Origin of the sequence: Streptomyces sp. AHA2, from assembly GCF_036857595.1 — a bacterium.
Lineage (GTDB): Bacteria > Actinomycetota > Actinomycetes > Streptomycetales > Streptomycetaceae > Streptomyces.
Genome location: NZ_JAUQWJ010000007.1, coordinates 1 through 115,343, shown reverse-complemented (window position 1 = coordinate 115,343; position 115,343 = coordinate 1). Strand labels below are relative to the sequence as shown.

96 protein-coding genes and 5 tRNA genes (1 of these 101 running past the window's edge) are annotated in these 115,343 nt (G+C 72.6%); 74 read left to right on the top strand and 27 right to left on the bottom strand.

Annotated features, from left to right (window positions below):
- From Q5694_RS16690 to gatB, 7 genes are all read left to right on the top strand, one after another.
- Positions 1-447, top strand: the 3' portion of a protein-coding gene (locus Q5694_RS16690) for a methionine synthase (RefSeq protein WP_333933831.1). The gene continues 561 nt to the left of window position 1, outside the view; 447 of the gene's 1,008 nt are visible here — the last part of the coding sequence; the start codon falls outside the window, past its left edge; its stop codon occupies positions 445-447.
- A 15-nt stretch (positions 448-462) separates the two neighbouring features.
- Positions 463-2,658, top strand: coding sequence for an NAD-dependent DNA ligase LigA (gene ligA, locus Q5694_RS16685; RefSeq protein ID WP_333933830.1), 2,196 nt, complete (start codon positions 463-465; stop codon positions 2,656-2,658).
- A 258-nt stretch (positions 2,659-2,916) separates the two neighbouring features.
- The gene (locus tag Q5694_RS16680; RefSeq protein WP_333933829.1) at positions 2,917-5,193 is read left to right on the top strand and encodes a putative bifunctional diguanylate cyclase/phosphodiesterase; all 2,277 of its coding nucleotides are present in this window, start codon (positions 2,917-2,919) and stop codon (positions 5,191-5,193) included.
- A gap of 254 nt (positions 5,194-5,447) precedes the next feature.
- Positions 5,448-5,744: an Asp-tRNA(Asn)/Glu-tRNA(Gln) amidotransferase subunit GatC gene (gene gatC / locus Q5694_RS16675; protein ID WP_018531282.1), complete on the top strand. Its 297-nt coding sequence runs from the start codon at positions 5,448-5,450 to the stop codon at positions 5,742-5,744.
- Between the two features lie 6 nt (positions 5,745-5,750).
- A complete protein-coding gene (gene gatA / locus Q5694_RS16670; RefSeq protein ID WP_333933826.1) occupies positions 5,751-7,244 on the top strand; it encodes an Asp-tRNA(Asn)/Glu-tRNA(Gln) amidotransferase subunit GatA in 1,494 nt (497 codons plus the stop codon).
- The gene (locus Q5694_RS16665; protein ID WP_086601598.1) at positions 7,241-7,480 is read left to right on the top strand and encodes a hypothetical protein; all 240 of its coding nucleotides are present in this window, start codon (positions 7,241-7,243) and stop codon (positions 7,478-7,480) included. Before gatA ends, Q5694_RS16665 begins: the two co-directional genes overlap by 4 nt.
- Before the next feature lie 15 nt (positions 7,481-7,495).
- Positions 7,496-9,010, top strand: a complete 1,515-nt coding sequence (gene gatB, locus Q5694_RS16660; protein ID WP_333933825.1) for an Asp-tRNA(Asn)/Glu-tRNA(Gln) amidotransferase subunit GatB — start codon at positions 7,496-7,498, stop codon at positions 9,008-9,010.
- 63 nt (positions 9,011-9,073) lie between these two features.
- On the opposite strand, the gene Q5694_RS16655 is transcribed toward gatB, so the two are convergent.
- Entirely contained in the window at positions 9,074-9,877 is an 804-nt protein-coding gene (locus Q5694_RS16655; RefSeq protein ID WP_333933824.1) for an SAM-dependent methyltransferase, read from the bottom strand.
- A gap of 197 nt (positions 9,878-10,074) precedes the next feature.
- Here Q5694_RS16655 and Q5694_RS16650 point away from each other — a divergent pair, with 197 nt between their 5' ends.
- From Q5694_RS16650 to Q5694_RS16620, 7 genes are all read left to right on the top strand, one after another.
- Positions 10,075-10,449: a hypothetical protein gene (locus Q5694_RS16650; RefSeq protein WP_333933822.1), complete on the top strand. Its 375-nt coding sequence runs from the start codon at positions 10,075-10,077 to the stop codon at positions 10,447-10,449.
- Positions 10,450-10,606: 157 nt separating this feature from the next.
- Entirely contained in the window at positions 10,607-12,850 is a 2,244-nt protein-coding gene (locus Q5694_RS16645; RefSeq protein WP_333933820.1) for an MMPL family transporter, read from the top strand.
- Positions 12,828-13,400 (top strand): GNAT family N-acetyltransferase, encoded by a 573-nt coding sequence (locus tag Q5694_RS16640; protein WP_333933819.1) that lies wholly within the window; start codon positions 12,828-12,830, stop codon positions 13,398-13,400. Before Q5694_RS16645 ends, Q5694_RS16640 begins: the two co-directional genes overlap by 23 nt.
- Before the next feature lie 35 nt (positions 13,401-13,435).
- A complete protein-coding gene (locus tag Q5694_RS16635) occupies positions 13,436-13,987 on the top strand; it encodes a hypothetical protein (RefSeq protein ID WP_333933818.1) in 552 nt (183 codons plus the stop codon).
- 171 nt (positions 13,988-14,158) lie between these two features.
- On the top strand, positions 14,159-14,371 hold the full coding sequence (locus Q5694_RS16630) for a hypothetical protein (protein ID WP_443040893.1): 213 nt from the start codon (positions 14,159-14,161) through the stop codon (positions 14,369-14,371).
- Between the two features lie 803 nt (positions 14,372-15,174).
- A complete protein-coding gene (locus tag Q5694_RS16625) occupies positions 15,175-18,252 on the top strand; it encodes a helix-turn-helix transcriptional regulator (protein WP_333934081.1) in 3,078 nt (1,025 codons plus the stop codon).
- 50 nt (positions 18,253-18,302) lie between these two features.
- Positions 18,303-18,476: a DUF6191 domain-containing protein gene (locus Q5694_RS16620; RefSeq protein ID WP_333933817.1), complete on the top strand. Its 174-nt coding sequence runs from the start codon at positions 18,303-18,305 to the stop codon at positions 18,474-18,476.
- A 608-nt stretch (positions 18,477-19,084) separates the two neighbouring features.
- On the opposite strand, the gene Q5694_RS16615 is transcribed toward Q5694_RS16620, so the two are convergent.
- Positions 19,085-20,248 carry a PQQ-dependent sugar dehydrogenase gene (locus tag Q5694_RS16615; protein WP_333933816.1) on the bottom strand — a complete coding sequence of 388 codons (1,164 nt, stop codon included), beginning with the start codon at positions 20,246-20,248 and terminating at the stop codon, positions 19,085-19,087.
- Positions 20,249-20,365: 117 nt separating this feature from the next.
- On the bottom strand, positions 20,366-21,364 hold the full coding sequence (locus Q5694_RS16610) for an aldo/keto reductase (protein ID WP_333933815.1): 999 nt from the start codon (positions 21,362-21,364) through the stop codon (positions 20,366-20,368).
- 77 nt (positions 21,365-21,441) lie between these two features.
- Here Q5694_RS16610 and Q5694_RS16605 point away from each other — a divergent pair, with 77 nt between their 5' ends.
- The 6 genes from Q5694_RS16605 to serA all read left to right on the top strand — a co-directional run bounded on the left by Q5694_RS16605 (position 21,442) and on the right by serA (position 31,398).
- Complete coding sequence (locus tag Q5694_RS16605; RefSeq protein WP_333933814.1) at positions 21,442-22,392, top strand: 2-hydroxyacid dehydrogenase; 951 nt, start codon at positions 21,442-21,444, stop codon at positions 22,390-22,392.
- 400 nt (positions 22,393-22,792) lie between these two features.
- A complete protein-coding gene (locus Q5694_RS16600) occupies positions 22,793-25,807 on the top strand; it encodes a putative bifunctional diguanylate cyclase/phosphodiesterase (protein ID WP_333933813.1) in 3,015 nt (1,004 codons plus the stop codon).
- Between the two features lie 230 nt (positions 25,808-26,037).
- A complete protein-coding gene (locus Q5694_RS16595; RefSeq protein WP_333933812.1) occupies positions 26,038-27,885 on the top strand; it encodes an acetolactate synthase large subunit in 1,848 nt (615 codons plus the stop codon).
- Between the two features lie 20 nt (positions 27,886-27,905).
- The gene (gene ilvN / locus Q5694_RS16590; protein WP_010048631.1) at positions 27,906-28,430 is read left to right on the top strand and encodes an acetolactate synthase small subunit; all 525 of its coding nucleotides are present in this window, start codon (positions 27,906-27,908) and stop codon (positions 28,428-28,430) included.
- A gap of 121 nt (positions 28,431-28,551) precedes the next feature.
- Positions 28,552-29,550, top strand: a complete 999-nt coding sequence (ilvC, locus tag Q5694_RS16585; protein WP_333933809.1) for a ketol-acid reductoisomerase — start codon at positions 28,552-28,554, stop codon at positions 29,548-29,550.
- Between the two features lie 258 nt (positions 29,551-29,808).
- Positions 29,809-31,398, top strand: a complete 1,590-nt coding sequence (serA, locus tag Q5694_RS16580) for a phosphoglycerate dehydrogenase (protein WP_333933807.1) — start codon at positions 29,809-29,811, stop codon at positions 31,396-31,398.
- Between the two features lie 42 nt (positions 31,399-31,440).
- Here the strand turns inward: serA and Q5694_RS34835 are convergent, their stop codons facing one another.
- Positions 31,441-31,632 (bottom strand): hypothetical protein, encoded by a 192-nt coding sequence (locus Q5694_RS34835; protein ID WP_443040892.1) that lies wholly within the window; start codon positions 31,630-31,632, stop codon positions 31,441-31,443.
- A gap of 62 nt (positions 31,633-31,694) precedes the next feature.
- Between Q5694_RS34835 and Q5694_RS34830 the strand changes: the two genes are divergently transcribed.
- Positions 31,695-31,850 (top strand): hypothetical protein, encoded by a 156-nt coding sequence (locus Q5694_RS34830; protein ID WP_443040891.1) that lies wholly within the window; start codon positions 31,695-31,697, stop codon positions 31,848-31,850.
- Positions 31,851-31,859: 9 nt separating this feature from the next.
- On the opposite strand, the gene Q5694_RS16570 is transcribed toward Q5694_RS34830, so the two are convergent.
- Positions 31,860-33,125: a PucR family transcriptional regulator gene (locus Q5694_RS16570; RefSeq protein WP_333933806.1), complete on the bottom strand. Its 1,266-nt coding sequence runs from the start codon at positions 33,123-33,125 to the stop codon at positions 31,860-31,862.
- Positions 33,126-33,317: 192 nt separating this feature from the next.
- Between Q5694_RS16570 and Q5694_RS16565 the strand changes: the two genes are divergently transcribed.
- From Q5694_RS16565 to Q5694_RS16550, 4 genes are all read left to right on the top strand, one after another.
- On the top strand, positions 33,318-34,244 hold the full coding sequence (locus Q5694_RS16565) for a proline dehydrogenase family protein (protein ID WP_333933805.1): 927 nt from the start codon (positions 33,318-33,320) through the stop codon (positions 34,242-34,244).
- Between the two features lie 54 nt (positions 34,245-34,298).
- On the top strand, positions 34,299-35,930 hold the full coding sequence (gene pruA / locus Q5694_RS16560) for an L-glutamate gamma-semialdehyde dehydrogenase (RefSeq protein ID WP_333933804.1): 1,632 nt from the start codon (positions 34,299-34,301) through the stop codon (positions 35,928-35,930).
- A 76-nt stretch (positions 35,931-36,006) separates the two neighbouring features.
- Positions 36,007-36,549, top strand: a complete 543-nt coding sequence (locus Q5694_RS16555) for a GNAT family N-acetyltransferase (protein ID WP_333933803.1) — start codon at positions 36,007-36,009, stop codon at positions 36,547-36,549.
- A gap of 254 nt (positions 36,550-36,803) precedes the next feature.
- Positions 36,804-36,935 carry a hypothetical protein gene (locus Q5694_RS16550; RefSeq protein ID WP_115905715.1) on the top strand — a complete coding sequence of 44 codons (132 nt, stop codon included), beginning with the start codon at positions 36,804-36,806 and terminating at the stop codon, positions 36,933-36,935.
- Positions 36,936-36,981: 46 nt separating this feature from the next.
- Here the strand turns inward: Q5694_RS16550 and Q5694_RS16545 are convergent, their stop codons facing one another.
- Positions 36,982-38,556: a purple acid phosphatase family protein gene (locus tag Q5694_RS16545; protein WP_333933802.1), complete on the bottom strand. Its 1,575-nt coding sequence runs from the start codon at positions 38,554-38,556 to the stop codon at positions 36,982-36,984.
- Between the two features lie 165 nt (positions 38,557-38,721).
- On the opposite strand from Q5694_RS16545, the gene Q5694_RS16540 reads away from it, so the two are divergent.
- Positions 38,722-39,765, top strand: a complete 1,044-nt coding sequence (locus Q5694_RS16540) for a 3-isopropylmalate dehydrogenase (RefSeq protein ID WP_333933801.1) — start codon at positions 38,722-38,724, stop codon at positions 39,763-39,765.
- 244 nt (positions 39,766-40,009) lie between these two features.
- Entirely contained in the window at positions 40,010-41,098 is a 1,089-nt protein-coding gene (locus Q5694_RS16535; RefSeq protein ID WP_333933800.1) for a branched-chain amino acid aminotransferase, read from the top strand.
- A gap of 376 nt (positions 41,099-41,474) precedes the next feature.
- Here Q5694_RS16535 and Q5694_RS16530 read toward each other — a convergent pair whose 3' ends face one another.
- Positions 41,475-42,929 carry a cytosine permease gene (locus Q5694_RS16530; RefSeq protein ID WP_333933799.1) on the bottom strand — a complete coding sequence of 485 codons (1,455 nt, stop codon included), beginning with the start codon at positions 42,927-42,929 and terminating at the stop codon, positions 41,475-41,477.
- 143 nt (positions 42,930-43,072) lie between these two features.
- On the opposite strand from Q5694_RS16530, the gene ureA reads away from it, so the two are divergent.
- From ureA to Q5694_RS16500, 6 genes are all read left to right on the top strand, one after another.
- A complete protein-coding gene (gene ureA, locus Q5694_RS16525; RefSeq protein ID WP_333933798.1) occupies positions 43,073-43,777 on the top strand; it encodes an urease subunit gamma in 705 nt (234 codons plus the stop codon).
- Positions 43,774-45,486, top strand: coding sequence for an urease subunit alpha (locus Q5694_RS16520; protein ID WP_333933797.1), 1,713 nt, complete (start codon positions 43,774-43,776; stop codon positions 45,484-45,486). The genes ureA and Q5694_RS16520 overlap by 4 nt, the downstream gene beginning before the upstream one ends.
- A 9-nt stretch (positions 45,487-45,495) precedes the next feature.
- Complete coding sequence (locus Q5694_RS16515) at positions 45,496-46,608, top strand: agmatine deiminase family protein (protein WP_333933796.1); 1,113 nt, start codon at positions 45,496-45,498, stop codon at positions 46,606-46,608.
- 55 nt (positions 46,609-46,663) lie between these two features.
- Positions 46,664-47,278, top strand: a complete 615-nt coding sequence (locus Q5694_RS16510) for a TetR/AcrR family transcriptional regulator (RefSeq protein ID WP_333933795.1) — start codon at positions 46,664-46,666, stop codon at positions 47,276-47,278.
- 371 nt (positions 47,279-47,649) lie between these two features.
- Positions 47,650-49,254: a citramalate synthase gene (gene cimA / locus Q5694_RS16505; RefSeq protein WP_333933794.1), complete on the top strand. Its 1,605-nt coding sequence runs from the start codon at positions 47,650-47,652 to the stop codon at positions 49,252-49,254.
- Between the two features lie 694 nt (positions 49,255-49,948).
- Entirely contained in the window at positions 49,949-51,307 is a 1,359-nt protein-coding gene (locus Q5694_RS16500) for a hypothetical protein (RefSeq protein WP_333933792.1), read from the top strand.
- A gap of 133 nt (positions 51,308-51,440) precedes the next feature.
- Here the strand turns inward: Q5694_RS16500 and Q5694_RS16495 are convergent, their stop codons facing one another.
- Positions 51,441-52,391, bottom strand: coding sequence for a DMT family transporter (locus Q5694_RS16495; RefSeq protein WP_333933791.1), 951 nt, complete (start codon positions 52,389-52,391; stop codon positions 51,441-51,443).
- Positions 52,392-52,465: 74 nt separating this feature from the next.
- Here Q5694_RS16495 and Q5694_RS16490 point away from each other — a divergent pair, with 74 nt between their 5' ends.
- Both Q5694_RS16490 and Q5694_RS16485 read left to right on the top strand, forming a co-directional pair.
- Positions 52,466-53,047: a TetR/AcrR family transcriptional regulator gene (locus tag Q5694_RS16490; RefSeq protein WP_333933790.1), complete on the top strand. Its 582-nt coding sequence runs from the start codon at positions 52,466-52,468 to the stop codon at positions 53,045-53,047.
- Between the two features lie 39 nt (positions 53,048-53,086).
- Positions 53,087-53,668: a YdeI/OmpD-associated family protein gene (locus Q5694_RS16485; RefSeq protein WP_333933789.1), complete on the top strand. Its 582-nt coding sequence runs from the start codon at positions 53,087-53,089 to the stop codon at positions 53,666-53,668.
- Between the two features lie 259 nt (positions 53,669-53,927).
- On the opposite strand, the gene Q5694_RS16480 is transcribed toward Q5694_RS16485, so the two are convergent.
- Positions 53,928-54,713 (bottom strand): S1 family peptidase, encoded by a 786-nt coding sequence (locus tag Q5694_RS16480; protein ID WP_333933788.1) that lies wholly within the window; start codon positions 54,711-54,713, stop codon positions 53,928-53,930.
- Between the two features lie 217 nt (positions 54,714-54,930).
- Positions 54,931-55,536 carry a YceI family protein gene (locus Q5694_RS16475; RefSeq protein WP_333933787.1) on the bottom strand — a complete coding sequence of 202 codons (606 nt, stop codon included), beginning with the start codon at positions 55,534-55,536 and terminating at the stop codon, positions 54,931-54,933.
- Positions 55,537-55,902: 366 nt separating this feature from the next.
- Here Q5694_RS16475 and Q5694_RS16470 point away from each other — a divergent pair, with 366 nt between their 5' ends.
- The 4 genes from Q5694_RS16470 to Q5694_RS16455 all read left to right on the top strand — a co-directional run bounded on the left by Q5694_RS16470 (position 55,903) and on the right by Q5694_RS16455 (position 61,486).
- Positions 55,903-56,742, top strand: coding sequence for an SDR family NAD(P)-dependent oxidoreductase (locus tag Q5694_RS16470; RefSeq protein ID WP_333933786.1), 840 nt, complete (start codon positions 55,903-55,905; stop codon positions 56,740-56,742).
- A 406-nt stretch (positions 56,743-57,148) separates the two neighbouring features.
- A complete protein-coding gene (locus tag Q5694_RS16465; protein ID WP_333933785.1) occupies positions 57,149-59,518 on the top strand; it encodes a polysaccharide lyase 8 family protein in 2,370 nt (789 codons plus the stop codon).
- Positions 59,519-59,672: 154 nt separating this feature from the next.
- Complete coding sequence (locus tag Q5694_RS16460; protein WP_333933784.1) at positions 59,673-61,256, top strand: acyl-CoA carboxylase subunit beta; 1,584 nt, start codon at positions 59,673-59,675, stop codon at positions 61,254-61,256.
- Positions 61,257-61,291: 35 nt separating this feature from the next.
- Entirely contained in the window at positions 61,292-61,486 is a 195-nt protein-coding gene (locus Q5694_RS16455; RefSeq protein WP_333933783.1) for an acyl-CoA carboxylase epsilon subunit, read from the top strand.
- A gap of 148 nt (positions 61,487-61,634) precedes the next feature.
- Here the strand turns inward: Q5694_RS16455 and Q5694_RS16450 are convergent, their stop codons facing one another.
- The 8 genes from Q5694_RS16450 to Q5694_RS16415 form a co-directional block, all read right to left on the bottom strand.
- A complete protein-coding gene (locus Q5694_RS16450) occupies positions 61,635-62,216 on the bottom strand; it encodes a GTP-binding protein (protein WP_014675207.1) in 582 nt (193 codons plus the stop codon).
- Positions 62,197-62,769 (bottom strand): DUF742 domain-containing protein, encoded by a 573-nt coding sequence (locus Q5694_RS16445; protein WP_333933780.1) that lies wholly within the window; start codon positions 62,767-62,769, stop codon positions 62,197-62,199. Before Q5694_RS16445 ends, Q5694_RS16450 begins: the two co-directional genes overlap by 20 nt.
- Before the next feature lie 94 nt (positions 62,770-62,863).
- On the bottom strand, positions 62,864-63,277 hold the full coding sequence (locus Q5694_RS16440) for a roadblock/LC7 domain-containing protein (RefSeq protein WP_004983065.1): 414 nt from the start codon (positions 63,275-63,277) through the stop codon (positions 62,864-62,866).
- A 10-nt stretch (positions 63,278-63,287) separates the two neighbouring features.
- Positions 63,288-66,614, bottom strand: a complete 3,327-nt coding sequence (locus tag Q5694_RS16435) for a sensor histidine kinase (protein WP_333933767.1) — start codon at positions 66,612-66,614, stop codon at positions 63,288-63,290.
- Between the two features lie 377 nt (positions 66,615-66,991).
- The gene (locus Q5694_RS16430; RefSeq protein ID WP_020271455.1) at positions 66,992-67,567 is read right to left on the bottom strand and encodes a GTP-binding protein; all 576 of its coding nucleotides are present in this window, start codon (positions 67,565-67,567) and stop codon (positions 66,992-66,994) included.
- Positions 67,548-67,943: a DUF742 domain-containing protein gene (locus Q5694_RS16425; protein ID WP_159535968.1), complete on the bottom strand. Its 396-nt coding sequence runs from the start codon at positions 67,941-67,943 to the stop codon at positions 67,548-67,550. Before Q5694_RS16425 ends, Q5694_RS16430 begins: the two co-directional genes overlap by 20 nt.
- A gap of 111 nt (positions 67,944-68,054) precedes the next feature.
- Positions 68,055-68,468: a roadblock/LC7 domain-containing protein gene (locus Q5694_RS16420; protein ID WP_030851929.1), complete on the bottom strand. Its 414-nt coding sequence runs from the start codon at positions 68,466-68,468 to the stop codon at positions 68,055-68,057.
- Between the two features lie 9 nt (positions 68,469-68,477).
- Positions 68,478-72,248 (bottom strand): sensor histidine kinase, encoded by a 3,771-nt coding sequence (locus tag Q5694_RS16415; RefSeq protein WP_333933765.1) that lies wholly within the window; start codon positions 72,246-72,248, stop codon positions 68,478-68,480.
- A gap of 604 nt (positions 72,249-72,852) precedes the next feature.
- Between Q5694_RS16415 and Q5694_RS16410 the strand changes: the two genes are divergently transcribed.
- The 10 genes from Q5694_RS16410 to Q5694_RS16365 all read left to right on the top strand — a co-directional run bounded on the left by Q5694_RS16410 (position 72,853) and on the right by Q5694_RS16365 (position 79,246).
- Positions 72,853-73,044, top strand: coding sequence for a hypothetical protein (locus Q5694_RS16410; protein ID WP_333934093.1), 192 nt, complete (start codon positions 72,853-72,855; stop codon positions 73,042-73,044).
- A 192-nt stretch (positions 73,045-73,236) separates the two neighbouring features.
- Positions 73,237-74,013, top strand: coding sequence for a fumarylacetoacetate hydrolase family protein (locus Q5694_RS16405; protein WP_311685458.1), 777 nt, complete (start codon positions 73,237-73,239; stop codon positions 74,011-74,013).
- A complete protein-coding gene (gene gltX / locus Q5694_RS16400) occupies positions 74,006-75,529 on the top strand; it encodes a glutamate--tRNA ligase (protein WP_333933764.1) in 1,524 nt (507 codons plus the stop codon). The genes Q5694_RS16405 and gltX overlap by 8 nt, the downstream gene beginning before the upstream one ends.
- 173 nt (positions 75,530-75,702) lie before the next feature.
- The gene (locus Q5694_RS16395) at positions 75,703-77,916 is read left to right on the top strand and encodes a FlgD immunoglobulin-like domain containing protein (protein WP_333933763.1); all 2,214 of its coding nucleotides are present in this window, start codon (positions 75,703-75,705) and stop codon (positions 77,914-77,916) included.
- A gap of 29 nt (positions 77,917-77,945) precedes the next feature.
- Positions 77,946-78,677, top strand: a complete 732-nt coding sequence (locus Q5694_RS16390; RefSeq protein WP_333933762.1) for an HAD family hydrolase — start codon at positions 77,946-77,948, stop codon at positions 78,675-78,677.
- A 90-nt stretch (positions 78,678-78,767) separates the two neighbouring features.
- A tRNA-Gln gene (locus Q5694_RS16385) sits at positions 78,768-78,839 on the top strand.
- A 21-nt stretch (positions 78,840-78,860) separates the two neighbouring features.
- Positions 78,861-78,933: transfer RNA gene (locus Q5694_RS16380), tRNA-Glu, on the top strand.
- A gap of 47 nt (positions 78,934-78,980) precedes the next feature.
- Positions 78,981-79,053 (top strand) — tRNA-Glu (locus Q5694_RS16375).
- Between the two features lie 20 nt (positions 79,054-79,073).
- A tRNA-Gln gene (locus Q5694_RS16370) sits at positions 79,074-79,145 on the top strand.
- Positions 79,146-79,173: 28 nt separating this feature from the next.
- A tRNA-Glu gene (locus tag Q5694_RS16365) sits at positions 79,174-79,246 on the top strand.
- 182 nt (positions 79,247-79,428) lie between these two features.
- Here the strand turns inward: Q5694_RS16365 and ndgR are convergent.
- A complete protein-coding gene (gene ndgR, locus Q5694_RS16360) occupies positions 79,429-80,145 on the bottom strand; it encodes an IclR family transcriptional regulator NdgR (RefSeq protein ID WP_010044585.1) in 717 nt (238 codons plus the stop codon).
- Positions 80,146-80,341: 196 nt separating this feature from the next.
- Between ndgR and leuC the strand changes: the two genes are divergently transcribed.
- The 4 genes from leuC (at position 80,342) to Q5694_RS16340 (ending at position 83,667) form a co-directional block, all read left to right on the top strand.
- Positions 80,342-81,772: a 3-isopropylmalate dehydratase large subunit gene (gene leuC / locus Q5694_RS16355; protein WP_333933761.1), complete on the top strand. Its 1,431-nt coding sequence runs from the start codon at positions 80,342-80,344 to the stop codon at positions 81,770-81,772.
- 6 nt (positions 81,773-81,778) lie between these two features.
- Positions 81,779-82,372 (top strand): 3-isopropylmalate dehydratase small subunit, encoded by a 594-nt coding sequence (gene leuD / locus Q5694_RS16350; RefSeq protein WP_333933760.1) that lies wholly within the window; start codon positions 81,779-81,781, stop codon positions 82,370-82,372.
- Positions 82,373-82,649: 277 nt separating this feature from the next.
- On the top strand, positions 82,650-82,880 hold the full coding sequence (locus Q5694_RS16345; protein WP_333933759.1) for a hypothetical protein: 231 nt from the start codon (positions 82,650-82,652) through the stop codon (positions 82,878-82,880).
- A gap of 136 nt (positions 82,881-83,016) precedes the next feature.
- Positions 83,017-83,667 carry an HU family DNA-binding protein gene (locus Q5694_RS16340; RefSeq protein WP_333933757.1) on the top strand — a complete coding sequence of 217 codons (651 nt, stop codon included), beginning with the start codon at positions 83,017-83,019 and terminating at the stop codon, positions 83,665-83,667.
- A gap of 71 nt (positions 83,668-83,738) precedes the next feature.
- Here Q5694_RS16340 and Q5694_RS16335 read toward each other — a convergent pair whose 3' ends face one another.
- Positions 83,739-83,942, bottom strand: coding sequence for a hypothetical protein (locus Q5694_RS16335; RefSeq protein WP_333933755.1), 204 nt, complete (start codon positions 83,940-83,942; stop codon positions 83,739-83,741).
- Positions 83,943-83,951: 9 nt separating this feature from the next.
- The gene (cofC, locus tag Q5694_RS16330; protein ID WP_333933754.1) at positions 83,952-84,590 is read right to left on the bottom strand and encodes a 2-phospho-L-lactate guanylyltransferase; all 639 of its coding nucleotides are present in this window, start codon (positions 84,588-84,590) and stop codon (positions 83,952-83,954) included.
- A gap of 157 nt (positions 84,591-84,747) precedes the next feature.
- Here cofC and Q5694_RS16325 point away from each other — a divergent pair, with 157 nt between their 5' ends.
- From Q5694_RS16325 to Q5694_RS16315, 3 genes are read left to right on the top strand one after another with little or no spacing between them, the layout of a single operon-like run.
- A complete protein-coding gene (locus Q5694_RS16325; protein WP_333933753.1) occupies positions 84,748-85,578 on the top strand; it encodes a lysophospholipid acyltransferase family protein in 831 nt (276 codons plus the stop codon).
- Positions 85,575-86,594, top strand: coding sequence for an NAD(P)H-dependent glycerol-3-phosphate dehydrogenase (locus Q5694_RS16320; protein ID WP_333933752.1), 1,020 nt, complete (start codon positions 85,575-85,577; stop codon positions 86,592-86,594). Before Q5694_RS16325 ends, Q5694_RS16320 begins: the two co-directional genes overlap by 4 nt.
- A gap of 58 nt (positions 86,595-86,652) precedes the next feature.
- A complete protein-coding gene (locus Q5694_RS16315) occupies positions 86,653-87,810 on the top strand; it encodes a D-alanine--D-alanine ligase family protein (protein WP_333933751.1) in 1,158 nt (385 codons plus the stop codon).
- 35 nt (positions 87,811-87,845) lie between these two features.
- On the opposite strand, the gene Q5694_RS16310 is transcribed toward Q5694_RS16315, so the two are convergent.
- Together Q5694_RS16310 and Q5694_RS16305 are read right to left on the bottom strand one after the other, a co-directional pair.
- Entirely contained in the window at positions 87,846-88,361 is a 516-nt protein-coding gene (locus tag Q5694_RS16310; protein WP_333933750.1) for a DUF3515 domain-containing protein, read from the bottom strand.
- 20 nt (positions 88,362-88,381) lie between these two features.
- A complete protein-coding gene (locus tag Q5694_RS16305) occupies positions 88,382-88,615 on the bottom strand; it encodes an Lrp/AsnC family transcriptional regulator (RefSeq protein WP_031138109.1) in 234 nt (77 codons plus the stop codon).
- Between the two features lie 206 nt (positions 88,616-88,821).
- Here Q5694_RS16305 and Q5694_RS16300 point away from each other — a divergent pair, with 206 nt between their 5' ends.
- Positions 88,822-89,787: a thiamine-phosphate kinase gene (locus tag Q5694_RS16300; protein WP_333933749.1), complete on the top strand. Its 966-nt coding sequence runs from the start codon at positions 88,822-88,824 to the stop codon at positions 89,785-89,787.
- Entirely contained in the window at positions 89,784-90,575 is a 792-nt protein-coding gene (thiD, locus tag Q5694_RS16295; protein ID WP_333933748.1) for a bifunctional hydroxymethylpyrimidine kinase/phosphomethylpyrimidine kinase, read from the top strand. Before Q5694_RS16300 ends, thiD begins: the two co-directional genes overlap by 4 nt.
- Before the next feature lie 126 nt (positions 90,576-90,701).
- Here the strand turns inward: thiD and rpmB are convergent, their stop codons facing one another.
- The gene (gene rpmB, locus Q5694_RS16290) at positions 90,702-90,887 is read right to left on the bottom strand and encodes a 50S ribosomal protein L28 (RefSeq protein ID WP_003993230.1); all 186 of its coding nucleotides are present in this window, start codon (positions 90,885-90,887) and stop codon (positions 90,702-90,704) included.
- 267 nt (positions 90,888-91,154) lie between these two features.
- Here rpmB and Q5694_RS16285 point away from each other — a divergent pair, with 267 nt between their 5' ends.
- Positions 91,155-93,134, top strand: a complete 1,980-nt coding sequence (locus Q5694_RS16285; RefSeq protein ID WP_333933729.1) for a DAK2 domain-containing protein — start codon at positions 91,155-91,157, stop codon at positions 93,132-93,134.
- Between the two features lie 20 nt (positions 93,135-93,154).
- Here the strand turns inward: Q5694_RS16285 and Q5694_RS16280 are convergent, their stop codons facing one another.
- On the bottom strand, positions 93,155-96,145 hold the full coding sequence (locus Q5694_RS16280) for a tetratricopeptide repeat protein (RefSeq protein ID WP_333933728.1): 2,991 nt from the start codon (positions 96,143-96,145) through the stop codon (positions 93,155-93,157).
- A 375-nt stretch (positions 96,146-96,520) separates the two neighbouring features.
- On the opposite strand from Q5694_RS16280, the gene recG reads away from it, so the two are divergent.
- The 8 genes from recG (at position 96,521) to mutM (ending at position 103,959) form a co-directional block, all read left to right on the top strand.
- Positions 96,521-98,758, top strand: a complete 2,238-nt coding sequence (gene recG, locus Q5694_RS16275) for an ATP-dependent DNA helicase RecG (RefSeq protein ID WP_333933727.1) — start codon at positions 96,521-96,523, stop codon at positions 98,756-98,758.
- A 106-nt stretch (positions 98,759-98,864) separates the two neighbouring features.
- Positions 98,865-99,452, top strand: coding sequence for a 16S rRNA (guanine(966)-N(2))-methyltransferase RsmD (rsmD, locus tag Q5694_RS16270; protein WP_333933726.1), 588 nt, complete (start codon positions 98,865-98,867; stop codon positions 99,450-99,452).
- A 26-nt stretch (positions 99,453-99,478) separates the two neighbouring features.
- The gene (gene coaD, locus Q5694_RS16265; protein ID WP_333934080.1) at positions 99,479-99,958 is read left to right on the top strand and encodes a pantetheine-phosphate adenylyltransferase; all 480 of its coding nucleotides are present in this window, start codon (positions 99,479-99,481) and stop codon (positions 99,956-99,958) included.
- A 121-nt stretch (positions 99,959-100,079) separates the two neighbouring features.
- Positions 100,080-101,156 carry an ATP synthase F0 subunit B gene (locus Q5694_RS16260; protein ID WP_333933725.1) on the top strand — a complete coding sequence of 359 codons (1,077 nt, stop codon included), beginning with the start codon at positions 100,080-100,082 and terminating at the stop codon, positions 101,154-101,156.
- Positions 101,157-101,307: 151 nt separating this feature from the next.
- Positions 101,308-101,952 (top strand): YceD family protein, encoded by a 645-nt coding sequence (locus Q5694_RS16255; RefSeq protein WP_333933724.1) that lies wholly within the window; start codon positions 101,308-101,310, stop codon positions 101,950-101,952.
- A 2-nt stretch (positions 101,953-101,954) separates the two neighbouring features.
- Entirely contained in the window at positions 101,955-102,128 is a 174-nt protein-coding gene (gene rpmF, locus Q5694_RS16250) for a 50S ribosomal protein L32 (RefSeq protein ID WP_007493396.1), read from the top strand.
- 7 nt (positions 102,129-102,135) lie between these two features.
- Complete coding sequence (gene rnc, locus Q5694_RS16245; protein ID WP_333933714.1) at positions 102,136-102,987, top strand: ribonuclease III; 852 nt, start codon at positions 102,136-102,138, stop codon at positions 102,985-102,987.
- Between the two features lie 111 nt (positions 102,988-103,098).
- Positions 103,099-103,959, top strand: a complete 861-nt coding sequence (gene mutM / locus Q5694_RS16240; protein WP_333933712.1) for a bifunctional DNA-formamidopyrimidine glycosylase/DNA-(apurinic or apyrimidinic site) lyase — start codon at positions 103,099-103,101, stop codon at positions 103,957-103,959.
- Here the strand turns inward: mutM and Q5694_RS16235 are convergent.
- On the bottom strand, positions 103,932-104,336 hold the full coding sequence (locus Q5694_RS16235; RefSeq protein WP_333933711.1) for a winged helix-turn-helix transcriptional regulator: 405 nt from the start codon (positions 104,334-104,336) through the stop codon (positions 103,932-103,934). The genes mutM and Q5694_RS16235 overlap by 28 nt on opposite strands.
- 107 nt (positions 104,337-104,443) lie before the next feature.
- Between Q5694_RS16235 and Q5694_RS16230 the strand changes: the two genes are divergently transcribed.
- Both Q5694_RS16230 and Q5694_RS16225 read left to right on the top strand, forming a co-directional pair.
- Positions 104,444-105,028, top strand: coding sequence for a flavodoxin family protein (locus tag Q5694_RS16230; RefSeq protein WP_333933710.1), 585 nt, complete (start codon positions 104,444-104,446; stop codon positions 105,026-105,028).
- Between the two features lie 149 nt (positions 105,029-105,177).
- Complete coding sequence (locus Q5694_RS16225; protein WP_333933709.1) at positions 105,178-105,585, top strand: hypothetical protein; 408 nt, start codon at positions 105,178-105,180, stop codon at positions 105,583-105,585.
- A gap of 12 nt (positions 105,586-105,597) precedes the next feature.
- On the opposite strand, the gene Q5694_RS16220 is transcribed toward Q5694_RS16225, so the two are convergent.
- Positions 105,598-106,773 carry a CAP domain-containing protein gene (locus Q5694_RS16220; RefSeq protein ID WP_333933707.1) on the bottom strand — a complete coding sequence of 392 codons (1,176 nt, stop codon included), beginning with the start codon at positions 106,771-106,773 and terminating at the stop codon, positions 105,598-105,600.
- Positions 106,774-106,934: 161 nt separating this feature from the next.
- Here Q5694_RS16220 and Q5694_RS16215 point away from each other — a divergent pair, with 161 nt between their 5' ends.
- The 5 genes from Q5694_RS16215 (at position 106,935) to ftsY (ending at position 115,066) form a co-directional block, all read left to right on the top strand.
- Positions 106,935-107,216 carry an acylphosphatase gene (locus Q5694_RS16215; protein WP_333933706.1) on the top strand — a complete coding sequence of 94 codons (282 nt, stop codon included), beginning with the start codon at positions 106,935-106,937 and terminating at the stop codon, positions 107,214-107,216.
- Between the two features lie 380 nt (positions 107,217-107,596).
- On the top strand, positions 107,597-107,800 hold the full coding sequence (locus tag Q5694_RS16210) for a hypothetical protein (RefSeq protein WP_003993245.1): 204 nt from the start codon (positions 107,597-107,599) through the stop codon (positions 107,798-107,800).
- Positions 107,801-108,011: 211 nt separating this feature from the next.
- Positions 108,012-111,590, top strand: a complete 3,579-nt coding sequence (smc, locus tag Q5694_RS16205) for a chromosome segregation protein SMC (RefSeq protein ID WP_333933704.1) — start codon at positions 108,012-108,014, stop codon at positions 111,588-111,590.
- A gap of 222 nt (positions 111,591-111,812) precedes the next feature.
- Positions 111,813-113,231, top strand: coding sequence for a sugar porter family MFS transporter (locus tag Q5694_RS16200; RefSeq protein ID WP_333933703.1), 1,419 nt, complete (start codon positions 111,813-111,815; stop codon positions 113,229-113,231).
- A gap of 641 nt (positions 113,232-113,872) precedes the next feature.
- Entirely contained in the window at positions 113,873-115,066 is a 1,194-nt protein-coding gene (ftsY, locus tag Q5694_RS16195) for a signal recognition particle-docking protein FtsY (RefSeq protein WP_333933702.1), read from the top strand.
- Positions 115,067-115,343: the final 277 nt, after the last annotated feature.

The following is a 115,343-nucleotide window of genomic DNA, read 5'->3' as shown; positions in this document are numbered from 1 at the left end:
ACGCACCGGGCCGTGGACCGGCAGGTCGCCGAGCAGACGCTGCGCGACCTGGTCGCGGTGCACGCGGACGGGCCCGTCGCCGTCCACTCCTGCGCCCCGGACGTCCCCTTCGCCCTGCTCCGCCGGGCGGGCGTGGCGGCCGTCTCCTTCGACTTCTCCTTGCTCACCGAGCGTGACGACGACGCGATCGGAGAGGCGGTGGAGGGCGGCACCCGGCTCTTCGCCGGTGTCGTCCCGGCCGCGGAGGGCCCATTGTCAGACCCTGCCGGTAGCGTCATGGGTGTCAGGACGCTGTGGCGCAGGCTGGGACTGTCTCCGGGGCTTCTCGCGGAGGCGGTGACGGTCACCCCGGCGTGCGGACTGGCGGGGGCCTCCCCGCAGTACGCGCGCGCGGCTCTCGCCCACTGCGCCAGGGCGGCGAGATCCCTCGCGGACAACCCAGAGTAACGGGAGGACGACACGGTGGCCGGCGACCAGCAAGCGGAGACGACGACGGTGCCCGCCGAGGCACGGGAGAAGCACGCGCGCCTCGCGGAGCAGATCGAGGAGCACCGCTTCCGCTACTACGTGAAGGACGCTCCCGTCGTCAGCGACGCGGAGTTCGACCAGCTCCTGCGGACCCTGGAGGGACTGGAGGAGGAGTATCCCGAGCTGCGCACCCCGGACTCCCCGACCCAGAAGGTCTCCGGGTCCTACGAGACGGAGTTCACGGCCGTCGCGCACCGCGAGCGGATGCTCTCCCTGGACAACACCTTCAACGACGACGAGCTCGCCGCCTGGTCCGAGCGCATCGCCCGTGAACTGGGCGAGCAGACCTACCACTTCCTGTGCGAGCTGAAGGTCGACGGCCTCGCCGTCAACCTCACCTACGAGCACGGCCGCCTCACCCGGGCCGCGACCCGGGGCGACGGCCGTACGGGCGAGGACATCACGCCCAACGTCCGCACGATCGCCGAGATCCCCGACCGCCTCCACGGTGACGACGTGCCCGACCTCGTGGAGATCCGCGGCGAGGTCTACTTCCCGATGGAGAAGTTCCAGGAGCTGAACGCCCGTCTCGTCGAGGCCGGCGACAAGCCCTTCGCCAACCCCCGCAACGCGGCGGCCGGTTCGCTGCGCCAGAAGGACCCGCGCGTCACCGCCACCCGCCCGCTGCACATGGTCGTCCACGGCATCGGCGCCCTGCAGGGCTTCACCGGCCTGACCCGCCTCTCCCAGGCCTACGACCTGCTCAAGACCTGGGGCCTGCCGACCTCCCGGCACAACAGGGTGGTCGACGGACTCGACGGCGTACGGGACTTCATCGCCCACTACGGCGAGAACCGCCACTCCGTGGAGCACGAGATCGACGGCGTGGTCGTCAAGCTCGACGAGATCCCCCTCCAGGGCCGCCTCGGCTCCACCTCGCGCGCCCCGCGCTGGGCCATCGCGTACAAGTACGCGCCGGAGGAGGTCAACACCAAACTCGTCAACATCCGCGTGGGCGTGGGCCGTACGGGCCGGGTCACCCCGTACGCCCAGGTCGAGCCGGTCACGGTCGCCGGCTCCGAGGTCGAGTTCGCGACGCTGCACAACCAGGACGTCGTCAAGGCCAAGGGCGTCCTCATCGGGGACACGGTGGTGCTGCGCAAGGCCGGTGACGTCATCCCGGAGATCCTCGGGCCCGTCGCCGACCTGCGCGACGGCAGCGAGCGCGAGTTCGTCATGCCCGGCGAGTGCCCCGAGTGCGGTACGCCGCTGCGGCCCATGAAGGAGGGCGACGTCGACCTGCGCTGCCCCAACGCCCGCAGCTGCCCCGCCCAGTTGCGCGAGCGCCTGTTCTACCTCGCGGGCCGCAAGGCGCTGGACATCGAGCACTTCGGCTATGTCGCCGCCGCCGCCCTGACCGCCCCGCTGGAGCCGAAGACGCCGCCGCTGGTGGACGAGGGCGACCTGTTCGACCTGACCATCGAGCAGTTGCTGCCCATCAAGGCCCACGTCCTCGACCCGGACAGCGGCCTGCCCAAGCGCGACCCGAAGACCGGCGAGGAGAAGGTCGCCACGATCTTCGCCAACCAGCACGGCGAACCCCGCAAGAACGCGGTCGCCATGCTGGAGAACATCGCCGCGGCCAAGGAGCGCCCCCTGGCCCGCATCCTCACCAGCCTGTCGATCCGCCATGTCGGGCCGGTCGCGGCCGAGGCGCTGGCCCGCGAGTTCCGCTCGATCGAGCGGATCGACCAGGCCAGCGAGGAGGAGCTGGCCGTCACCGACGGCGTGGGCCCGACCATCGCGGCCTCCCTGAAGCAGTGGTTCGCCGAGGACTGGCACCGCGAGATCATCCGCAAGTGGAAGGCCGCCGGCGTCCGCATGGAGGGGGAGAGCACCGGCGAGGACGAGGGCCCGCGCCCCCTCGAAGGACTCACGGTGGTCGTCACCGGCACCCTGGAGAACTACACGCGGGACGGCGCCAAGGAGGCGCTGCAGAGCCGCGGGGCGAAGGTCACCGGTTCTGTCTCGAAGAAGACGTCGTTCGTGGTCGTGGGTGACAGCCCGGGGTCCAAGTACGACAAGGCGATGCAGCTGAAGGTTCCGGTTCTGAACGAGGAGGGCTTCGGCGTCCTGCTGGAGCAGGGAGCCGAAGCGGCGGCCGAAGTCGCTCTTTCGTCCGAGGAGTAGCGGTTGAAGGCCACCCGTTCGGCGCATACCAGATGCATACGGGTGGCCGGGGCGCATTCGGGCAACCGTCGGCGACCGCCGCCCGAGGAAGCCTTCCGCGGCCTACTGTTGAGACGTGCGCCTGCCGTGCCCAGCTGCGGTCGGGGCATCTCCGTGCTCGGGCAGGGGCACGGGGAAGGGTTTTCCAGCGCGGGCCGTTGAGGTTGTCGGGCACCGGCCCGCGTGGCGTGGGCACCGCCGGCTGTGAGAGGGACGGGAATGGAACCGACCGAGAGCGCCGTGCCGGGCTCACGGCTGCGCCTGGGCCGCATGGCGGTCGCCTGGCGCGCAGTCCGTGGGGCGGGCCGGCCGGCGGGACGTCCGGGCGCGGGGGTGCGCGCCGCCGGACGGTACACCGCGGACGGGCACACCAGCGGGCGCGCGGCCGGGCCGGACGGCCGCGGCGGTGCCGGACCGGGCGACGGATCCCGGCCCGCCCTCGGCGCGGCCGACACCGACCGGCACCCCTCCTGGCCCGCGCTGCCCGCAACCGTCGTCGCGGCGGCCGGGCTCGTCCTGGGCGCCGGCTTCCAGCGCGCCTTCACCGGCGGTCACGCCCTCTTCCCGTCGGGCACGGCCGGCTGGTCGCTGGCGGTGCTGACCGGCATCATCGTCGGCCACCTCGTCATGCTCGGCCGCTCCCGGTGGTGGGGCGGCACCGGCTCGGGCGCCGCCCTCACCCTCGCCGTGCTGCTGCTGTACGGCTGGGTCCCGGCCGGCATGGTCAGCCTCACCGTCGTCGTCCTGGTCGGGGTCGCCCGGCGCAACCGCTGGCGCCAGGGCGTGCTGCACGGGGCCGTCGACCTGCTCGGCATCGGCGCCGGGGCCCTGGTGCTGGCCGCCTTCGGCACGGTGCCCTCCGTCGAGTCCCCGTCGGAGCCCGCCTCCTGGAGCCTCGCCACCGGCCCGCAGGTCGCCCTGGTCGCCGTCGCCTACCTGGCCGTCACCCGGGTCCTGCTCTGGTACCTGCACGCCCCGCGCCCCGGCCTGCCCACCGTCGCGCGCACCGCCCTGGTCCGGCAGGGCCTGGTCGCGGTCGCGCTGCTGGGGATCGCGCCCCTGGTGTGTGTGGTCGCCGTGGCCAAACCCATCCTGCTGCCGCTGTTCGCCATCCCCCTCGTGGCGCTGGACTCCACCTTGTGGATAGCCCGGGCCCGGGCGGAGGAGCAGCTGCGCGACCCGCTGACCGGGCTGCCCAACCGTCAGTGGCTGCTGGAGCGGATCTGGACCGCGCTGGACGACGCGGAGCGGATCGACGCCCGCGCCGCCCTGATGCTGATCGACCTCGACCGGTTCCGGTCGGTCAACGACACCCTCGGTCATCTCGCCGGCGACCGGCTGCTGCTGCAGATCGCCGACCGGCTTCGGGTGGCCCTGCCGCGCGGCGCCGAGGCCGCCCGGCTCGGCGGCGACGAGTTCGCCGTCTTACTGCCGGTCGCCGACTCCACCACCTCCGCGACCCGCGTCGCGCGCACCCTCGTCGCCGCGCTCAGCTCCCCGCTCGACCTCGACGGCCTCACCCTCGTGCTGGAGGCCAGCGCCGGGGTCGCCGTCTTCCCCGACCACGCCCTGGACGCCGAAGGACTGCTGCGCCGCGCGGACGTGGCGATGTACCAGGCGAAGCGGGACCGCACGGGAGTGGAGGTCTACGAGTCCAAGCGGGACTCCAACACCCCCGACCGGCTCGGCCTGCTGGGCGATCTGCGCCGCGCCCTCGACGCGCACGAGGTGCACCTGCACTACCAGCCCAAGGTCCGCTTCGACGGCCAGGTCGCGGGGCTGGAAGCCCTGGTGCGCTGGGTGCACCCGGAGCGGGGCAAGGTGCCGCCGGACGAGTTCATAGCCATCGCCGAGTCCTCCGGCCTGATGCCGCACCTCACCGAGTACGTGCTGGAGACCGCGCTCGGCCAGGTCGCCCGCTGGCGCGAGCAGGGTCTGTTCGTGCCGGTCGCGGTGAACGTCTCCCCACGCGACGTGCACACCCCCGGCTTCGCCGGTTCCGTCGCCGCCCGGCTGGCCCGCCACGGCGTCCCGGCGGGAGCGCTCCAGCTGGAGATCACCGAGCACGTGCTGCTGGAGGACCCGCAGCGGGCCGCCGACACCCTCAACGCGCTGACCGGGCACGGCGTGAAGATGTCCCTCGACGACTTCGGCACGGGCTACTCCTCGCTGGTGCACCTGCGCCGGCTGCCCGTCAGCGAACTGAAGATCGACCGCTCCTTCGTGGCCCGGCTCGCGATCGACACCGAGGACGCCGAGATCGTGCGCTGCACGGTCGACCTGGCGCACTCCCTCGGGCTGCTCGTCGTCGCCGAGGGCGTCGAGGACGACGAGACCTGGGAGCGCCTGCGCGACCTCGGCTGCGACGCCGTGCAGGGCTGGCTGGTCGCGGCGGCGATGCCGCCCGAGGAGACCACGGCGTGGCTGCGGGCGCGGGGACCGCGGGGATGGCAGCGCCCGCGCGCCGCCCTGCCGGCGGCGACGGCCGACGAGTAGGAGATGTCCGCCGGGGCCCGGTCACGCTCGCCGGACCGTCCGGCGGCCCGGCCGTCCCCTGGTTCGCCGGGCGCCGATCCTCCCGGCCTCGCGGAAGGGGGGCCGCCGCCGGTCACGTGCACGGCACACCGTTTCCCGGGCGCCGGTCCCCGGGGCGGCCGCCGGTCGCGGGCACGGCAAACCGTTTCACGGTCACCGGTCCCGGACCCATAGGATTGGGCCAAACCCGTTCACTCACCCCAGAGGATCGCTGCATGCCTGGCATCACGCGCGAGGAGGTCGCCCACCTCGCCCGGCTGGCGCGTCTGGAGCTGAAGCCCGAAGAGCTCGACCACTTCGCAGGCCAGCTCGACGACATCATCGGCGCGGTCGCCCGCGTCAGCGAGGTCGCCGACCAAGACGTACCGCCGACCTCGCACCCGCTCCCGCTGACGAACGTCATGCGGGCGGACGAGGTCCGTCCGTCGCTCACCCCCGAGCAGGCGCTCTCCGGCGCCCCGGCCCAGGAGCAGCAGCGTTTCAAGGTGCCGCAGATCCTGGGGGAGGACTAGGAAGTCATGACGGACATCATCAAGCTCACCGCCGCCGAGACCGCCGCGAGGATCGCCTCCGGCGAGCTGACGGCCGTCGAGGTCACCGAGGCCCACCTCGCCCGCATCGAGGCCGTCGACGAGAAGGTGCACGCCTTCCTGCACGTCGACCGCGAGGGCGCCCTCGCCCAGGCGCGTGCCGTCGACGAGAAGCGGGAGCGCGGCGAGAAGCTCGGCCCGCTGGCCGGCGTCCCCCTCGCGCTGAAGGACATCTTCACCACCGAGGGCATCCCGACCACCGTCGGCTCGAAGATCCTCGAGGGTTGGATCCCGCCGTACGACGCGACGCTCACCAAGCGGCTGAAGGCCGCCGACGTCGTCATCCTCGGCAAGACCAACATGGACGAGTTCGCCATGGGCTCCTCCACCGAGAACAGCGCCTACGGCCCGACCGGCAACCCCTGGGACCTCACCAAGATCCCCGGCGGCTCCGGCGGCGGCTCCTCCGCCGCGCTCGCCGCGCACATGGCGCCCCTGGCCATCGGCACCGACACCGGCGGTTCCATCCGCCAGCCCGCCGCCGTCACCGGCACGGTCGGCGTCAAGCCCACCTACGGCGCGGTGTCCCGGTACGGCATGGTCGCGTTCTCGTCCTCCCTGGACCAGGGCGGCCCCTGCGCCCGCACGGTCCTCGACGCGGCCCTGCTGCACGAGGTCATCGCCGGGCACGACCCGCTCGACTCGACGTCCATCGACGAGCCGGTCCCGCCGGTCGTCGAGGCAGCGCGCAACGGCAGCGTGCAGGGCATGCGCGTCGGCGTCGTCCGGCAGTTCCGCGGCGAGGGCTACCAGGCCGGCGTCATCCAGCGCTTCGACGAGTCCGTCGAACTGCTCAAGGAGCTGGGCGCCGAGATCGTCGAGCTGGACTGCCCGTCCTTCGACCTGGCGCTGTCGGCGTACTACCTGATCGCGCCCTCGGAGTGCTCCTCCAACCTCGCCCGCTTCGACGGCCTGCGCTACGGCCTGCGGGTCGGCGACGACGGCACGCACTCCGCCGAGGAGGTCACCTCGCTCACCCGTGAGGCGGGCTTCGGCGCCGAGGTCAAGCGCCGCATCATGCTGGGCACCTACGCCCTGTCGAGCGGGTACTACGACGCCTACTACGGCAGCGCCCAGAAGGTCCGCACGCTGATCAAGCAGGACTTCGACAAGGCGTTCGAACAGGTCGACGTGATCGTCTCCCCGACGACCCCGACCACCGCCTTCGCGATCGGCGAGCGCGCCGACGACCCGATGGCGATGTACCTCGCCGACCTGTGCACCATCCCGACCAACCTGGCGGGCAACGCGGCCATGTCGCTGCCGTGCGGCCTCGCCCCGGAGGACAACCTCCCGGTCGGTCTGCAGATCATCGCCCCCGTCATGAAGGACGACCGCCTGTACAAGGTGGGCGCCGCCGTCGAGGCCGCCTTCGTGGAAAAGTGGGGCCACCCGCTGATCGAGGAGGCTCCGTCGCTGTGAGCGCACTGTCCAAGGCCAAGGGCTTCAAGAGCTCCAAGTCCGGTCTGTACATCTCGATGGCCACGTCGGCGTTCGGCGCCGTCGGTGTCTACAAGCAGATCAAGAAGGCCCGCGGAGACAACGACACGCTGCGGCTGCTCGACGCCGTCGTGACCGGCGCGGCCGTCGTCACCAACCTGGCCATTCTCTACCGCGAGCTGAAGCGGCTGGGCGACGACGACGTCCTGCTGGGCTGAGAGGGAACTTCCACCGTGACCACCACGACCGACCTGGTGTCGTACGAGGACGCACTCGCGTCGTACGACCCCGTCATGGGCCTCGAGGTCCATGTCGAACTCGGCACCAAGACCAAGATGTTCTGCGGCTGCTCGACCGCGCTCGGCCAGGAGGCCAACACGCAGACCTGCCCGGTCTGCCTCGGCCTGCCCGGCGCGCTCCCGGTCGTCAACGCGACCGGCGTCGAGTCCGCCATCAAGATCGGCCTCGCGCTGAACTGCGAGATCGCCGAGTGGTGCCGCTTCGCCCGGAAGAACTACTTCTATCCGGACATGCCGAAGAACTTCCAGACCTCCCAGTACGACGAGCCGATCGCCTTCGACGGCTACCTCGACGTGCAGCTGGAGGACGGGGAGACCTTCCGCGTGGAGATCGAGCGCGCCCACATGGAGGAGGACACCGGCAAGTCGACCCACGTCGGCGGTGCCACCGGCCGCATCCACGGCGCCTCGCACTCCCTGCTGGACTACAACCGCGCCGGAATCCCGCTCATCGAGATCGTCACCAAGCCGATCGAGGGCGCCGGCGAGCGGGCCCCCGAGGTGGCGCGGGCCTACGTCCGCGAGCTGCGCGAGGTCATCCGGGCACTCGGCGTCTCCGAGGCCCGGATGGAGATGGGCCAGATGCGCTGCGACGTGAACCTGTCGCTGCGCCCGCACGGCACCGAGAAGTTCGGCACGCGTTCGGAGACCAAGAACGTCAACTCGCTGCGGTCCGTGGAGCGCGCGGCGCGCTTCGAGATCCAGCGGCACGCGGCCGTGCTGTCCTCCGGCGGCACGATCGTGCAGGAGACGCGGCACTTCCACGAGGACACCGGGTCGACGACCTCGGGCCGCGTGAAGGAGGAGGCCGAGGACTACCGGTACTTCCCGGAGCCCGACCTCGTCCCCGTGGCGCCCTCGCGAGAGTGGGTCGAGGAGATCCGCGCCGGTCTGCCCGAGCTGCCGCTGGTCCGCCGCAACCGGCTCCGCGAGGAGTGGGGCGTCAGCGGCACCGACATGCAGGCGATCCTCAACGCCGGTGCGCTGGAGCCGATCGTCGCCACCATCGAGGCCGGGGCCGACGCGGCGTCCGCCCGCAAGTGGTGGATGGGCGAGCTGGCCCGCAGCGCCAACGAGTCGGGCAAGGCGCTCGACGAGCTGGCGATCACACCGCAGCAGGTGGCCCGGGTCACCGAGCTCGTCGCGAAGGGCGACCTGAACGACAAGCTGGCCCGGCAGGTCATCGAGGGCGTCCTCGCGGGCGAGGGCACCCCCGACGAGGTCGTCGACAAGCGCGGTCTGAAGGTCGTCTCCGACGAGGGTGCGCTGACGGCGGCCGTCGACGAGGCGATCGCCGGCAACCCGGGCGTCGCGGACAAGATCCGCGGTGGCAAGGTCGCCGCGGCCGGCGCCCTGGTCGGCGCGGTCATGAAGGCGACCCGTGGCCAGGCCGACGCGGCCCGCGTCAAGGAGCTGATCCTGGAGAAGCTCGGCGTCGGCGAGGGCTGAGCCCGCAGCGGACATGACGGAGGGGGGATGCGCCGGACTTGGCGCATCCCCCCTCCTCGCCGTCTACGGACGGCGGCCCACGACGCGGACGAAGCCCAGCGTGCGGCCCTGGTCCAGGCGCAGCATCTCGGCCGACCGGCCCGCCATCTCGACGTGCCGGGTGTCGGTGTGCTCGCCGGCGACGACCTCGCTCCACCGCAGCCAGTCGCGCCAGCCGTCCTGAAGCAAGTCCGCGGCCTCGACCTCAACGGCGCCGCTGCGGGTCCAGTGGCGGCGCCACCAGGCGGCCGTGTGGAAGCACCAGAACGCGGGCTCCCAATAGGGCCGGAGGTGCTCCGGCGGCTCCACGCCGTCGATCTCCTCGCGCAGCGCCGGCACCACGACGCCGATCCGCCCGCCGGGCCTGAGCAGCGGCGTCAGGGTGGGCAGGTAGAGGTCGTCGGTGCCGAAGTACTGGTAGGCGTCGACGGAGACGATCGCGTCGAAGGTGTTCTCGCCGAACGGCAGGTCGTGCGCCTGGGCCAGCACGGGCACGACGCGGTCGGCGACACCCGCCTCGGCGATGCGCGCGGCGTTGTCGCCGGGTTTGACCCACAGGTCGGCCGCCGTGACCTGGAGGTCGTACTCCCTGGCCAGGAAGACCGACGTCATGGCCCGCCCGCAGCCCAGGTCGAGCACGCGCGAGCCGGGGCTCAGCGTGTCGAGCCCCAGGGCCGGGGCCAGCCACTCCAGCAGCCACAGCGCGTGCGGGCCCATCTGGTTGTCGATGCTCCAGCGGGCGTCGTAGCCGTTGCTGCGCGGATACCCGGGATGCCCCACCCGGTCAGCGAGGGGGACGTCCGGGGCGCGGGACGTGTGGTCGTTCATCGGTGGACGGGCTCCTTGAGTCCTCGAGGAAGAAGAAGGGGTGTGCGTCGGAGCTCGGCCGGACCGTCAAACAATGCACCTGCTTCGGCGGGGGCGGCGGGGGCCGCCGCGGGTCCATCCCGGACGCGCGGACGGTAACAGCCGCTCCACCGGCCCCGCATCCGGTTTTCGCCGGCCGGCGCGCTACCGTTCCGGCCATGAGTGGACGCGCTGAATCCGACGCCGGTCCGGAGGTGGCGGCCCCGGAGACGGCCGGGGAGCAGGACGAGGCCGACGACCTTCCGCAGGACACCGCGGACCGTCCGCAGGACGGCGAAGACCCCCTGGAGGACGCCCGCCGCGCCCGCTGGACGGCGGCCGGTGCCGGCGCCGCCCTGACGCTGGCCGGCCTGGCCGCCGCAGTGCTCCGCCTCGCCCACTCGGTGCCCGCGCTGGTCCCGGCCGCCTACGCCGGCGGAGCCGCGGTCTGCGCCGCGGCCGCCGTGCTCGGCTCCCGGGGACGGACCCGGCGGGCCCTGTGGCTGCTGATAGCCGGAGTGATGGTCATGGCGCTGGGCGACCAGTTCGACTGACCGTGGCCATTGTGAACAAGGCCACGAAAGCGGCAAACGATCTCTTTCGCCTGTAAGAGTGGCTTTGCATCGCTCATGCGTTCTTTGCGGGCTGTTCAGTTCCCCGACGGCTGATCCCGGTCAAAGATCCACCCAAGGCAACTCCGGGAGCACGTTCGTGGCAGCCCTCGCACGCTGGTGCGTCCAGCGCCGTCTGGTCACCGTCCTGCTGTGGCTCCTCGCCTTGGCGGGCGTGGCCACCGGCGCCGCCGCCGTGGGCACGGCGTACTCCACCGACTACGAGGTTCCCGGCACCGAGTCCGGCCGCGCCGCCCAGCTGCTGCACGAGGGCTTCCCGCAGCTCGGCGGCGACAGCGGCACCGTCGTCTGGCACACGGCCTCCGGCAGCGTGCGCGGCGCCGACGTCGAGCAGACCATGACCCGCACCCTGGACCGCATCGAGGACCTGCCCGGCGTCGCCTCGGTCGCCGGCCCCTACGGGCCGGGCACCGGCCGCATCAGCGACGACGGCCGGACCGCGTACGCCACGGTCACCTTCGACGACCGGGCCGAGGACATCGGCAGGAACGAGGCCCGGGCGGTCGTCGACACCGCCAAGGCGGCCGAGGGCGACGGACTGCAGGTGGAGCTCGGCGGCAGCGCGGTGGCGCTCACCCAGTCCTCCGGCGGCCACCTCGCAGAGATCGCCGGTGTGGTCGTCGCCGCCGTCGTGCTGTTCCTCGCCTTCGGCTCGCTCGCCGCCTCCCTGCTGCCCATCGCCACCGCCCTGGTCGGCGTCGGCACCGCCTACGCCGGGATCGTGCTGCTCGGGCACGCCATGACCGTCGCCGACTTCGCGCCCATGCTCGGCCTGCTCATCGGGCTCGGCGTCGGTATCGACTACGCGCTGTTCATCGTCACCAGACACCGGCGCGGGCTGAAACGCGGACTGTCCGTCCCCGAGGCCGCCGCCAACGCCGTCGCGACCACCGGGCGCGCGGTCGTGTTCGCGGGCGCCACCGTCTGCATCGCCCTGCTGGGCATGCTGATCCTCCGGCTGAGCTTCCTCAACGGCGTCGCCATAGCGGCGAGCCTGACGGTGATCCTCACCGTCGTGGCGTCCGTGACGCTGCTGCCCGCCCTGCTGTCCCTGATCGGCATGCGCGCCCTCAGCCGCCGTGAGCGCCGCCGGCTGGCCGAGCACGGGCCCGAGCCCGAACTGCCCACCGGCTTCGCGGCCCGCTGGTCGGCGTTCGTCGAGCGCCACCCCAAGCTGCTCGGCGTGGTCGCGCTGGCCGTCATGGCCGTCCTCGCACTGCCCACCTTCTCCCTGCACCTGGGCACCTCCGACCAGGGCAACGACCCCCGGACCACCACCACCCGCCAGGCATACGACCTCATCGCCGACGGCTTCGGCCCCGGCGTGAACGGCCCGCTCACCCTCGTCACCGAGGTCGACGGCGCCGCCGACAAGCTCGCCCTGGACAACCTCGACGCCACCCTGCGCGCCACCGAGGGCGTCTCCACGGTCACCCCGGTGACCTTCGACACCGGCGGCCACACGGCGTACCTCACCGTCGTCCCGGAGTCCTCCCCGCAGTCGCAGCGGACCAGCGACCTCGTCGACCGGCTGCGCGAGGACGTGCTGCCGCGCGCCGAGTCGGGCACCTCGCTCGACGTGCAGGTCGGCGGCATGACGGCCGGCTACGACGACTTCGCCGAGGTCATCGTCTCCAAGCTGCCCGTCTTCGTCGGGGCCGTGATCGGCCTGGGCTGTCTGCTGCTCCTGCTGGCCTTCCGGTCGGTCGGCATCCCGCTGAAGGCCGCCGTGATGAACGTCGCCGCCGTCGCCTCCGCCTTCGGCGTGGTCGTCGCGATCTTCCAGTGGGGCTGGGGGAGCGAACTGCTCGGCCTCGGCAGTGCCGGGCCCATCGAGCCCTTCCTGCCCGTGATCATGGTGTCGGTGCTCTTCGGCCTCTCCATGGACTACCAGGTCTTCCTGGTCAGCCGCATGTACGAGGAGTGGCTGGAGACCGGCGACAACCGGCGGGCCGTGCGCGTCGGCCTCGCCGAGACCAGCCGGGTCATCAACTCGGCGGCGGTCATCATGATCTCCGTCTTCCTGGCCTTCGTGCTCAGCGGCGACCGCGTGATCGCCATGTTCGGCATCGCCCTGGCCGCGGCGGTCGCCCTGGACGCCTTCGTCCTGCGCACCCTGCTGGTCCCCGCCCTGATGCACCTGCTCGGCGGCGCGAACTGGTGGCTGCCGGGCTGGCTCGACCGGCGCATGCCGCGCATCAGCATCGAGCCGCCCGAGACGCGTGCCTGCCATGAGAGGCTGGCCGCCGCGACGGACGCCGAAGTGGCGGACGTCCTGGCGGAGGAGGAGCGGCAGCGGGATGTACGCGATATCCCTGGGTGACGACGCGGAGCTGAGGCCCCTGGAGCCCTGGCACGCCACCGAGTTCCTGGCGCACCTGGAGCGCGGACGGGACTTCATCGGCCAGTACATCCCGTTCGGCACGACCGAGACCGACCTCGCCTCGGCCCGGGCGAAGCTCCAGCGGTACGCCGACATGCGCGCCGCCGACACGGGCTCCCTGCACGGGCTGTGGCTGGAGGGCACGCTCGTGGGCGGGGTGCTGTTCCTCAACTTCGACGCGGCGAGCGGGAACTGCGAGGTCGGCTGCTGGCTGGAGCCCGCCGCCACCGGCCGCGGCCTGGTCACGCGCGCGATGCGGGTGCTGATCGACTGGGCGGTCGAGGAGCGCGGCATCCACCGCGTCGAGTGGGTCGCCGCCTCGGGCAACCGGCCCAGCCTGAACGTGGCGCGACGACTCGGCATGAGCCGCGACGGGGTGCGGCGCGAGGCGCACCCCTATCGTGGCGTACGGCACGATCTCGAAGTCTGGTCGCTGCTGGCGCCCGAGTGGCGCGCCGCACGCGCGCGTACCGCTCACGACGCTCGTTAAGAGACTTCTCAGACAGCGACCCTACGGTGCGAGACATGGCAACGAACGCAGTGGACGAGACCGAGGCCGCCGAGGCCACGACCGAGGAGAAGGCGGTGAAGACCACCGAGTCCGACGAGGTGACCGCAACCGGGGCGGAAGAGGACGAGGCCCGGGAAGAGGCCGGGGAAGCGGCGAGCGAGCAGGAGCGCCCGTCCGGCGTCGGCCAGGGCGCGGCGGCCGTGGTCTCCGCCGCGCTGGGCGTCGTGTCGCTCACCGGCAGCTGGGTCGGCACCGTGGCGGCCGCGCGCCAGAACCTCATCGGTCAGCTGGAGACCGCGCAGAACGCGAGCGTGGCCAAGCAGATCCAGGCCGTCTACGGCGACGCCTGGCAGACCACCGCCCTGTGGGCCGGCCTGTTCGCGCTGACCGCGCTGGTCGTCGGCGTCGTCACGCTGGCCCGTCCCGCGTTCGGCACGCCCGGCCGCGTCCAGGCGCCCTGGATCAAGTCGGTCGCCTGGGCGGGTGTCGCGCTCGGCGTGATCGGCCTGATCCTGGCCGTGCTGAAGTACACCGACGTCCTGCTCGGACTGCCGTCGACGAGCTGAGCCGGCAGCGGATCACCGAGGGGCCTTAGACCGTCCGTGAGTGCCTTACGGACGGCCCGGGGCCCCTCAGCCGTGTCCTAAGGCGCCCGTGGTGGCAGGAGATGCGGAAGTCTCCCGATGTGGCCGCCCCGCCTGGGGGACGACAGTGGAGTCATCGCGGAGAAACACTCCGTGACCGACCACCACCGAGGACACACCATGTACGAGTACGAGCTCCAGCGACTGCGCACCGCCGACCTCATCAGCCGGGCCGACCACGAACGCCTGGTCCGCGAGGCCGACCGGGCCCGCCGCGCCGCCCGCCGCGATACGCACCGGGACACCGCGGAGCACGAGAGCCATAGCCGCCGCTTCCGCCGCCCGCGCCCCGCCCGGCCCGCGTGAACGCCGGGCCGGGACCGGCCCCGGACGGCAGGGCACGGGACGTCCAGCCGGTGACCGACCGGAAGCGCACCGCCCCCGGAACAGCCCCCGGGGGCGGTGCGCTCGTCCGCGCCCGCCCGGTCACCGGCCCGGCGGCCGCCCCCCGTACCCCGTCGGCCACCGGGTCGATCGCCCCCGCCGGTCCGCACACCCCCCGGTCCGTGGCCGGATCGGTCGTTCCCGGCACCCCGTCGGCCACCGGGTCGATCGCCCCCGTCGGTGCGCATACCCCCCGGTCCGTCGCCGGATCGGTCGTCCCCGGCACCTCACCGGCCGCCGGGTCGATCGCCGGCGCCGGTCCGCATACCCCCTGGTCCGTCGCCGGATCGGTCGTCCCCGGCACCCCGTCGGCCGCCGGGTCGATCGCCGGCGCCGGTCCGCATACCCCCCGGTCCGTCGCCGGATCGATCGTCCCCGGCACCCCGTCGGCCACCGGGTCGACCGCCCCCGCCGGTCCGCACACCTCCCGGTCCGTGGCCGGATCGGTCGTCCCCGGCACCTCACCGGCCGCCGGGTCGGTCGGCCCCGTCAATCCGCCGGCCACCGGGTCCGTCGTCCCGGGCACCCGGTCGGCCGCCGAGTCCGCCGTTCCGGGCATCCCGCCGGCCACCGGGTCGACCGCCCCCGCCGGTCCGCACACCCCCCGGTCCGTCGCCGGAACGGTCGTCCCCGGCACCCCGTCGGCCGCCCGGCCGGTCGTCCACGGCGTTCCGTCGGCCGCCGCTCCCCGGAAAACCGGTGCCGCGGTGCCGGAACCGCGTGCGATGCTCGGGGCCGTGGAGACCAGGTCCGTCAGCCCCGTGTTCGTCGGCCGCGCCGAGGAGTTGGGCACGCTGCACGACGCGCTCGCCCGCTGCGGCGCGGGAGAACCCCAGGCCCTGGTCCTCGGCGGCGAGGCGGGAGTCGGCAAGACCCGCCTGGTCGAGGAGTTCGCCGCCGCGGCCCGCGCCCGGGGTGCCGTGGTCGCACTCGGCGGATGCGTCGAGATCGGCGCCGACGGACTGCCCTTCGCGCCCTTCTCCACCGCCCTGCGCGCCCTGCGCCGGGAACTGCCCTCCGAACTGGCCGACGCGGCCCGGGGCCAGGAGGAGGAGCTGGCCCGGCTGCTGCCCGAACTGGGCGAGTCGGCCGCCGGGCGGCACGACGAGGACGGCATGGCCCGCCTCTTCGAGCTCACGGCCCGCCTCCTGGAACGCGTCGCGGCCGAGCACACCGTCGTCCTCGCCCTGGAGGACCTGCACTGGGCCGACGCCTCCACCCGCCACCTGCTCGCCTACCTCTTGCGCACCCTGCGCGCCGGCCGCCTCGTCGTCCTCGCCACCTACCGCTCCGACGACATCCACCGCCGTCACCCGCTGCGCCCGCTGCTCGCCGAACTCGACCGGCTGCGCACCGTCCGCCGCCTCGAACTCGGCCGCTTCACCCGCGAGGAGGTGGGCCGCCAGATCGCGGGCATCCTGGCGCACGAACCCGACCCCGACCAGGTCGACGCCATCTTCGAACGCTCCGACGGCAACGCCTTCTTCGTCGAGGAACTCGCGGTCGCCGCCCACGAGGGCTGCCGGACGGGCCTGACCGACTCCCTGCGCGACCTGCTGCTCGTGCGGGTCGAGGGGATGCCCGAGCCCGCGCAGCAGATCGCCCGGATCGTCGCCGAGGGCGGCTCCACCGTGGAGTACCGGCTGCTCGCGGCCGTCGCCCGGCTCGCCGAGGACGACCTCATCGAGGCACTGCGCGCCGCCGTCAACGCCGCCATCCTCACCCCCGCGCCCGGCGGCGACGGTTACCGCTTCCGGCACTCCCTGGTCCGCGAGGCCGTCAGCGACGACCTGCTCCCCGGTGAGCGCTCCCGCCTCAACCGCCGCTACGCCGAGGCCCTGGAGGCCGACCCGGCCCTCGTCCCCGCCGACCAGCGCGCGACCCGCCTGGCCAGCTACTGGTACCACGCCCACGACGCCGCCAAGGCCCTGCCCGCCGTCCTCGACGCCTCGGTCGAGGCCCGCCGCCGGCACGCCTACGCCGAGCAACTGCGCCTGCTGGAACGGGCCATGGAGCTGTGGGACTCCGCGCCCGAGGAGGTGCGCCGCACTCTGCGCCCCGTCGACCACACCGAGGTCTACCCGCCGTGCGGCTGCGACCCGGCCACCACGGCCCTGCGCCACCTCGACCTGCTGGCCGAGGCGGCGGTAGCGGGGCGGCTCTGCGGGGAACGCGAACGTGCCCTGAAGATCACCAAGCGGGCACTGCGCCTGCTGGAGGAGGACGACACCGCGCCCTCCGGCTCCGCCCGGCGCCCGGGCAACGGGGACCCCCAGCGCGCCGCCTGGTTCTGGATCCAGCGCTCCCGCCTGGTGCAGGGCCTGGGCCGCGGCGACGGCTGGAAGGAGATCGCCACCGCCCAGGAGCTGGTGCGCGGCCTGCCGCCGTCCGAGGTGCACGCCGAGGTGCTGGCCACCGCCGCCCACTGGTCGATGCTCCGGGAACCCGGGCCGCAGGCGCTGACGGCGGCCGAGCGGGCCGTGGAGTACGCGCGCATGGTCGGCGCCGACGACATCGCCTCCCACGCCCGGCTGACCCTCGGCGGCCTCATGGTCGACGCCGGGCAGATCGACGCCGGACTGGCCCACATGTACGACGTGCGCGAGGAGGTGGTGGCGCGCGGCCTCGCCTCGATCGTCGGGCGCAGCCATGTGAACCTGCCCTCCGTCCTCGAAGGCGTCGGCCGGTCCGAAGAAGCCGTCGGCATCCTGCGGGAGGGCCTGCGGCTCACCGGCAGGATGGGTCTGCGCGACGCCGAGGCCTGGATCCGGAGCAACCTCGCCGAGTCGCTGCTGTCCCTGGGCCGCTGGGACGAGGCCGCCGAGGCGGCCGCCGGTGCGCAGCGGCGCGGCCAGACGGCCGGGCCCCACGGATCGGCCGCCAACAGCCTGGCGTTCCTCGCCCTGGCCCGCGGCCGGGTGGCCGAAGCCGCCCGGCACCTGGCCGAGGGCCGGGCCGCCTACGGCCCGCACGATCCCATGCCCCAGCACGACCTGCCGCTCTCCTGCCTGACCATCGCCGTCGCCGTGCGGGAGGGCCGCCTGGCCGACGCCCGCGCCGTCCTCGCCCGCACCCTCGACGCGGGATTCCCGCCCGGCACCCAGCGCTACGCCTGGCCGCTGCTGCTCGAAGCGGCCGCCGCCGAGGCCGACGCCCGTTCCCTGCCCGCCGCGCGGCAGGGCCGCGACGAAGTCCTCGACGGCGTCTTCGAGGCGGTCAGACGTCTCACCACCAACGCCCCCGTCTGGCTGGCGCACGAGCAGTGGGTCCGCGCCGAGCTCCACCGCGCGCGGGGGCTGAGCGCCCCGGAGGGCTGGTCCCGGGTGGTGACCGCCTTCGAACCCCTGGGACGGCCCTACGACCTCGCCCGCGTCCGGTACCGCCTCGCCGAGTCGCTGCTCGCCGGCGGCGGGGAGGACGACCGCGCCCGCGCCACGGAACTGCTCCGCCTCGCCCACGCCGTAGCCCGCCACCTCGGTGCCCGGCCGCTCGCCGACGCCGCCGGGGCGCTCGCCCAGCGGGCCCGGCTCCCGCTGGCGCCCGCCACCGCGGCCGCCGCCGGGGACCCGGCCGGGGCGCTCGGCCTGACCAGCCGGGAGCGGGACGTGCTGCGGCTGGTGGCCGCCGGGCACACCAACCGCCGGATAGCGCAGGAGCTGTTCATCTCCCCGAAGACGGCGAGCGTCCACGTCTCCAACATCCTGGGCAAGCTCGGCGTCTCCGGGCGGGGCGAGGCGGCGGCGCTGGCGCACCGGCTGGGCCTGTTCCCGGCGGAGACGCTCCTGCCGGGTCCCTCGGGCTGAGGCATACGCTGGAGAAGAGGCCGCGGTCCGCGCGGCGCCGGGAGGCATCGTTGTTCAACGTGTTCGAGGAACTGTTCTCGCCCGGCCGCAAGCACACCCGGGACGAGCAGAACCGGCTGGAACTGACCCGGGAGGACGTCGGGGACGGCGATCCCGGGCGCGGCCCGATAGACCTGGCCTCCGGCAAGGTCGTCGTGCGCCCGCCGGACGAGCCGGGGGAGTAGCCGGGACCGGCCCGTCCGCACCCCACCCGGCGGCCGCCACGGAGCATCGGCCCTGCAGCTAGCCACCGAACCCGCGTGGCCATCGGCCCCGGCGTGGTCCTCGACCTCGGCGTGCCCCCCGACCCCGCGCGGCCCCCGGCCCCGCGTGGCCCCCGACCCCGCGCGGCCCCCGGCCTCCGCGTGGCCCGTGTGGCCATCGGCCTCGGCGTGGTCCCCGGCCTCCGCGTGGCCCCCGGCCTCCGCGTGGCCCCCGGCCCCCCTGTAGCCACCGAACCCGCATCGGCCTCGGCGTGGCCCCCGGCCCCCGAGTGGCCCGCGCGGCCATCGGCACCCGCGTGGCCATCGGCCTCGGCGTGATCACCGGCCTCGGCGTGGCCCCCGGCCTCCGCGTGGCCCGCGTGGCTGATCGGCCCCGGCGTGGTCCCCGACCTTGGCGTGGCCCCCGGCCCCGCATGGTCACCGGCCCGCGCGGCCCTCGGCCTCCGCGTGGCCCGCGTGGCTCATCGGCCCCGGCGTGGTCCCCGACCTCGGCGTGGTCCCCGACCTCGGCGTGGTCCCCGACCTCGGCGTGATCCCCGGCCTCCGCATGGTCCCCGGCCCCCGCGTGGCTACCGGACCCGCACCTCCAGGATCCTGTCGTCCCCGTCCTTCGGGCTGCCCCGGCCGTCGGTGTTGCTGGTCATGACGTACAGCCGGTCGCCGCCCGCCGCGACCACCGTGCGCAGCCGCCCGTGCTCGTCCGCCAGGAAGGGCTGCGGCTCCGCCGACGTCTTCGTGCCGTCCAGCGGGATGCGCCACAGCCGCTTGCCCCGCAGGCCCGCCATCCAGACCGAACCCTCGGCGTACGCGATGCCGCTGGGGGACGCCTCGCCCGTCGACCACTGGTCCACCGGGTCGCGGAAGCCGGAGTCGTCCGAGGTGCCCTCCGCCTCCGGCCAGCCGTAGTTCCCGCCCGGCTCGATCGCGTTCAGCTCGTCCCAGGTGTCCTGGCCGAACTCCGAGGCGAACAGCCGCTGCCGCCCGTCCCACGCGAGCCCCTGCACGTTGCGGTGGCCGTAGGAGTACACCGGCGAGTCCGGGAACGGGTTGCCCGGGGCGGGCTCGCCCTCCGGGGTGAGACGGAGGATCTTGCCGCCCAGGGAGTCCTTGTCCTGGGACAGGCCCGTGTCACCGCTCTCGCCGGTGCCGGCGTACAGCATCCCGTCCGGGCCGAACGCGATCCGGCCGCCGTTGTGGATGAACCCCTTGGGGATGCCCTTGAAGACGGTGTCGGGTGCGCCGAGCTGCTCGCCGGCGGGCTTGCGGTCGTCGTAGAGCATCCGCACGATGCGGTTGTCCGAGGCCGAGGTGAAGTACGCGTAGATCATGCGGTCCGAGGCGAAGTCGGGCGAGAGGGCGATGCCGAGGAGGCCGCCCTCGCCGGCCGCGGAGACCCCCGCCACCTCGCCCAGCTCGGTCTTCCCGCCGGTCTTCTCGTCCACGCGCACGATCGTCGCCTCGTCGCGCGAGGAGACGAGCAGGCCGCCGCCCGGGACGGGGACCAGACCCCACGGGGAGTCCAGGCCCTCGGCGACGGTGCGCAGCACCTTCACCGAACCCTTGGCGGGCGGCGCCTGCGCGGACTGCCGCGGCGGGGCGGACGTGCCCGGCCCGGTCCCGCTCGCGGAGGCGCCGGCGTCCAAGGCGGGGGATCCCGCGTCACCGGAGGAGCAGCCGGCGGTCAGCAGGAGCGTGGCGGCGGCCAGGACGGCCGGCACGGCTCGACGTCGCACGATCTCGGTCCCTTCGACGGGCGGGTCCCTCTCCCTGTCATACACCGCGCGCGGCGCGGAAGTTCCCGATCACGTGATGCGGACCCGCGCACACCGCTTTCCCCGGGGCGCTGCGGCTCAGTCCCAGGACCCCTGGGCCGGCGGGAGGCCCGCCAGCTCCTGCAGGTCACCGGTGGTCAGGCGCAGATCCGCCGCGGCCGAGTTCTCCGTGACCCACCGTTCCTGCTTGGTGCCCGGTACCGGCACGACGTGCTCGCCCTGGGCCAGCACCCAGGCCAGGGCGACCTGCGCGGGCGTGACGGCCGGGCCGTGCCGGCGGGCCACGCGGCGCAGCCCCGCCACGATCGGCTGGTTCGCCGCCATCATCTCGCCCGTGAAACGGGGGTGCCGGGCGCGCGGATCGTCCGCCTCGAACCCGGCGCCGGGCCGCAACCGGCCGGTCAGGAAGCCGTTGCCCAGCGGCATCGCGGCGAGGAAGCCGACGCCCCGGCCCCGGCACCACGGCAGCAACGTCCGCAGCGCCTCCGGCGACCACACCGACAGCTCCGCCTGCACCGCGCTCACCGGGAAGACCTGCTGCACCCGCTCCAGCTGCCGCACGGTCGCCTCGTACGGCCGGGCCTCACCCCTGCGCGAGGAACGGGCGCCGACCGCGCACAGGCCCAGCGCCCTCACCTTTCCGGCGTGGACGAGTTCGGCCATCGCGCCCCAGGTCTCCTCCACGGGCACCTCGGGGTCGGCCCGGTGCAACTGGTAGAGGTCTATGACGTCCGTCTGCAGCCGCCGCAGCGACGCGTCGCAGGCCCTTCTCACGTATCCGGGGCGGCCGTTGGCGACGATGTGCTGGTCGCCCACGAGCAGCCCGACCTTCGTCGACACGAACGCGTCCGAGCGCCGCTCCTTCAGCACCCGCCCCACCAGCAGCTCGTTGGTGAAAGGGCCGTACATGTCGGCGGTGTCCAGCAGGCAGGCGCCCAGGTCCAGCGCCCGGTGCACCGCCCTGAGCGATTCGTCGCCGCGCCGCCTTGACGCGCTGTAGGCCCAGCTCATGGGCATGCACCCGAGTCCGACGGCCCCCACCGCGAGTGCCCCCGCGCCGATCGTCCTGCGCTCCACGTGGTCGTGACCCTCCCTGTTCCGGCCACCCCAACCTAACGTCTGCCGTGGCGCGCTCCTGACATAGCCTCCGGAGCATGACTGCTGACGTGTGGCTGCCCATCCCGCCGGACGAGATCGAGGGACTCCCCGAGGGCCCGGACTACCACTTCTGGGACGGTGCGCAGGACTTCCCCGCGGACCCGGCCGACTGCGCCTTCTACGTCGTCCCCTACATGAAGCCCAGCGCGCTGTGCGTACGCCCGCTGCCCGCGATGCGCCGGGTGGAGGTGGTGCAGACGCTCTCGGCCGGGATCGACCACGTCGAGCCGGGCCTGGGGGACCTGCGTCCCGGCGTGCGGCTGTGCAACGCACGCGGGGTGCACGAGGCCAGCACCGCGGAACTCACCCTGGCGCTGATCCTGGCCTCGCTGCGCGGTGTGCCCGACTTCGTCCGCGCGCAGGACCGGGGCGAGTGGCTCGGCGGGTTCCGGCCCGCGCTCGCCGACAGCACCGTCCTCATCGTCGGCTACGGGTCGATCGGCGCCGCCATCGAGGACCGGCTCGTTCCGTTCGAGGTTGCGCGGGTGGCGCGCGTCGCGCGCTCCGCGCGCACGACGGCGCGCGGGCCGGTGCACCCGCTCACCGAACTGCCCGCGCTGCTGCCCGAAGCGGACGTCGTCATCCTGTCGACCCCGCTCACCGACAGCACCCGCGGCCTGGCCGGGGCCGACTTCCTGTCCCGCATGAAGGACGGCGCGCTGCTGGTGAACGTCGCCCGCGGACCCGTCGTCGACACCAAGGCCCTGCTCGCCGAGGTCGACGGCGGCCGGATCACCGCGGCCCTCGACGTCACCGACCCCGAGCCCCTCCCGCGCGAACACCCCCTGTGGCGTGCGCCGGGGGTACTCATCAGCCCGCACGCGGGCGGCCCCACGTCCGCGTTCCTCCCGCGCGCCCGGCGGCTCCTGGTGGACCAGTTGAGCCGTTACGTGAACCGGGAGCCGCTCCGGAACGTGATTCTCACGACGGGTGCACCAACCGACTGACCGACCTTCGGGTACCGTCCGCAACCTCGCGGCTGCGGGGGGTACTCATATATCTGTTGATCGTCACGGAGCGTAGAGAACCTATGTCCCTGAGTGACGAGACTGGTGTATCGTCCCGACAGGGGTTGCGCCGGGCACCGTTCGGCGCCGGGGACGAGCACTTCAGACTGTGAGGGGGGCGACAGGCGATGCACGGCCTATGGACGAGCGATCCGACGGGGCGGGGCGGCCGGCGGCGACCCGGGCGGACGGCCGCGGGCAGCCGCGGCCGGCGCGCCGATCACGGCGGCCACCGCACCCAGCACAGCCACCACCGCAGGACCGGCACCCGCCGACGGCAGGCCCAGCCGGTCCACCGGAATCCGCGGGACCCGGTCGCGGAGCGGACCGGGAGGGCCCGGTGAGCGCGCCCCCGACCCCCACGCTGGACGGAACGCTGCGGGCACAGCCTCCGTCCCGGACCGCGCAGCCGCCCCGCACACCGGCCCCCGGCCACCGGCCGGGCCCGGCCCTCCAGATCGTCCTCGCCCTGGCCTGCGCGGGATACGCCGTCGGCGCCGCGTTCGGCTGGGGTTCGAACCGACTGGCCCTGATCATGGGCGACTTCGGGCTGAGCGCGGCGGCCGCCACCGCCTCGATCTCGTGCTTCCTCTACGCCCGCAGCCGCCACACCCGCTTCCGGCCCGCCTGGCTGCTGTTCGGCCTCTCCTCGGCCATGGCGTCCCTGGGCAACCTGGTCTGGGGGTGGTACGAGGTGGTCCTGGGCCTGCCCGTGCCCAGTCCCAGCTACGCCGACCTGTTCTTCCTCTGCTTCGCGCCGCCCGCGATCGTCGGGTTGCTCGTGCTCGCCAAACGGCCCGTGACCAAGGCCGGCTGGGTCTGCCTCGGGCTGGACGCCTGGCTCATCGGCGGCTCGTTGCTGACCCTGGCCTGGAGCCTCGCCCTCGCCCAGGCCGCGAAATCCGAAGGGCCGGGCGTGGCGCACACCGCGCTGTCGCTGGCGTACCCGCTGCTGGACATCGCACTGGTCAGCATGGTGCTCGCACTGCACTTCCGGCGCTCGGCGGTGAACCGCTCGGCGGTCAACACCGCCATCGGCGCCCTCGCGCTGACCGTGATGTGCGACGCCCTGTTCACCTCTCCGCTGCTGCACCACGGCTACCGCTCCGGCCAGTTGCTCGACGCGGGCTGGTTCGCCGGCTCCCTGCTCCTGGCCTACGCCCCCTGGGCCGCGCCCCGCACCCCTGACGGCGACCGCCGGGGGCCGGACCGGCACGGACCGGCGGGGCACACGCGCGTGGTCCACGAGCACGTGCCCGGGCAGCGCGGCGGCGCGCACCCCGCCCCGGCCGGACCCGGCAACGAGACCGGGCGGTACGCGGTGGCCCGGCCCATCGCCGGTTCCCTCGCCGCCCTCACGCCGTACCTGGCGGCAGCCGTGTGCACCCTGGGGATCCTCTACAACGTCCTCAACGGCCGCAGCGTCGACCGCGTGGTCCTGCTCACCGGGGGCACGGTCGTGCTCGCGCTCGTCGTGCGCCAGGGCATCATGCTGCTCGACAACATCATCCTCACCCAGGAACTGGCCCAGAAGGAGAACCACTTCCGCTCCCTGGTGCAGGGCTCCAGCGACGTCATCATGATCGCCGCCCCCAGCGGTGTCCTCAGGTACGTCTCGCCCGCCGCCGCCGGGGTCTACGGCCGGCCCGCCGAGGAGCTGGTGGGCACGGAACTGGCCGGTCTCATCCACCCCGAGGACCTCGGCTGCGTCGTGCACGAGGTGCGGCGCTTCCTCGCCGCGCACCCCGTCGAGGAACCCACCACGCGCATCGAGTGCCGCTTCCGCTCGGGCGACGGCGGCTGGCTCAATGTCGAGTCGACCGTCAACCGCCACCAGGGCGGCCTGATCTTCAACAGCCGTGACGTCACCGAACGGGTGCGCCTGCAGGCCCAGTTGCAGCACAACGCCGAGCACGACCCGCTCACCGACCTGCCCAACCGCGCCCTGTTCACCAAGCGCGTCCAGCACGCGCTGTCGGGCCGCCGCGCCTCCGACCGGGGCCTGGCCCTGCGGAACACGGCGGTGCTGTTCATCGACCTCGACGGGTTCAAGGCCGTCAACGACACCATCGGGCACCAGGCCGGGGACGAACTGCTCGTCCAGGCCGCGCGCCGGCTGCAGGACTCCGTACGGCAGGGCGACACCGCCTCCCGGCTGGGCGGGGACGAGTTCGCCGCCCTGATCGTCGGGGACAACACCCGCGACCGGGGCGCCCGCGAGCGGCACATCCTGGAACTGGCCGACCGCCTCCGGACCACGCTGTCGCAGCCCTACCTCATCGACGGCAACGATGTCCGGGTCAACGCCTCCATCGGCGTCGCCTTCGCCGAGCCGGGCCTCGGCGCGGGCGAGCTGCTGCGCAACGCCGATCTGGCCATGTACCGGGCCAAGGCCGGCGGCAAGGGGCGCGTGGAGCTGTACCGGCCGCAGATGCAGCAGGACGTCGTGCGCAAGGCCGAACTGGCCACCCGCCTGCGGGCCGCCCTGCACGACGGCGAGTTCGCCCTGCTGCACCAGCCGGTGGTGTGCCTGGAGGACGGCCGGATCACGTCGGTGGCCGCGCAGGCGCGCTGGCGCTCCTCCCAGGGGGTGCTCTTCACCCCCGCGGAGTTCCTGCGCGTGGCCGAGGACGGCGGCAGAACGGCCGAACTGGGCCGCTGGATGATCGAGGAGGCGGTCGAGCAGGCCGCCGAGCGGCACGCCACGGGTACGACCGTGCCGGTCGTCGTCCGGATGAGCGCCCGGCGGCTGCTGGACACCTCGATGCCGCTCGGCTCGATCGAGGCACTGCTCACCCGGCACGGGCTGCCGTCCGGCGCGCTGATCATCGAGCTGTCCGACGTCGACCCCCGGGTCTCCATGGACGAGCTGGAGCGGCGTCTGGCGGCCCTGCGGCGGGTGGGCGTACGGATCGCGCTCGACGGCTTCGGAAGCGGTTACGCGGCGATCACGGCCCTCAGGAGGCTGCCCGTGGACGTGCTCAAGCTCGACCGTGACCTCGTCGACGGCGTGGTCGAGTCCGCGCGCCTGCACAAGATCACCAGCGGGCTGCTGCGGATCGCCGGCGACCTGGGGCTGCAGTCCGTGGCCGAGGGGGTGGACCTGCCCGAGCAGGTGGTCGCCCTGCGCGCGATGGGGTGCACGCACGGGCAGGGCATGGCCTTCTCCGGGCCGCTCGACGAGTACCGGCTGCGCCGGGCGCTCGCCGCAGGCCACTACCCGGTGCCCGACGGACCGGCCGAGCCGGCCTTCGCGGGCGGCGCCCCGCGTCTGTACAGCTCCGGCATGTCCGCCGTCATCGGGGGTGGAACGGCCCTCCGCTCACATAATGAGACTCCCGTCCCACCCACTTGACAGTGAGTGCGTGCCGGGGGGAGGGTCAGTGCCATGCGCACCCGAATTCTCGTACTTGGAAAGCGCGTCGGCTGACGCTGGGCCTCGACCGCTCAGCGACCCCACCCGGCGCGCTCCCCTCGCTTGCCTTATGGCACGAGGGGTTTTTTGTTGCACCAGCACCTGCCGTGCGGCAGAAGAGCACCGCCCGAACCTCGCAAAAACCCTCAGCATCCGAGAAGAGATTGCCGATGACCGAGCAGGCCACCGGGGCCCATCACCCGCAGCCCCGGCCCCGATCCGGAGGACAGCACTCCGCCCCCGAGCACGTCACGGGCGCGCAGTCCCTCATCCGCTCTCTCGAGGAGGTCGGCGCCGACACGGTATTCGGCATCCCCGGCGGCTGCATCCTCCCGGCGTACGACCCGCTGATGGACTCCACCAAGGTGCGCCACGTCCTGGTCCGGCACGAGCAGGGCGCCGGCCACGCGGCCGAGGGCTATGCGCAGGCCACCGGCAAGGTCGGCGTCTGCATGGCGACCTCCGGCCCTGGCGCCACCAACCTGGTCACCCCGATCGCCGACGCGCACATGGACTCGGTGCCGCTGGTCGCGATCACCGGGCAGGTGGCGTCCAAGGCGATCGGCACGGACGCCTTCCAGGAGGCGGACATCGTCGGCATCACCATGCCGATCACCAAGCACAACTTCCTCGTCACCAAGGCCGACGACATCCCGCGGGTCATCGCGCAGGCCTTCCACATCGCTTCCACCGGCCGCCCCGGCCCGGTCCTGGTCGACATCGCCAAGGACGCCCTCCAGGCGAGGACGACCTTCTCCTGGCCGCCGGTCATGGACCTGCCCGGCTACCGCCCGGTGACCAAGCCGCACGCCAAGCAGATCCGCGAGGCCGCCAAGCTCATCACCCAGGCCCGCCGGCCCGTGCTGTACGTCGGCGGCGGCGTGCTCAAGGCCAAGGCCACCGCCGAGCTCAAGGTCCTCGCCGAGCTGACCGGCGCACCCGTCACCACCACGCTGATGGCGCTCGGAGCGTTCCCCGACCAGCACCCGCAGCACCTGGGCATGCCGGGCATGCACGGCTCGGTGGCCGCGGTGACCGCCCTGCAGAAGGCCGACCTGATCGTGGCGCTCGGCGCCCGCTTCGACGACCGCGTCACCGGCAAGCTGGACAGCTTCGCCCCGTTCGCCAAGATCGTCCACGCGGACATCGACCCGGCCGAGATCGGCAAGAACCGCGCCGCCGACGTGCCGATCGTCGGTGACGCCCGCGAGGTCATCGCCGACCTGATCCAGGCCGTGCAGAAGGAGCACAGCGAGGGGCACCCGGGCGACTACGGGATGTGGTGGAACGACCTGAACCGCTGGCGCGAGACCTACCCGCTCGGCTACGACCAGCCCGGCGACGGTTCGCTCTCCCCGCAGCAGGTCATCGAGCGCATCGGGCAGCTCGCCCCGGAGGGCACGATCTTCACCGCGGGCGTCGGCCAGCACCAGATGTGGGCCGCCCACTTCATCCAGTACGACAAGCCCGGCACCTGGCTCAACTCCGGCGGCGCCGGGACCATGGGCTACGCCGTCCCGGCCGCCATGGGCGCCAAGGCCGGGGCGCCGGACAAGGCCGTCTGGGCCATCGACGGCGACGGCTGCTTCCAGATGACCAATCAGGAACTGGCCACCTGCGCCCTGAACAACATCCCGATCAAGGTCGCCGTCATCAACAACGGCGCGCTCGGGATGGTCCGCCAGTGGCAGACCCTCTTCTACAACCAGCGCTACTCCAACACCGTGCTGCACTCCGGCCCGGACGACGTCAACCCCGGGGCCCGCGGCACCCGCGTCCCCGACTTCGTCAAGCTGTCGGAGGCCATGGGCTGCTACGCCATCCGCTGCGAGGACCCGGCGGACCTGGACAAGGTCATCGAGGAGGCGAACTCCATCAACGACCGCCCGGTCGTCGTGGACTTCGTCGTCCACGAGGACGCGATGGTGTGGCCGATGGTCGCCGCAGGCACCTCCAACGACGAGATCATGGCCGCCCGGGACGTCCGCCCCGACTTCGGCGACAACGAAGACGACTGAGCGAGAGAGACGTAAAGACCATGTCCAAGCACACGCTCTCCGTCCTGGTGGAGAACACCCCCGGCATCCTGGCCCGGATCGCCGCCCTGTTCTCCCGCCGCGGCTTCAACATCGACTCGCTCGCGGTGGGTGTCACCGAGCACCCCGACATCTCCCGCATCACCATCGTCGTCGGCGTGGAGGACCTGCCGCTTGAGCAGGTCACCAAGCAGCTCAACAAGCTCGTCAACGTGCTGAAGATCGTCGAGCTGGAGCCGTCGCAGGCCGTCCAGCGCGAACTCGTCCTGGTGAAGGTGCGCGCCGACAACGAGACGCGCTCCCAGATCGTCGAGATCGTCCAGCTGTTCCGCGCCAAGACCGTCGACGTCTCCCCGGAGGCCGTCACCATCGAGGCCACCGGATCCGGCGAGAAGCTCTCCGCGATGCTCAAGATGCTGGAGCCGTACGGCATCAAGGAGCTCGTGCAGTCCGGCACGATCGCGATCGGCCGCGGTGCCCGTTCCATCACGGACCGGTCGCTGCGCGCTCTGGACCGATCGGCCTGAGCACCGAAACGGGCGGCCGGCGTGCCGCCGGCCGCCCGTATCCCGAGACCCTCACGCTTCCCTTCCGCCCCCCGTCATACGGTGGGACGCAACACCTGCACTCCCGAGGAGAGAACCCAAAGTGGCCGAGCTGTTCTACGACGCCGACGCCGACCTGTCCATCATCCAGGGCCGCAAGGTCGCGGTCATCGGGTACGGCAGCCAGGGCCACGCCCACGCGCTGTCCCTCCGTGACTCGGGTGTCGACGTCCGCGTCGGTCTGCACGAGGGCTCCACGTCCAAGGCCAAGGCCGAGGAGCAGGGCCTGCGCGTGGTGACCCCGGCCGAGGCCGCCGCCGAGGCCGACGTCATCATGATCCTCGTCCCGGACCCGATCCAGGCCCAGGTCTACGAGGAGCACATCGCCCCGAACCTGAACGACGGCGACGCCCTCTTCTTCGGCCACGGCCTGAACATCCGCTACGGCTTCATCAAGCCCCCGGCCGGCGTGGACGTCTGCATGGTCGCCCCGAAGGGCCCGGGCCACCTGGTCCGCCGCCAGTACGAGGAGGGCCGCGGCGTCCCGTGCATCGCCGCCGTCGAGCAGGACGCCACGGGCAACGGCTTCCAGCTGGCCCTGTCCTACGCCAAGGGCATCGGCGGCACCCGCGCCGGTGTCATCAAGACGACCTTCACCGAGGAGACCGAGACCGACCTGTTCGGTGAGCAGGCCGTGCTCTGCGGCGGCACCGCGGCCCTGGTCAAGGCGGGCTTCGAGACGCTGACCGAGGCCGGCTACCAGCCGGAGATCGCCTACTTCGAGTGCCTGCACGAGCTGAAGCTGATCGTGGACCTCATGTACGAGGGCGGCCTGGAGAAGATGCGCTGGTCGATCTCCGAGACGGCCGAGTGGGGCGACTACGTCACCGGCCCGCGCATCATCACCGACGCCACCAAGGCCGAGATGAAGAAGGTCCTCGCCGAGATCCAGGACGGCACCTTCGCCAAGAACTGGATGGACGAGTACCACGGCGGTCTGAAGAAGTACAACGAGTACAAGAAGCAGGACTCCGAGCACCTGCTGGAGACCACCGGCAAGGAGCTGCGCAAGCTCATGTCGTGGGTGAACGAGGAGGCGTGACCTCCGGGTCCTGTGGCGGTGGCCCCCGGCAGGGGGACACCGCCACAGGGCTTCCCCCCGGACCTGCTCCACATCGGCGCTTCTCGTCCGGGTGATCCTTCCGCAGCGGCGCAGGATGATGCCCTCGGCGCCACTAGACTGCAGCACTACATACGCGTCAGGCCCACAGCGTCGTGCGTCTTCCACGCGGCAAGCACCCCTCCACCGCCTGCGGCCGTCGGGACGGCCGTCCGCAGCACTGGACTTGTGAGGACTCACGTGAGCTCGAAACCCGTCGTACTCATCGCTGAAGAGCTGTCGCCCGCCACCGTCGACGCCCTGGGCCCCGACTTCGAGATCCGGCACTGCAACGGCGCGGACCGCGCCGAACTGCTCCCCGCCATCGCCGAGGTCGACGCGATCCTGATCCGCTCGGCCACCAAGGTCGACGCCGAGGCGATCGCCGCCGCGAACAAGCTCAAGGTCGTCGCACGAGCCGGCGTCGGCCTGGACAACGTGGACGTCTCCGCCGCCACCAAGGCCGGCGTGATGGTCGTCAACGCCCCCACCTCGAACATCGTGACCGCCGCCGAGCTGGCCTGCGGTCTGCTGCTCGCCACCGCCCGCAACATCCCGCAGGCCAACGCCGCGCTGAAGAACGGCGAGTGGAAGCGCAGCAAGTACACCGGCGTGGAGCTGGCGGAGAAGACCCTCGGTGTCGTCGGCCTCGGCCGCATCGGCGCGCTCGTCGCCCAGCGCATGTCCGCGTTCGGCATGAAGGTCGTCGCCTACGACCCCTACGTGCAGCCCGCCCGCGCCGCCCAGATGGGCGTGAAGGTGCTGTCGCTGGACGAGCTGCTGGAGGTCTCCGACTTCATCACCGTCCACCTCCCCAAGACCCCCGAGACCCTCGGGCTGATCGGCGACGAGGCGCTGCGCAAGGTCAAGCCGAGCGTGCGCATCGTCAACGCCGCGCGCGGCGGCATCGTCGACGAGGAGGCGCTGTACTCGGCGCTGAAGGAGGGCCGGGTCGCCGGCGCCGGTCTCGACGTGTACGCGAAGGAGCCCTGCACGGACTCCCCGCTGTTCGAGTTCGACCAGGTCGTGGCCACGCCGCACCTGGGTGCCTCCACCGACGAGGCGCAGGAGAAGGCCGGTATCGCCGTGGCCCGCTCGGTGCGCCTGGCCCTGGCCGGCGAGCTGGTGCCGGACGCGGTGAACGTGCAGGGCGGTGTCATCGCCGAGGACGTCAAGCCGGGCCTGCCGCTCGCCGAGCGCCTGGGCCGGATCTTCACCGCGCTCGCCGGTGAGGTCGCCGTCCGCCTCGACGTCGAGGTGTACGGCGAGATCACCCAGCACGACGTGAAGGTGCTGGAGCTGTCCGCCCTCAAGGGCGTCTTCGAGGACGTCGTCGACGAGACGGTCTCGTACGTCAACGCCCCGCTGTTCGCCCAGGAGCGCGGTGTCGAGGTGCGTCTGACGACCAGCTCCGAGGCGAGCGACCACCGCAACGTCGTCACGGTGCGCGGCACCCTCGCCGACGGCGAGGAGGTGTCGGTCTCCGGCACGCTGGCCGGTCCCAAGCACCTGCAGAAGATCGTCGCCGTCGGGGAGTACGACGTCGACCTGGCGCTCGCCGACCACATGCTGGTGCTGCGGTACGAGGACCGGCCGGGCGTCGTGGGCACGGTGGGCCGCATCCTCGGTGAGGCCGGTCTCAACATCGCCGGGATGCAGGTGTCCCGTGCGGTGGCCGGCGGCGAGGCGCTGGCGGTGCTGACCGTGGACGACACGGTGACCTCCGGGGTGCTGGCCGAGGTGGCGGCGGAGATCGGCGCGACGTCGGCCCGCTCCGTGAACCTGGCCTGACCCTCCCGGCGAACCCGGGGGCCGCGGCCCCCGGGCCCCTCCTCAGACGCCGGACGGGCTGAGCTGATCGGCCTGTCCGGCGTCCTGCCGTACCCGGATCCGGCGCAGGACCGGCGCCGCCGCCCCGGCCAGAAGGACGGCTGCGGTGACCGCCGCCGCGTGCATGCCGCTGGTGAACGCCTCGCGTGCCGCCGCCGGGACGTCCCCCGCGCGCCCCGTCAGCCGTTCGGGCACGGCCAGGGCAGCCCCAGGGTCTCGCGCGCGGCCGAGGGCGCCGAGTCCGGCATCCGGTGACGGTGGACGGCCGCACCGGTCGAGTCGAGGAACGCCATGCTCAGCGCCCCGCCGAACTCCGCACCCGTCTCCAGCGGGGACGACGCCGCGGCGCGCCGGAGGCGTACCGCCTGGCGGCCGGACTGCGCCAGGTGATCGAGGCCGCCGGGGCGGAGTGACGCCCCGGCTCACAGGCGGTGGGCCTTCAGAGCCATGTGCAGGAGCAGGCGGTCCTCGCCGTCGTCCAGGTCGAGACCGGTGAGCTTCTCGATCCGGGAGAGGCGGTAGTACAGGGTCTGGCGGTGGACGCCCAGCTCCGCGGCGGCCCGGGCGGCCTGGCCGGCGCAGTCGAGGTAGACCTCGGCCGTCCGGGCGAGGTCGCGGTGGACGGGTGCGAGCAGGGTCCGCGCGACGGGGTCGTGGACGACCTCGGGGGGCAGGGCGGTCAGCAGCCGGTACGGCCCGATCGACGCCCACTCGGCGACCGGCCCCAGCCGCGGCTCGGCCAGTGCCGCCCGGGCCGCCGCGGACGCCTCCGACCAGGAGCCGCCCAGCTCGGCGAGACCGGCACGCGGCGTGGCGATGCCGGCGGCGTGCCCGCTCGCCCCGCCCGGGGCGGCTGTGCCCGGGCCGGCCGGGGCGGGACCCTGCGCGTGCCGCGCGGCGCCCGGCACCGATCCGGCGGAGCCGCCCCCGGCGCGGGCCCGCTCCAGCAGCCGGGCCGCGGCGGTGGCCGCCGGGGTCAGCACCTCGGGGGAGCGCAGCCGGATCAGCACGGCCAGGCACTGGGACGCGACCCCCCACGGCAGGGTGCACAGGGCGGTGGCTCCCGGGACGGCCCGCCCGGAGGGAGCGTCGTCCGGGTCGGCCGACGGCCAGGGGGCGACGCACACCATCGTGTGCAGGCCCTCGGCACGTGAGCCGAGGGCGGTGCGCAGCTCGGCCACGGCCATGTCCTGCTGCCAGCCGCGCTCGGCGGTGAGGACCGCCCTCAGCTCGCGGCTGAGGTCGGCGCCGTGCTGGGCCTCGTCCGCGAGCAGGGCGCCGATGCGGGCCGTGACCCCCATCGCGGCGGACAGTTGCACCTCGCTGGGCCCGGGGTCGTCGTCCAGCAGCCACACATAGCCGTGCACCACACCCCGGTGGCGGACCGGGAGGCAGATCCGGCCGCGGTAGACGCCCGCCTCCGGGGTCGGCGGGATGCGGACCGGCTGCGTCGCCCGGGTGATGCCGAAACCCTCGAACCAGGCCCGGACCGCGGGCGTCGAGCGGCGGGTGAGGATCGAGCGGGTGCGCACCGGGTCCAGGGCCGAGGGGTCGAGGTCGCCCTCGCTGTCGTAGGCGCCGAAGGCGATCAGCTCGAAGTCGCGGTTCTCCAGCGTCGCGGGCGCCCCGAGCAGCTCCGAGATCTCGTCGACCAGCTCCTGGTAGTCACTCCTGTGTTCCGGTGCCACCCGGGCATTGTCCCTCACCACCGGGGACCCTTCATACAACTGTCTGAGATCTGCGGCACGGATGCGTGACAGCTGTCGATGGCCGACGATCGGAGGGATCCTTAGGTTTCACGGTGGTTCTCCGTGCCGTACCCGACGCGTCGCCCGCGGGGGGTCCGGCCGTCACGTTGCTTGTGCTCCTGGAGGTGCCCCGTGCTGGGTCCCGTGATTCTCGCCGCGTCTCGCAGCGACCGGATGCGACGCCTGATCTCGGCGGCCCCGGTGACCAAGCAGGTCGTCGACCGCTTCATCCCCGGCGAGGACGTCGACGACATCGTCCCGGTGATCCGCGAGCTGTCCGAGCGGGGCCTGGAGCTGACGATGGACGTCGTCGGCGAGGACATCACCAGCCCGGAGCAGGCCGCCGCCGCCCGGGACGCCTACCTGGAGCTGATCGACCGCCTCAAGCCGCTGGAACTCGGCACCCGCGCCGAGATGTCCGTCAAGCTGTCGATGTTCGGGCAGGCCCTGGAGGACGGCCACGAGCTGGCGCTGAAGAACGTCCGCCCGGTCGTCGAGGCCGCCGCCGAGATCGGCACCACGGTCACCCTGGACGCCGAGGACCACACCACCCTCGACTCGATGTTCGCCATCCACGAGGAACTGCGGAAGGACTTCCCGCAGACGGGCTGCGTCATCCAGGCCTACCTGTTCCGCACCGAGGACGACGCCCGCCGCCTCGCCGCGGACGGCAGCCGGGTCCGCCTGGTCAAGGGCGCCTACAAGGAGCCCGCCTCGGTCGCGTACCAGGACAAGCACGAGATCGACCGGGCGTACGTGCGGATCCTGCGGACGCTGATGGAGGGCGAGGGGTACCCGATGATCGGGTCGCACGACCCGCGTCTGATCGCGATCGCCCAGGAGCTGGCGTACCGGGCCGGGCGCAAGCCCGGCGACTACGAGTTCCAGATGCTCTACGGCATCCGCGCCGAGGAGCACGTCCGGCTGGCCGCCGAGGGCCACCGCATGCGCGTCTACACCGCGTACGGCACCGACTGGTACGGCTACTTCATGAGGCGCCTCGCGGAGAAGCCGGCCAACCTGCGCTTCTTCGCCCGTTCGATGCTCACCAAGGGCTGACAGCTCGACCAGGGCTGAGACCGCCACACCGCTCAGTAAGGAGTTACGGAAACCATGGACGCTGTGACCCAGGTCCCCACCCCCGTCAACGAGCCGGTGCACGGCTATGCCCCCGGCTCGCCCGAGCGGGCCCGCCTGGAGGCCAAGCTGAAGGAGCTGGCCGACAACCCGGTCGACCTGCCCTGCACCATCGGCGGCGAGAAGCGGATGGGCGGCGGCGAGGCCTTCCAGGTCGTCCAGCCGCACAACCACAGGGCCGTGCTCGGCACGTACCGCAACGCCACGCAGGCGGACGCCCAGGACGCCATCGACGCGGCCCTGGCCGCCGCGCCGGCCTGGCGCGCGATGTCCTTCGACGACCGCGCGGCGATCATCCTGCGCGCCGCCGAGCTGCTGGCCGGTCCCTGGCGCGAGACGCTCGCCGCCTCCACCATGCTCGGCCAGTCCAAGACCGCCCAGCAGGCCGAGATCGACACGCCCTGCGAGCTGGTCGACTTCTGGCGCTTCAACGTCTCCTACGCCCGCACGCTGCTCGCCGAGCAGCCCCCGGCCAACGCCCCGGGCGTGTGGAACCGTCTGGACCACCGTCCGCTGGAGGGCTTCGTCTACGCGATCACGCCCTTCAACTTCACCGCCATCGCGGGCAACCTGCCGACCGCCCCGGCCCTGATGGGCAACGTCGTGGTCTGGAAGCCGTCCCCGACGCAGACCCACGCCGCCGTGCTGCTGATGCAGCTGCTGGAGGAGGCCGGTCTGCCCAAGGGCGTCATCAACCTCGTCACCGGCGACGGCATCGAGGTCTCCAAGGTCGCCCTGGAGCACCCGGAGCTGGCCGGCATCCACTTCACCGGCTCGACCAAGACCTTCCAGTACCTGTGGAAGACGGTCGGCGCCAACATCGAGAAGTACCGCGGCTACCCGCGCCTCGTCGGCGAGACCGGCGGCAAGGACTTCCTCGTCGCCCACCCGTCGGCCGACCGGGCGATCCTGAAGACCGCGCTGACCCGCGGTGCCTTCGAGTACCAGGGCCAGAAGTGCAGCGCCACCTCCCGGGCCTACATCCCCGCCTCGATCTGGAACTCCGGCTTCAAGGAGGAGTTCGCCGCCGAGGTCGACGGCATCAAGATGGGTGACGTCACCGACCTGTCGAACTTCATCGGCGCCGTCATCGACGAGCGTGCCTTCGCCAAGAACAAGGCCGCCATCGACCGGGCCAGGGAGGACGCCTCCTGCACGATCGTCGCGGGCGGCAGCTACGACGACTCCGAGGGCTACTTCGTCCGCCCGACCGTCATCGAGTGCACCGACCCCGACAACGAGGTCTTCCGCACCGAGTACTTCGGGCCGATCCTCGCCGTGCACGTCTACGAGGACGACAAGTACGACGAGATGCTCACCCAGATGGAGGCCGTCTCCGACTACGCCCTGACCGGCTCGGTCATCGCGAACGACCGCGCGGCCGCCGCCTACACGGCGAACAAGCTGCGCTACGCGGCCGGCAACTTCTACATCAACGACAAGTCCACCGGCGCCGTCGTCGGCCAGCAGCCCTTCGGCGGCGGCCGCGCCTCCGGCACCAACGACAAGGCCGGCGCCCCGCAGAACCTGATGCGCTGGACCCTGACCCGCGCCATCAAGGAGACGCTGGTCCCGCCGACCGACTACACCTACCCGCACATGGGCTGACATCCAGCCGCACCGACGGGCCGGGTCGCCGGAAACGACCTGGCCCGTCGGCATGTCCGCGGGGAAGACTGGTCCGATGACCCCCCGCGTGCGCACCGCCCACACCGCCGACCTCGCCCCGGCCGACCTCGACGCCGTACGGGCCCTCCTCCACGCCGCGTTCGACGGCGACTTCGGCGACGACGACTGGGACCACGGACTCGGCGGGATGCACGTCCTCGTACACGACGGCGCGGGCCTCGCCGCGCACGGGGCGGTCGTGATGCGCCGCGTGCGCCACCGCGGCCGGTGGCTGCGCACCGGCTACGTCGAGAACGTCGCCGTCCGCGCCGACGCCCGCCGCAGAGGTCTGGGCGGGCGGGTCATGGCGGAACTGGAGCGCATCGCCGAGCGCGCCTACGACCTCGCGGCCCTGTCCGCCAGCGAGGAGGGTGCCGCGCTCTACACGGCCCGCGGCTGGCGGGTGTGGCGGGGCGAGGTGCACGCCCTCAGCCCGCTGCACGGCGACGTCCGGCTGCCCGAGGAGGAGGGGAGCACCTTCGTGCGGGCCGCCTCGGCCGACCTCCTGGACCCCGCCCACGCCCTGCTCTTCGACTGGCGGGACGGAGACGTCCTGTAGGCGTCCGGCCAGGTCCCAGGGGTGTGACGCAACTCGCCGTCTCAGATAGTAGGAAGTCCGAGTAATTGTGGAGACAGACGCACCGGCCTCCCTTAGCTTTGTAGGAGCCGAACGTCTCGCTCGACCAAGCGAACGGCGGTCGTGAGCCGGGCCCCGTGCAGGCAATCCCTGCGGCCGTGCTCCCCGCCCCTTTCCGGCGTCTCGTATCTCTTTTCCCCGCACTCCGTGCTGTTCCTCGAAGGAGTCGATGCCCCATGGCCGAGACGACCGCCCGCCGCCGAGTCCGCCACCTCTCCCGTACGAGCGAGTCCGACCGCAAGAACGCCGCCGCCGCGCTCCAGCGCGCCCTCGACCGCAGGGACAACGGCGGATCCACCGGCCACTGAGCCGCCGCAGGACCGGGAGCCGCCCGTCGGGGCGCGGTGCGGGGCCTCACGCCCCGCGCCGCACCTCGAAGTGGTCGATGCGCCGGCCGTCTGACGCCAGCGCCTCCACCTTCAGCCGGGGCGCGGTGCCGCTCACCGCCTCCACCGACAGGAACGAGTAGCCGCGGTAGCGCACCCGCGACCACCGCACCGACTCCGCCTCGGTGTCCCGGGACTTCGTCCAGCGGAACGTGGCGACCTGCTCGTCCTTCGCGGGCCGGCCCTCGTAACTCTCCTGCACGCCGCCCGGGAAGCCGTACAGCTCCTTGCCGCCGCCGCCCGCGGTGACGTAGACGATCCCGTCCCGGCGCGGGTCCGTCGTCCCGCCGACCGGCACCGGCCGGCCCACGTCGCCGTTCTTCACGGCGTCGGTCCGCTCGTAGACGTGGTTGTGCCCGTTGATCACCAGATCCACCTCGTGCCGCGCGAACAGCGGCAGCCACGCCGCGCGCACCCCGCCGTCGGAGGCGTGCGTCGACGTGGAGTACGCGCAGTGGTGGAAGAAGACGACGACGAAGTCGACCGAGGCGTCGGCGCGCAGTTGGCCCAGCTTCCGGTCCAGCCAGCGCGTCTGCCGCCCCTCGCTGTAGCCGAGGTTGGCGGGGATCTCGTAGGAGACGTCGTTGGCGTCCAGCGCCACCACCCCCACGTTGCCGTAGGCGAAGGCGTACACGCCCGGCGCCGTCCGCGCGTCGAAGCCGCTGTCCGGCAGACTGAAGCGGGCGAGCTGGCCGCCGTAGCCGTCGGGGGAGTACCAGGCCTCCATGTCGTGGTTGCCGGTCGTCACCATCCACGGCACCGACCTGGCGACCGGCTCGGTCTGCCGCAGGAACCGGTCCCACTGGCTCGCGTCGAAGACGTCCGACTCCTTGCCCTTGCCCGTCGGGTCGGCGTAGCAGATGTCTCCCGCGTGCAGGTGGAACGCCGGGTCCCGGCGCAGCAGCGTCCGGTTGTTCAGGGCGGCCTCCGGGCCGACTCCCTGGTCGCCGAAGGCGGTGAACACGAACCGCCCGGGCGGGCTCGCGGGGGCCGTGCGGAAGGAGGCGACGGTCGAGCGGTGGCGCGGCGACGCCGGGTCGAAACCGTCGTGGCCGACGCCGTAGTAGTACGTGGTGCCCGGCCGCAGACCGTCCAGGGCCGCGTGCGGGTAGTACTGCTCCACCGGCGCCCGGACGCCCTGCAGCCCCGGGGTGTGCAGGTCGCGCAGCTCCGCCTCGACCCTGCTGCCGAGGTCGTCGGGACGCAGTCCGACGCGGACGTACGGCCTCTTCACGGCGAACGGCACCTGCCAGGAGATCCGCATCTGCGTCTTCGGGTCGGAGCCGAAGGCCAGGTGGCGGCCGAAAGGGGTGACGAGGGCGCCGGGCGCCCTCGACGTGACGGCCGACGGAGCCCGGGTCGCGGTCGCGCCGCCCTGCCCGGGGCGCCCGTCGGAGCAGCCGGTCAGCAGCCCGCCCGCGAGCGCGCCCGCCGTGACCAGCGTGCGCCGCCGAGACAGCCGGATGCGCAGGTACTCGTGCTGCTCCGCCATGCTCATCCGGCGCGTGAGCTCGGGCGGGATGCCGAAGTGGGGGATCTCCATGTCGGGCAATTTCCCAGCACGGGCCGACGGCCGCACCACACACGGGTGAACGGAGTCCGACGGACCAGTGCCGTCCCCCGGCCGGACGCACGGCCCGGACATGCCGACGTGTCCGCATGCCGGACATCGCATGTCATCCCATGGGACGAGGAGTAGGGTGCCGGCATGTCTCGCAGCATCGATCTCGCAGTGATCCCCGGTGACGGCATCGGCCAGGAAGTGGTGGCCGAAGGCCTGAAGGTCCTCTCCGCCGTCCTTCCGCAGGATGTGAAGCTGGAGACCAGGGAGTACGACTTCGGCGCCCGGCGCTACCACGCCACCGGTGAGACCCTCACCGACGCCGACCTCGACGCCCTCAAGCAGCACGACGCCATCCTGCTCGGTGCGATCGGCGACCCGTCCGTGCCGTCGGGCGTCCTGGAGCGCGGCTTCCTGCTCAAGCTGCGCTTCGCCTTCGACCACCACGTGAACCTGCGCCCGTCGAGGCTCCTGCCGGGTGTCGCCACCCCGCTCGCCGGCGAGCCGCAGATCGACTTCGTCGTGGTCCGGGAGGGCACCGAGGGCCCGTACACCGGCAACGGCGGCACCATCCGCAAGGGCACCCCGCACGAGGTCGCCACCGAGGTGTCCGTGAACACGGCCTTCGGCGTGGAGCGCGTCGTGCGTGACGCCTTCGCCCGCGCCCAGGCCCGCCCGCGCAAGAAGCTGGCGCTCATCCACAAGAACAACGTGCTGACCTTCGCCGGCCACCTGTGGACGAACGTCTTCAACACGGTGGCCGCGGAGTACCCCGACGTCACCACCGAGTACATGCACGTGGACGCGGCGACGATCTACCTCGTCACGCAGCCCGAGCGCTTCGACGTGATCGTCACCGACAACCTCTTCGGCGACATCGTCACCGACCTCGCCGCGGCCGTCTCCGGCGGCATCGGCGTCGCCGCGAGCGGCAACATCAACCCCTCCGGCGAGTTCCCGTCGATGTTCGAGCCCGTGCACGGCTCGGCGCCGGACATCGCCGGGCAGGGCAAGGCCGACCCGACCGCCACCGTGCTGTCCGTCGCGCTGCTGCTGCGCCACCTCGGCCACGAGGCCGAGGCGGACCGCATCGACGCGGCGGTCGCCGCCGACCTCGCCGAGCGCACCGGCAAGCCCGCCCGCTCCACCTCGGAGATCGGCGACGCGCTCGCCGTACGAGTAGCCGGCTGACCCGCCGCTGCTTCTCCGCAAGCCGCCGGGTCGCATCCGCACCCGGCGGCTTCCGCATGCCCCCCGCCGGGTGTCACCATCGACCACCGGGTCGGATTCACCCCGTTCCTTCCGCCTCCGCCTCCGGGCGATAATCGAACGTGAGGCCGCGGAATGAGGGAATGCTCGGACGTCCTAGCACTGGTCCTCACCAGAGCGGTACCGAGCGCGGCCCGTCACTACAACCGGTGAAGGACATCAACCCATGACGACGCCCACGATCGAGCTCAAGCCCTCCGCCAACCCGCTCTCCGCAAGCGAGCGCGAGGCGATCCTGGCCAACCCCGGGTTCGGCCGGCACTTCACCGACCACATGGTGACGATCAAGTGGACGGAGGGCCGCGGCTGGCACGACGGCCAGCTCGTGCCGTACGCCCCCATCTCGCTCGACCCGGCCACCACGGTCCTGCACTACGCGCAGGAGATCTTCGAGGGGCTCAAGGCCTACCGCCGCCCCGACGGCTCGGTCGCGACGTTCCGGCCGGAGAAGAACGCCGAGCGCTTCCAGCGGTCCGCGCGGCGGCTGGCGATGCCGGAGCTGCCGGTGGAGACGTTCATCGAGGCGTGCGACGCCCTGGTCGCGCAGGACAACGCGTGGGTCCCGGCGCACGGCGGCGAGGAGTCCCTCTACCTGCGCCCGTTCATGATCGCGACCGAGGTCGGGCTGGGCGTGAAGCCGGCCAACGAGTACCTGTTCCTGGTGATCGCCTCGCCGGCCGGTGCGTACTTCCCGGGTGGCGTGAAGCCGGTGTCCATCTGGGTCTCCGAGGACCGGGTGCGCGCCGTGCCGGGCGGCATGGGCGACGCCAAGACGGGCGGCAACTACGCGGCGTCCCTGCTCGCGCAGGCCGAGGCCGCGGCCAAGGGCTGCGACCAGGTCTGCTACCTCGACGCGGTGGAGCACACCTGGGTCGAGGAGCTCGGGGGCATGAACCTGTACTTCGTGTACGGCAACAAGATCGTCACGCCGTCCCTGACCGGGTCGATCCTGGAGGGCGTCACCCGCGACTCCCTGCTCACCGTCGCCCGTGACCTCGGCTACGAGGCCGAGGAGGGCCGGATCTCGGCCGACCAGTGGCAGCGGGACGCGGAGAACGGCTCGCTGACCGAGGTGTTCGCCTGCGGTACGGCCGCCGTCATCACGCCGGTCGGCACGGTCAAGCGGGCCGGGGCCGAGTGGAAGCAGAGCGGGGGCGAGCCGGGCGAGGTCACGCTGCGGCTGCGCCAGGCGCTGCTCGACATCCAGCGGGGCACGGCCGAGGACAAGCACGGCTGGATGCACCAGTTGGGCTGAGCCCTTCCCGGCCCCCGGCCATCACCCGCCCGCACCCGAAGCCGTCGGGCAAGGGGCCGGCCTCACCTCGTCGCAGGCCGGCCCCGGGGGTGGACGGGCGGGGATGCGACCGGGCAGCGAACGGGCGGGCGCGCGTCCCGATCCCGCCTTCGTCCCCGGGTCGGCCTTCGTCCCCGGGTCGGCCTTCACCCCGGGTCGGCCTTCACCCCGGGTCGGCCTTCGACCCGGGTCGGCCTTCGACCCGGGTCGGCTGGGCTCGGGACCGGTCTCTGCGTCCCGCCGGGTGAGCGGTGCCCGGCCCCTGTCCCCGGGGGTGGCCCGGTGCGCCACGGCCGGTCGTCGGCGCCCGGCCACGCCACCCCCCGGGGCCGGTGGGTCAATGGGCGGGGTTCGACGCGGCCTCCGGGTCCGTCTGCTGTGCCGCCGGCGCCTGCGCCCGGGGTTCCGTTCGGGCCGCTGCCGGGGCCGACAGCGCGTAGGCCGCCCCGCCCACCAGGCCCGACAGCAGGAAGCTGCAGTCCACCCCGCCGGTCAGGGCCAGCAGCGGCCCCTGGTACGACGGCAGGGACACCGCCAGGACGCCCACCGTCGCCCCGGCCGCCCAGGAGGCCGTCGCCGGCACGTTCCAGCCCGCGCGGTACCAGTAGACGCCGCCCCGGGAGCGGCGGTTGAACACCTGCAGGGCGTCCGCGTCGTAGACCCCGCCGCAGCGGGCGGAGCCGATCAGGGTGATGACCGCCCACGGCGTGCCGATCGCCGTCAGCAGCAGCACGAAGGACGTCATCGCGTCCTGCGCGGTCGAGTGGTAGTGCCCGGCGAAGACGGCGGCGGTGGCCACGACGGCGACCGTGTACGTGGCCCGGGCCCGCGAGGCGCGCGGCAGGATCGCGTCCAGGTCCAGGCCCATCGAGTACAGCATCAGCCCCGCGTTGCCGACGGAGCCCGCCGAGGCCGCGAGCAGCAGCGGGACCAGGTACCAGCCGGGCGCGGCGTCGACCAGCGGGCCCGCGTAGTCGAGGGCGGCCCGGGCCGCGTAGGCCGTGAACGTGCCGAACAGCTGCGGCACCAGCAGGCCCAGCATCAGCCCCAGCCAGGTCGCGCGCAGCACCCGGCGCGCGGAGTGGCGGGACGGGGAGATGTAACGGGTGTAGTCGCCGAGGAGGGTGATGAAGGCGACCGGCCCGGACAGCCCGGCCGCCACGGCCGCCAGCAGCCAGGTCGGCCAGAACCCGCCCAGCAGATAGCCCCCCGCCTCCGGCAGCGCGGCGGTCGTGAAGTGCGGGGCGTAGGCGATCACGCCGAGCGCCAGCAGCGCCGTCATGCCGAAGGCGAGGACCCGGGACATCGCGAGCAGCACCCGGTAGCCGTAGACCGCGCCCGCGACCGTCGCCGCGGCGAGCAGGCCGTAGACGATGGCGTAGGACGTGCCGCCCTGCGGCAGTCCGGCGAGCCGGCCCAGCACGCTCACCATCACGTCCCCGCCGATCCAGACGGTCAGCGCCGTGTAGCCGAGGGCCAGCAGCAGGCCGACCACCGAGCCGACCAGCCGCCCGCGCACCCCGAACTGGGCGCCGGAGGAGGTCGACAGGTTGGTGCCCGTGCGCAGCGAGACCAGGGCGAGCGGGGCCGTGAACGCCACCCCGACGACGGTGCCCGCGACCACCGCGCCGACGGACGACCACCAGTCCAGGCCGAAGGACGGCGGCAGCCAGCCGAAGACGATCACTCCGAGACAGAGGTTGGAGCCGAGGAGGATCGAGACGAGGTCCCGCGGCCCGCTGGTGCGTTCCTCCTCGGGGATGGTGTCGACTCCGCGCTGTTCGATCGGCATGGGCTGGTCTCCTTCGACGCCACCGGGTTTTAGAGCGACGCTCAATGTGGTGCAGCGGACACCATTACGTCAACGGTCGGGTTGCGGGAATCCCGGGTTTAGAGTGATGCTCTAAATCCTGGATGGCAAGGAGGTGCCGAGGCGTGAGACTGACTCCCACGGAACGTGACCGGCTGCTGCTCTTCTCCGCCGCCGAGCTGGCCCGGGCCCGCAGGGCGCGCGGGCTGCGGCTGAACGTGCCGGAGGCCACCGCGCTCATCGCGGACACCGTGTGCGAGGCGGCCCGCGACGGCGCCCGGCTCGCCGAGGCCGTCGAGCGGGCCCGGGCGGTGCTCGGCCCCGCCGACGTGCTGCCCGGTGTCGCCGACGTCGTCACCGAGGTGCACGTCGAGGCGGTGTTCGACGACGGCTCACGGCTCGCCGTGGTCTCCGACCCCCTCGGTCCCGGCTCCGGCCCCGACGCCCCGGGCGCGCTGCTGCCCGGCCCGGGCCACCCCGAGCCCGAACCGGCCGACCGGCTCACGGTCACCAACACGGCGCCCGTGCCCGTCTCGGTCACCTCGCACTTCCACTTCTTCGAGGCCAACCCCCGCCTCGACTTCCCCCGCGCCCGGGCCTACGGCATGCGCCTGGCCGTGCCCGCCGGGTCCTCCGTGAGGTTCGGGCCGGGGGAGAGCGTCGAGGTCGCTTTGGTGCCGATCGGCGGCGCCCGCATCGCCGTCGGGTTCGCCGGCCTGGTTGACGGACCGCTGGACGCCCCGGGCGCCCGCGAGGAGGCGCTGCGCCGCGCCGCCGCCTGCGGTTACCTCGGCGCGACGGACACGGACGGACAGGAGGACGGCCGATGAGCCGCCCGGGAGGACACCCCGCCGAGGCCCGCCGCCTCACCCCGCACGAGTACGCCGCCACCCACGGTCCCCGCGCCGGCGACCGCATCCGCCTCGGGGACTCGGGTCTCACCGTCCGCGTCGAGTCCGACTCCCAGCGCCCGGGGGACGAGTTCCTCGCCGGGTTCGGCAAGACCGCCCGCGACGGACTCCACCTGAAGGCCGCCGCCGTCCGCGAGACCTGCGACGTCGTCGTCAGCAACGTCGTGGTGATCGACGCCGTCCAGGGCGTGCGCAAGGTCTCCATCGGCATCCGCGAGGGGCGGATCTGCTCGATCGGGCGGGCCGGGAACCCCGACACCCTGGACGGGGTCGACGTCGTCGTCGGCACGGGCACCTCGATCGTCTCCGGCGAGGGACTCGTCGCGACCGCCGGTGCCGTCGACACCCATGTCCACCTGCTGTCGCCGCGGATCATGGAGGCCTCGCTCGCCTCCGGCGTGACCACGATCATCGGGCAGGAGTTCGGGCCCGTGTGGGGCGTCGGGGTCAACTCGCCCTGGGCGCTGCGCCACGCCTTCGGCGCCTTCGACGCCTGGCCCGTCAACATCGGCTTCCTGGGCCGCGGTTCGTCGTCCTCGCCCGCGCCCCTGGTCGAGGCCCTCGCCGAGGGCGGCGCGTCCGGCTTCAAGGTGCACGAGGACATGGGCGCCCACACCCGCGCCCTGGACACCGCCCTGCGCGTCGCCGAGGAGCACGACGTCCAGGTCGCCCTGCACAGCGACGGCCTGAACGAGTGTCTCTCGGTCGAGGACACGCTGCGCGTACTGGAGGGCCGCACCATCCACGCCTTCCACATCGAGGGCTGCGGCGGCGGGCACGTCCCCAACGTCCTGAAGATGGCGGGCGTGCCGAACGTCATCGGCTCCTCCACCAACCCGACCCTGCCCTTCGGCCGGGACGCCGTAGCCGAGCACTACGGCATGATCGTGTCCGTCCACGACCTCAAGACCGACCTGCCGGGCGACGCCGCCATGGCCCGCGACCGCATCCGGGGCGGGACCATGGGCGCCGAGGACGTGCTGCACGACCTGGGCGCCATCGGCATCACCTCCTCGGACGCGCAGGGCATGGGCCGCGCCGGCGAGACCGTCCGCCGCACCTTCGCCATGGCCGGGAAGATGAAGGCCGAGCTGGGCGACCCCGGCGTCGGGCACGACAACGAGCGCGTCCTGCGCTACATCGCGAAGCTGACCATCAACCCGGCCGTCGCGCACGGCCTCTCGCACGAGGTCGGGTCCCTCGAGACCGGCAAGCTCGCCGACATCGTGCTGTGGCGCCCGGAGTACTTCGGCGCCAAGCCGCAGCTCGTGCTGAAGGCCGGCTTCCCGGCGTACGGGGTCACCGGCGACCCCAACGCGGCGACCGACACCTGTGAACCCCTCGTGCTGGGGCCGCAGTTCGGTGCGCACGGGGCCACACCGGCCGACATCTCCGTGGCGTTCGTGGCGCAGGCCGCCCTCGACCAGGGGCACGACACCCTGCCCACGCGCCGCCGCCGGGTCGCCGTGCGCGGCACCCGGGGCATCGGCCCGGCCGATCTGCTCCTCAACTGCCGTACCGGGACCGTCGACGTGGACGGGCGCACCGGGCTCGTCACCCTCGACGGCGAGCCGCTGCGCTCCGAACCGGCCGACTCCGTCTCCCTGAACCGTCTCTACTTCCTCTGAGGATCAACGATGTCCGCAGCCGCCGACGGCTTCCGCATGCCCGCCGAATGGGCTCCGCACGAGCGCACCTGGATGGCCTGGCCCGGCCCCAACGCCACCTTCGACTCCCCCGACGACCTGGCCGCCGCCCGGATCGCCTGGGCATCGGTCGCCCGGGCGGTCCGCCGCTTCGAGCCGGTGACCGTCGTGTGCGGCCCCGGCCAGTCGGAGCACGCACGGACCCTGCTGGGCGACGGGATCGACACGGTCGAGCGGGACCTCGACGACGCCTGGATGCGCGACATCGGCCCGACCTTCCTGACCGACGGCACGGGCCGGCTGGCCGCCGTCGACTGGACCTTCAACGGCTGGGGCGCCCAGGAGTGGGCGAGCTGGGAGCACGACGCGAGGATCGCCGCCCAGGTCGCCGATCTGGCCGGGGCGCGGACGTACTCCTCGGAACTGGTCAACGAGGGCGGCGGGATCCACGTCGACGGCGAGGGCACGGTCCTGCTCACCGAGACGGTCCAGCTCGGGCCCGAGCGCAACCCCGGCTGGAGCCGCGAGCGGGTGGAGGCCGAGATCCACGCCCACCTGGGCACCCGCAAGGCGATCTGGCTGCCGCGCGGCCTCACCGGCGACTACCCTTCCACCGGCTCTCGGCTTCGTGCGAGCGGGGGGTACCCCCACCGCGGCTTCGGCACCCTGGGCCACGTCGACATCGTCGCCGCCTTCGCCCGCCCCGGTGTCGTCGTGGCGCACTCCCAGCCCGATCCCGCGCACCCCGACCACGAGGTCACCCGGGAGGTCATCGGCCTGCTGAAGGCGCAGACGGACGCCCGGGGCCGCCGCCTGGAGGTCGTCGAGGTCCCCGCGCCGACCGTCCTGGAGGCCGACGGCCACTGGGCCGACTACTCCTACATCAACCACTACCTGTGCAACGGCGGCGTCGTGCTGTGCGGTTTCGACGACCCGCGCGACGAGATCGCCGCCGGCATCTTCCGCCGCCTGTTCCCCGAGCGGACCGTGACGCTCGTGGACGCCCGTACGATCTTCGCGGGCGGTGGCGGCATCCACTGCATCACCCAGCAGCAACCGACGATCCGGGTCCGCCGTTCGGATCAGCCGCAGACGCGGGGCTGACGAGAACCGCCGATATTCTGCGACCCGATCCGAACGACAGGCCCTAGGAGCGCACATGGCCGGTGGGCGAAAGCAGGCCCCGCCCCGCGAGGACGTGCTCGCCGCCGCCATGGAGATGATCGCCGAGCGGGGCCTGGAGAAACTGACCATGGCCGCGCTCGGCCGCGAGGTCGGCATGAGCAGCGGTCACCTGCTCTACTACTTCGGCTCCAAGGACGAACTGCTGCTGCGCACCCTGGAGTGGAGCGAGGGCCGGCTCGGCGCCGAGCGCGCCCGGCTGCTGACCCGGGCGGCCCCCGCCCGGGAGCGCCTGCGCGCCTACGTCGACCTGTACGTCCCCGACGGCCACCGCGACCCGCACTGGACGCTGTGGCTGGAGGTGTGGACCCGGTCGCAGAACGCCGACGCGGACGCCCGCGACCGGCAGGCCGCCATCGAGGGCGCCTGGCACCGCGACCTGGTCGCCCTGCTCGCCGAGGGCATCTCGCGCGGGGAGTTCCGCCGCGTCGACCCCGACCGCTTCGCGGCCCGTCTGCGCGCGCTGCTGGACGGGCTGTCCATCCACGTCGCGATCGGCCTGCGCGGCACCGGCCGGGATCAGGTTTTGCGGCACGTGGCCGAGTTCCTCGCCGACGGCCTCCTCGCGGACGGCCCGCCCGCGGACGGCTGAACGGCGCCGGGACCCGCTCCGGCGCACGGGGAAGCACCCGCAGGTGGTGTGTCCGCCACCCGGCGTTGATCGACCGCATCCTGAGACGGCGGTGAGCGGGGCACGGCGACTGTGCCAGACTGCCCGCGTGCTCTCGTTCGCCATGATTATTGGCAGCAGGCGCGCCGGTCCGCAGTGACCGCACGTACGACCAGGTACGGGCGGACACCGTCGTCCTCGACCCGCGCGCAGACCTCTCGCACCCGCGAGGGGTTTTTCGCATTTCTGGCCCACCCGCAGCCGGAAGGCGAGAGCGCGAGGGAATATGTGAGGGCGGTGGAGCCGGTCATTCCGGTACGACCGAGATCCCATCCCCAGGAGCTTTTCAGACCATGACCGAGACCAGCGAGCCCGACGACTCGTTCCACGTCTTCGACACGACCCTGCGCGACGGCGCCCAGCGGGAGGGCATCAACCTCACCGTCGCCGACAAGCTCGCCATCGCCCGGCACCTGGACGACTTCGGCGTGGGCTTCATCGAGGGCGGCTGGCCCGGCGCGAACCCCCGGGACACCGAGTTCTTCGCCCGGGCCCGGCAGGAGATCGACTTCCGGCATGCCCAGCTGGTCGCCTTCGGCTCCACCCGCCGCGCCGGCACCACCGCGGCCGAGGACCCCCAGGTCAGGGCCCTGCTGGAGTCCGGCGCCCCGGTGATCACCCTCGTCGCCAAGTCGCACGACCGTCACGTCGAACTCGCCCTGCGCACCACGCTCGACGAGAACCTCGCGATGGTGGGCGACACCGTGTCCTTCCTGACGGAGCAGGGCCGCCGGGTCTTCGTCGACTGCGAGCACTTCTTCGACGGCTACCGGGCCAACCCCGAGTACGCCAAGGCGGTGGTGCGCACCGCGTCCGAGGCCGGCGCCGACGTCGTCGTCCTGTGCGACACCAACGGCGGCTTCCTCCCGGCGCAGATCCAGGCGGTCGTCGGCACCGTCCTCGCCGACACCGGCGCCCGGCTGGGCATCCACGCCCAGGACGACACCGGCTGCGCGGTCGCCAACACCCTGGCCGCGGTCGACGCCGGCGCCACCCACGTGCAGTGCACCGCCAACGGCTACGGCGAACGCGTCGGCAACGCCAACCTCTTCCCGGTCGTGGCGGCCCTGGAGCTGAAGTACGGCAAGCGGGTCCTGCCCGAGGGGCACCTGCGGGAGATGACGCGGATCTCGCACGCCATCGCCGAGGTCGTCAACCTGACCCCCTCCACCCACCAGCCCTACGTCGGTCTGTCCGCCTTCGCCCACAAGGCCGGCCTGCACGCCTCCGCGATCAAGGTCGACCCGGACCTGTACCAGCACATCGACCCCGAGCGGGTCGGCAACACCATGCGGATGCTGGTCTCCGACATGGCCGGCCGCGCCTCCGTCGAGCTCAAGGGCAAGGAACTCGGCGTCGATCTCGGGGGCGACCGCGAACTGGTCGGCCGGGTGGTCGAGCGGGTCAAGGAGCGCGAACTCAAGGGCTACACCTACGAGGCCGCCGACGCGAGCTTCGAACTCCTGCTGCGTACCGAGGTGCAGGGCAAGCCGCTGCGCTACTTCCAGGTCGAGTCCTGGCGGGCCATCGTCGAGGACCGGCCCGACGGCTCCCACGCCAACGAGGCCACCGTCAAGCTGTGGGCCAAGGGGGAGCGCATCGTCGCCACGGCGGAGGGCAACGGCCCGGTCAACGCCCTGGACCGGGCCCTGCGCGTCGGCCTGGAGAGGATCTACCCGCAGCTGGCCAAGCTGGAGCTGGTCGACTACAAGGTCCGCATCCTGGAGGGCAAGCACGGCACCAACTCCACGACCCGCGTGCTGATCTCCACGTCGGACGGCTCGGGGGAGTGGTCCACGGTGGGCGTCGCCGACAACGTCATCGCGGCGAGCTGGCAGGCCCTGGAGGACGCGTACACCTACGGCCTGCTCCGGGCCGGGGTGATCCCGGCCGAGTAGCGCGGGCGGGGCGCTGTTCCGGGCCGCCGCCGACGCGGCCGGTCGCGGCCCGGCCACATCGCCGTGTCCCGGGAGTGGGGGCCCGGATCCTCCCCGCCCCGGCCGCGGCCGGGCGCGCGGTCCAGGCGGAGGCGGCCCGCGCCGTTCGGGCGCCGGGCGGTGGCCGGGGAGGGGGAGCGGGTCGGCTCCTCGACGCCGTCGGCCGGACAGCCGCCCCATGCCGACCCCTCCTCCTCGATGATCCGGTGGGTGTCCGTGCGCAGCCGTCGATCACGCCAGGCAGCGCCTCCTTCAGCTGCTGCTGCAGTACCGGCTGCGAGCGGACGTACCGGGTCCGGGAGGCCGAGCAGCCGACAATCCGGTCGAACAGGACGCAGCCCGCACCGGCCGCCAGGAACACGAACCCCGTTCGGGCTGCACGACGACTGCCGGTGCGGCCGCGTGCACCAGGGGCGTCGGCGCGCCGACGATGCCCGGCAGTGCGGCGAGCGCCCGCAGCTCGGCCGGGGCGGACCCGGTCAGGTCCGGGGCCCCGCGCCGCCCGAGCACGCCTTCGTCCCCGCCCTCCCGCCCCGGCCGACGGGCCGGGGCGGCCCGCGGCGGTACGTCCCAGGCACCGTGGGCGCAGTGGCCCGCCGAAAACCGGGCTCCGGACGATCTCCCTTTGTGTGCCGATTCGGGTAGCTTCGAACATATGAAGGCCCATCTGGTGCGTACCGTCATACGCCTGCTGATCGTGCCGGTCGCCGCCGTGCTGGCGGTGCTCGTGGCGGGTGCGCCGGGTGCGCACGCGGCCACCGACCTGTCGAAAGTCGCCGCCGAGCTGCGCGAGAACCCCGTCTACGTGGATCCGGCCGCCTCCGACCTGCTGTCCGCGTCGGACGCCGAGGCGCTCGCCGACAAGATCAAGGACGCCGACAAGCCGGTCTTCGTGGCGGTCCTCCCGGCCGGCTATCCCACGCAGGACCTGTTCCGGAACCTGCGCACCGAGACCGGCGTCACGGGCCTGTACGGCATCCGCCTCGGCGACCGGTTCGACGCCCGCGCCGACAGCGCGGTGATGAGCCGCCCGGCGGTGTCCAACCTCGTCTCGGCCGTGCGCGGCGCGGGCGACACCAAGGCCCAGCTGAACGACTTCGTCGACGACGCCCTGCGCAACATGCGCGGTACGGCCCCCAGCGGCTGGAGCGGTGACTCCGGCGGCGACGTGCCGACCGGCGGGCTGATCACGGTCGGTGCCCTGGTCGCGGCCGGCGGCGCGGGCGCCTACGCCCTGGTCCGGCGCAACCGCCGCCGCCACGAGGAGGAGCAGCGGGCCGCGCTGGAGAAGCTGCGAGTGGTCGTCGACGAGGACATCACCGCCTTCGGCGAGGAACTCGACCGCCTCGACTTCCACCCCGGGGAACAGGGCGCCGACGACGCCATGCGCGCCGACTACGAGCGGGCCCTGGATTGCTACGACCGGGCGAAGTCGTTGATGGCGGCCGCGGCGAAACCGGAAGACGTCCGGTCCGTGACCCAGGCCGTGGAGGACGGCCGGTTCTCCCTGGCCACCCTCGCCGCCCGCCGCGAGGGCAGGGCGCTCCCGGAGCGCCGCCCGCCGTGCTTCTTCGACCCGCGCCACGGCCCCTCGGTCGTGGACGCGAGCTGGACGCCGCAGGGCGGCACCACCCGCGAGGTGCCGGTGTGCGCGGCCGACCGGGTCCGGCTCGCGGAGGGCCGCGACCCGGCGGTGCGCGAGGTCGACACCGACTACGGCCGCCGCCCGTACTGGGAGGCGGGCCCGGCGTACGGCCCCTGGGCCGGCGGTTACTTCGGTGGCGGCCTGCTGCCCGGCCTCCTGGTCGGCACGGCCCTCGGCAGCATGATGGCCGGCCCCGCCTACGCGGCCGACTACGGCTCCGGCTACGGGGACTTCGGCGGCTACGAGGGCGGCGACGTCTCCGGCGCGGACTTCGACACCGGCGACTTCGGCGGCGGTTTCGGCGGCGGCGACTTCGGCGGCGGCGGCGACTTCGGCGGGGGCGGCGGCGACTTCGGGGGCGGTTTCTGACCCGAGCCGCAGCGCCGCCCTGCGCGTCCCACAGGCCGATGCCGCCGTGCGGGCACGGCGCCCAGCGGCCGGCGCGTTCGGGGAGCCGTACGGCGCCCGGCGGCGGGCGCACGCGGGGGGAACGGCACGACGCCTACCTGCGGGCGTGCTCCGGGGAGTCGGAGCGCCGGCGCCGTCCGTCCTCGCGGGTGCCCCGGGCCGCCGCCGCGCTCCTGTCCCGCCCGCCCTCGCCGCGTCCGACGATGACGACGGCCAGGAGGCAGACCGCCAGCCCGAGTGCGGTCCGCACGCCGAACGGCTCCCCGAACATCAACGCTCCCCACACGGCCGTGACCGGTGCCATGAGGAACATCAGCGTGTTCACCGCGGTGACGCCGGAGCGCTTCAGCAGGAGCCAGTACAGCCCGTACCCGCCGAAGGTGGACAGGACCACGAGCCAGACCACCGCCAGCCAGAACCCGCCCTCGGCGGGCGGTGCGGCGGCGCCGGCCCCGACGGCGAGCGCGGAGAACAGGACGGCACTGGTGGCGCAGTGGACGGTCAGCGACACCGGCGGCGCGACCCGCGGGCGGGACCGGCTGTCCAGGAACGTCGCCGCGACCAGCGAGAACATGCCGAGCAGCGGGACGGCGTAGGCCCACCAGGGCACACCGGCCCCCGCCGCCGCGTCGGCCAGGGTCACCACGGTGACGCCGCTCAGGCCCAGGACCAGGCCGACCCATTGCCGGCCCGACACGTACTGTCCCAGCAGCGGCCCCGCGAGCGCCCCCGCCACGAGGGGCTGGACCCCGTCGATCAGGGCCGTCGTACCGCTGGAGACGCCGAGCTGGATGGCGTGGTACACGCTCAGCAGGTAGCCGCTCTGCGACAGCAGGCCGACGACGGCCTGGCGGGTCAGGTCCCGGGCGGTCAGTCCCCGCCAGGCGCCGCGCGCGACGACGGCGACGGCCACCAGGACCACGGCCAGCGGCAGGAACCGCCACATCAGCACGGTGATCGCGGACGCGCTGCCCGCGCCGAGCTTGGCGCCGATGAAGCCGGAACTCCAGCACAGCACGAAGGCGAGCGACAGGAGGACGTTCACGGCGCCACCCCTCCGACTAGACAGATCGGTTTACCCGTTCCCCGCCCACTATACAGATCGGTATAGTCAAGGGCATGGGCACCACCGAGACCCCCCGCCGCATCGTGATGACGCCCGCCGCCCGCCGTGCCATCGATGCCGCCGCCCGGCTGTTCTACGAGCGCGGCATCCACGCGGTCGGCGTCGACCTCATCGCGGCCGAGGCCGGGGTGACGAAGAAGACGCTCTACGACCGGTTCGGCTCCAAGGAGCAGATCGTCGTGGAGTACCTGGCCGACCGCGACGAGCGCTGGCGAGCCTTCCTCGCCGAGCGGCTGGAGGCGGCGGGGCCCGACCCGCGCGACCGCGTCCTGGCCGTCTTCGACGCCACGGGCGCCTGGGCCGTGGACCTCAGCCCGAAGGGCTGCAGCATGGTCAACGCCCACGCGGAGATCAGCGACCCCACCCATCCGGCCCACCCGGTCATCACCGGGCAGAAGCGCTGGATGCTCGACCTGTTCACCCGCCTCGCCGGGGACATCGCCCCCGACCGGGCGGGCGAGCTGGCCCGGACGCTGATGCTGCTCCACGAGGGCGCCCTCGTCGCCCACGGCCTCGGCATCTTCCCGGACGCCGCAGCGGCCGCGCGCGAACAGGCCCGCGCTCTGCTCCCGTAGCGGACGGAATCCGTCCTACTGCCTCCGTACGGTGGTGCCATGACCGTCTCCGACGACACCGGCCCCCTCGCCTTCGCGACCGTGGCCGAGCTGGACTCCTGGCTGACCGCCCATCCGGCCCCGCATCCCGGGCTGTGGGTCGAGATCGCGAAGAAGGGCTCGGGCATCCCCTCGGTCAGTGCCGCCGACGTCAACGACGTGGCCCTGTGCCACGGCTGGATCACCGGGCAGCGCAAGGGACTCGACGCCGAGCGCTACCTCCAGCGGATCACGCCCCGGCGGCCCGGCAGCCTCTGGTCCGTGGTCAACGTCCGGCGGGTCGCGGAGCTCACCGCCGAGGGCCGGATGCGTCCGGGCGGGCTCCGGGAGGTGGCGGCCGCGCGGGCGGACGGACGGTGGGAGGCGGCGTACGCGTCGCAGAAGGAGGCCGAGGTCCCCGACGACCTGGCGGCGGCACTGGAGCGCAGCCCGCGGGCCGCGGCGGCCTTCCGGGCGCTCGGCCGCACGGACCGTTACCTGGCGATGCTCGGTGTCCTGCGCGCCCGGACGGCGAAGGCGCGGCAGGCCCAAGTGGCGGCCGCGATCTCGGCGTTGGAGGTCCGCGGCGAGCCGGGCCGCTGACCGCTGGGCATGCGGAGCCGCAGGGCCGGGCCGGGCCGTGACCGCTGAGCGCCCCGAGCCGGCGGGTCGAGCCGGGCAGCCGGGGCGCTGGGAGTCCGGAGCCGGCGGGTCGAGCCGGGCACCCGGGATGCTTCGGGCCGGTCGCCGACGAGGGCGGCCGGTGCGCGGACCGGGCCCGGACGCGCCCGTGCCGTGGGACCCGGTGCCCCCCGCGCGTGACGGCCCGGCGCCGACACGGCGCCGGGCCCGGGACGGCCGGTCAGAGCGTGGACGCCGCCGAGGCGATGGCGGAGGCGAAGGTCGAGACCTCCGTGTAGACGCCGGGGGCCTGGGGCCGGGCGCAGCCCTCGCCCCAGCTGACGATGCCGACCTGGATCCAGTCGCCGGCGTTGTCCTTGCGGAACATCGGGCCGCCGGAGTCGCCCTGGCAGGTGTCGACGCCGCCCGCGTCGAACCCGGCGCAGATCTCCTCGTTCGCGACCAGACCGCTGTACGAGCCGCCGTAGGCCCGGCACGCCGCGTCGCTGACGAACGGCACGGTGGCCTTGAGCAGGTAGCGCTGCTGGGCGCCGCCCTCACGGTTGGCACCCCACCCGGCGACCGTGAAGTCACCGGTGTTGTACTGCGCGGTGGTGGCGATCTTGAGGGTCGGCAGGTTGATGGGCTGGGCGAGCTTGATCAGCGCCCAGTCCTTGCCGGTGCCGTTGTAGCCGGGGGCGCGCAGCACCTTGGTGGAGCGCACCTGCACCCGGCCGCTGGTCGACTGGAGGTCCACCACCCCGGCGGTCGCGGTGATGCTCGTGTTGTTGCCGGACCGGCCCACGCAGTGCGCGGCCGTGAGCACGATCTGCTGGGTGTAGAGCGCGCCGCCGCAGCCCATGGAGAGCCGGACCATGAACGGGAACTCGCCCTGCGCGGCGCGGGTCCCGCCGACCACGGGAGAGGGGGCGGCCTGCGCGGCGGAGACGGGCTGCAGGCTGGCGATCGCGAGCGCGGCGGCGCCGAGCACGGCGCATCTCTTGAGGGCCGTGAGGAGTCTCTTCAACGTGATGCCTTCCGTGGGGGGTTGACTGGGGAGGTGCAACCGGAGCATCAGATTGACGAGTGCATGACAGCAGCATGGGCAAAAAGAACGTCCATGGACTGGCATGGACTGGTCAAAATTCTGCTGCTGGATTATGAGAACGCCGACGGTCCTTCCACAAGGGGCGGGTTCCGGCCAGACCGGCCCGGCGGTGTGCCGCCGGGCCGATCGCGCGGGCTCACGCGTTCCTGATGGCCGAGATGTCGAAGTTGAGCTTGATCTTGTCGGACACCAGGACGCCGCCGGTCTCGAGTGCGGCGTTCCAGGTCAGGCCCCACTCGGAGCGCAGGATTTCCGCCTTGCCCTCGAAGCCGGCGCGCTCGTTGCCGAACGGGTCCTTCGCGACGCCGTTGAACTCGAGGTCGATCGTCAGCGGCCGGGTCGTGCCGAGAATCGTCAGGTCGCCGGTGATGCGGTAGTCGTCACCGCCGAGCGCTTCCGCCTCGGTGGAGCGGAACGTCATGGCCGGGAACTCGTCGGCCTTGAAGAAGTCGGCGCTCTTGAGGTGGCCGTCGCGGTCCGCGTTGCCCGTGTCGATGCTGTCCATCACGACGTCGAGGGTGGCCGTGGAACGCGAGGGATCGCTGCCGTCCAGGTGGAGCGTGCCGGTGAAGTCCTTGAAGCTGCCCTTGACGTTGGTGACCATGGCGTGCCGGGCCGTGAAGCCGATCGTGGAGTGCGCCGGGTCGATCGTGTAGTCGCCGGTCAGGGCGGCCAGCTCGGGGTTCACGGCAGCAGCGGTGGTCGCGGTGGCGGTGGTGGTGTTGCGGCTGAAGATGCTCATGGCGTACGCCTCCTGGGCTTCTGTTGAACGTTGAACTACCTCAACGCGACCCACCGTAGACCTATTCCGTTCAACATTCAACATCCTTGGTGGGCGTGTTTTCCGCCCCGTCCGGATCCGGTGCCGTCCGTCCACCCGGATGGCGGCATCGACCGGCCCGCCCCCCGGGTGCCGGCGGATTCCGGTGGAGACGCCACGGACCGCGCCCCGCCCGGGGACGGGGCCGCGGAGGCCCGCCGGAGGGGCGCGGGACCGGGGCGGCGTGCGGTGGCGGCGTCCCGGAAGACGGGGTTCCGTTGCAGGGGACCCCATGGAGACCCGACGAACGAGACCACGGCGGACGCACAGCGCAGGGGAGAGCGACTCGTGACACTCACCGGCTCCGGCTCGGCCCACGACCCCAGGACGGACCCAGCCATACGCACCGTGACCCCCGCCCCGGCCCGGCCCGGGGCCTACGGCCCGGCACGCGGACTCGACCGGCGCGTGGCCCTGGTCACCGGGGCCTCCTCGGGCATCGGGGCGGCCACGGCGCGGCGCTTCGCCATGGACGGCTGGCACCTGCTGCTCAGCGGACGCGACCGGCACGGCCTGGAGCGGACGGCGTCCGGCACGTCGGCCGTCGTGCTCCCGGCCGACCTCGCGGCACCGGACGGGCCCCGCCTGCTGGCCAGGTCCGCCCTGCACACGACCGGCCGCATCGACGCCCTGGTCGCCGGGGCGGGACTCGGCTGGACCGGGCCCTTCGCCGCCATGCCCCACACCGACATCGACCGGGTGCTCACCCTGGACCTCAACGCCACGCTGCACCTCGTGCGCGAGGTGCTGCCGTCCATGATCACCGCCGGGCGCGGCCGGGTGGTGCTGCTCGGTGCGGCGGCGGGCCGCGCCGGGGTTCCGCAGGAGGCGGTGCACTCCGCCGCCAGGGCCGGCCTCGCCGCCTTCGCCGAGGCGCTGCGCCGCGAACTGCGCGGCACGGGCGTGGGCGTGACACTCGTCGAGCCCGGCCCGGTGGGGGCGGGCTTCCCCGCGCGCGAGGGCGATCGCACCGGCCGTCTGTCGCCGAGCCACGTGGCCGCCCGGATCTGGGAGGCCGTCTCCCAGGACCGCGACGAGGCCGGTGCGCCCGCCCGGGCGAGTCTGCCGGACCGCGTGCGCGACCTGGCGCCGAGCCTGTTCCGCCGGCTGACGAGTCGCCCGGACTGACCGGAAGGACCCCGGACCGTACCGCCCGGACGGTGACCGTCGCCGGGCTCACCGGCTCACCGGCTCACCTGCGGGCCGCCACCCAGCCCTCACCCGGCGTCGGGGCCGGGTCCGGCCACGCGGGGGACGCCCTAAGGAAGTCCTGCCCTGCGGGGCACCTCGACGGCCCGGGTTCCCCGCCGATGCCGGGGCCCAGTGTGGCCGCGGGGGCGTCCGGAGGTGAGCCCTTGTCCCTGCGGGTTGCCCGGCGGCCGCGGCCGCCCTCGGCGTCGGGGCCCGGTCCGGCCCCGCAGGGGAGTCAGTCCGAGGGGGAGCCCTCCTCGAAGCTGTCTCACTGTCCCTCGTGTGGGCGATCCGGCTGGTTCCGGCGTTCAGGATGGGCGTCCGTGCGTGGTAGGGCATGGGCATGACTGCCCAGCGCCGCGCCCTGCCTGGGGGTGGCCCCCCGCCCCGGCCCACCCGTCGGACCCTGCTGCTGACGGCCGCCGCCCTCGCGGCGGCCGGCGGCGCGCTGCCCGCTCCCGCCGGCGCCGCCTCCCTCCGGGACGGTGCCGGCGATCCCTACGACACCCTGCGCCGCCGCTGGCTCGACCTCTCCCTGGGCAGCGGATACGACCCGGCCGCAGAGCCGTACGCGTCCCGGCTCGCCCGGACCGGTGCCCTCGCCCGGGAGCTGAGCCGCACCATGTCCCCGGCCGCCGACTCCCTCTGGCCCGGCCACCCCTTCGACCCGCCGGCCGGCATCACCCTCGGCTACGGCCGCCTGTGGACCATGACGCAGGCGTGGCTCCAACCGGGCACCGGCTCGACCGGCGATCCGGACCTGCTCGCCGGTGTCCTGCGCGGCCTCGACCACCTCTCCGCCACCGTCTACCACCCCGCCACCGCCCCCTACGGCAACTGGTGGGAGTGGCAGATCGGAAGCCCCCGCCTGCTCATGGACATCACGGCCGCCCTCCACGACCGGCTGGGCGACACCCGCGTACGGGCCGCCTGCGCGGCCGTCGACCACTTCGTCCCCGACTCCGCGCTCGGCGACTACACCGGTACCTCCACCGGCGCCAACCGCGTCGACCTGTGCCGCTCCGTCGCACTGCGCGGCGTCCTCGGCCGAACCCCGGCCAAGATCGCCCTGGCCCGCGACGCACTTTCCCCGGTCTTCCCTCATGTCACCCGGGGCGACGGGCTCCACGCCGACGGCTCCTTCGTCCAGCACACCTGGGTCGCCTACTCGGGCACCTACGGCCAGGTCCTGCTCGACGGCCTGGGCCGCCTGTTCGCCCTGCTCGCCGGGTCCGACTGGGAGGTCACCGACCCGAACCGGCAGATCGTCCTCGACAGCGTCGAACGGGCCTTCGCGCCGCTCGTCCACGACGGACTCGTCATGGACAGCGTCAACGGCCGTGCCATCAGCCGCGGCTGCCTCGCCGCCGACGACCGCCGCATCATGCGCAGCGACCACTACCACGGCCAGCAGCTCATCGCGGCCATCGCCCTCCTCGCGGCCGTCGCGAGCCCCGCGGAACGCGACCGCTGGCACGCCCGCGTCAAGGGCTGGATCGAACGGAACACCGTGGCCCCGATCCTGACGGCCCCCCAGTACGGCGTCGCCGACCTCACCCGGCTGCACGCGATCGCCGCCTCACCCGTCCCGGCGGCACCCGAACCCCCCGGCCACCGCCTCTTCGCCGCCATGGACCGCGCCGTCCACCGCGGTCCTGGCTTCACCGTGAACGTCGCCATGGCCAGCGACCGCATCGCCCACTACGAGTGCGGCAACGGCGAGAACCCGCGCGGCTGGCACACCGGTTCCGGCATGACCGCCTGGTGGGCCGGGGCGAGCGACCAGTACACCGACTGGTACTGGCCGACCGTCGACTGGTACCGCCTGCCCGGCACCACCGTCTCCACCAAGCGGCTCGCGGACCGGGAGGGCGGCGAGTGGGGCACCGCCCGCCCCGCCGCCCGCTGGGTCGGCGGCACCACCGACGGCCGGTACGCGGCCCTCGGCCAGGACCTGCGGGGTCTCGGCTCCACACTGCGGGCCCGCAAGTCCTGGTTCTTCGCCCACGACGCGGTGATCTGCCTGGGCGCCGGAATCAGCTGCGCCGACGGCGTCCCCGTGGAGACGATCGTGGACAACCGCAACCTGGGGCAGTCCGGCACCCAGCGCTTCACCCGGGGCCCGCGCTGGGCCCACCTGGAGCGGCACGGCGGCTGGGTGCTCCTCGACGGCGAGGCACACGCACTGCGTGAGGACCGCACCGGTGCCTGGTCCGACATCAACACCGGCGGCACGGCCGAGCGCCGCACCCGCCGCTGGCAGACCCTCTGGCTCGACCACGGCATCGACCCGCACGACGCCACGTACGCCTACCTGCTGATGCCCGGGGCGTCCCGCCGAGCCGTCGCCCGCCGGGCCGCCGACCGCCCCTGGCTGTCGGTCCTCGCCAACGACGCCCGGCGCCAGGCCGTCGCGGTGCCCTCGCTGGGCCTCACCGCGGCGAACTTCTGGCAGGCCGGCACGGCGGGCCCGCTCACCGCCTCCGCGGGCGCGAGCGTGCTGACCGTCCGCCGGGACCGTACCGCTACGCTCTGCGTGAGCGAGCCGCCCCGCACGGGCGAGCCCCTGGAGATCGTCTGGGACCGCCCGGTGCGCCGGGTGCTCCGCGCCGACGCCACCGTCCGCGTCCTGGCCACGGGCACCCGTCTGCGCGTGCGCGTCACCCCGGGGGAGGCATGTGCCACCCACGTCTGTGAGGTGTCTCTCGGCTGACGACTTTGTACGACCCCTACAAGCCGCGAGCCCCCTGAGCAGTGAGAAGGGCTGCACCCGGCCATGGTTCTGTTCAGGGGTACCAGGAAAACACGCCGGAGACTGTGAGGAGTCGACGGCCCCCATTCCTCGGTCGGCTTCGTAAGGTCGCTACATGACCGTTTTGGATGAGGCGCCGGGTGAGCCGACCGACGCGCGCGGACGCGTGGCCGAACTGCACGAGATCCGTGCGCAGGCGGTGGCCGGACCGAGCGAGAAGGCGACCGAGGCGCAGCACGCCAAGGGCAAGCTGACCGCGCGCGAGCGCATCGAACTTCTCCTGGACCCGGACTCCTTCCGCGAGGTCGAGCAGCTGCGCCGGCACCGGGCGACGGGCTTCGGGCTGGACACCAAGAAGCCCTACACCGACGGTGTGATCACCGGCTGGGGCACGGTGGAGGGCCGCACGGTCTTCGTCTACGCCCACGACTTCCGCATCTTCGGCGGTGCGCTGGGCGAGGCCCACGCCACGAAGATCCACAAGATCATGGACATGGCCATCGCGGCCGGGGCCCCGCTGGTGTCGCTGAACGACGGCGCGGGCGCCCGCATCCAGGAGGGCGTCTCGGCCCTTGCCGGCTACGGCGGCATCTTCCAGCGCAACACCAAGGCCTCGGGCGTCATCCCGCAGATCAGCGTGATGCTCGGCCCGTGCGCGGGCGGCGCGGCCTACAGCCCCGCCCTGACCGACTTCGTGTTCATGGTCCGCGACACCTCGCAGATGTTCATCACCGGCCCCGACGTCGTCAAGGCGGTCACCGGCGAGGAGATCACCCAGAACGGCCTGGGCGGCGCCGACGTGCACGCCGAGACCTCCGGCGTCTGCCACTTCGCCTACGACGACGAAGAGACCTGCATCGCCGAGGTCCGCTACCTGCTGTCACTGCTCCCGCAGAACAACCGCGAGAACCCGCCCCGCGCCGAGTCCTCCGACCCGGTCGACCGCCGCTCGGACGTCCTGCTGGACCTCGTCCCCGCGGACGGCAACCGGCCCTACGACATGACCAAGGTCATCGAGGAGATCGTCGACGACGGCGAGTACCTCGAGGTCCACGAGCGCTGGGCCCGCAACATCATCTGCGCCCTGGGCCGGATGGACGGCCAGGTCGTCGGCATCATCGCCAACCAGCCGCAGGTGCTGGCGGGCGTCCTGGACATCGAGGCCTCCGAGAAGGCGGCCCGCTTCGTCCAGATGTGTGACGCCTTCAACATCCCGATCATCACCCTTCTGGACGTCCCCGGCTTCCTGCCCGGCGTCGACCAGGAGCACGGTGGCATCATCCGCCACGGCGCGAAGCTCCTCTACGCCTACTGCAACGCGACCGTGCCGAGGATCTCCCTGATCCTGCGCAAGGCCTACGGAGGTGCGTACATCGTCATGGACAGCCAGTCCATCGGTGCCGACCTCACCTACGCCTGGCCGACGAACGAGATCGCGGTCATGGGCGCCGAGGGCGCGGCCAACGTCATCTTCCGGCGCCAGATCGCGGAGGCGGAGGACCCCGAGGCCATGCGGGCCCGCATGGTCAAGGAGTACAAGTCCGAGCTGATGCACCCCTACTACGCGGCCGAACGCGGCCTGGTCGACGACGTCATCGACCCCGCGGAAACCCGCGAGGTGCTCGTCAGGTCCCTCGCGATGCTCCAGACCAAGCACGCCGATCTGCCGTCGCGCAAGCACGGCAACCCGCCGCAGTAACCCGGCGGACATCTCAGCCACGGAGACTGACACCCATGGACACTCCTGACATCCGCGTCGAGAAGGGCCACGCCGAGCCCGAGGAGGTCGCCGCCATCACGGCCCTCCTCCTGGCCCGCGCAGCCGCCCGCCCCACGGACCCGGCCCCCGCCCACCGGGGCCGCGTGAAGGCCGGCTGGCGCCGCCTGGAACGCGAACCCGGCTTCCGCGCCCCGCACAGCTGGCGCTAGCACAGAACGAGAAAGCAGGCCCCTCACAGAGGGGCCTGCTTTTTTCGGGGCCGCGGGGAACTGCGCGACGAGCCCCCACCGAACCGCACCCGGCAACGCGACAGCCCCCGGCAGCACACCGGCCGCCGGGGGCTGTCCCACGTCCGTATCAGCGCAGACGCGCCATCAGGGCATGCTCCACCAGCGTGATCAACGCAGACTTCGCATCGGCCCGATGCCGCGCGTCCGTCGTGATGATCGGGGTGTCGGGACCGATCTGCAGCGCTTCCCGGACCTCGTCCGGGGTGTAGGGCTGCTGGCCGTCGAAGCCGTTGAGCGCGATGACGAACGGCAGGCCGCTGTTCTCGAAGTAGTCGACGGCGGGGAAGCAGTCGGCGAGCCTCCGCGTGTCGACCAGCACGATCGCGCCGATGGCGCCGCGCACCAGGTCGTCCCACATGAACCAGAAGCGGTCCTGGCCCGGCGTACCGAACAGGTACAGGATCAGGTCCTGGTCCAGGGTGATACGGCCGAAGTCCATGGCCACCGTGGTGGTGGTCTTGTCCCCGGTGTGGGTCAGGTCGTCGATGCCCGCCGAAGCGGACGTCATCACGGCCTCTGTGCGCAGCGGATTGATCTCCGAGACGGCGCCGACGAACGTGGTCTTGCCCACGCCGAAGCCGCCAGCCACCACGATCTTCGCGGAGGTGGTGGAGCGGGAAGGCCCTCCGCTAGAGCTTGCGAAGTCCACTGAGCACCCTTTCGAGCAGTGTCACGTCTGGCTGGCCGCCGGCGTTCTCGTCGCCGCCGGGCTGATGGATGGCGACCAGTCCCGCCTCCGCCAAGTCGGCGACGAGGATCCTGGCCACGCCGAGAGGGATCGTGAGGAGCGCCGAGATCTCGGCGACCGACTTGATCTCCCGGCAGAGGTTGCAGATCCGCTGATGCTCGGGCAACTGGCCCTGCATCTGGTGCGGCTGCGCAGTGGTGTGCACCAGCGCCTCGATGGCGAGCTGGTAACGCGGGCGGGTCCGGCCACCGGTCATGGCGTACGGACGCACCAGCGGGTTGTTCGACGACCCGGCGGGCGCCGGCTCGGGGGCGCGGCGCTGCGGCTGCACGGGCTGGATGCGCGGGGCGTGCGGCTGGTCGTACGGCGACGGGCCGGGGCCCTGCGGTGCGTACGGCTGCCGGTGGCTGGGCGCGGAGGGGAAGTTGTAATGGTTCGGGTTCTGGCCACCGTCGCCCTGACCCTGGGCAGGGCCGTACGACCAGTTGCCCGACGAACCTGGGGGTGTTGCCACTTTCTCCTCCTCCGACTGTGCCCGGCGTCCAACGCTGTGGAGCCGCGTCCCATGACCTTACGGCCAAGGGACGCCAAAACGCACCGTTCGTCTGTTAGTTGAGCAGGCTCCCCTGGAGCTCCGCCCGAAGGTCCGGTGTCAGGACCGTACCGGCTCGGTCGACCAGCAGAGCCATCTCGTACCCGATGAGGCCGATGTCCGCCTCGGGATGGGCGAGCACCGCGAGCGACGAGCCGTCGGAGATGGACATGATGAACAGGAATCCCCGCTCCATCTCCACGACCGTCTGGTTCACGCTGCCGCCCTCGAAGATCCGGGAGGCGCCTGCCGTCAGAGACGTCAGACCGGAGGCGACGGCCGCGAGCTGGTCGGCGCGGTCGCGGGGGAAGCCTTCGGACATCGCCAGAAGGAGTCCGTCGGCGGAGACCACCACCGTGTGGGACACCCCCGGGGTGTTGTCCACGAAGTTGGTGATCAACCAGTTCAGGTTCTGTGCCGCCTGGCTCATCGGGCTCACACTAACGCTCCTGGTTGTAGGTGCTGTCAGGACCGAAGCCCTGGCCGTTCGTTTCACTGCCTGCGCTGCGTCCGCGCTGGACGCCCCGACGCAGGTTGCTCAGCCTGCCCCGGACGTCCTCCGGGGCGCGGGAGACCTGTGGGCCTCCCTGGGGGGTGCTCTCGGCGGCGCCCTCGATCAGGTTGGCCTTGGGCACCCGCCGCGGCAGGCCGGAGGAGGTGACCCCGCCCGCCTTGGGCTTCCGGAGCTGCGAGGCCTGCTGCCACCGCTCGTCGTTGGCCGAGCGCCAGTCGCCGTCGCCGTTGCTCTCCCCGGAGGAGGCCGGCGGCTCCTGGCTCGCGTGCCGTGCGCCACCCGTGCCGTTCGCTCCGCCGGCGGTGGCTCCGCGGCGGGGAAGGCCGGCGTCGGTCAGCGCGTGGGCGGCGGAGGGGGCCTGTCCCGGACGGTCGAAGCCTACGCGGTCCCGCTCACTCGCGTCAGCGGCCTGCGCAGATTCCGTTTCCGGGGCCTGAGAAGGGTACTGGTTCGGGTAGCCGTTGCGGTAACCCTCCTGCTGCTGCGGCCAGTCGTCCTGGTGACGCCGCTGCTCGAAGGCCGGGAAGCTCTCGGGCACGCCCGCGCCCTGTGCCGGGGACTCCTCCTGGGCCGGCTCCGCATAGGAGGGCTCCGGGTAGCCGCCGCCGGGCGAGAAGGTGTCGTTCTGCGGCAGCCCGCCGCCCGGCGCGTAGTACTGGTCGTCGTACGCGGAGCGCTGCTGCTCGTCGTAGGCCGCCTGCTGCTGCTCGTACGAACCCTGCTGCCGGTCCTCGTACGTCCCCTGCTGCTGTTCCTCGTACGGCGCCTGGCGGTCGTACGAGGGCTGCTGCTGCTCGGGGTAGCCGTGCCGGCCGGTGTCGTAGCCCTGGCCGGTGTCGTAGCCCTGCTGCCCGTTGTACTCCTCGTACGTCTCGGCGGGCTCCTGGGAGCCCTGGCCGGGCAGGGCGGGCGGCTGGTGCGACTGGGCCTCCAGGGCCGCCCGGCGCTCCTCGCGCATCAGGGAGCGGCCGACGGGGTCCAGCTCCCGTATGTCGTCGGGGACGTCGGAGTAGCGGCTGTCGTCGAAGCCGAGCTCCGCGGCCGTGCGCATCGGCTGCTGGTGGAAGTTCTCGCCGCCGCCGCCGAAGTTCTGCTCCGGGATGATCTGCGAGACGGTGAACTCGTCGCGGTCCACGTGCTGCTCGCCGCCACCGCCGTGGGTGATCGCGTCGGGAAGCATGACCAGCGAGGTGGTGCCGGCCTGCTCGCCCGAGGGGCGCAGCTGGACGCGGATGCCGTGCCGGTCGGACAGCCGGCCGACCACGAACAGGCCCATGCGCTGGGAGATCGCGGCGTCCACGGTCGGCGGATTGGCCAGCTTGTGGTTGATGTCCGCGAAGTCCTCGGCGGTCAGGCCGATGCCCTTGTCGTGGATCTCGATCATCACGCGGCCGTCGGGCAGCCGGGTCGCGGTGACGCGGACCTTGGTCTGCGGGGAGGAGAACGTGGTGGCGTTCTCCAGCAGCTCGGCGAGCAGGTGCACGAGGTCGGTCACGGCCCGGCCGTGGATCTCGGCCTCCGGCACGCCCGACAGCTCGATGCGCTCGTACTGCTCCACCTCGGAGGAGGCGGCGCGCAACACGTCGACCAGCGGCACCGGCTGGTCCCAGCGGCGGCCGGGTTCCTCGCCGGCCAGGACGAGGAGGTTCTCGCCGTTGCGGCGCATACGGGTCGCGAGGTGGTCCAGCTTGAAGAGGTTCTCCAGCTGGTCCGGGTCGGCCTCGTTGTTCTCCAGGTCGGTGATCAGGGTCAGCTGGCCCTCGATCAGCGACTGGTTGCGGCGCGAGAGGTTGGTGAAGATCGCGTTGATGTTGCCCCGCAGCAGGGCCTGCTCGGCGGCGAGCCGGACGGCCTCGCGGTGGACCTGGTCGAAGGCGCGGGCGACCTCGCCGATCTCGTCGGTGGTGGTGATCGGGATGGCCTGGACGCGGGTGTCGACCCGGCCGGGGTCGGTGCGCGAGAGCTGGTCGACCAGCATCGGCAGACGCTGCTCGGCGATGCCGAAGGCGGCGTTGCGCAGCTGGCGCATCGAGCGGCTCATCTGGCGGGCGACCGCGCCGGCCAGGATGAAGGCGAGGAGCAGGGCGACGACGACGGCGGCACCGGTGATGTAGGCGTCGCGCTGGGCGTCGGCGGCGATGTCCGAGGCCTCGCTCACGGCCTTGTCGGCCAGGTCCGCCTCGATCTTCTCGTACGCGTTGAACTTGAGCGTGTTGACCGCCCACCAGTTCTCGGCGGTGATGCCCTTCGTGGCGAGGGCGGCGCGGGCGCTCGGGTCGGTGCTCGGCAGCGTGGCGACGGCCGCGACCATCGTCTCGGGCTTGGACGGCGGGGCGACGTAGTCCGGGTTCTCGGCCTTGGCCTCGCGGGCCATGGCGGCGCCCTCGGCCTTGATGTCCGCCTCGGCCGTCTTGAGTTTGGCCGCGTCCTGCTCGGTGCCGCCGCCGATGTACTCGCCGATGGCGATGCGCTCGAGGTAGGCGTACGAGGACAGGGCGATGCGCTGACTGGCCAGGTTGCCGTCGTCCGGGCCGGGCTTGATCAGGATGTGCATGCCGATGGAGCGCTGCAGCGACAGGGCCGCCTTGGTCAGCTCCATGGCGTACACGGTCCGGCCGTAACTGGTGATGTTGCCGGTGCCCAGGCCCAGTTCGTTGGCGAACTCCGTCAGGGGGTGGGCGATCTCGACGTAGCCCTCCTCCGTCTGCACGCCCTTGAGCTTGGAGGTGTACGCGGCCTGGCGCAGGGTGGCCAGCTTCGGCTCCACCTCGTGGAACAGGTCCAGCCGGCGCACCAGGCCGGGCTTGGAGGGCATGTTCCGCGCCGCGGCGTCGAACTCGTCGGCGGCCTTGTCGGTGAGCTTGCGGGCGTCGACCACCGTCTTGTCGTCCTGGCCCTTGCCCTGCAGCAGGGGGGCGGCGGTGATGTCGCGCTCGTTGTAGAGGGCGTTGGCGTACAGCAGCGAGGCCCGCACCAGACGCGCGGTGTTCTCCGCGTCCTCGGCCTCCTGCCAGGTGTCGATCGAGCCCTTCACCTGGAAGCCGCCCATGACGAGGCCGACCAGCACCGGGATGAGCAGGATCGCGTTCAGCCGGGTCGCCACGCGCCAGTTGCGCGGGGAGAGGCGGCCGCCGCTGCGGGAGGGCGCTGCCGTCGGCTCCGAACCGGGCACGGGGGCGGGCGCCGCTGTCCGCGGCGGCGGGGTGAAGTTGCCCCGGGCCGACGGCTCGGGACTGTTCTTGCTTCGCCTCACTCGACCAACAACCTCTCGGCGGTCGGCACCAACGTTGTGCCGCAGTTTCTCAGAGCCCCACGCACCATCTACGGACGAGTACGTCATTGACTATTGGGCAGTTCAGGCATTCCAGCACGACGACCTGCGCTCTTCCAAACAGTCCGAGGCGGCGAATCCCCGTGATGTAAGGCCCAGATAAAACGGTCATAAAGAGCGAGCCCCGCCAAAAGGCGGGGCGGTTGTGCGCGCAGCGAGACCGGGTGTGCGCGTCGAGTGGCGGTACCACCCGATTCCTCTGCCGAAACGTTATGAACACCTTGGCCGACCGTGTCAAAGGACACAGCCGGCTCCGGTGCATCTACGACAACTGCCGTATGTCGCTTTTGATTTGAGTGCTACCTCAGCCGTGCCATCAAAGCGTGCTCGACCAGCGTGATCAGGGCACTCTTCGCATCGGCTCGATGCCGCGCGTCCGTCGTGATGATGGGCGTGTCCGGCCCGATCTGCAGCGCCTCGCGCACCTCGTCCGGGGTGTAGGGCTGCTGGCCGTCGAAGCCGTTGAGCGCGATGACGAACGGCAGGCCGCTGTTCTCGAAGTAGTCCACGGCCGGGAAGCAGTCCGCCAGCCGCCGGGTGTCCACCAGGACCACGGCGCCGATGGCGCCGCGCACCAGGTCGTCCCACATGAACCAGAAGCGGTCCTGGCCCGGCGTACCGAACAGGTACAGGATCAGGTCCTGGTCCAGGGTGATACGGCCGAAGTCCATGGCCACCGTGGTGGTGGTCTTGTCCCCGGTGTGGGTCAGGTCGTCGATGCCCGCGCTCGCGGAGGTCATGACGGCCTCCGTGCGCAGCGGGTTGATCTCCGAGACGGCGCCGACGAACGTGGTCTTGCCCACGCCGAAGCCGCCCGCCACCACGATCTTCGCGGAGGTGGTGGAACGACCCGCGTCAGAGCTTGCGAAGTCCACTGAGCACCCTTTCGAGCAGTGTCACGTCCGGTGCGCCGGTGGTCTCGTCGCCGCCGGGCTGGTGGATCGCGACGAGACCGGCCTCGGCGAGGTCCGCGACCAGGATCCGGGCCACGCCCAGCGGCATGTTGAGCAGGGCCGAGACCTCCGCGACCGACTTCACCTCACGGCAGAGGTGGCAGATGCGCTGGTGCTCGGGAAGCAGCCCCATGAGCGCGGCGGGGTCCGCCGTCGTACTGATCAGTGCCTCGATGGCCAACTGGTAGCGCGGCCGGGTCCGGCCACCGGTCATGGCGTACGGCCTTACCAGTGGCTGGTCGCCCTCGTCCTCGTACGGCTCCGCGTACGGATCATGAGAGGCGGTGGGCGGGGTCATGAGTCCTCCGGGCGGGACAGCAAGTCGGTCGGTCGAGCCGTCTGGAGAGGCCTGTGTGGGGGATGTGGCGGCCGGACGGTGATGTGGTGAGACGGGTGGTGCCGGGGCCGATCAGTGGAGCAGACTGCCTTGGAGCTCGGCTCGCAGGTCCGGGGTGAGGACCGCGCCCGCGCGGTCAACCAGGAGCGCCATCTCGTAGCCGACGAGGCCGATGTCGCACTCGGGGTGCGCCAGGACGGCCAGGGACGAGCCGTCGGAGACGGACATCAGGAAGAGGAACCCCCGCTCCATCTCCACGACCGTCTGCGCCACCTCCCCGCCCTCGAAGATCCGGGAGGCGCCCGCCGTCAGGGACGTCAGCCCCGAGGCGACGGCCGCGAGCTGGTCCGCGCGGTCGCGCGGGAAGCCCTCCGACATCGCCAGGAGGAGGCCGTCGGCGGACACGACGACGGTGTGGGACACCCCGGGGGTGTTGTCCACGAAGTTGGTGATCAACCAGTTCAGGTTCTGTGCCGCCTGGCTCATCGGACTCAACTAACGCTCCTGCTGGTGAGTGGGCCGTGGGTGGCTGCCGGTCTGGGTGGACCCGGCCTGACGACCCTGTGCGATTCCCCGACGGAGATTGGTCAGCCGGCCGCGCACGTCATCGGGTGCGCGCGAGACCTGCGGGCCGCTCTGGTGGGTCTGCTGCTGCGCCGTGCCCGGGACGAGGTTGGCCCGGGGCACCCGGCGCGGCAGGCCGGAGGTGGTGATGCCGCCGGCGGCGGGCTGGCGGACGCGCTCGGCCTGGCGGACGAGGTCGTCATTGGGCGAGGTGCGCCAGCCCGCGGAGGCGGACCGCTGCGGGCCGGTGGGCTGCTGCGGTGCTTGCGGGGCGGCCGGAGCGGAGCCGTTGTTCTGCTGCTCCTGCTGCCCGTGGAACCAGTTGGTCTCCAGCGTGTCGTACAACGGCGTACGGCCGTCGCCCGGGCCGGTCGCCGGCGGCAGGGCCTCGGGCTCGTGCGGAACGGGCCGGGTCTGCGGGGCGGGCGGGCGCGGGGCGCCGAAGTCGGCACCGTTCCGGCCGCCGTCGACCTGCGGACGCTCGAACTGGCCCGTGCCCGCCGGGTCGGCCGGGGTGGCCGGACCCGGGAGGGTCGGCCGGCCCACGCCGTTGCCCTGGTGGGGCACCTGGTACTGCCCGGCCGAGCCGTTGTCGTAGGCCTGCGGGGCCTGCGGCGCCGGGTACTGGCCCGTCGAGCCGTTGTCGTACGACTGCTGCGGGACCTGGTACTGACCGGGCGCGGGCGTCGCCTCGCGGCGGCCGGTCTGCGTGCCGAACACGTCCGGGCGGACGAACTGGCCCGGTCCCTGCTGGGCGTTCCCGCCGTGGGCGTAGGGGTCCTGCTGCTGCGGGGTGCCGTAGTCGGCGGGTCCGCCGGGGTTCTGCCGGCCGGCGTCGCGCGGCACGGCCGGGATCTCGGCCGTGGCCCCCGGACCCTGCCGGTCGTCGATCCGCGGCAGGGCGGCCGTACGCGGGCCGTCCGCGTCCTCGTGCCCGCGCGGGGCGTCCAGCGAGGCGCGCGGCACCGGCGGCTGGGCGTTCTCGTCGCTCCAGCTCGGCTGCTGACGCTGCTGCTGGGCGTCGCCACCGGGCAGCTCGGCACGCGCACCACCGCCGCGCGGCGGCAGCTGCGGCCGGCGGCCACGGCCACGGCCGCGGCCCTTGCCCTGCTCGGCGTCGCCGCCCTGCTGCGACCGGCCGCGGCCGCCGCCGAAGGCGTCCTGGCCCTGCGACCCGCCGGAGCCCGCGGCCTGCAGGCCCTGCGGGGCGCCCGGGGCCTGGCCGAAGCCGGCACCGGCCGGGGCCTGGTTCGGACGGCCCTGCTCGAACATGGAGGTGCCCTGGCCCTGCGGTCCGCGCGGGGCACCCGGACCGGCCGGGCGGCCGGCGTCGCCGTCCCGACCGGGCAGCGCGGCGCGCGCGCCCTGGCCGACGGCCGGCCGGCCGCCATTGCCACCGAAGGCACCCGCGATACCGGAGGCACCGGCGCCCTGGCCGGCACCGGCGGCCCGCCGGGCCGCGGCCGCGCCCGCCGCCGCCTGCGCGGCGGCCGGACCGCCACCGCCGGCCGGCGGCTGGCCGCCCTGCTTGGGCTGGGGCTTCTTGCCGCCCTGGGCGACGTCGACGGGCAGCATGACCAGCGCGGTCGTACCACCGGAGTCGGAGGGGCGGAGCTGGATGCGGATGCCGTGGCGCTGGGACAGCCGGCCGACCACGAACAGACCCATGCGGCGGGAGACGGACACGTCCACCGTCGGGGGAGAGGCGAGGCGTTCGTTGATCGCCGCCAGGTCCTCGGGCGACAGGCCGATGCCGGTGTCGTGGATCTCGATCAGCACCCGTCCGTCGGGCAGGGCGTGACCGGTGACCTTCACCTTCGTCTGCGGGGAGGAGAACGATGTCGCGTTCTCCAGCAGCTCGGCGAGCAGGTGCACGAGGTCGTTGACGACCCGTCCGGCGACCTCGGTGGTCGGCACGGAGGCCAGCTCGATGCGCTCGTACTGCTCCACCTCGGACGCGGCGGCGCGGAGCACGTCGACCAGCGGGACCGGGCGGGTCCACCGGCGGCCGGGCTCCTCACCCGCGAGGACGAGGAGGTTCTCGCCGTTACGGCGCATGCGGGTGGCGAGGTGGTCGAGCTTGAACAGCGAGGACAGCTGGTCCGGGTCGGCCTCGCGGGACTCCAGCTCGGAGATCAGCGAGAGCTGGCGCTGGATGAGGCCCTGGGAGCGGCGCGAGAGGTTGGTGAACATCGCGTTGACGTTGCCCCGCAGCAGGGCCTGCTCGGCGGCGAGGCGGACCGCCTCGCGGTGCACGTCGTCGAAGGCCGCGGCCACCCGGCCGATCTCGTCGCGGGAGTGCACGCCGACCGACTCCACGGACGTGTCGACGTCCTGCGGGTCGGACTCGGACAGCTGCTTGACCAGCTCGGGCAGGCGGTCGGAGGCGACCTTGGTGGCGGTGTCCTCCAGGCGCCGCAGCGAGCGGATCATGGAGCGGGCCACGACGAAGGCGCCGACCAGCGACACACCGAGCACGATCAGGATCAGGGCACCGGAGATGATCGCGTCGCGCTCGGTGGCGCTGCGCAGCTCGCGGGCCTTCTGCTCCATCTCCTCGAGCAGCGTGTGCTCGATGTTCTTCATCTGCTGGATCTTGGTGGAGCTGTCGTCCAGCCAGTCGCGGTAGGACCGCTTGTCCTGCTGGGCCAGACCGCTCGCGGACACCAGTACGCGGCCCGCGTACGTGTCGGTGGCCTTGATCGTGCTGTTGCCGCCGTCCTCGATCGGCTTCAGCAGCTCGGCGGCGGCCTCCTCGCCGTAGATGCTCTTGAAGCTGCGGATCTCGGACTTCTGGCTCTCCAGGGCCGACTCGGCGTAGAGCCGGTCGTTGGAGGAGAGCTTGCCGGTCGTGGTGTTGCTGGCGGGCAGCGCGGCGGCGAGGGCCGCACGCTGGATCGAGGAGTACTCCTTGGCGGAGGAGAACGCCGCGAGCGCACGCGTGCGCTGGATCATGTCCGGGTTGCTGGTCGCCTCGGCCATGTCCTGGGAGAGGTCGATCAGGTTCTCGATCAGACGGTGGTAGGCCTCGACCGTCTGCGTGGAGTTGCCCTCGGTCTCGTAGGCGCCCTTGCGGATCTGCTCCAGGTCGCCCAGCTCGCCGGCGAGCTGGATGAGGTACTCGCGGACGCCCCTGAGGTTGCCGTCCTTGCTGGCGCTGTCGATCTCCTCGGAGCTGTCGAGGAAGTTCTTGAGCGCCCGGTCGGTCTTCTCGCGCAGGCCCTTGACCGTGAAGTCGGTGGCCTTGCCGCCGTGCGCCAGCGGGCCGGCCGACTGGTCGCGCTCCTCCTGGAGGGCGGCGGACAGCTCGGTGGCCTGCTTGGTCATGTCCGTCAGCAGCTTCATGTTGTCGAGCTGCTGGATGTCGTCCATGGACTGGTTGATGCGCAGGGCGCCGAGCGAGGTGGCCGCGACCACCGGCAGCGCGAGCAGCGACACCAGGCGGGTGGAGATGCGCCAGTTGCGCAGGGCTATTCGCGGACCGGGGCCGGTGGGACCCGTCGGCGGCTTCAGCGACGCGGCCGGGCCCGCCGCCGGTGAAGCGGCCGGCGCCCCGGGACGCCCGGGGCGGTCACCGCCGTCGCCCGCCGGGCCCGGGTTCTGGGCGTGCTGGGGCGAGGGGCCGCCATTCATGGGGCCAGTCCCGCCGTGCGGCTCCGGCTCCGCCGAAGCGTTGCCATCCCTCTTGAAACGTCCCTGCACTAGCGTCGCAACCTCTGGACCAGGCACCCCGTCGTGTGAACGGCGGAGCACGGTGTCGGCGTTCTGGGGACGCCCTGAAATACGCCCCCGTGGTGGTCGTGAGTGACCGGCGCTGGCTCCCCCTTCTCACCCGCCACGCGGCGCGTCTGTGCGCCCCCTGTGCGCCGGCTCGATCCTGCGGCGGTCCGTGAGATTCCAGCACAGCACAGGATCTCCAACAAGGCCCGTAGGCCGAGCCGTGACTTAGGTGACACCACGTGAGGGGCGGATCACCGGACGTAGAAAGGGAGTTCCCCCATTTCGGGCGTATGCCCGCGAGTCGCCGAGCCGTCGCCCGTGTCCCAGTCGCCATGATCAGGAGCGGAATGGTGGCTTCAGTGAGTCAATGTCCGCTTCGTCGCCCTGGGGTGGCAGTCCGTATTGACCGATTCGCCCCCCAACTGGTGAGCAAACTCACACGCTGAACCTGAGCCTCCGACGGTTGAGCCGGGAATCCGATGTTTAGCCTGACGCTTTACAGACATGGCAAAACCGACAACCCGCGCTCGCGTGGGGCGTGTACGCGCCTCTCCGGCGCCCGTCACAGGACAGGGTCAAGTAAACAGTGAAGACGACGACGATGTTCCACAAGATCGCCAACCCGCGGCGCACGACGCTGGCGCACCTCGACGGCGCCGCCGAACTGCAGACGCCGGAGCAGCCGGAGCACCCCGTCGAACTCCCGACCCAGACCGCCAACCCCAAGCGCACCGTCCTCATGGAGATCCCCGTGGCGGCCGGCGCGGCCGCCGAGTGACACCAGGGAGTACGCACGCCGGCCGCCGGATGCTCACGGCGCCGGAAGACGGACCACGAAGGGGCGCCCCCCACACCGGGGGCGCCCCTTGTGCACGCACGGCGTCGCGTCGATGTGCGCGGGGCGCGGCGCCCTCCCCGCGTTAGCCTGGAGCGTCAGACTCCAGCCGTCAGTCAAGGGGCCAAGCATCCCGTGCGCATCGCCAGATTCTCCATCGACGGGAACGTCGCCTTCGGCGCCATCGAGGGTGAGAAGCAGGACGAGCTCGTCCTGGACATCATCAAGGGCATCCCGTTCGCGGACTACGAGCTGTCCGGCACGAAGGTGCCGGTCGGCAAGGTGAGGCTGCTGCCGCCGGTGCTGCCCAACAAGGTCGTGGCCTTCGGCCGCAACTACGCGGAGCACGCGCGCGAGCTGGGCAACGAGGTGCCCGAGGCCCCCTTCGCCTTCTTCAAGCCGTCCACGTCCGTGATCGGCCCCGGCGACGAGATCCAGTACCCCTCCTTCTCCCAGGAGGTGCACCACGAGGCCGAGCTGGCCGTGGTCATCGGCCGGATGTGCCGCGAGGTCCCGCGCGAGCGCGTCAAGGACGTGATCTTCGGCTACACCTGCGCCAACGACATCACCGCCCGCGACGTGCAGAAGCGCGAGAAGCAGTGGGCCCGGGCCAAGGGCTTCGACACGGCCTGCCCGCTCGGCCCCTGGGTGGAGACCGACCTCGACCCCTCCGACCTGACCATCCAGCTCACGGTGAACGGGCAGCAGCGCCAGCTCGGCCGCACCAGCGAGATGATCCACTCGGTCGAGGACCTGATCGTCAACATCTCCGAGGCCATGACGCTGCTCCCCGGCGACGTGATCCTCACGGGCACCCCGGCTGGGGTCGGCCCCCTGAACGTCGGCGACGAGGTCGCCGTCACCATCGAAGGCATCGGCACTCTCACCAACAAGGTTGTCAAGCGTGGCTAGCGCACCCGGCACTCCCTCCCCCAAGTCCTCGAACCCGCTCGGACAGGGGGTACCCCCACGCGTCCGTTTCTGCCCCTCGCCCACCGGTAACCCCCACGTGGGCCTGGTGCGCACCGCCCTGTTCAACTGGGCGTTCGCCAAGCACCACGGCGGCACCCTGGTCTTCCGCATCGAGGACACCGACGCGGCCCGCGACTCCGAGGAGTCGTACACCCAGCTGCTCGACGCGATGCGCTGGCTGGGCTTCGACTGGGACGAGGGCCCCGAGGTCGGCGGCCCGCACGCGCCGTACCGCCAGTCGCAGCGCATGGACCTGTACAAGGACGTCGCGGCCAAGCTGCTCGACGCCGGCCACGCCTACCACTGCTACTGCTCCCAGGAGGAGCTGGACACCCGCCGCGAGGCCGCCCGCGCCGCCGGCAGGCCCTCCGGCTACGACGGCCACTGCCGGGAGCTGACCGCCGCCCAGGTCGAGGAGTACCGGGCCCAGGGCCGCGAGCCGATCGTCCGCTTCCGGATGCCCGACGAGACGATCACCTTCACCGACCTGGTCCGCGGCGAGCTGACCTTCACCGCGGAGAACGTCCCGGACTACGGCATCGTCCGCGCCAACGGCGCCCCGCTGTACACGCTGGTCAACCCGGTCGACGACGCCCTGATGGAGATCACCCACGTCCTGCGCGGCGAGGACCTGCTCTCCTCCACGCCGCGCCAGATCGCCCTGTACAAGGCGCTGATCGAGCTGGGCGTCGCCAAGGAGATCCCCGCCTTCGGCCACCTGCCGTACGTGATGGGCGAGGGCAACAAGAAGCTCTCCAAGCGCGACCCGCAGTCCAGCCTGAACCTCTACCGGGAGCGCGGCTTCCTGCCCGAGGGCCTGCTCAACTACCTCTCGCTGCTCGGCTGGTCCCTCTCGGCCGACCAGGACGTCTTCACCATCGACGAGATGGTCGCCGCGTTCGACGTCTCCGACGTGAACCCGAACCCGGCGCGCTTCGACCTCAAGAAGTGCGAGGCGATCAACGGCGACCACATCCGCATGCTGGACGTGAAGGACTTCACCGAGCGCTGCCGCCCGTGGCTGCAGGCGCCGTTCGCCCCCTGGGCCCCGGAGGCCTTCGACGAGGCGAAGTGGCAGGCCGTCGCGCCGCACGCGCAGACCCGGCTGAAGGTCCTGTCGGAGATCACCGACAACGTCGACTTCCTGTTCCTGCCGGAGCCGGCCGAGGACGAGGCCTCCTGGAACAAGGCCATGAAGGAGGGCTCGGACGCCCTGCTGCGCACCGCCCGCGAGAAGCTGGAAGCGGCCGACTGGACCTCCGCCGAGTCGCTGAAGGAGGCCGTCCTGGCCGCCGGTGAGGCCCACGGCCTCAAGCTGGGCAAGGCCCAGGCCCCCGTCCGGGTCGCCGTCACCGGCCGCACGGTCGGCCTGCCGCTCTTCGAGTCCCTGGAGATCCTGGGCAAGGAGACGACCCTGGCCCGCATCGACGCGGCGCTGGCCAAGCTGGCCGCGTAACGCCCGAGCACGACCCCACGAGGGCGGCGCCCGCTTCGGGCGCCGCCCTCGCCGTGTCCGCCCGGCCGTCACCCGGAGTTCACCGTTCCGGCCGACTCCCGTCCGCAGGCGGGACGTTGGATGCCCCTGTGCCCACGATGCGCGTGTGCGCCCAGGTGCAGGGGGAGAGGGACTTGAGCCGTTCACGAAGACTCGTCCATGTGGCCGCGGGCGGGGCGCTGGCCCTGTCCTGCTCCGTCCTTGCCGCGCCCGCGCAGGCCGCTCCGGCGACGGGTGACCCCGTCGGCACGGTGCGGCTCGTCACGGAGAAGCGGGTGACCGTCGACTACCCCTGGGCCGGGGCCTCCGGCTTCCAGTACCGGGCCGGGACCACCTCGGTCACCACGGTGGACCACCCCGGCACGGTCCCGCCCGCCCACGCCGGCCCGGACGACCTGGCGAGCGGCACCGACGTCATGACCACGCGCGACGGGCAGAAGGTCGTGCAGAAGCACCGCTCCACCGGAGTGAGCGCCACCGTCACCGTCCCCTCCGGCCAGGCCTACCGGGCCGCCGTCGGCTGGAGCGTGCTGACCCTGGACTCCACGGGTGCCCTGCACGTCCTGCGCGCCGACGGCACCGGCACCACGGACATCCCGGTCACCGGCTTCCCCGCGGGCGCCCGCCCCGTCCAGTACCGCGCCGGCGGCTCGGTCACCCGCCTGGCGATCGTCCACGTGCTGGACGGCACGACCTCCGTGGGCCTGGCCGACCTCGCCGACGGCACCTTCCGCACCTACGTCACCGGCGACGAGCCCGTCCCGGAGGTCGCCTTCAACGACCGCTGGCTCGTCGCCGACCGGCAGGCGATCCGGGTGGACTCCGAGCCCGGCACCGAGCCCACCGCCCTCACCGGGACCGGCGGGCACCCCGAGGCGGTCGTGGGCGACCGGCTCCTGCTCGGCAACCCGGACTTCGTCCCGGGCGGCACCGAGGCGGCCCTGACCGCCCGCGACCTCGCCACCGGCGCCACCGGCACCGTGCTTCCCTCGTCGTTCGGCGGCATCGGCCCGACCCTGGACGGCGGTGCCCTGGCCACCGCGGGTCCCTCCAGCCTCGACTGGAACATCCACCGCATCCGCCTCGACGACGACGGGGACCTCACCACCACCCGGGCGGCCCGGGTCCCCGCCGGCGCGATCGCCGTGCAGGGACTGGCCCTCGCAGGCGGCGAGTTGCTCCTGCACGGCGCCACGCCGGGTGCCTCGCTGCGCTACAGCGGCTTCCAGCTGGACGCCACCGGCCGGCCCACCGGACCCCAGACTCCGCGCAGTCCGGCTCTGCCCGCCCCCACCTGCCTCGGCGGCGACGCCGCCTGCCCGCAGATGGAGGCCCTGGGCGACGGCCGGGTCGGCCACCTGCACACCGGCGCCGGCGGTGAGGAGTCCGTGGTGAGCACCGGCCCCGACGCCACCACCCTCCTCGACGCGACCACGGACGGCGACTCCGGCGGCCGCATCGCCGGCGGCACCGGCCGGTACGTGCTCCACAACGGCGGCTCCGGCAAGCAGCGGGTCGTCGACTTCCCGCGCGGCGCCACCGGCGGCACGACCGTGCTCACCCGCGACCGCACCGCCGCCGCGGTCTGGGGCCAGACGCTGTGGACCCCGGGCGGCACCCAGGGCACGGTCACCGGCCGCAACCTCAAGACCGGCACGACCGCCACCGTCACCACCGGCGCTCCCTGCACCCCCACGGACCTCCAGGCCGTCAACACCTGGCTCTACTGGACCTGCGGCGGCACGGCCGGAGTCCTCGACCGTGCCACGAACCGCAGGATCACGGTCCCGGCCGACCTGGGTCCGGCCCGCCTCGCCGACGGCTTCCTGCTCCGCGAGAACCGCGCCACCCACGAGCTGCTGCTCACCGACTTCCACACCGGCACGGCCACCACCCGCACCCTGACCGGGCTGCCCGCCACGGACCGGAACACCGGCGGCAGCAACGGCCGCTGGGCCGTCGACCGCTTCGGCGGGCACATCGCCCGTCTCGACGACACCCACGGTGAGGTGTCGATCCTCCCGAGCGGCGTGCCCACCTCGCCCCTGGCGCAGATGGAGGCGCAGGTGTACTCGCCGCCCGTGATCGGCAGGGCGTCCCCGTGGACCCCGGTGTGGCAGCTCAACAAGCCCTCCACCTGGACCCTCACCCTCACCGACGCCTCCGGCGAGGTCGTCCGCACGCTGACCGGCGCCTCCACCGCGGCCGCCGTGCGCCCCGCCTGGGACGGCGGCACCGGCACCGGTGGCACGGCCCGGCCCGGCACCCACACCTGGAAGCTCACCGCGCACCCCCGCGACGGCCGGGGCCCGGACCTCACCCTCACCGGCACCATGACCCTGGGCTGAAGGCACTCCGGGGTGGGTACGGTCGGGGCATGAGCATCCGAGCCGTGGTCTGGGACGTCGACGACACCCTCTTCGACTACACCAGCGCCGATCGCATCGGCATGCGCGCCCACCTCCTGGCCGAGGGCCTGCTCGACGACTACGGCACCGCCGAGCAGGCCCTGGAGCACTGGCGGGACATCACCGACCGGCAGTGGGCCCGCTTCGCCGCAGGCGAGGCCACCTTCGAGGCCCAGCGCCGCGACCGTGTACGGGTGTTCCTGGACCGGGAGCTGACCGACGACGAGGCCGACGCCTGGTTCCAGCGCTACATCACCCACTACGAGGCCGCCTGGTCCCTCTTCCCGGACGTCCTGCCCGTCCTCGACGCCCTCTCCGCCACCCACCGGCACGCGGTGCTCTCCAACTCCAGCCTGCACGTCCAGGACCGCAAGCTGCGCGCCCTCGGCGTCCACGACCGCTTCGAGAGCATCCTGTGCGCGGCCGAGCTGGGGGTCTCCAAACCCGAGGCGGGCGCGTTCCTCGCCGCCTGCGAGGCCCTGGCCCTGCCGCCGCAGGAGGTGGCCTACGTCGGCGACCACCCGGAGATCGACGGCCGGGGCGCCGCCGACGCCGGGCTGCTGTCGGTGTGGATCGACCGCGGCGGCCGGTACGCCACGATCGACCCTCCCGCCGGACCGCACCGCATCGCCTCCCTGGCCGAACTGCCCTCAGTGCTGGGTGCGGATACTCGTTTTGGAGCCCCGTCCACCTTCGGGTAATGTTCTTCCTGCGCCGCGGGGAGCGGGCCGGAAGGCCGGAACCCCAGGCGCACAGCTAGAACACGATCCCCCCAGGGGCTTGCGTTCCAGTGGCCTATGGTGTAATTGGCAGCACGACTGATTCTGGTTCAGTTAGTCTTGGTTCGAGTCCAGGTAGGCCAGCTCGCAGAGCTCATCTGCAAAGCCCCCGTTGTGTAGCGGCCTAGCACGCTGCCCTCTCAAGGCAGTAGCGCCGGTTCGAATCCGGTCGGGGGTACTGGTTCCGGAGATCGGCAGATCGACGATCGTCCCGGGACTGCTAGGGCCCCCGTTGTGTAGCGGCCTAGCACGCCGCCCTCTCAAGGCGGTAGCGCCGGTTCGAATCCGGTCGGGGGTACTGACTGGTCTAAACCACATTGGTCTATGGTGTAATTGGCAGCACGACTGATTCTGGTTCAGTTAGTCTTGGTTCGAGTCCAGGTAGACCAGCTCGGACCTGCGGAAACGCAGTGTCCAGGCCCCCGTTGTGTAGCGGCCTAGCACGCCGCCCTCTCAAGGCGGTAGCGCCGGTTCGAATCCGGTCGGGGGTACACAGTGAAAGGCCCTCCACTTCGGTGGGGGGCCTTCTCGTGTCCGACCCCAAGGAGCGCGGGGAACTGCGCGATCACCCAGCGACGGCCCGCAGGCGGCGACGGTACCGCCTCCGTCCGGCGCTGCGCCGAGGAGGCCCGCCGCGGCGTCGAGCCGGCCTCCCCGGGACAGCACCGTCGCTTCAGCCGGTGCGGCGCAGCGCCTCGGACAGACGCCCTGCCGCGTCGATCACGGCCTGCGCGTGCATCCGGCCGGGATGACGCGTCAGCCGCTCGATCGGCCCGGAGACGGAAACGGCCGCCACCACCCGGTTCGACGGCCCCCGCACCGGCGCGGACACGGACGCGACGCCCGGCTCGCGCTCACCGATCGACTGGGCCCAGCCGCGCCGCCGTACGCCCGACAGGGCCGTCGCCGTGAAACGGGCGCCCTGCAGGCCGCGGTGCAGCCGCTCCGGCTCCTCCCAGGCCAGCAGGATCTGCGCCGAGGAGCCTGCCTTCATCGTGAGGGTCGAACCGACCGGGACGGTGTCCCGCAGTCCGGACAGCCGCTCCGCGGCGGCGACGCAGATGCGCATGTCGCCCTGGCGGCGGTAGAGCTGCGCGCTCTCGCCCGTGACGTCCCGCAGATGAGTGAGCACCGGGCCCGCGGTGGCGAGGAGGCGGTCCTCACCCGCTGCCGCGGCCAGCTCGGCCAGCCGAGGGCCGAGAATGAAACGGCCCTGCATGTCCCGCGCCACCATGCGGTGGTGTTCCAGCGCCACGGCCAGGCGGTGGGCCGTGGGTCGTGCCAGTCCGGTGGCGCCGACCAGGCCCGCGAGGGTGGCCGGACCGGACTCCAGAGCGCTCAGGACGAGGGCCGCCTTGTCCAGAACGCCGACGCCGCTACTGTTGTCCATGCAACGATACTCCCGTCTCACTCTGTGAAACGCAAGTTCAATTTTCCTCCGAACCCGCCACCCTGGAATCACGAAGTCACAACGGGCCCGTGACGTAAGGGCCTGGTGGTGCGTGCCCGGGTTCAGGGGAACGGGCGCCGCCTCCTCAAGATCTCTAGTTGGGTCGGCGGACCGTCGCCGGCCGGAGGGAACAGCGATGGGTAGGACACTCGCGGAGAAAGTCTGGGACGACCACGTCGTCCGGCGCGCGGAGGGCGAGCCCGACCTTCTCTTCATCGATCTGCACCTGCTGCACGAGGTGACCAGCCCGCAGGCCTTCGACGGCCTCCGCAAGAGCGGCCGCACCGTGCGCCGCCTCGACCTCACCATCGCCACCGAGGACCACAACACCCCCACGCTCGACATCGACAAGCCGATCGCCGACCCGGTCTCCCGGGTGCAGCTGGAGACGCTGCGCAAGAACGCCGCCGAGTTCGGCGTGCGCCTGCACCCGCTGGGCGACGTCGAGCAGGGCGTGGTGCACGTCGTGGGCCCGCAGCTGGGCCTGACCCAGCCGGGCACCACCGTGGTCTGCGGCGACTCCCACACCTCCACCCACGGCGCCTTCGGCGCGCTGGCGTTCGGCATCGGCACCTCGCAGGTCGAGCACGTGCTCGCCACCCAGACGCTGCCGATGACCCGCCCCAAGACCATGGCGATCACGGTCAACGGCGAACTGCCCGAGGGCGTCACCGCCAAGGACCTGATCCTGGCGATCATCGCGAAGATCGGCACGGGCGGCGGCCAGGGCTACGTCCTGGAGTACCGCGGCGAGGCCATCGAGAAGCTCTCGATGGAGGCCCGCATGACCATCTGCAACATGTCGATCGAGGCCGGCGCCCGCGCGGGCATGATCGCTCCGGACGAGACCACGTTCGCGTACCTCAAGGGCCGTCCGCACGCCCCCGAGGGCGAGGATTGGGACGCGGCCGTCGCCTACTGGAAGACGCTGAGGACGGACGAGGACGCCGAGTTCGACGCCGAGGTCGTCATCGAGGCCGCCGAGCTGTCCCCGTTCGTCACCTGGGGCACCAACCCCGGGCAGGGCGCACCGCTTTCGGCGTCCGTCCCCGATCCCGCTTCGTACGAAGACGCATCGGAGCGACACGCCGCCGAACGGGCCCTTGAGTACATGGGGTTGGAGGCGGGGCAGCCGCTGCGCTCCATCAAGGTCGACACCGTCTTCGTAGGCTCCTGCACCAACGGCCGCATCGAGGACCTGCGGGCCGCCGCCGAGCTGCTCCAGGGCCGCAAAGTCGCCGACGGGGTACGGATGCTGGTCGTCCCGGGCTCGGCGCGGGTCGGACTGCAGGCCGTCTCCGAGGGCTTGGACGTCGTCTTCAAGGAGGCCGGCGCCGAGTGGCGGCACGCGGGCTGCTCGATGTGCCTCGGCATGAACCCGGACCAGCTGGCCCCGGGTGAGCGCTCCGCGTCCACCTCCAACCGCAACTTCGAGGGCCGGCAGGGCAAGGGCGGCCGTACGCACCTGGTGTCGCCGCAGGTGGCGGCGGCGACCGCCGTACTGGGCCACCTGGCCTCCCCGGCCGACCTGTCCGACGCCGACGTCCCCACGCCCGCTGGAGTCTGATCAGTCATGGAAGCGTTCACCACCCACACCGGCCGGGCCGTCCCGCTGCGCCGCAGCAACGTCGACACCGACCAGATCATCCCCGCCCACTGGCTCAAGAAGGTCACGCGCGACGGGTTCGAGGACGGGCTGTTCGAGGCCTGGCGCAAGGACCCCGAGTTCGTCCTCAACCGCCCCGAACGGCAGGGCGCGACCGTCCTGGTCGCCGGGCCCGACTTCGGCACCGGCTCCTCCCGTGAGCACGCCGTGTGGGCGCTGCAGAACTACGGCTTCAAGGCCGTGATCTCCTCCCGGTTCGCCGACATCTTCCGCGGCAACTCGCTGAAGAACGGCCTGCTCACGGTCGTGCTGGAGCAGCAGACCGTGGACGCGCTGTGGGAGCTCACCGAGAAGGACCCGCAGACCCGGATCACCGTCGACCTGGAGAGCCGCGAGGTGCGCGCCGAGGGCGTCACCGCCCCCTTCGAGCTGGACGAGAACGCCCGCTGGCGGCTGCTGAACGGTCTCGACGACATCTCGATCACCCTGCAGAACGAGGCGGACATCGCCGCGTACGAGGCGAAGCGCCCGTCGTTCAAGCCGCGGACGCTGCCCGTCTGATCCACAGCACGGACCCCGGCGCCCGAGCAAGGCGACTTTCGGCCACCGCAACACCCCGCCCGTACCCCCGATCAGCCCGATCGGGGGTACGGGCGTTTCTGCACCCGAACGGCCCTGCCCACCCCCCGGAGCGAGGGCAACTTCCCACGTTATGCAGGTGGTTGCCGGGGTAGGTGGGAGATGCAGCCGTGACTTCCACAGGTGCCGGAAAGGCCGTCCGGGGCCGCAGTTGTGCCCTGCGCAGGCGACAACTCGCCCCAGATGGCACAATCTGTGCATGGAACACGACGGCCAACTCGAGCTCTATGCGGCGGTCGCGGACCAACTCAAAGAAGCGCATGCAAGAGTGCGCGCACTGCAAGTCCCGGAGGGCGTACGGATGGCGCTGACCCGGAAGCTGCTGGTCATTACGGCCGCGGCCAAGCACGATCTCGCCGACGCGGCAAGGCGGCTGGAGCGGTTCACCGCGGATCTCGACGAGGGACGTCTCCCCGTCGAGGAACGCTGAACCGTACGGCACCGTCGAGTTCGTTGCGGCACAAGGGTGATAAGCCCGTTTCGTGTTTGATTTGCGGTATATATCTGCCTAACGTGCGAAAAAGCTTGAACACTTTCGTTCTGGCGATGTCTCCGAAGGGGAAGACGTGAACAAGGCGCAGCTCGTAGAAGCGATTGCCGACAAGATGGGCGGCCGCCAGCAGGCCGCCGATGCTGTCGACCATGTACTGGACGCCATCGTCCGCGCGGTGGTCGCGGGTGACCGGGTCTCGGTCACCGGCTTCGGTTCCTTCGAGAAGGTCGACCGTCCGGCCCGCTACGCCCGTAACCCCCAGACGGGCGAGCGGGTTCGGGTCAAGAAGACCTCCGTTCCGCGTTTCCGCGCGGGCCAGGGCTTCAAGGACCTGGTCAGCGGCTCGAAGAAGCTCCCGAAGGGTGACATCGCCGTCAAGAAGGCCCCCAAGGGCAGCCTCTCCGGTCCGCCCCCCACCATCGCCAAGTCCGCCGGCAAGAAGGCCGCGGCGAAGAAGACGGCGGGAGCGGCGAAGACCACCACGGCGCGCAAGACCGCCGCCAAGAAGACGGCCGGCACGTCCAAGACGGCCGCCGCGAAGAAGACGACGGCGAAGAAGGCGCCCGCCAAGAAGACGGCGGCCACCTCCAAGACCACCGCCGCGAAGAAGACCACCGCCAAGACGGCCCCGGCCACGAAGAAGGCCACCGCCAAGAAGGCGCCGGCCAAGAAGTCGACGGCGCGCAAGACCACCGCCAAGAAGACCACCGCCCGCAAGAAGTAAGGGCGCCGGGTACTCACACGCCGGGCCGGACTCCCCAGGGGAGTCCGGCCCGCGGCGCGTTCGGCGTGTGGTCAGAGGGTCTGGAGGGTCACCAGAGTGATCCTGAGGTCATCACCGGCGCCCTCCGCCTCGATGCGGACCCGCTGGCCCGGACGCAGCAGCAGCAGGCCGCCCGCGTCGAACGCCGCCGCGTCGAAGGGCACCGGGGTGCCGTCGTCCAGGAGCACCTGCCCGCTGCGGCTTTCGGGGTCGTACGTGTACGCGGTCGCCTGCATGGCCGCAGCCTACTGCCCGGGTATCAGCAACCGCGCGGCGGCCGCGGCCGTATGAGGGCCGACCCCCAGGGCCAGCGCGCTGCGCAGGTCGGCGCCGGTGTCCACGTCCTGGCGCACCGAGTCGACGCCGGCGACAGCCAGTTCCACCGCCCCGGACGCCCGGTGCCGAGCCCGGGAACCGGCGCCGAACGCCGGGCGCAATTCCCGGCCCGGGGCGGCGGCCAGCAGCGTCGTGCCGATTGCGGCGGCGTCCGCGAGAAATGCACGCGGGAATTCCCCGGCCGCCTCCAGCACCCGGGACAATTCGCCGGGGCGCAGGGCCGGCAGATCGGCGTTGAGCGCCGCCACCCGGGCCGCCGGACGGCGGGAGCGCACGACGTCCGTCCCGTGGGCCAGGGCGGCGTTGAGGCCGTTCCCCGGTTCGTCGGGGACGATCGCGGCGCCCAGTGCGGCCAGCTCGCGGCCCGCCCGGCCGTCGTCCGTGACGACTGCCACATCGCGTACCGCCGGGCAGGCCAGCGCGGCCGCCACGGTGTCCTGGGCGAAGGCGAGCGCCAGGCCCGGCCGCAGCCCGTCGTCCGCGGTGTCCGCGAGCCGGCTCTTGGCCCGGGCCAGGGGCTTCAGGGGTACGACCAGGGTCCACTGCACGGGGGTCCGTCCTCCTCTTGTCGCGGTCATTGTCACCCGCGGCCTGAGGCGCGCGGCGTGCCGGGGCGTACGGTGTTCTCGACAGACCGGCGGCCTGGGGCGACACTTGTGCGGCCCCCCGAGGCCCCCGCTTCAGGCCCTAGAGGAAGGTGTCCGCGTGTCCCGCCGCAGAATCGGCTTCTGGTACCGCTTCGCTGCGGTGATCTGCAAACCGCCACTGGTGGTACTGCTCAAGCGGGACTGGCGCGGAATGGAAAACATTCCTGCCGAGGGCGGATTCATCACCGCGGTGAACCACAATTCGCACATCGATCCCTTCGCTTACGCGCATTTCCAGTACAACACCGGACGCGTCCCGCGATTCCTCGCGAAGAGCGGTCTATTCAAGAAGGGATTCGTCGGCGCCGCGATGCGCGGCACCGGCCAGATCCCCGTCTACCGGGAGAGCACGGACGCGCTCAGCGCCTTCCGGGCCGCGATCGACGCAGTGAACCGCGGGGAATGCGTCGCGTTCTATCCCGAGGGCACCCTCACGCGCGACCCGGACGGCTGGCCCATGACGGCCAAGACCGGGGCCGCCCGCGTCGCGCTGCAGACCAGGTGCCCCGTGATCCCGGTGGCGCAGTGGGGCTGCAACGAACTGCTGCCGCCGTACGCGAAGAAGCCGCACCTGCTGCCGCGCAAGACGCACCGCGTCCTCGCCGGGCCGCCGGTGGACCTCTCCCGTTTCTACGGCCGGGAGATGACCGCGGACCTGCTGAAGGAGGCCACCGAGGTCATCATGGCCGCCGTCACCGCCCAGCTGGAGCAGATCCGCGGCGAGAAGGCACCCGAGACGCCCTACGACCCGCGCCGGGAGCGGATCGAGCAGCGGCGCCGCACGCAGGCGCAGGCGGGCCGGGCCGGGCAGCGGCCGGAACCCACGGTGCGCTCCGCGCCGCCGTCGAAGACCGCGCAGACGACGCAGGAAGAAGGGCTGGGCACGTGAGCAAGCCGGTCAAGCCGGTCAAGGCGGCGGTCCTGAGCGCCGGTTCGTGGGGCACGGCCTTCGGCATGGTGCTCGCCGACGCCGGGTGCGAGGTCACCCTGTGGGGACGCCGCCCGGAACTGGTGGAGGCGATCAACTCCACCCGGACCAACCCCGACTACTTCCCGGGCGTCGAGCTGCCCGACGGCATCCGCGCCACGACGGACCCCGCCGAGGCCGCGGCCGGTGCCGACTTCACCGTCCTGTCGGTCCCCTCGCAGACCCTGCGCGGCAACCTCGCCGAGTGGACGCCGCTGCTCGCCCCGGACACGGTCCTGGTGTCGCTGATGAAGGGCGTCGAACTCGGCTCCGCCATGCGGATGAGCGAGGTCATCGACGACGTGGCCAAGGTCGGCCAGGACCGGATCGCCGTCGTCACGGGCCCGAACCTGGCGCGGGAGATCGCCGCGCGGATGCCGGCCGCGGCCGTGGTCGCCTGCACCGACGAGGCCGTCGCCCAGCGGCTCCAGGCCGCCTGCCACACCCCGTACTTCCGCCCGTACACCAACACGGACGTGGTGGGGTGCGAACTGGGCGGGGCCGTGAAGAACGTCATCGGCCTGGCCGTCGGCATCGCGGACGGCATGGGGCTCGGCGACAACGCCAAGGGCTCGCTCATCACCCGCGGCCTCGCCGAGACGACCCGGCTCGGCATGGCCCTCGGCGCCGACCCGCTGACCTTCTCCGGACTCGCGGGCCTGGGCGACCTGGTGGCCACCTGCTCCTCGCCGCTGTCGCGCAACCACACCTTCGGCACCAACCTCGGCAAGGGCATGACCCTGCAGGAGACCATCGCGGTCACCAAGCAGACCGCCGAGGGCGTCAAGTCCTGCGAGTCGGTACTGGATCTGGCCCGGCGGCACGGCGTCGACATGCCGATCACCGAAACGGTCGTCGGCATCGTGCACGAGGGCAAGCCTCCGGTGGTCGCCCTCAAGGAGCTGATGTCGCGCAGCGCGAAGCCCGAACGACGCTGAGCGACGCGGCCCGGCGGCGCTGTCTCCGGGCCCTACCACCGGGTACTCTCATCGCGATATGAGCACCGAGAACCTCCCCCAGAGCCCCGAGCAGCCGCCTCGCAAGCCGCGTGTGGCCGTCGTGTTCGGCGGCCGCAGCTCCGAACACGGGATCTCCGTGGTCACCGCCGGCGCCGTCCTGAAGGCCATCGACCGGACCAAGTACGACGTCCTGCCGATCGGCATCACCCAGGACGGCCGTTGGGCGCTCACGGCGGACGAACCGGAGCGGATGGCGATCGTGGACCGGCGGCCCCCGAGCGTGGACGCCATCGCCGAGTCCGACGAGGGCGGAGTGATCCTCCCGGTCGACCCCGCCAACCGCGAAGTCGTCTACAGCGAGCCGGGATCGGTGCCCAAGGCGCTCGGCGAGGTCGACGTGGTCTTCCCGGTGCTGCACGGCCCCTACGGCGAGGACGGCACCCTGCAGGGCCTGCTGGAGCTGTCCGGCGTCCCGTACGTGGGGTCGGGCGTGCTCGCCTCGGCCGTCGGCCAGGACAAGGAGTACATGAAGCGGGTGTTCACCTCCTTCGGGCTCAAGGTCGGCCCGTACGCGGTGATCCGGCCGCGCGAGTGGGAGGGCGACCAGGCCGCGGCCCGCAAGAAGATCGTGGACTTCGCCGGCGAGCACGGCTGGCCGCTGTTCGTGAAGCCCTCGCGCGCCGGCTCCTCCATCGGCATCACCAAGGTCGACGACCTCTCCGGTCTCGACGAGGCGATCGCCGAGGCCCGGCGCCACGACCCGAAGATCCTCGTGGAGGCCGCCCTGCGCGGCCGCGAGATCGAGTGCGGCGTCCTGGAGTTCGAGGACGGCCCCCGGGCCTCCCTGCCCGCGGAGATCCCCCCGCCCGAGGCGCAGGCCTACTACGACTTCGAGGCCAAGTACATCGACTCCACGCCCGGCATCGTGCCGGCGCCGCTGACGCCCGAGGAGACGGCCGAGGTGCAGCGCCTGGCGGTCGACGCCTTCGAGGCGGCGTCCTGCGAGGGACTGGTCCGCGCGGACTTCTTCCTCACCGAGGACGGCGACTTCGTGATCAACGAGATCAACACGATGCCCGGCTTCACGCCCATCTCGATGTACCCGCAGATGTGGCAGGCGAGCGGGGTGAGCTACCCCGAGCTGATCGACCGGCTGGTGCAGGCGGCCCTGCGCCGCCCGACCGGCCTGCGCTGAACAGGCGGGCCGGGCGCGCGCCCGGCCGCACGATGTCAGGAGGCGATCCCCTTGGGGATCGCCTTCTTCACGGCCGGGGCCAGGTCGATCAGGGCGGCGGAGCCGTCGACCCCCTCCGGGACCTGCACCTCGACGTACGCCTCGCGGTTGGCGGTGGTGAACCGGTGGCCGCCGCCCTGCCGTTCCATGAGCCAGTCGACGCCGTTCACCCCGCCGGCCACCGCGTCGGAGTCCCGCCCCTCGGCCACCTTCGGATCGACCATCTTCGGCGGCTGCGGCACACCGCAGCGCAGTATGATCGCCGGGCTGCCCCAGGCCGCCGTCAGCGCCGACGCGGGCTCGGGATCCCCGCGGCGCTCACCGTCCACCTCCGCGGGCAGTACCTTGTCCAGGTTCCGGCACAGTTCCGCGACCTTCGCGTCCGGACTGGGAACCGCCGCCGACGCGCTGTCGTCTGCTGAGGAGCAGCCCGCCGCAGTGATCAACAGCGCGAGAGCGGGCAGGCGGGACAGGCGGAGAACAGGACGGTGCCGGTGGCGGAAGGAGTTCACCGGCCCAGGGTAGACGGGGGCTACAGATGGACGACCGGGCAGGTCAGGGTGCGGGTGATGCCGTCCACCTGCTGGACCTTGGCGACCACCATGCGGCCGAGGTCGTCGACGGTGTCGGCCTGCGCCCGCACGATCACGTCGTACGGTCCCGTCACGTCCTCGGCCTGGATGACCCCAGGGATCTTGGTGATCGTCTCGGCGACGGTCGACGCCTTGCCGACCTCCGTCTGGATCAGGATGTACGCCTGTACCACGGAACCTCCAGGGCGGCCACGAGGATCATGTGGGGAAAAGGAACGCCACGGTATCGCGTCGCCGCTCGCCGCGGGGAGACCCGCGGGACCCGGGTCTTGCGCGCCGGGGCCGGTGTCCGGCAGAACTTGACGGTCACCTCGACGGTAGCGAGGACCGAGACGCCCCGCGACCGGGCACGGACAGGGACAGAAGGGGAGCAAGGGCAATGAAGGGCACTGTTGGTGAGCTCGGTGAGTTCGGGCTCATCAGGGAGCTCACCTCCCGTCTGACCACCACACCGGCCGTCCGGGTCGGCCCCGGCGACGACGCCGCCGTGGTGGCCGCGCCCGACCGCAGGGTCGTGGCCAGCACGGACATCCTGGTGGAGGGCCGGCACTTCCGCCGCGACTGGTCGACGGCCTACGACGTCGGCCGCAAGGCGGCCGCGCAGAACCTCGCCGACATCGCCGCCATGGGCGCCGTGCCGACCGCGCTGCTGCTGGGCCTGGTCGTCCCGGCCGAACTGCCGGTGACCTGGCCGAGCGAGCTGATGGACGGCCTGCGCGACGAGTGCCAGGTCGCGGGTGCCGCCGTGGTGGGCGGCGACGTCGTGCGCGGCGACTCGATCATGGTGTCGATCACCGCGCTGGGCGACCTGCGCAACCAGGAGCCGGTGACCCGGGCGGGCGCCCAGCCCGGCGACCTCGTCGCGGTGACCGGCTGGCTCGGCTGGTCCGCGGCCGGTTACGCGGTGCTCTCGCGCGGCTTCCGCTCGCCCCGGGCGTTCGTGGAGGCCCACCGGCGCCCGGAACCCCCGTACCACGCGGGCCCGGCCGCCGCCGGGCTCGGGGCGACCGCCATGTGCGACGTGAGCGACGGGCTGATCGCCGACCTCGGGCACATCGCCGAGGCCAGCAAGGTCCGCATCGACATCCGTTCCCAGGCCATCGACATCCCGTCGCAGATGAACGACATCGGGCAGGCCGTCGGCGTCGACCCGATGCAGTGGGTGCTGACCGGGGGAGAGGACCACGCCATCGTGGCGACCTTCCCGCCCGACGTGAAGCTGCCCGCCCGCTGGAAGGTCATCGGCGAGGTCCTCAACCCCTCCGCGCTGCCCCAGGTGACGGTCGACGGGGCGCCGTGGACCAGCAAGGGCGGCTGGGACCACTTCGGGGACCTCGACTCATGATCCCCAACGTCCTCACGGTGGCGGGCTCCGACTCCGGCGGAGGCGCGGGCATCCAGGCCGATCTCAAGACGATGCTGGCGCTCGGTGTGCACGGCATGAGCGTCCTCACGGCCGTGACCGCGCAGAACTCCCTCGGCGTGCAGGGCGCTTGGGAACTGCCGGTGGAGGCCGTCCGGGCCCAGTACCGCAGCGTCGTCGACGACATCGGCGTACGGGCGGTCAAGACCGGCATGCTCGCCTCGGCGGAACTGGTCGAGGCGGTCGCCGAGTTGCTCGCGGGGACGGACGCCCCGGCGGTCGTCGACCCGGTGGGCGTCTCCAAGCACGGCGACTCCCTGCTCGCCGCCTCCGCGCTGGACTCGGTGCGCACGATGCTGCTGCCGGTGGCGACGGTGGCGACCCCCAACCTCGACGAGGTGGCGCAGCTGACCGGCGTGCGCGTCGAGTCGGAGAGGCAGCTGCGCGACGCCGCGGCGGCCGTGCTGGACCACGGCCCGCGCTGGGTGCTGATCAAGGGCGGCCATCTGTCCGGGGACGCCGTGGACCTGCTCACGGACGGGTCCGAGGAGCACTGGCTGCGTGCGCCGCGGCATGACAACCGCCACACCCACGGCACCGGCTGCACCCTGGCCTCCGCGATCGCCGCGCAGCTCGCCAAGGGCGACTCCGTACCCGAGGCGGTGGCGGCGGCGAAGGAGTACGTCACCGGGGCGATCGCGGCCGGCTTCGCGCTCGGCGGCGGCATCGGGCCGGTGGACCACGGCTGGCGGTTCCGGACCGGATCCTGAGGGCCGCCCACGGGACGCGGATGCGGGCGTGCGCGGGGCCCGCGTCCGGGCACGGCAAAAAGCCGGCCCACCCGGAGGTGGACCGGCTCTGCAGCGAACCAGCAGTGGCCGCGCGCTAGCTGAGCGTCAGCGCGAGACCTTGCCGGCCTTGATGCACGAGGTGCAAGCGTTCACGCGCTTCGGCGTCCCGCCCACCACGGTACGCACACGCTGGATGTTCGGGTTCCAGCGACGGGACGTACGGCGGTGCGAGTGCGAGATGTTGTTGCCGAAGCCCGGCCCCTTGCCGCAGACGTCGCAGTTGGCAGCCACGGGTCACTCCAAAGACTTCAGATGCACTTACGGTTGATCCCGGCATGCCGGGATCGAGATCCTTGGGCTACGGGAGCCGGCTGGATCTGAGTGGCGCTGCCAGGGGGAAGGCCCGATCGGATCGGGCAACCGGAGCAGCATACAACGGCTGCACCCGTAGAGCGAAACTACCATGGCAGCTCAGGGGCCCGCCCCGGCCCTCCGCCGGTCGGACGGCGCCCCCGGGGTCTACGCTGCCAGCCACGTCCAGCAGCTCAGGGAGGCGCAGTGGCGCAGGTGCCGCAGACATTCTTCGATGCTCTCGCGGTGCGCACCTGGTGCGGCCTCGCGCTGGAGACCCTGGGACGGGCGCGCGAGGAGATCGACGCCATCAACGTCTACCCGGTGGCGGACGGGGACACCGGCACGAATCTGTACCTCACCGTCGAGTCCGCCGCCGGTGCCGTGGAGGCGGTCTTCGCGGGGCACGCGGCGGGCCCGCCCGGCAGCGCGGGCGGCCGCCCCGACGGCCCGACCCTCGCCGACGCCGTCCGGGCGATGGCGCACGGGGCGCTCATCGGGGCCCGCGGGAACTCCGGCACGATCCTCGCGCAGCTGCTGCGCGGCATGGCCCAGGTGCTGGCCGGCTGTGAGAGCCCGCAGGCGGGCGGCCGTGATCTGCGCCTCGCCCTGCGGCACGCGGCCGACTCCGCCCGTGCCGCCGTGGCCCACCCCGTGGAGGGCACCGTGCTCACGGTCGCCTCGGCCGCCGCCGCGTCCGCCGAGTCCACCGAGGGCGACTGCGGGACGGTGGCCCGGGCGGCCTACGCGGGAGCCCGCACGGCCCTCGCCGAGACCCCGTCCCGGCTGCCCGTCCTCGAACGGGCCGGGGTGGTCGACGCGGGCGGGCGGGGGCTGGTCGCGGTCCTCGGGGCGCTGGTGGAGACCTTCACGGGGGAGCGGCCGCGCGGACCGGCGGCGCATGCGGGGCGCGTCCCGGAGGCCCGCGGCTCCCGGCAGAGGGCTGCCGGGGCGGTCGAGGCGGCCGAGAGGGTGCGGGTCGCCGGGGCCGAGCCGGCGGCGGTGGACGCACCCGGGGAGCACGCGCGCGTGCCGGCCCGGCCGGTCCCGAAGGGGCCTCCCGCGACTCCCGGCACCGGGCACGCCGGGACCGGTGTGCCGGACGTCACGGCCGATGCCGAGCAGGGCGTGCCGGGGGAGCCGGGCGCGCGCGGCGGCAGCGGGAACGCTTCGCACGCGCGCGGGACGTCGCGGGAAGACGCCGTCGCGGTCTGTGCCGAGCCGGGAGAAGGCCCCGGCGGCGCGGACGCGGCCGGCCAGGACGGGCCCGCCTTCGAGGTGATCTACCTCCTGGAGGCCGAGGACGCGGCGGTCGTGCGGCTTCGGGAGCGGCTCGACGTCCTCGGCGACTCACTCGTCGTGGTCGGCGGCGACGGCCTCTGGAACGTCCACGTCCACGTCGACGACCCGGGCGCCGCAGTGGAGGCCGGCATCGAGGCCGGGCGGCCGTACCGCATCCGCATCACCCACTTCGGCGCCGGGGACGTGCACACCACCGGCGCCGAGCGGCCGCCCCGGGAGCGTGCCCAGCGGGCCGTGGTGGCCGTCGTGCCCGGCGAGGGCCTGGCCGGGCTCTACGCCGAGGCCGGCGCGACGACCGTGCTGGCCCGCCCCGGGGAGCCGCCGGCCAGCGGAGAGCTCGTCCAGGCCCTGCGGCGGGCCCACGCGCGCGAGGTCGTCCTGCTGCCCAACGACGCAGAGCTGCGCCACACCGCGGCGGCGGCCGCCGAGCAGGTCCGCACGGAGGGCGTCCGCGTGGCCCTGATCCCGACCCGGTCGGCGATCCAGGGCATCGCCGCACTCGCGGTGCACGAGCCGGAGCGGCGCTTCGACGAGGACGTCGTGTCGATGACCTCGGCGGCCGGAGCCACCCGCTACGCCGAGGTCACCGTCGCCGAGCACGAGTCCTGGACCATGGCCGGCATCTGCCAGGCCGGGGACGTCCTCGGCCTGATCGACGGGGACGTGGCCGTGATCGGCCCGGACCTCACGACGACCGCCGAGACCGTCCTGGAACGGATGCTCGCCGCCGGGGGCGAGATGGTCACCCTCGTGCTGGGCGAGGACGTCCCCGACACCGTCGCCCGGTACCTGGAGGGCCGGGTCCGCGAGGGATACCTCGCCGTCGACACCGTCGTGTACCGGGGCGGACGGCAGGGGGCCCTGCTCCTCATCGGCGTGGAGTAGGAGCGGAGCGGTGACCGGAGTCAGACCGGCCGGTCCGCCAGGAGCCGCAGCAGCCGTTCGGCCTCCGCCCGCCGGGCCGCCACCGTCTCCCGCTCGCTCCCGGATCCGTCCGGGCCGTCCCCGTCCCCGTCGCCGCAGCCGCCGTAGGCGTCGTATCCGTCGTACGCGGCGAGGACGCCACGCGCGCGTGCCCTCGCCTCGGCGGTGCGGCCCAGCCCGGCCTCCGCTCGTCCGGCGGCGAGTTCGGCGCCGGTGCGGTCGTGCAGGGCGTCCTCGCCGAGGGAGGCGAAGGCCCCCACCGCCAGCCTCAGCCGGGCCAGGGCGTCCTCCAACGCCGGGCGCGCAGCACCGTCTTCGAGGTCCCCGCAATCCCCGCCGGTGACCGACCCGGCCAGCAGGTCGCCGAACTGGCGGAGGCTGTCCCCGAGTTCGGCGGTGAGCAGGTGCCTGGTCTCCTCGTCCGCGGCGGCGTCGAGTGCCGTCTCGCACTCCCGGACGGCGCGCGCCATGAGCTTCCGTGCCCCGGCCGGTCCCTCGTCCGCGTCCGCGACCAGCCAGGCGCGGGCGCGCAGGGCGCGGACCAGGCCCGCAGTATCGCCCAGACGGCGCCAGAGGCCGCCCGCACGCGCGTAGGCGCGGTCCGCCTCGGCGGTCAGTCCGGCCTGCCCGAACGATTCCCCGGCCAGGTGGACCAGGGTCGCGTGGTCGTGCTGCTCCGGCCACGTGCGGGCGATCTCGGCGGCCCGCAGGCGCCGTTCGGCGGCCGCGCGGTGCTCGCCCAGCTCGCCCAGGCAGTCGCCGAGCCACCACAGCGTCTGCACGACCACCTCCTCGCCGTGCGTTCCGGCGTCCAGGTCGGGCAGCGCGCACTCCAGCACCTCCGCGGCCTCGGCCCACCGGCCCTGCAGCAGCAGGAAACCGCCGAGCTGCTGCCGCGCCCAGGCGCCCAGCGCCGCGCTCTCCCCGGCCTCGTCGGCCCAGTGCGCGGCCCGGAGGGCGTGCGCCGCGGCCTCCACGGCGTCGCCCCGGCCCCCGGTCACCTCGGCGAGCTGGAGGTGCAGCCGGGCCCGTCCGGGCGGCTCCAGCTGGGCTCCGCCGTGCTCCAGGGCCGCCCGCAGCGCGCGTTCGGTCCCCGCGGTGTCACCGAGCCGGTGCGCCAGGGTGGCGAGCCGGGCCTCGTACTCCACCGCGAACCAGGGCAGTCCCGCCGCCACGAACGCCGCCGCACCCTGGGCGAACAGCTCCGCCGACGTCCGCAGGTCCCCGGCCAGTTCGGCCAGTTCGCCGAGCATGGCCCGTGCCTCGGCGGCCCGGGCCGCCAGCCGCACGTCCCCGTCGCCCCGCCCGTCGACGAGCGCCAGCACCTCACGGACCGCCGCCTCCGCCTCGGCCCGCGCCGCCCCGGCCCCGGGCCCCGCCGCCTCGTGCGCGGCGCGCAGCAGCACCCGCGCCCGGCCCATCAGGACCGACGCCGTCTGCCGCAGGCCCGTGCCGTCCGCGGCGTACAGCGCCAGGGCCTCCTCGTACGGGCCGGCCACGGCGGCGGCCGCAGCGCCGGTGTCCCCCGACAGGGCCCGTACGTACGCGGCACGCACGCGTGCGGCCAGGGCCTCTCCCGGATCGCCGGACGCCGCGTACAACTCGGCGGCCTGTTCGAACAGTTCGGCACCCTCCGGGCCGAGGCTCGTCGCCGCGTGTTCGGCGATCTCGGCCCGGTCGCGTGCGGCCGGCTCGGCGCCCAGGGCACCGGCCGCTTCCGCGACGGCGGCCCAGGCCTCCACGGCGTTCGGCCGCAGGGTGTCCGACAGCCGCCGCGCCTCGGCCAGCAGGGCGGGCAGGTCCGGCCGCGCGGCGGCGGGAGCCGGGGCCGCCGGCGGAGCGGGGACCGGAAGGGGCCGGGCCGGGCGCACTCCCAGCGGCAGCCGGTCCGCCAGAGGCTCCTGGGCCATCCGGGCCCGGGTCCGCTCACCCACGTACGCCGTGCCGTTGCGCGCGTCGAAGCGCGCGGCCAGGGCGAGGGCGTCCGCACGCGCGTAGGCGGCGAGTTCGCGGGCGGTCCACTCCCGGCCGGCCGGGCCCGGCACGTCCAGCGCGCCGAGTCCGAGCAGCACCAGACGGTCCATGAGCAGGGCCGCCACGCTCAGGAACTCCAGCCTGCTGCGCGGGTTCCCGTCGTCGGTGAAGTACGCCGGGCGCTCGGCCAGCAGCTCCAGCCCCCGTGCCTCGTTCCCGGTCAGCGCGCAGAACTCCACGTGCTCCGCGCAGGCGCCCCGCATGCTCTCCATGCCCCGGACGAGCCGGAAGCCCCGCAGATGGCCCGCCCCGGCCTCGTCCACGCGGCCCAGCCGCACCAGCGGCAGCAGGGACGACGCCAGGACCGTGTGGGGCTCGCGGGCGCAGGCGTACTCGCCCTCCAGCACCGGCCGCCACAGCCGGAGCGCCTCCGCGTCGCGGCCCCGCTCGGCCTGCCACCAGCCCTGCCCGTGCAGTTCGCACGCCGGGCAGTCGGTCATGCCGTCCCGGTCGGCGGCCAGCCACGCGGCGTACGCCCGCCCGGCCCGCTCCAGGTCCCCGAGGTGCGCCGCCACCCGGTGCTCGGCACCGCGCACGGCCCGCTCGGAGTACCCGGCGAGCCGGTAGCGGTGCTCCATCTCGTCGAGGAACTCCTCGACCGAGGCGAGCGGCACGTCCGGCTGGTCGAGCATGCCGACGGAAACCCATTCGAGCACCCGGTGCAGCCAGTGGGCCTCGTGCGCGTCGAAGTCCCCGGGCCGTTCGTCCCACATGCGCAGCAGGCGCGAGAAGGGGGCGGACATCCCGCTCCGCTCGCCGCTGTGGTGGCGGACCCGCAGTTGGTGCCCGAGCGCCTCGATCACGGCGAGCGGCTCGCCGAGCGCCTCGGCCGCGGCCACCAGCTCCTGGGCGCGCGCGTTGCGGCCGGCTCCCTCCGGTCGCCCGGCGTTGTCCGCCATGGCCCGGCGCAGGGCGTCGATGTCCGCGATCCCGCTCATGCGTGTTCGTCCTCACGGTGGGTGGGCTCCTCCGGCAGGCCGGCGGACGCCCGGTCGGGCAGCCGGATCCCGGGGCGGGGGAAATCGGAAGGCAGGTGCACCGGACCGCGCGGGCCGGCCCGGAAGGCAGGACGGAAGAAGGGCGACGGTGATGCCGGCGAGGGCTGTGATCTCTGGGAATCCATCTTCACGGCGCCGGCGGGGACTCCGACGGCGCGAGGTCGGGCGGCCCGGGGTGAGGCGGTGACCGCGGGAGAAAGAGCCGGTGACGCGCCATCCTAGGGCCCTCGTCGACCGCCTGAGCAGCGGATTCCCGGATCCTCACGACAGCGGCGCCCGGGGCCCTGCAGGCCGATGTCAGTGACGTGGTGTGCAATGGATCTCGTGCCCGCACTGGAAGAACCCCTGCGCCAACCGCTGAAGTCGGTGCTCGGCCCCGCCACCGCGAAGGTGATGGCCGAGCACCTCGGCCTGCACACCGTCGGAGACCTGCTCCACCACTACCCGCGCCGCTACGAGGAGCGCGGGCAGCTCACCCACCTCGCCGACCTGCCCATGGACGAGCACGTCACGGTGGTCGCCCAGGTCGCCGACGCCCGGTTGCACACCTTCGCCTCAGCCAAGGCCCCGCGCGGCAAGGGCCAGCGCCTGGAGGTCACGATCACGGACGGCAGCGGCCGGCTCCAGCTGGTCTTCTTCGGCGCCGGCGTCCACAAGCCCCACAAGGAGCTCCTGCCGGGCACGCGCGCGATGTTCGCCGGCAAGGTCTCCGTCTTCAACCGCCGCCTCCAACTGGCGCATCCCGCGTACGAGTTGCTGCGCGGCGACCCCGACGAGCCCAGCGCGTCCGTCGAGTCCTGGGCGGGCGCCCTCATCCCGATCTACCCGGCCACCGCGAAGCTGGAGTCCTGGAAGATCGGCAAGGCGGTCCAGACGGTCCTGCCCACCGCTCGGCAAGCCGTCGACCCGCTCCCGGACTCCCTGCGCGAGGGCCGCGGGCTCGTCCCCCTGCCCGAAGCCCTGCTGAAGATCCACCGCCCCCACACCAAGGCCGACATCGAGGACGCCCGCTCCCGCCTGAAGTGGGACGAGGCCTTCGTCCTCCAGGTCGCCCTCGCCCGCCGCCGCCACGCGGACGCCCAGCTCCCCGCCGTCCCCCGCAAGCCCGCCCCGGACGGTCTCCTCACCGCCTTCGACGCCCGCCTCCCCTTCACCCTCACCGACGGCCAGCAGCGCGTCTCCCGGGAGATCTTCGACGATCTGGCCACCTCCCACCCGATGCACCGGCTGCTGCAGGGGGAGGTGGGCAGCGGGAAGACGATGGTCGCCCTGCGGGCCATGCTCGCCGTCGTCGACGCGGGTGGGCAGGCCGCCCTGCTCGCGCCCACCGAAGTGCTCGCCCAGCAGCACCACCGGTCCATCGTGGAGATGATGGGCGAGCTGGCCGAGGGCGGCATGCTCGGCGGGGCCGAGCAGGGCACCAAGGTCGTGCTCCTGACCGGTTCGATGGGCGCCGCCGCCCGCCGCCACGCCCTGCTCGACCTCGCCACCGGCGAAGCCGGCATCGTCATCGGCACGCACGCGCTCATCGAGGACAAGGTGCAGTTCCACGACCTGGGCCTCGTCGTCGTCGACGAGCAGCACCGCTTCGGCGTCGAGCAGCGCGACGCCCTGCGCGGCAAGGGCAAACAGCCCCCGCACCTGCTGGTCATGACCGCCACGCCCATTCCGCGCACGGTCGCCATGACGGTCTTCGGCGACCTGGAGACCTCCGTCCTGGACCAGCTCCCCGCCGGCCGTTCGCCGATCGCCAGCCACGTCGTCCCGGCCGCCGACAAACCGCACTTCCTCGCCCGCGCCTGGGAACGGGTCCGCGAGGAGGTGGGCAACGGCCACCAGGCGTACGTCGTCTGCCCCCGCATCGGCGACGAGGAGGACGCCCCGGGGAAGGCCGGCGGGAAGAAGGCGCAGCAGGCCCCCGAGGACGCGGCGGACAAGCGGCCCCCGCTCGCCGTGCTCGACGTGGCGGACCAGTTGGCGAGGGGACCCCTCCAGGGGCTCGGGGTCGAGGTCCTGCACGGCCGCATGCACCCGGACGACAAGGACGCCGTCATGCGCCGCTTCGCCGCCGGCGAGACCGACGTGCTGGTCGCCACGACCGTCATCGAGGTCGGCGTCAACGTCCCCAACGCCACCGCCATGGTGATCATGGACGCCGACCGCTTCGGTGTCTCCCAGCTCCACCAGCTGCGCGGGCGCGTGGGCCGCGGCTCGGCCCCGGGGCTGTGCCTGCTGGTCACCGAGATGCCGGAGGCGAGTCCGGCCCGCCAGCGCCTGGCCGCGGTCGCCTCCACGCTGGACGGGTTCGAACTGTCCCGCATCGACCTCGAGCAGCGCCGTGAGGGCGACGTCCTCGGCCAGGCCCAGTCCGGCGCCCGCACCAGCCTGCGAATGCTCGCGGTCATCGAGGACGAGGAGATCATCGCGGAGGCGAGGGAGGAAGCCGCGGCGGTGGTGGACGCCGACCCGGACCTGACGCACCTGCCCGCACTCAGGACGGCCTTGGACGCCCTTCTGGACGAGGAGAGGGAGCAGTACCTGGACAAGGGGTGAGTGGCGCCCGCCCGGGGGCGTGGCGCGTAATCCGTATGCGGCTACCGCCGCGAGGGCGCGACCGGCCACACTGAACCGTGATGCGACCCACGACCAAGGACCCGAGATGACCCGCGTGATCGCCGGCACGGCCGGCGGACGCCGCCTGGCAGTCCCGCCCGGCACAGGAACCCGCCCCACATCGGACCGCGCCCGAGAGGGCCTCTTCTCCACCTGGCAATCCCTCCTCGGCGGCCCCCTGGACGGCGAACGTGTCCTCGACCTCTACGCGGGATCAGGAGCCGTGGGCCTGGAAGCGCTCTCCCGAGGCGCCGGCCACACCCTCCTCGTCGAAGCCGACGCCAGAGCCGTGCGCACGGTCCGGGAGAACGTGAAGAACCTCGGCCTGCCGGGCGCCGAGGTGAGAGCGGGCAAAGCGGAACAGGTCATCCGCACCGCACCCCCCGCCGAGCCGTACGACCTGGTGTTCCTGGACCCGCCGTACGCCGTCACGGACGACGATCTCCGGGAGATCCTCCTCACACTCCGCTCGGAGGGCTGGCTCGCCGCAGAAGCCCTCGTCACCGTGGAGCGCAGCACCAGAGGCGGGGAATTCCGGTGGCCCGACGGTTTCGCACCCCTGCGGGCCCGTCGCTACGGCGAGGGAACGTTTTGGTACGGTCGCGCCGCCTCTACGTGCGAAGACGCACGATGACCGGACCGGAGAGCGAGGGATCACAAGTGCGCCGCGCCGTCTGTCCCGGGTCGTTCGACCCGATCACCAACGGACACCTCGACATCATCTCGCGCGCCTCCAGGCTGTACGACGAGGTCTACGTCGCGGTGATGATCAACCAGTCCAAGAAGGGCCTGTTCGAGATCGAGGAGCGGATCGACCTGATCCGCCGGGTCACCGCCGAGTACGGCAACGTCCGCGTGGAGGCCTTCCACGGCCTGCTCGTCGACTTCTGCAAGCAGCGCGAGATCCCCGCCATCGTCAAGGGCCTGCGGGCGGTGAGCGATTTCGACTACGAGCTGCAGATGGCCCAGATGAACAACGGCCTGTCCGGGGTGGAGACCCTCTTCATCCCCACCAACCCCACCTACAGCTTCCTGTCGTCCTCCCTGGTCAAGGAGGTGGCGACCTGGGGCGGCGACGTCTCCCACCTGGTGCCCGCGGAGGTCCTGGAGGTGCTCACCGAGCGCCTGCGGAAGAACTGACCGGGTCCCGGGCGCCCCGTCACTGACCTGACGGTCCGTCACCCGGTGTTCCCCGGGGCCCCCTGGCCGTACAGTCGTCCCGTCCGTCTCCAACGCATCTGTAGAGAGTGGCGAGCACACGGTGGACGTGCAGAAGAAGCTCGACGAGATCGTCGCCGCGGTCTCCGGCGCCCGGTCCATGCCCATGTCGGCCTCGTGCGTGGTGAACCGCGCCGAACTGCTCGCGATGCTGGAGGAGCTGCGCGCGGCGCTGCCCGACTCCCTCGCCGAGGCCCGGGAGCTGATCGGCGGCCGTGAGCAGATGGTCGAGCAGGCCCGCCAGGAGGCCCAGCGGATCATCGAGAGCGCGCACGCCGAGCGCGGTTCGCTGATCTCCGGCACCGAGATCGCCCGCCGTTCCCAGGCCGAGGCCGACCGGATCCTCGCCGAGGCCCGCCAGGAGGCCGAGGAGGTCCGCGCGGAGGCCGACGAATACGTCGACTCCAAGCTCGCCAACTTCGAGGTCGTCCTCACCAAGACCCTCGGCTCCGTCGGCCGCGGCCGCGAGAAGCTCCTGGGCACCGGCCCCGGCATCGACGAGCAGGGCTACGAGGACGAGGACGCCCCCGAGCGCAGCCACGACCCGGACACCCAGCGGCGCACTGCCGACGAGTACGTCGACGCCAAGCTCGGCGCCTTCGAGGCGGTCCTCGCCAAGACCCTGGAGGCCGTCGGCCGGGGCCGGCAGAAGCTGCACGGCCGGATCGCCACCGACGACCTCGGCGCCCTCGCCGACGACACGAGCACCGTCCAGCACTCCAGCGACGCCGACTACCTCGCCGACCTGGCCGCCCTCACCGCCGAGCCCCCGGCCGAGCGGCCGGCCGCGCCGCAGGAGGAGTACCCGCAGCCGCAGCCGGCGTACGGCTACGGGCAGCAGCCCGACCCCTACGGCGACTACGCGCAGCAGCCGTACGCGACCCAGCAGGACCCGTACGGCTACCCGCAGGCCGATCCCTACGCGTATCAGGGCTACGACCCGCAGCAGGCGGCCTACGATCCGCACCGGGCCCAGCAGCAGGCGCAGCACGCCCAGCAGCAGGTGCACCAGGCGCAGCAGGCCCAGGGGTACGCCCTCGACGAGACCAGCCTCTTCGACACCAGCATGATCAGCGCCGAGCAGCTGCGCGCCTACGAGCAGGGGCGCGGCCAGGGCTGAGCACCGGATTGGGCCGAGAGCGAAAGGTCCAGTATCCTGGCTCTTCGGTCGCGCGTGCGCTTTCGCTGACTGCGTATACGTCCGCGATCCACGCTGCCCGCAGAACACCGAGGGCGGCGTCCCCCCTGAGCCCAGCAGACCGAAAGCAGGAATGGCCCTGAACGCCCGCCTCGACCACCGCAACCCCCTCGTGTTCGACACGCACGAGCTGGGCCGGCGGCCTGGTGCGCTGCAGCGCCTGTCCCGCACGGTCGACGCTCCCAAGGACTTCGGTATCAAGGGAGTCATCGGAGTGCCCGAGGGTGCTCCGGTGGAGCTGGAACTCCGCATGGAGTCGGTCATGGAAGGGGTGCTCGTCACAGGCACCGCCCGTGCCACGGCCGCAGGGGAGTGCGTAAGGTGTCTGGAGCCGCTCGAGCTGGAGCTCGAAGCGGACTTCCAGGAGATGTTCTCGTACCCTGACGCCGACGACCGGGGCCGCGTGATCGCGGAACCGGGCGACGACGCCGAGGACGACGAGGACAGGCTCTTCCTCGAGGACGGCTTGTTCGACCTCGAGCCCGTGCTGCGTGATGCGGTGGTGCTCGCACTGCCGATGCAGCCGGTGTGCCAGGAAGACTGCCCTGGTCTGTGCGCCGAGTGCGGCGCGCGGCTGGCGGACGACCCGGACCACCACCATGACGCCGTCGACATCCGTTGGGCGGCACTGCAGGGACTCGCCGACACCATGTCGGACGGCGAGAAGGACGAGATGAGCGGCGCCGAAGCGGGCGTCGACGAGAAGCAGGAGAAGTAGCCGTGGCTGTTCCGAAGCGGAAGATGTCGCGCAGCAACACGCGCCACCGCCGGTCGCAGTGGAAGGCTGCGGTCCCCACCCTGGTTGCGTGCGAGCGCTGCCACGAGCCCAAGCTGCAGCACATCGCGTGCCCGTCGTGCGGCACCTACAACAAGCGCCAGGTCCTCGAGGTCTGAGCGGCTGGTGAGAGGCACTGTGTCCACGCCTAAGAACAAGTCTTCCCGCGTGAGCGGGAGTGCTCCGGCGGACAACCAGGCCTCGTCCCACACGCTTCTGGAAGGGCGGCTCGGCTACCAGGTCGAGTCCGCCCTTCTGGTGCGCGCACTGACCCACCGGTCGTACGCATACGAGAACGGCGGTCTGCCGACCAACGAGCGCCTGGAGTTCCTCGGGGACTCCGTACTCGGTCTCGTGGTCACGGACACGCTGTACCGCACCCACCCGGACCTGCCCGAAGGCCAGCTGGCCAAGCTGCGGGCCGCGGTGGTGAACTCGCGTGCGCTCGCCGAGGTGGGCCGCGGGCTCGACCTGGGCTCCTTCATCCGGCTCGGCCGCGGTGAAGAGGGCACGGGCGGGCGGGACAAGGCGTCCATCCTGGCCGACACCCTGGAGGCGGTGATCGGCGCGGTCTACCTCGACCAGGGCCTGGACTCGGCGGCGGAGCTGGTGCACCGCCTGTTCGACCCCCTGATCGAGAAGTCCTCGAACCTCGGAGCCGGCCTGGACTGGAAGACCAGCCTCCAGGAGCTCACCGCGACCGAAGGGCTCGGCGTTCCCGAGTACCTGGTCACGGAGACCGGCCCCGACCACGAGAAGACCTTCACTGCTGCCGCCCGCGTCGGAGGCGTCTCGTACGGCACCGGCACCGGCCGCAGCAAGAAGGAGGCGGAGCAGCAGGCCGCCGAGTCCGCCTGGCGCTCCATCCGGGCCGCGGCGGACGAGCGCGCCAAGGCGGCCAAGGACGCCGAGGCGACGCAGACGGCGGCGGTCCAGGCCGCCCACGCGGCCGTCGACGGCAGCGGCGTCGGCGGCTGACGCACCGGCCGCCCCGCACGGGGCGCCCGGCCACAGCACAGCGCATCCGAGCGCCCGCCCCGGCCGGGGCGGGCGCTCGGATCGTCCGCACGTTCGTGACGGGGGAGTCCCATGCCCGAGTTGCCCGAGGTCGAGGTCGTCCGGCGCGGACTCGAGCGGTGGGTCGCCCACCGCACCGTCGCCGGCGCCGAGGTGCTGCACCCGCGCGCGGTGCGCCGCCACCTCGCGGGCGCCGAGGACTTCGCGCAGCGCCTGGCGGGACACCGCGTCGGCGTCCCGAGCCGCCGCGGAAAGTACCTGTGGCTGCCCCTGGAGGACACCGACCAGTCGATCCTGGCGCACCTCGGCATGAGCGGCCAGCTGCTGGTCCAGCCGCGCACCGCGCCCGACGAGAAGCACCTGCGCATCCGGGTCCGCTTCACCGACACCGCGGACACCGAACTGCGCTTCGTCGACCAGCGCACCTTCGGCGGCCTGTCGCTGCACGAGACCACCCCGGACGGGCTGCCCGACGTCATCGCGCACATCGCCCGCGACCCGCTCGACCCGCTCTTCGACGACGAGGCGTTCCACCAGGCCCTGCGCCGCAAGCGGACCACGATCAAGCGGGCCCTCCTCGACCAGTCGCTGATCAGCGGAGTCGGCAACATCTACGCGGACGAGGCGCTGTGGCGCTCCCGCCTCCACTACGAGCGCCCGACGGCGACCCTCACCCGTCCGCGCACGCTGCAACTGCTCACCCACGTGCGGGACGTCATGAACGCGGCCCTCGCCGTCGGCGGCACCAGCTTCGACAGCCTGTACGTCAACGTCAACGGCGAGTCGGGCTACTTCGACCGGTCCCTCGACGCGTACGGCCGGGAGGGTCTGCCGTGCCGGCGCTGCGGGACGGCCATGCGACGGCGGCCGTGGATGAACCGGTCGAGCTACTTCTGCCCGAAGTGTCAGCCGGTGCCGCGCGTCTCGTCGTAACGCCGGCGGGCCTCCAGCACGTCGTCCATCCGCCCCTCAACGAAGTGGATGAGGGTCAGCAGGCGCTCGGCGACGCCGCGTCCCAGGGGCGTCAGCTCGTAGTCCACGCGGGGCGGGTTGGTCGGTTGCGCCTCGCGGTGCACCAGGCCGTCCCGCTCCAGCGCGTGCAACGTCTGGGACAGCATCTTCTCGCTGACGCCGTCGACGCGGCGGCGCAGCTCGTTGAAGCGCAGCGAGCCTTCGTACAGGGCGCCGAGCGTGAGTCCGCCCCAGCGGCCGGTGACGTGTTCCAGGGTGCCGCGCGAGGGGCAGGCCTTGGCGAACACGCTGTACGGGAGGCTGTCCAGCCCTTCCGTGGACTCCTGGGTCGTGGTCATGCGACCAGCCTACGCCAGCGCAGCGCTATCCAGTAGGTTGCACTAACTAGAAGTTAGTGCTTTCCTGTGGTCATCGTCAGCGACCTGCTCAATCAAGGAGCTCTCCCGTGACCACCCCTGTCGTTTCCCTGGCCTACCACTCCGGATTCGGCCACACCGCCGTCCTCGCCGAGGCCGTCCGGGCCGGTGCCCTGGAGGCCGGCGCCGACGTGCACCTGATCAAGGTCGACGAGATCACCGACGAGCAGTGGGCGGTGCTGGACCGCTCCGACGTCATCGTCTTCGGCTCGCCGACCTACATGGGTACGGCTTCCGGTGCCTTCCACGTCTTCGCGGAGGCCACCTCCAAGCGCTGGGCCACGCAGGCCTGGAGCGACAAGCTGGCCGCCGGCTTCACCAACTCGGCCTCCAAGAGCGGGGACAAGCTGCACACCCTGCAGTTCTTCCAGATCCTCGCCGCGCAGCTCGGCATGCACTGGGTCAACCTCGGCCTGCTGCCCGGCTGGAACAGCACGACCGGCTCGGAGAACGACCTCAACCGCCTGGGCGTCTTCGCGGGCGCGGCCGCCCAGACCAACGCGGACGAGGGCCCCGAGGCCGTCCACAAGGCCGACATCGCCACGGCGGAACACCTGGGCCGCCGGGTGACGGAAACGGCGCGCGTGTTCCTGCGGGGGCTGGCCGCGGCGTGAGCGGGGGCCGGTGACGGGGGAGCCGCGGGGCCGGACCTCTGACCGCTTCTCGGATGCACCCCGGGGCTGCCGGACTGCGCAAGGGAACTGATCCACCCGGTGTGGTCGGCGGCCGTCCCGGACCCCGTCCCGAGGCCGAGGCCCGAGTCTTGCGGCGCTGCAAGGCCCGACCCGACGTCTGTTCTCGACGAGGTCCTGCGAGTGCCGCGTACCTCTACGTCGGTGCCTACGGCGACGAGCACGAGCCCGAGGTCCCTCTCGCGGGCCGCGGCCGCTGCCCTGCCGGTCGGCTGAACAGCCGGCTCTTCTACCGGGGGACGATCGACCGCTACCAGGCCCTCCCGCTCGACGAGGAGCCGGCGACGCGGCTGGTCGACCTCTACCGCCCTCGTGCGGGCGACCTCCCGGCCGATGCGATCGCCCCGTCACGGCTGGAGGAGTTCCTCCACCGGAATACGGGGCGTCACCTCCTGCCCCAGGATTTCGATCCGGAGGCAGCCGGGGGCGGCGCCCGGTGGGAGCCGTCCGCAGGGACGGCTCCCGAAGTGGGCCGCTGACCTGCGGCTGCCTCAGTAGCCGAAGTTCTGCGTCCACCAAGGGCCGCCCGAGCCGAACTCGACGCCCACGCCCAGGGTCTTGAAGTCGCAGTTCAGTATGTTCGCGCGGTGGCCGGGGCTGTTCATCCAGGCGTCCATCACGGCCGCGGCGTCGGCCTGGCCGCGGGCTATGTTCTCGCCGCCGAGGTTGGATATCCCGGCCTTCTCCGCCCGGTCCCACGGCGTGCGGCCGTCGGGGTCGGTGTGGTCGAAGAAGCCCCGCGCCGCCATGTCCTCGCTGTAGGTCTGCGCGAGGTCCTTCAGCGCGCTGCTCGCGGCGACCGGGGTGCAGCCCACCTTCGCCCGCTCCTCGTTCACCAGGGCGAGCACCTGGGCGGCGGCGGAGGACTCCCCGGACAGCGACGCGGAGGCGCTGGGCTTCCTCGGTGCGCTCGTGGCCGTGCGGGAGGGCGTGTCGTCCGGCTTCTCGCTGGGCGTGGCCGCCGGCTTCTTCTTCTCCGGCTTCTCGTCCTGGGTCTTCTCCGCCTTCTCCGGCGTCTTGCTCGGTGCCGCCGAAGTCTTCGAGGCGGACGGCGACGGGGACGCCGTCCGCCGGGCGTCCCGGCTGGTCGGCGCGCTCTCACGGCCCTCGGCGCTGCCGGACGTGCCGCCCTGCTCGGCCGGCGTGTTCGTCGGCGTGTCACCGGCCTGCACCTTGTCGGTGCCGCTGCTGCCGCCCAGCTTGTAGTTCTCCAGGCCGGGCACCGCACCCGTGGCGACCGCCACCGTACCGAGCGCGACGGCCGCGGAGACGCCCAGCAGCCCGGTGCGCACCGGACGGGCGGCCTTCTTGCGGCGGCGGTGCGCGCCCGCGCGACGGGCACCGCCGCCGGGCGTGAAACCGTCGCTGCCGAAGGCGTCGCCGCCGAAGCCGTCGCCCCGGAACCCGTCACTCGCGAGAGCGGTCGTCTCCACGAAGCGGTCGTCCGCCTCGGGCTCCTGCTGCGCCCCGAACAGGTAGGCCTCGGTGCTGGCGTAGGTGCCGGCGTACGCCTCCGGGTTCAGGTAGGGCGCGATGCCCATCGTCGGAGCGTCGTCCGTGGTGGAGTGCAGCGGGCCGTGGCCCTCCGCGAAGCCGTCGGCGTGGGCGAACCCCGTGGCGCGGCCCTCGGCGGCGCGGCCGTCGGCGGAGCGTCGGTGGCGTCCCATGTCCTGGCCTTCCTCGTCCTGGCGGTCGACTCGTCCTCGAGATCAACACGAAACTCACTCGATCGTGTGAGTTTCATATGAGATGCGTTGAGGGGGGACGGTACCGCATGGCGGGTGGGGAGGAAGTGCCCGGAGCGGGTTCGCGCGGTTAGGTTGCACCCATGAGCGAGGATGTGCGACTGGTCGCCTGGGTGCGGGGACGCGTCCAAGGTGTGGGTTTCCGCTGGTTCACGCGGGCCAAGGCCCTGGAGATCGGCGGCCTGAGTGGCTTTGCTCTCAATTTGGGCGACGGGCGGGTCCAAGTGGTCGCCGAAGGCTCCCGCGACAGCTGTGAGGGTCTGCTCACCTGGCTCCAGGGCGGCGACACGCCCGGGCGCGTGGACGGCGTCACCGAGATGTGGGACACACCGCGCGGCGGCTACGAGGGCTTCGCCATCCGCTGACCGGGGCGACCCGGCGGCCCCTCGGGGGGCGCCGGGTGCGGCGTCCGGCCGCCGCCGGGAACGGAAACTCGCTGGTGGTCGCCGAGAACCCCTTGCGCCGGAAGGCTCCGGCGGCAAGGATGATCGCCACGCCCCCAGGGCCCGCTGAAGTCGCCGCGCCGCCGTCGAAGGCCGTGCGCGCCCGGGCCACCCGCCAATACGGGGCGTGATCGTGTTGACCGTCAAACTTTTTGGTGAGACGCTGAAAGCACCCCGCGCACCTTAGCTGTTTGGCATGGCTGAACGGCAGCACAACTCCAGGCCCTGCCAAGACTGCGGGTGCGAATCCCTCACGACCCACACCGCATCGGTCGGTCACTCATTGTGGAGGACCATCCATCATGGCAAAGGCGCTTCTCGGTTACGTCGGCGGCTCCGACCCTCGACTCCTCGCCGAGATGCGACGGCTCCAGCAGCGCGTCCAGGACCTGGAATCCGAGCTCGTACGGATCCAGGCGGAGAACGAGGCGCTGACGGCTGCCGCTTCTCACGACAGGATCATGGAGAGCGTTGACGCACACCAGGCGGAGCCTGCGCTCACCTGATCACTGCACCGCTCCACATCGGCACAGCAGTGGTTGGGCCGCCCGTCACAACCGCCAAGTTGTCAGAAGTGCAAGGGACGCCACCGGCGTCCCTTCTCTCTTTCCCCCGTGAGTCCTTCACTGTCTTCAACGTCTGGTCTGCCCTCCGTGTTCAACGGCGAAACCGCGGGTTCATGGAGTGAGACGAAACCGGGCGGTAGAGTCCGGCGGCGTGCACCTCAAGGCCCTGACCCTCCGCGGGTTCAAATCGTTCGCCTCCGCGACCACCCTCCGGTTCGAGCCCGGGATCACGTGCGTCGTCGGACCGAACGGCTCGGGCAAGTCCAACGTCGTCGACGCGCTCAGCTGGGTCATGGGCGAGCAGGGCGCCAAGTCGCTGCGCGGCGGCAAGATGGAGGACGTCATCTTCGCCGGCACCACCGGCCGCCCGCCCCTGGGCCGCGCCGAGGTGTCCCTGACCATCGACAACTCCGACGGGGCCCTGCCCATCGAGTACGCCGAGGTCACCATCACGCGGATCATGTTCCGCAACGGCGGCAGCGAGTACCAGATCAACGGCGACACCTGCCGTCTCCTCGACATCCAGGAACTGCTCTCGGACTCCGGCATCGGCCGCGAGATGCACGTCATCGTCGGCCAGGGCCAGCTGGACTCCGTCCTGCACGCCGACCCCATGGGCCGCCGGGCCTTCATCGAGGAGGCCGCCGGAGTCCTCAAGCACCGCAAGCGCAAGGAGAAGGCGCTGCGGAAGCTGGACGCGATGCAGGCCAACCTCGCGCGCGTGCAGGACCTCACCGACGAGCTGCGCCGCCAGCTCAAGCCGCTGGGCCGGCAGGCGGCGGTGGCGAGGCGGGCCGCCGTCATCCAGGCCGACCTGCGCGACGCCCGTCTGCGCCTCCTCGCCGACGACCTCGTGCGGCTGCGGGAGGCCCTCGACGCCGAGATCGCGGACGAGGCCGCGCTGAAGGAGCGCAAGGAGGCCGCCGAGCAGGAGCTGCGCAAGGCCCTGCAGCGCGAGGCGCTCCTTGAGGACGAGGTGCGCAGGCTGTCCCCGCGGCTGCAGCGTGCCCAGCAGACCTGGTACGAACTCTCCCAGCTCGCCGAGCGCGTGCGCGGCACGATCTCGCTGGCCGACGCCCGCGTGAAGAGCGCCACCTCCGCGCCCCCCGAGGAGCGGCGCGGCCGCGACCCCGAGGACATGGAGCGCGAGGCCGCCCGCATCCGGGAGCAGGAGGCCGAGCTGGAGGCGGCCCTGGAGGCGGCCGAGCGCGCCCTGGAGGACACGGTCGCCCACCGCGCCGAACTGGAGCGCGCCCTGACCGAGGAGGAACGGCGCCTCAAGGACGTGGCCCGGGCCATCGCCGACCGCCGTGAAGGGCTGGCCCGGCTCAGCGGCCAGGTCAATGCGGCCCGCTCCCGCGCGGCCTCCGCCCAGGCCGAGATCGAACGCCTGGCCGCGGCCCGCGACGAGGCGCAGGAACGTGCCGTCACCGCCCAGGAGGAGTACGAGGCCCTCAAGGCGGAGGTCGACGGCCTCGACGCCGGCGACGCGGAACTCGCCGAGCAGCACGAGGCCGCCAGGCAGCGGCTCACCGACGCCGAGGCCGCCCTCACGGCCGCCCGCGAGGAACTCACCACGGCCGAACGCAGGCGGGCCGCCACCCAGGCCCGCCACGAGGCACTCGCCCTCGGCCTGCGCCGCAAGGACGGCACCGGCACACTGCTCGCGGCCGAGGACCGCCTCTCCGGACTGCTCGGCCCGGCGGCGGAGCTGCTGACGGTGACCCCGGGCCACGAGGCCGCCGTCGCGGCGGCCTTCGGAGCGGCAGCCGACGCGATCGCCGTCACGACCCCGGCCTCCGCGGCGGACGCGATCAGGCTCCTCCGCAAACAGGACGGGGGCAGGGCCACCCTGCTCCTGGCAGGAGATGGCCCTGCCAGGGGCGAGGGGGACCGCGTGACCGGCCACGACGCGCCCGCGGACGCCCGGCACACCTACGCCGCCGACCTGGTCCGTGGCCCCTCCGATCTGATGCCGGCCGTCCGTCGGCTGCTCCACGGCATCGTCGTCGTCGGCACCCTCGAAGACGCGGAAGACCTCGTGTACGGCCACCCCCACCTCACCGCCGTCACCGCCGAGGGAGACGTCCTCGGCACCCACTTCGCCCACGGCGGCTCCGCCGGCGCCCCCAGCCTCCTCGAGGTACAGGCATCCGTCGACGAGGCGGCGGCCGAGCTGGAGGAGCTCGCCGTCCGCTGCGAGGAGCTCACCGAGGTCCAGCACGCGGCCGTCGACCGACGAAGGGACGCCGCCGCGCTGGTCGAGGAACTGGGAGAGCGGCGCCGGGCCGCCGACCGGGAGAAGTCGGCCGTCGCCCAGCAGCTCGGGCGGCTCGCCGGGCAGGCGCGCGGCGCCACCGGTGAGGCCGAGCGCGCCGCCGCCGCCGCGGCCCGGGCCCAGGACGCCCTCGAACGGGCGCTGCAGGAGGTCGAGGAACTCGCCGAGCGGCTCGCCGTCGCGGAGGAGATGCCGATGGAGGAGGAGCCGGACACCTCCGTGCGCGACCGGCTCGCCGCCGACGGCGCCAACGCGCGGCAGACCGAGATGGAGGCCCGGCTCCAGGTCCGTACGCACGAGGAACGGGTCAAGGGGCTGGCCGGCCGGGCCGATGCGCTGGACCGGGCCGCCCGGGCGGAGCGCGAGGCACGCGCGCGTGCCGAGCAGCGGCGGGCCCGGCTGCGGCACGAGGCGGCCGTCGCCGAGGCCGTCGGATCCGGTGCCCGGCAGTTGCTCGCGCACGTCGAGGTCTCCCTGGCCCGGGCGGACAAGGAGCGCGCCGCGGCCGAGGCCGCCAAGGCACACCGTGAGCAGGAACTGGCCCGGGCGCGCGCCGCGGGGCGCGATCTCAAGGCGGAACTGGACAAGTTGACGGATTCGGTCCACCGCGGCGAGGTACTCGGCGCCGAGAAGCGGCTGCGGATCGAGCAGCTGGAGACCAGGGCACTGGAGGAGCTGGGTGTCGAACCGGCCGGGCTGGTGGCGGAGTACGGTCCGCGTCAGCTCGTGCCGCCCTCGCCCCCCGCCGAAGGCGAGGAGCTGCCGGAGGATCCGGAGCATCCGCGCAACCGGCCAAGGCCCTTCGTCCGCGCCGAGCAGGAGAAGCGGCTGAGGGCCGCCGAGCGCGCCTACCAGCAGCTCGGCAAGGTCAACCCGCTGGCCCTGGAGGAGTTCGCGGCACTGGAGGAACGCCACCAGTTCCTCAGCGAGCAGCTCGAGGACCTGAAGAGGACGCGGGCGGACCTGCTGCAGGTGGTGAAGGAGGTCGACGAGCGCGTCGAGCAGGTCTTCACCGAGGCCTACCGGGACACCGCCCGCGAGTTCGAGGGTGTCTTCAGCCGGCTGTTCCCCGGTGGTGAGGGGCGGCTGGTGCTGACCGACCCCGACAACATGCTCACCACGGGTGTGGACGTCGAGGCCCGTCCGCCGGGCAAGAAGGTCAAGCGGCTGTCGCTGCTCTCGGGCGGGGAGCGGTCGCTGACCGCCGTGGCGATGCTCGTGTCGATCTTCAAGGCGCGGCCGAGCCCGTTCTACGTGATGGACGAGGTCGAAGCCGCCCTCGACGACACCAATCTCCAGCGGCTCATCCGGATCATGCAGGAGCTCCAGGAAGCCTCGCAGCTGATCGTGATCACGCACCAGAAGCGCACGATGGAGGTCGCCGACGCGCTCTACGGCGTCTCCATGCAGGGCGACGGTGTGTCGAAGGTCATCTCCCAGCGTCTCCGGTAGACGCGTGCGGTCTACACCTTTCTCACCTGCACCTCTGTGTAGCTTCATTTATTGAACACATTGCTCGCACACTCCTGCGCCTGATTCACAGCAGCCGCCCTATTGACTTCGAAACTTGAAGGCATAGTCTCGGCAACGTTCCTTTTACCTTCAGGTACCTTCAGGTGGACCTCGAAGGGCTGACCCCCTCCGGCAGCGTTGCCGGTGGCCCGAGGAGTACACGTGACCAGCACAGCGCAGGCACCCAAGTCAGGAGCCGGGACGGCTCACCCCGATCATCTCGGGCACGTCATCTTCATCGCGGCGGCGGCCGCGATGGGCGGTTTCCTCTTCGGCTACGACAGCTCCGTGATCAACGGCGCCGTCGAGGCCATCCGTGACCGCTACGACGTCGGCTCCGCGGCCCTCGCCCAGGTCATCGCCATCGCCCTCATCGGCTGCGCCATCGGCGCCGCCACCGCCGGGCGCATAGCCGACCGCATCGGCCGCATCCGGTGCATGCAGATCGCCGCGGTCCTGTTCACCATCAGCGCCGTCGGCTCCGCGCTGCCGTTCGCGCTGTGGGACCTCGCCTTCTGGCGGGTCGTCGGCGGATTCGCCATCGGCATGGCGTCCGTGATCGGCCCGGCCTACATCGCCGAGGTCGCCCCGCCCGCCTACCGCGGCCGGCTCGGCTCCTTCCAGCAGGCCGCCATCGTCATCGGCATCGCCGTGTCGCAGTTGGTCAACTGGGGTCTGCTCAACGCCGCCGACGGCGACCAGCGCGGCAAGCTGATGGGCCTGGAGGCCTGGCAGGTCATGCTGGGCGTCATGGTCGTCCCGGCCGTCCTGTACGGCCTGCTCTCCTTCGCGATCCCCGAGTCCCCGCGCTTTCTGATCTCCGTCGGCAAGCGCGAGCGCGCCCGGGAGATCCTCGCCGAGGTCGAGGGCAAGGACGTCGACCTCGACGCCCGTGTCGCCGAGATCGAGGGCGCCATGAAGAGCGAGCACCGCTCCAGCTTCAAGGACCTGCTCGGCGGCAGCTTCTTCTTCAAGCCGATCGTCTGGATCGGCATCGGCCTGTCGGTCTTCCAGCAGTTCGTCGGCATCAACGTCGCGTTCTACTACTCCTCGACGCTGTGGCAGTCGGTCGGCGTGGACCCGACGGACTCGTTCTTCTACTCCTTCACCACGTCGATCATCAACATCGTCGGCACCGTCATCGCGATGATCTTCGTCGACCGCGTCGGCCGCCGCCCGCTGGCGATCATCGGTTCGGTCGGCATGGTCGTCGGCCTGGCGCTGGAAGCCTGGGCGTTCTCCCACCACCTCGTCGACGGCAGGCTGCCGGCCGCGCAGGGCTGGATCGCCCTGATCGCCGCGCACGTCTTCGTCCTCTTCTTCGCCCTGTCCTGGGGCGTGGTCGTCTGGGTCATGCTCGGCGAGATGTTCCCCAACCGGCTCCGGGCCGCCGCCCTGGGTGTGGCCGCCGCCGCACAGTGGATCGCCAACTGGGCCATCACCGCGAGCTTCCCGTCACTGGCCGACTGGAACCTCTCCGCGACGTACGTGATCTACACGGCCTTCGCCGCGCTCTCGATCCCGTTCGTCCTGAAGTTCGTCAAGGAGACCAAGGGCAAGTCCCTGGAGGAGATGGGCTGAGCCCGTCCCACCCGCTCGGGGAGAAGGGCCAAAGTCCCCGCTGCCCCTCTCCCCGTAACCCGCCGCCGCCCCGGCCCGGCCACTGCCCGAGCCGGGGCGGCGGTCTGCCGTCTCACCGGACGGCGACGCCGGCCCTGGATCACCCGGGCGGGCAGGACCGCCACCTCCGGGTTCGGCAGCCGCCCTCGTCGGTCCCCGCCGGTGCCCCTCGAACTCCCGCGTCCCCGCGTGCCCTCGGTGTTCGCGCCGAGCCGGTCCGCGGCGGGGCCACCTCGCGCAGGAACGCCCCCAGTGGATCACCGCGCGGGCGCGGCGGGGGCGGTTGTGCGCCGGGTTTCGGGCATCCCGGCCGCCCGCGGGCGCGTGAGCGCCGCAGCCGCGGCGGCCCGGGCGGGCCTGACGACGACGTCCCTTCTGGCGGGCGGACGTCTCCCCTGGCACCTGGCGCTACCCGGCGGGCGTCCGCCCCGCCGGGCCGGTCTCCGCCGTCATCGGGCCGGCGCCTGCCTCGCCGGCGGGATCCGGGGGCGGGCGGCGGGCGGTGTGGGAGACGCCGGGGGTGTGGAGATCCGGCGGCCGCGGCCCCGCGGGGCGGTGCGAGCGGGGTGGGCGGGGGGTGCATGACTGATACTGGACGCGTTATGGACATCGTCATCCTTGCTGTAGTCATCGCCGTGGTCGTGCTCGGCGCGCTCGGCGGGCTCATCGTCGGCAGCCGGCGCACGAAGCAGCTGCCGCCGCCCCCGCCCGCGGCGCCCGACATCACCGCCCCACCGGCCGAGCCGCACGTCGGCGACGAGGCCGAGACGCCGCGGGAGGAACCGCGGCGCACGATAGAGGAGGTGGATCTTCCGGACGGCTCGGCTCCGGTCGTCGTCGAGGAGCCGCCCGCCCCCGAGATCGAGATCCCGGAACCCACCGCCGGCCGCCTGGTCCGGCTGCGGGCCCGGCTCTCCCGCTCGCAGAACGCCCTGGGCAAGGGCCTGCTCACCCTGCTGTCCCGCGAGCACCTCGACGAGGACACCTGGGAGGAGATCGAGGACACGCTGCTCACCGCCGACGTCGGCGTGCAGCCCACCCAGGAACTCGTCGAGCGCCTGCGCGAGCGGGTCAGGGTGCTCGGCACCCGCACCCCCGAGGACCTGCGCACCCTGCTGCGCGAGGAACTGATCACCCTGGTCGGCCGCGACATGGACCGCGCGGTGAAGACCGAGCCGGAGGACCGCAAGCCCGGCATCGTGATGGTCGTCGGCGTGAACGGGACCGGCAAGACCACCACCACCGGCAAGCTCGCCCGCGTCCTGGTCGCCGACGGCCAGAGCGTCGTCCTGGGCGCGGCCGACACCTTCCGGGCCGCCGCCGCCGACCAGCTCCAGACCTGGGGCGAGCGCGTGGGCGCCTACACCGTGCGCGGACCGGAGGGCGGCGACCCCGCCTCCGTGGCCTTCGACGCGGTGAAGGAGGGCAAGGAGATGGGCGCGAACGTCGTGCTCATCGACACCGCAGGCCGCCTGCACACCAAGACCGGTCTGATGGACGAGCTGGGCAAGGTCAAGCGCGTCGTGGAGAAACAGGCCCCGGTCGACGAGGTGCTCCTCGTCCTGGACGCCACCACCGGCCAGAACGGCCTCGTCCAGGCCCGGGTCTTCTCCGAGGTCGTGGACATCACCGGTATCGTGCTCACCAAGCTGGACGGCACGGCCAAGGGCGGCATCGTGGTCGCGGTCCAGCGCGAGCTGGGCGTCCCGGTCAAGCTCATCGGGCTCGGCGAGGGCGCGGACGACCTCGCGCCGTTCGAGCCGGAGGCGTTCGTTGACGCCCTTATCGGGGAGTGACCTCGGCCCTCGTCGAGAAACCGACCCGCGAGAATCCGTGTGCGCGAGAAGCGCCCGCCCCCGAGGTGCAGTCGGGGACGGGCGCTTCGCTCTTGTCGGGCCGCGGCCGGGCGCCCGTCGTTCGGATCGTGCCCGGCGTCGACGCGACGACGCAGTGACTCTCGGCCGACCTGATCCGGACGGCAGGTCCTAGGTGTATTGATCACGAGCGTTGCTGACACTGGCGGGTCTTGAACATGGCGAAGACCTCCGATGTGGTGGAGCTGTCTAGGAACAC

Excerpts from the sequence above, each read along its gene's own strand:
- Q5694_RS16335 (WP_333933755.1), bottom strand. The coding sequence starts at position 83,942 with ATGCAGGCGACCGCGTACACGTACGACCCCGAAAGCCGCAGCGGGCAG.
- Q5694_RS16605 (WP_333933814.1), top strand. The coding sequence starts at position 21,442 with ATGACTGCTGACGTGTGGCTGCCCATCCCGCCGGACGAGATCGAGGGA.
- Q5694_RS16540 (WP_333933801.1), top strand. The coding sequence starts at position 38,722 with ATGTCTCGCAGCATCGATCTCGCAGTGATCCCCGGTGACGGCATCGGC.
- gatC (WP_018531282.1), top strand. The coding sequence starts at position 5,448 with ATGCCTGGCATCACGCGCGAGGAGGTCGCCCACCTCGCCCGGCTGGCG.
- Q5694_RS16545 (WP_333933802.1), bottom strand. The coding sequence starts at position 38,556 with ATGGAGATCCCCCACTTCGGCATCCCGCCCGAGCTCACGCGCCGGATG.
- Q5694_RS16235 (WP_333933711.1), bottom strand. The coding sequence starts at position 104,336 with ATGACCACGACCCAGGAGTCCACGGAAGGGCTGGACAGCCTCCCGTAC.
- Q5694_RS16440 (WP_004983065.1), bottom strand. The coding sequence starts at position 63,277 with ATGAGCCAGGCGGCACAGAACCTGAACTGGTTGATCACCAACTTCGTG.
- Q5694_RS16485 (WP_333933789.1), top strand. The coding sequence starts at position 53,087 with ATGACCGTCTCCGACGACACCGGCCCCCTCGCCTTCGCGACCGTGGCC.
- Q5694_RS16520 (WP_333933797.1), top strand. The coding sequence starts at position 43,774 with ATGAGCCGCCCGGGAGGACACCCCGCCGAGGCCCGCCGCCTCACCCCG.
- Q5694_RS16315 (WP_333933751.1), top strand. The coding sequence starts at position 86,653 with ATGAGCACCGAGAACCTCCCCCAGAGCCCCGAGCAGCCGCCTCGCAAG.
- Q5694_RS16535 (WP_333933800.1), top strand. The coding sequence starts at position 40,010 with ATGACGACGCCCACGATCGAGCTCAAGCCCTCCGCCAACCCGCTCTCC.
- Q5694_RS16680 (WP_333933829.1), top strand. The coding sequence starts at position 2,917 with ATGGAACCGACCGAGAGCGCCGTGCCGGGCTCACGGCTGCGCCTGGGC.
- Q5694_RS16515 (WP_333933796.1), top strand. The coding sequence starts at position 45,496 with ATGTCCGCAGCCGCCGACGGCTTCCGCATGCCCGCCGAATGGGCTCCG.
- Q5694_RS16255 (WP_333933724.1), top strand. The coding sequence starts at position 101,308 with ATGGCCCTGAACGCCCGCCTCGACCACCGCAACCCCCTCGTGTTCGAC.
- Q5694_RS16555 (WP_333933803.1), top strand. The coding sequence starts at position 36,007 with ATGACCCCCCGCGTGCGCACCGCCCACACCGCCGACCTCGCCCCGGCC.
- leuD (WP_333933760.1), top strand. The coding sequence starts at position 81,779 with ATGGAAGCGTTCACCACCCACACCGGCCGGGCCGTCCCGCTGCGCCGC.
- Q5694_RS16655 (WP_333933824.1), bottom strand. The coding sequence starts at position 9,877 with ATGAACGACCACACGTCCCGCGCCCCGGACGTCCCCCTCGCTGACCGG.
- recG (WP_333933727.1), top strand. The coding sequence starts at position 96,521 with ATGGATCTCGTGCCCGCACTGGAAGAACCCCTGCGCCAACCGCTGAAG.
- leuC (WP_333933761.1), top strand. The coding sequence starts at position 80,342 with ATGGGTAGGACACTCGCGGAGAAAGTCTGGGACGACCACGTCGTCCGG.
- Q5694_RS16500 (WP_333933792.1), top strand. The coding sequence starts at position 49,949 with ATGAAGGCCCATCTGGTGCGTACCGTCATACGCCTGCTGATCGTGCCG.
- Q5694_RS16510 (WP_333933795.1), top strand. The coding sequence starts at position 46,664 with ATGGCCGGTGGGCGAAAGCAGGCCCCGCCCCGCGAGGACGTGCTCGCC.
- pruA (WP_333933804.1), top strand. The coding sequence starts at position 34,299 with ATGGACGCTGTGACCCAGGTCCCCACCCCCGTCAACGAGCCGGTGCAC.
- Q5694_RS16210 (WP_003993245.1), top strand. The coding sequence starts at position 107,597 with ATGGCAAAGGCGCTTCTCGGTTACGTCGGCGGCTCCGACCCTCGACTC.
- ndgR (WP_010044585.1), bottom strand. The coding sequence starts at position 80,145 with ATGGACAACAGTAGCGGCGTCGGCGTTCTGGACAAGGCGGCCCTCGTC.
- Q5694_RS16390 (WP_333933762.1), top strand. The coding sequence starts at position 77,946 with ATGAGCATCCGAGCCGTGGTCTGGGACGTCGACGACACCCTCTTCGAC.
- Q5694_RS16625 (WP_333934081.1), top strand. The coding sequence starts at position 15,175 with ATGCTCGGGGCCGTGGAGACCAGGTCCGTCAGCCCCGTGTTCGTCGGC.
- Q5694_RS16490 (WP_333933790.1), top strand. The coding sequence starts at position 52,466 with ATGGGCACCACCGAGACCCCCCGCCGCATCGTGATGACGCCCGCCGCC.
- cimA (WP_333933794.1), top strand. The coding sequence starts at position 47,650 with ATGACCGAGACCAGCGAGCCCGACGACTCGTTCCACGTCTTCGACACG.
- thiD (WP_333933748.1), top strand. The coding sequence starts at position 89,784 with ATGATCCCCAACGTCCTCACGGTGGCGGGCTCCGACTCCGGCGGAGGC.
- gatA (WP_333933826.1), top strand. The coding sequence starts at position 5,751 with ATGACGGACATCATCAAGCTCACCGCCGCCGAGACCGCCGCGAGGATC.
- Q5694_RS16640 (WP_333933819.1), top strand. The coding sequence starts at position 12,828 with ATGTACGCGATATCCCTGGGTGACGACGCGGAGCTGAGGCCCCTGGAG.
- Q5694_RS16465 (WP_333933785.1), top strand. The coding sequence starts at position 57,149 with ATGACTGCCCAGCGCCGCGCCCTGCCTGGGGGTGGCCCCCCGCCCCGG.
- Q5694_RS16455 (WP_333933783.1), top strand. The coding sequence starts at position 61,292 with ATGGACACTCCTGACATCCGCGTCGAGAAGGGCCACGCCGAGCCCGAG.
- ilvN (WP_010048631.1), top strand. The coding sequence starts at position 27,906 with ATGTCCAAGCACACGCTCTCCGTCCTGGTGGAGAACACCCCCGGCATC.
- Q5694_RS16550 (WP_115905715.1), top strand. The coding sequence starts at position 36,804 with ATGGCCGAGACGACCGCCCGCCGCCGAGTCCGCCACCTCTCCCGTACG.
- Q5694_RS16650 (WP_333933822.1), top strand. The coding sequence starts at position 10,075 with ATGAGTGGACGCGCTGAATCCGACGCCGGTCCGGAGGTGGCGGCCCCG.
- Q5694_RS16595 (WP_333933812.1), top strand. The coding sequence starts at position 26,038 with ATGACCGAGCAGGCCACCGGGGCCCATCACCCGCAGCCCCGGCCCCGA.
- Q5694_RS16530 (WP_333933799.1), bottom strand. The coding sequence starts at position 42,929 with ATGCCGATCGAACAGCGCGGAGTCGACACCATCCCCGAGGAGGAACGC.
- Q5694_RS16300 (WP_333933749.1), top strand. The coding sequence starts at position 88,822 with ATGAAGGGCACTGTTGGTGAGCTCGGTGAGTTCGGGCTCATCAGGGAG.
- ftsY (WP_333933702.1), top strand. The coding sequence starts at position 113,873 with ATGGACATCGTCATCCTTGCTGTAGTCATCGCCGTGGTCGTGCTCGGC.
- mutM (WP_333933712.1), top strand. The coding sequence starts at position 103,099 with ATGCCCGAGTTGCCCGAGGTCGAGGTCGTCCGGCGCGGACTCGAGCGG.
- Q5694_RS16280 (WP_333933728.1), bottom strand. The coding sequence starts at position 96,145 with ATGAGCGGGATCGCGGACATCGACGCCCTGCGCCGGGCCATGGCGGAC.
- rsmD (WP_333933726.1), top strand. The coding sequence starts at position 98,865 with ATGACCCGCGTGATCGCCGGCACGGCCGGCGGACGCCGCCTGGCAGTC.
- Q5694_RS16635 (WP_333933818.1), top strand. The coding sequence starts at position 13,436 with ATGGCAACGAACGCAGTGGACGAGACCGAGGCCGCCGAGGCCACGACC.
- Q5694_RS16220 (WP_333933707.1), bottom strand. The coding sequence starts at position 106,773 with ATGGGACGCCACCGACGCTCCGCCGACGGCCGCGCCGCCGAGGGCCGC.
- Q5694_RS16475 (WP_333933787.1), bottom strand. The coding sequence starts at position 55,536 with ATGAGCATCTTCAGCCGCAACACCACCACCGCCACCGCGACCACCGCT.
- Q5694_RS16425 (WP_159535968.1), bottom strand. The coding sequence starts at position 67,943 with ATGACCCCGCCCACCGCCTCTCATGATCCGTACGCGGAGCCGTACGAG.
- Q5694_RS16215 (WP_333933706.1), top strand. The coding sequence starts at position 106,935 with ATGAGCGAGGATGTGCGACTGGTCGCCTGGGTGCGGGGACGCGTCCAA.
- Q5694_RS16345 (WP_333933759.1), top strand. The coding sequence starts at position 82,650 with ATGGAACACGACGGCCAACTCGAGCTCTATGCGGCGGTCGCGGACCAA.
- Q5694_RS16420 (WP_030851929.1), bottom strand. The coding sequence starts at position 68,468 with ATGAGCCAGGCGGCACAGAACCTGAACTGGTTGATCACCAACTTCGTG.
- Q5694_RS16460 (WP_333933784.1), top strand. The coding sequence starts at position 59,673 with ATGACCGTTTTGGATGAGGCGCCGGGTGAGCCGACCGACGCGCGCGGA.